Annotated in this window: 120 protein-coding genes, 1 tRNA gene, 1 pseudogene, 2 riboswitches and 1 other annotated feature (2 of these 125 running past the window's edge); of the genes and pseudogenes, 92 read left to right on the top strand and 30 right to left on the bottom strand. The window is 44.6% G+C overall.

Translation table 11 applies throughout. The features are described 5' to 3' along the window. The 4 genes from ACGTNI_RS02550 to ACGTNI_RS02535 all read left to right on the top strand — a co-directional run. Positions 1-443: the final stretch of a nitric-oxide reductase large subunit gene (locus ACGTNI_RS02550; RefSeq protein ID WP_394459805.1), read on the top strand. The gene continues 1,924 nt to the left of window position 1, outside the view; only the last 443 of its 2,367 coding nucleotides appear in the window; its start codon lies beyond the left edge, outside the window; it ends in the stop codon at positions 441-443. A gap of 19 nt (positions 444-462) precedes the next feature. After that, a complete protein-coding gene (locus ACGTNI_RS02545) occupies positions 463-702 on the top strand; it encodes a DUF2249 domain-containing protein (protein WP_394459803.1) in 240 nt (79 codons plus the stop codon). 834 nt (positions 703-1,536) lie between these two features. Beyond that, on the top strand, positions 1,537-2,661 hold the full coding sequence (locus ACGTNI_RS02540) for a TIGR04053 family radical SAM/SPASM domain-containing protein (RefSeq protein ID WP_394459801.1): 1,125 nt from the start codon (positions 1,537-1,539) through the stop codon (positions 2,659-2,661). A 64-nt stretch (positions 2,662-2,725) separates the two neighbouring features. Beyond that, a complete protein-coding gene (locus ACGTNI_RS02535) occupies positions 2,726-3,442 on the top strand; it encodes a YwiC-like family protein (RefSeq protein ID WP_394459799.1) in 717 nt (238 codons plus the stop codon). Here ACGTNI_RS02535 and ACGTNI_RS02530 read toward each other — a convergent pair. Beyond that, positions 3,439-4,140: a Crp/Fnr family transcriptional regulator gene (locus ACGTNI_RS02530; protein ID WP_394459797.1), complete on the bottom strand. Its 702-nt coding sequence runs from the start codon at positions 4,138-4,140 to the stop codon at positions 3,439-3,441. The genes ACGTNI_RS02535 and ACGTNI_RS02530 overlap by 4 nt on opposite strands. Positions 4,141-4,362: 222 nt before the next feature. Continuing rightward, positions 4,363-5,184 (bottom strand): undecaprenyl-diphosphate phosphatase, encoded by an 822-nt coding sequence (locus ACGTNI_RS02525; RefSeq protein WP_394459795.1) that lies wholly within the window; start codon positions 5,182-5,184, stop codon positions 4,363-4,365. A 147-nt stretch (positions 5,185-5,331) separates the two neighbouring features. Here ACGTNI_RS02525 and ACGTNI_RS02520 point away from each other — a divergent pair, with 147 nt between their 5' ends. After that, entirely contained in the window at positions 5,332-5,511 is a 180-nt protein-coding gene (locus tag ACGTNI_RS02520) for a YjzC family protein (protein WP_394459793.1), read from the top strand. A 176-nt stretch (positions 5,512-5,687) separates the two neighbouring features. Here the strand turns inward: ACGTNI_RS02520 and ACGTNI_RS02515 are convergent, their stop codons facing one another. Further along, entirely contained in the window at positions 5,688-5,861 is a 174-nt protein-coding gene (locus ACGTNI_RS02515; RefSeq protein ID WP_082411993.1) for a YjzD family protein, read from the bottom strand. A 147-nt stretch (positions 5,862-6,008) separates the two neighbouring features. Here ACGTNI_RS02515 and ACGTNI_RS02510 point away from each other — a divergent pair, with 147 nt between their 5' ends. Further along, complete coding sequence (locus ACGTNI_RS02510; RefSeq protein ID WP_394459791.1) at positions 6,009-6,605, top strand: hypothetical protein; 597 nt, start codon at positions 6,009-6,011, stop codon at positions 6,603-6,605. A 93-nt stretch (positions 6,606-6,698) separates the two neighbouring features. Then, a complete protein-coding gene (locus ACGTNI_RS02505) occupies positions 6,699-7,652 on the top strand; it encodes a BMP family ABC transporter substrate-binding protein (RefSeq protein WP_394459789.1) in 954 nt (317 codons plus the stop codon). A 261-nt stretch (positions 7,653-7,913) separates the two neighbouring features. Here the strand turns inward: ACGTNI_RS02505 and ACGTNI_RS02500 are convergent, their stop codons facing one another. Further along, positions 7,914-8,111 (bottom strand): hypothetical protein, encoded by a 198-nt coding sequence (locus ACGTNI_RS02500; RefSeq protein WP_394459787.1) that lies wholly within the window; start codon positions 8,109-8,111, stop codon positions 7,914-7,916. Between the two features lie 149 nt (positions 8,112-8,260). Between ACGTNI_RS02500 and ACGTNI_RS02495 the strand changes: the two genes are divergently transcribed. Then, a complete protein-coding gene (locus ACGTNI_RS02495; protein WP_394459785.1) occupies positions 8,261-9,199 on the top strand; it encodes a beta-ketoacyl-ACP synthase III in 939 nt (312 codons plus the stop codon). Positions 9,200-9,217: 18 nt separating this feature from the next. After that, the gene (fabF, locus tag ACGTNI_RS02490) at positions 9,218-10,456 is read left to right on the top strand and encodes a beta-ketoacyl-ACP synthase II (RefSeq protein WP_394459783.1); all 1,239 of its coding nucleotides are present in this window, start codon (positions 9,218-9,220) and stop codon (positions 10,454-10,456) included. Between the two features lie 58 nt (positions 10,457-10,514). On the opposite strand, the gene ACGTNI_RS02485 is transcribed toward fabF, so the two are convergent. Continuing rightward, positions 10,515-11,495 (bottom strand): LCP family protein, encoded by a 981-nt coding sequence (locus ACGTNI_RS02485; RefSeq protein WP_394459781.1) that lies wholly within the window; start codon positions 11,493-11,495, stop codon positions 10,515-10,517. Between the two features lie 75 nt (positions 11,496-11,570). Here ACGTNI_RS02485 and ACGTNI_RS19910 point away from each other — a divergent pair, with 75 nt between their 5' ends. After that, positions 11,571-11,861: a YuzI family membrane protein gene (locus ACGTNI_RS19910; protein ID WP_507232736.1), complete on the top strand. Its 291-nt coding sequence runs from the start codon at positions 11,571-11,573 to the stop codon at positions 11,859-11,861. Between the two features lie 81 nt (positions 11,862-11,942). Then, positions 11,943-12,707, top strand: coding sequence for a YjbA family protein (locus tag ACGTNI_RS02480; RefSeq protein WP_394459779.1), 765 nt, complete (start codon positions 11,943-11,945; stop codon positions 12,705-12,707). A 44-nt stretch (positions 12,708-12,751) separates the two neighbouring features. Here the strand turns inward: ACGTNI_RS02480 and trpS are convergent, their stop codons facing one another. Both trpS and ACGTNI_RS02470 read right to left on the bottom strand, forming a co-directional pair. After that, positions 12,752-13,747, bottom strand: a complete 996-nt coding sequence (gene trpS / locus ACGTNI_RS02475; RefSeq protein WP_394459777.1) for a tryptophan--tRNA ligase — start codon at positions 13,745-13,747, stop codon at positions 12,752-12,754. Between the two features lie 93 nt (positions 13,748-13,840). Then, positions 13,841-14,039 (bottom strand) — a binding site (T-box leader). Positions 14,040-14,088: 49 nt separating this feature from the next. After that, positions 14,089-14,457, bottom strand: coding sequence for a DUF3899 domain-containing protein (locus tag ACGTNI_RS02470; RefSeq protein WP_394459775.1), 369 nt, complete (start codon positions 14,455-14,457; stop codon positions 14,089-14,091). Between the two features lie 360 nt (positions 14,458-14,817). On the opposite strand from ACGTNI_RS02470, the gene ACGTNI_RS02465 reads away from it, so the two are divergent. The 6 genes from ACGTNI_RS02465 (at position 14,818) to ACGTNI_RS02440 (ending at position 22,228) form a co-directional block, all read left to right on the top strand. Then, on the top strand, positions 14,818-16,530 hold the full coding sequence (locus ACGTNI_RS02465) for a peptide ABC transporter substrate-binding protein (RefSeq protein WP_394459773.1): 1,713 nt from the start codon (positions 14,818-14,820) through the stop codon (positions 16,528-16,530). Between the two features lie 174 nt (positions 16,531-16,704). Continuing rightward, positions 16,705-17,634 (top strand): oligopeptide ABC transporter permease, encoded by a 930-nt coding sequence (gene opp3b / locus ACGTNI_RS02460; protein ID WP_394459771.1) that lies wholly within the window; start codon positions 16,705-16,707, stop codon positions 17,632-17,634. Continuing rightward, positions 17,634-18,773 carry an oligopeptide ABC transporter permease gene (gene opp3C / locus ACGTNI_RS02455; protein WP_394459769.1) on the top strand — a complete coding sequence of 380 codons (1,140 nt, stop codon included), beginning with the start codon at positions 17,634-17,636 and terminating at the stop codon, positions 18,771-18,773. Before opp3b ends, opp3C begins: the two co-directional genes overlap by 1 nt. 15 nt (positions 18,774-18,788) lie before the next feature. Continuing rightward, a complete protein-coding gene (locus ACGTNI_RS02450) occupies positions 18,789-19,856 on the top strand; it encodes an ABC transporter ATP-binding protein (protein WP_394459767.1) in 1,068 nt (355 codons plus the stop codon). Further along, entirely contained in the window at positions 19,853-20,788 is a 936-nt protein-coding gene (oppF, locus tag ACGTNI_RS02445; RefSeq protein WP_394459765.1) for an ABC transporter ATP-binding protein, read from the top strand. The genes ACGTNI_RS02450 and oppF overlap by 4 nt, the downstream gene beginning before the upstream one ends. A 204-nt stretch (positions 20,789-20,992) precedes the next feature. Beyond that, positions 20,993-22,228 (top strand): putative glycoside hydrolase, encoded by a 1,236-nt coding sequence (locus ACGTNI_RS02440; protein WP_394459763.1) that lies wholly within the window; start codon positions 20,993-20,995, stop codon positions 22,226-22,228. A 57-nt stretch (positions 22,229-22,285) separates the two neighbouring features. On the opposite strand, the gene ACGTNI_RS02435 is transcribed toward ACGTNI_RS02440, so the two are convergent. Beyond that, the gene (locus tag ACGTNI_RS02435; RefSeq protein ID WP_394459761.1) at positions 22,286-22,471 is read right to left on the bottom strand and encodes a hypothetical protein; all 186 of its coding nucleotides are present in this window, start codon (positions 22,469-22,471) and stop codon (positions 22,286-22,288) included. 156 nt (positions 22,472-22,627) lie between these two features. On the opposite strand from ACGTNI_RS02435, the gene ACGTNI_RS02430 reads away from it, so the two are divergent. After that, a complete protein-coding gene (locus ACGTNI_RS02430; protein ID WP_394459759.1) occupies positions 22,628-23,218 on the top strand; it encodes a GNAT family N-acetyltransferase in 591 nt (196 codons plus the stop codon). A 448-nt stretch (positions 23,219-23,666) separates the two neighbouring features. Continuing rightward, positions 23,667-24,062, top strand: coding sequence for a transcriptional regulator SpxA (spxA, locus tag ACGTNI_RS02425; RefSeq protein WP_028782060.1), 396 nt, complete (start codon positions 23,667-23,669; stop codon positions 24,060-24,062). Between the two features lie 64 nt (positions 24,063-24,126). Here the strand turns inward: spxA and ACGTNI_RS02420 are convergent, their stop codons facing one another. Then, a complete protein-coding gene (locus ACGTNI_RS02420) occupies positions 24,127-24,789 on the bottom strand; it encodes a TerC family protein (RefSeq protein ID WP_394459757.1) in 663 nt (220 codons plus the stop codon). Between the two features lie 328 nt (positions 24,790-25,117). On the opposite strand from ACGTNI_RS02420, the gene mecA reads away from it, so the two are divergent. From mecA to ACGTNI_RS02395, 5 genes are all read left to right on the top strand, one after another. Continuing rightward, positions 25,118-25,810, top strand: a complete 693-nt coding sequence (gene mecA / locus ACGTNI_RS02415; protein ID WP_394459755.1) for an adaptor protein MecA — start codon at positions 25,118-25,120, stop codon at positions 25,808-25,810. A gap of 332 nt (positions 25,811-26,142) precedes the next feature. After that, complete coding sequence (locus tag ACGTNI_RS02410; protein WP_394459753.1) at positions 26,143-27,276, top strand: competence protein CoiA; 1,134 nt, start codon at positions 26,143-26,145, stop codon at positions 27,274-27,276. 92 nt (positions 27,277-27,368) lie between these two features. Further along, the gene (pepF, locus tag ACGTNI_RS02405) at positions 27,369-29,177 is read left to right on the top strand and encodes an oligoendopeptidase F (RefSeq protein WP_394459750.1); all 1,809 of its coding nucleotides are present in this window, start codon (positions 27,369-27,371) and stop codon (positions 29,175-29,177) included. A 393-nt stretch (positions 29,178-29,570) separates the two neighbouring features. Next, a complete protein-coding gene (locus tag ACGTNI_RS02400) occupies positions 29,571-30,599 on the top strand; it encodes a DUF3231 family protein (protein WP_394459748.1) in 1,029 nt (342 codons plus the stop codon). 69 nt (positions 30,600-30,668) lie between these two features. Beyond that, positions 30,669-31,076, top strand: coding sequence for an NUDIX hydrolase (locus ACGTNI_RS02395; protein ID WP_394459746.1), 408 nt, complete (start codon positions 30,669-30,671; stop codon positions 31,074-31,076). A gap of 42 nt (positions 31,077-31,118) precedes the next feature. Here the strand turns inward: ACGTNI_RS02395 and ACGTNI_RS02390 are convergent, their stop codons facing one another. Beyond that, positions 31,119-31,304, bottom strand: a complete 186-nt coding sequence (locus ACGTNI_RS02390; RefSeq protein WP_085506986.1) for a hypothetical protein — start codon at positions 31,302-31,304, stop codon at positions 31,119-31,121. Positions 31,305-31,637: 333 nt separating this feature from the next. On the opposite strand from ACGTNI_RS02390, the gene ACGTNI_RS02385 reads away from it, so the two are divergent. Beyond that, positions 31,638-33,632, top strand: coding sequence for an ABC transporter permease family protein (locus tag ACGTNI_RS02385; RefSeq protein ID WP_394459743.1), 1,995 nt, complete (start codon positions 31,638-31,640; stop codon positions 33,630-33,632). Positions 33,633-33,864: 232 nt separating this feature from the next. Here ACGTNI_RS02385 and ACGTNI_RS02380 read toward each other — a convergent pair whose 3' ends face one another. The 4 genes from ACGTNI_RS02380 to ACGTNI_RS02365 form a co-directional block, all read right to left on the bottom strand. Further along, positions 33,865-35,034 carry an MFS transporter gene (locus tag ACGTNI_RS02380; protein ID WP_394459850.1) on the bottom strand — a complete coding sequence of 390 codons (1,170 nt, stop codon included), beginning with the start codon at positions 35,032-35,034 and terminating at the stop codon, positions 33,865-33,867. A gap of 163 nt (positions 35,035-35,197) precedes the next feature. After that, entirely contained in the window at positions 35,198-36,094 is an 897-nt protein-coding gene (locus ACGTNI_RS02375; RefSeq protein ID WP_394459741.1) for a ClpXP adapter SpxH family protein, read from the bottom strand. Then, entirely contained in the window at positions 36,091-36,492 is a 402-nt protein-coding gene (locus tag ACGTNI_RS02370; protein ID WP_085506989.1) for a globin domain-containing protein, read from the bottom strand. The genes ACGTNI_RS02375 and ACGTNI_RS02370 overlap by 4 nt, the downstream gene beginning before the upstream one ends. Before the next feature lie 66 nt (positions 36,493-36,558). Further along, the gene (locus ACGTNI_RS02365) at positions 36,559-37,131 is read right to left on the bottom strand and encodes a CYTH domain-containing protein (RefSeq protein WP_394459739.1); all 573 of its coding nucleotides are present in this window, start codon (positions 37,129-37,131) and stop codon (positions 36,559-36,561) included. Between the two features lie 145 nt (positions 37,132-37,276). Between ACGTNI_RS02365 and yjbM the strand changes: the two genes are divergently transcribed. Genes yjbM through ACGTNI_RS02350 form a run of 3 tightly spaced genes read left to right on the top strand, consistent with a single transcriptional unit; the run spans position 37,277 to position 39,627 of the window. Further along, complete coding sequence (gene yjbM / locus ACGTNI_RS02360; RefSeq protein ID WP_394459737.1) at positions 37,277-37,906, top strand: GTP diphosphokinase; 630 nt, start codon at positions 37,277-37,279, stop codon at positions 37,904-37,906. Between the two features lie 33 nt (positions 37,907-37,939). Further along, positions 37,940-38,743: an NAD kinase gene (locus ACGTNI_RS02355; protein WP_062444435.1), complete on the top strand. Its 804-nt coding sequence runs from the start codon at positions 37,940-37,942 to the stop codon at positions 38,741-38,743. Continuing rightward, on the top strand, positions 38,740-39,627 hold the full coding sequence (locus tag ACGTNI_RS02350; protein ID WP_394459735.1) for an RluA family pseudouridine synthase: 888 nt from the start codon (positions 38,740-38,742) through the stop codon (positions 39,625-39,627). The genes ACGTNI_RS02355 and ACGTNI_RS02350 overlap by 4 nt, the downstream gene beginning before the upstream one ends. An 11-nt stretch (positions 39,628-39,638) precedes the next feature. Here the strand turns inward: ACGTNI_RS02350 and prpE are convergent, their stop codons facing one another. Beyond that, on the bottom strand, positions 39,639-40,376 hold the full coding sequence (gene prpE / locus ACGTNI_RS02345) for a bis(5'-nucleosyl)-tetraphosphatase PrpE (protein WP_394459733.1): 738 nt from the start codon (positions 40,374-40,376) through the stop codon (positions 39,639-39,641). 467 nt (positions 40,377-40,843) lie between these two features. Between prpE and mgtE the strand changes: the two genes are divergently transcribed. The 4 genes from mgtE to ACGTNI_RS02325 all read left to right on the top strand — a co-directional run bounded on the left by mgtE (position 40,844) and on the right by ACGTNI_RS02325 (position 45,732). Next, a complete protein-coding gene (mgtE, locus tag ACGTNI_RS02340; protein WP_394459731.1) occupies positions 40,844-42,208 on the top strand; it encodes a magnesium transporter in 1,365 nt (454 codons plus the stop codon). Positions 42,209-42,228: 20 nt separating this feature from the next. Next, complete coding sequence (locus ACGTNI_RS02335; protein ID WP_394459729.1) at positions 42,229-44,094, top strand: monovalent cation:proton antiporter family protein; 1,866 nt, start codon at positions 42,229-42,231, stop codon at positions 44,092-44,094. Positions 44,095-44,274: 180 nt separating this feature from the next. Continuing rightward, a complete protein-coding gene (gene fabI / locus ACGTNI_RS02330) occupies positions 44,275-45,051 on the top strand; it encodes an enoyl-ACP reductase FabI (protein ID WP_085506996.1) in 777 nt (258 codons plus the stop codon). A 186-nt stretch (positions 45,052-45,237) separates the two neighbouring features. Beyond that, positions 45,238-45,732 (top strand): CotO family spore coat protein, encoded by a 495-nt coding sequence (locus tag ACGTNI_RS02325; RefSeq protein WP_394459727.1) that lies wholly within the window; start codon positions 45,238-45,240, stop codon positions 45,730-45,732. 47 nt (positions 45,733-45,779) lie between these two features. Here the strand turns inward: ACGTNI_RS02325 and ACGTNI_RS02320 are convergent, their stop codons facing one another. Next, entirely contained in the window at positions 45,780-46,235 is a 456-nt protein-coding gene (locus ACGTNI_RS02320; RefSeq protein ID WP_085506998.1) for a CotY/CotZ family spore coat protein, read from the bottom strand. Positions 46,236-46,424: 189 nt separating this feature from the next. On the opposite strand from ACGTNI_RS02320, the gene ACGTNI_RS02315 reads away from it, so the two are divergent. From ACGTNI_RS02315 to ACGTNI_RS02295, 5 genes are all read left to right on the top strand, one after another. Then, entirely contained in the window at positions 46,425-46,892 is a 468-nt protein-coding gene (locus ACGTNI_RS02315; RefSeq protein WP_139823793.1) for a hypothetical protein, read from the top strand. Positions 46,893-46,964: 72 nt separating this feature from the next. Further along, on the top strand, positions 46,965-47,291 hold the full coding sequence (locus tag ACGTNI_RS02310) for a DUF1360 domain-containing protein (RefSeq protein WP_085507000.1): 327 nt from the start codon (positions 46,965-46,967) through the stop codon (positions 47,289-47,291). A gap of 140 nt (positions 47,292-47,431) precedes the next feature. After that, a complete protein-coding gene (locus ACGTNI_RS02305; protein ID WP_062444454.1) occupies positions 47,432-47,635 on the top strand; it encodes a hypothetical protein in 204 nt (67 codons plus the stop codon). A 75-nt stretch (positions 47,636-47,710) separates the two neighbouring features. Next, positions 47,711-47,983, top strand: a complete 273-nt coding sequence (locus tag ACGTNI_RS02300) for a hypothetical protein (RefSeq protein ID WP_085507001.1) — start codon at positions 47,711-47,713, stop codon at positions 47,981-47,983. A gap of 30 nt (positions 47,984-48,013) precedes the next feature. After that, positions 48,014-48,910 (top strand): MBL fold metallo-hydrolase, encoded by an 897-nt coding sequence (locus ACGTNI_RS02295; RefSeq protein ID WP_085507002.1) that lies wholly within the window; start codon positions 48,014-48,016, stop codon positions 48,908-48,910. Between the two features lie 51 nt (positions 48,911-48,961). Here ACGTNI_RS02295 and ACGTNI_RS02290 read toward each other — a convergent pair whose 3' ends face one another. From ACGTNI_RS02290 to ACGTNI_RS02275, 4 genes are all read right to left on the bottom strand, one after another. Then, positions 48,962-49,642, bottom strand: a complete 681-nt coding sequence (locus tag ACGTNI_RS02290; protein ID WP_369668757.1) for a YetF domain-containing protein — start codon at positions 49,640-49,642, stop codon at positions 48,962-48,964. A 96-nt stretch (positions 49,643-49,738) separates the two neighbouring features. Next, a complete protein-coding gene (locus ACGTNI_RS02285; RefSeq protein ID WP_394459723.1) occupies positions 49,739-50,164 on the bottom strand; it encodes a GNAT family N-acetyltransferase in 426 nt (141 codons plus the stop codon). A 4-nt stretch (positions 50,165-50,168) separates the two neighbouring features. Next, a complete protein-coding gene (locus tag ACGTNI_RS02280) occupies positions 50,169-50,678 on the bottom strand; it encodes a YjcG family protein (protein WP_394459721.1) in 510 nt (169 codons plus the stop codon). A gap of 115 nt (positions 50,679-50,793) precedes the next feature. Next, positions 50,794-51,519, bottom strand: coding sequence for an alpha/beta hydrolase (locus ACGTNI_RS02275; RefSeq protein WP_394459719.1), 726 nt, complete (start codon positions 51,517-51,519; stop codon positions 50,794-50,796). Between the two features lie 254 nt (positions 51,520-51,773). Here ACGTNI_RS02275 and ACGTNI_RS02270 point away from each other — a divergent pair. From ACGTNI_RS02270 to ACGTNI_RS02255, 4 genes are all read left to right on the top strand, one after another. Then, a tRNA-Val gene (locus ACGTNI_RS02270) sits at positions 51,774-51,846 on the top strand. Positions 51,847-52,141: 295 nt separating this feature from the next. Next, a complete protein-coding gene (locus ACGTNI_RS02265; protein WP_085507006.1) occupies positions 52,142-53,392 on the top strand; it encodes a flavin-dependent oxidoreductase in 1,251 nt (416 codons plus the stop codon). 10 nt (positions 53,393-53,402) lie between these two features. Further along, a complete protein-coding gene (locus tag ACGTNI_RS02260; protein WP_085507007.1) occupies positions 53,403-53,696 on the top strand; it encodes a Dabb family protein in 294 nt (97 codons plus the stop codon). An 83-nt stretch (positions 53,697-53,779) separates the two neighbouring features. Further along, positions 53,780-55,135 (top strand): MFS transporter, encoded by a 1,356-nt coding sequence (locus ACGTNI_RS02255; protein ID WP_085507008.1) that lies wholly within the window; start codon positions 53,780-53,782, stop codon positions 55,133-55,135. Between the two features lie 64 nt (positions 55,136-55,199). Here the strand turns inward: ACGTNI_RS02255 and ACGTNI_RS02250 are convergent, their stop codons facing one another. Next, a complete protein-coding gene (locus ACGTNI_RS02250) occupies positions 55,200-55,766 on the bottom strand; it encodes a TetR/AcrR family transcriptional regulator (protein ID WP_085507009.1) in 567 nt (188 codons plus the stop codon). Positions 55,767-56,039: 273 nt separating this feature from the next. Here ACGTNI_RS02250 and ACGTNI_RS02245 point away from each other — a divergent pair, with 273 nt between their 5' ends. The 4 genes from ACGTNI_RS02245 to ACGTNI_RS02230 all read left to right on the top strand — a co-directional run bounded on the left by ACGTNI_RS02245 (position 56,040) and on the right by ACGTNI_RS02230 (position 61,013). Further along, positions 56,040-57,980, top strand: a complete 1,941-nt coding sequence (locus tag ACGTNI_RS02245; RefSeq protein WP_254901795.1) for an efflux RND transporter permease subunit — start codon at positions 56,040-56,042, stop codon at positions 57,978-57,980. Positions 57,981-57,982: 2 nt separating this feature from the next. Then, entirely contained in the window at positions 57,983-59,803 is a 1,821-nt protein-coding gene (locus ACGTNI_RS02240) for a coiled-coil domain-containing protein (RefSeq protein ID WP_394459716.1), read from the top strand. A 320-nt stretch (positions 59,804-60,123) separates the two neighbouring features. Continuing rightward, complete coding sequence (locus ACGTNI_RS02235; RefSeq protein WP_394459714.1) at positions 60,124-60,513, top strand: hypothetical protein; 390 nt, start codon at positions 60,124-60,126, stop codon at positions 60,511-60,513. Positions 60,514-60,692: 179 nt separating this feature from the next. Next, positions 60,693-61,013, top strand: coding sequence for a hypothetical protein (locus ACGTNI_RS02230; protein WP_394459712.1), 321 nt, complete (start codon positions 60,693-60,695; stop codon positions 61,011-61,013). 60 nt (positions 61,014-61,073) lie between these two features. On the opposite strand, the gene ACGTNI_RS02225 is transcribed toward ACGTNI_RS02230, so the two are convergent. Beyond that, positions 61,074-61,523 (bottom strand): hypothetical protein, encoded by a 450-nt coding sequence (locus tag ACGTNI_RS02225; protein ID WP_394459710.1) that lies wholly within the window; start codon positions 61,521-61,523, stop codon positions 61,074-61,076. Between the two features lie 551 nt (positions 61,524-62,074). Here ACGTNI_RS02225 and ACGTNI_RS02220 point away from each other — a divergent pair. From ACGTNI_RS02220 to ACGTNI_RS02160, 13 genes are all read left to right on the top strand, one after another. Further along, entirely contained in the window at positions 62,075-62,698 is a 624-nt protein-coding gene (locus tag ACGTNI_RS02220) for a hypothetical protein (protein ID WP_085507014.1), read from the top strand. A gap of 175 nt (positions 62,699-62,873) precedes the next feature. Continuing rightward, complete coding sequence (locus ACGTNI_RS02215) at positions 62,874-63,656, top strand: fumarylacetoacetate hydrolase family protein (protein WP_394459708.1); 783 nt, start codon at positions 62,874-62,876, stop codon at positions 63,654-63,656. Positions 63,657-63,885: 229 nt separating this feature from the next. After that, complete coding sequence (locus tag ACGTNI_RS02210) at positions 63,886-64,911, top strand: LacI family DNA-binding transcriptional regulator (RefSeq protein WP_394459706.1); 1,026 nt, start codon at positions 63,886-63,888, stop codon at positions 64,909-64,911. A 36-nt stretch (positions 64,912-64,947) separates the two neighbouring features. Beyond that, positions 64,948-65,841 carry an energy-coupling factor transporter transmembrane component T family protein gene (locus ACGTNI_RS02205; protein WP_394459704.1) on the top strand — a complete coding sequence of 298 codons (894 nt, stop codon included), beginning with the start codon at positions 64,948-64,950 and terminating at the stop codon, positions 65,839-65,841. After that, the gene (locus ACGTNI_RS02200) at positions 65,841-66,689 is read left to right on the top strand and encodes an energy-coupling factor ABC transporter ATP-binding protein (RefSeq protein ID WP_085507018.1); all 849 of its coding nucleotides are present in this window, start codon (positions 65,841-65,843) and stop codon (positions 66,687-66,689) included. Before ACGTNI_RS02205 ends, ACGTNI_RS02200 begins: the two co-directional genes overlap by 1 nt. 19 nt (positions 66,690-66,708) lie before the next feature. Further along, complete coding sequence (locus ACGTNI_RS02195) at positions 66,709-67,557, top strand: energy-coupling factor ABC transporter ATP-binding protein (protein ID WP_176223991.1); 849 nt, start codon at positions 66,709-66,711, stop codon at positions 67,555-67,557. Next, the gene (locus tag ACGTNI_RS02190) at positions 67,541-68,401 is read left to right on the top strand and encodes a nucleoside phosphorylase (protein ID WP_085507020.1); all 861 of its coding nucleotides are present in this window, start codon (positions 67,541-67,543) and stop codon (positions 68,399-68,401) included. The genes ACGTNI_RS02195 and ACGTNI_RS02190 overlap by 17 nt, the downstream gene beginning before the upstream one ends. Positions 68,402-68,419: 18 nt before the next feature. Then, the gene (locus ACGTNI_RS02185; protein ID WP_394459701.1) at positions 68,420-69,220 is read left to right on the top strand and encodes an MTAP family purine nucleoside phosphorylase; all 801 of its coding nucleotides are present in this window, start codon (positions 68,420-68,422) and stop codon (positions 69,218-69,220) included. A 5-nt stretch (positions 69,221-69,225) separates the two neighbouring features. Next, positions 69,226-70,644, top strand: a complete 1,419-nt coding sequence (locus ACGTNI_RS02180; protein ID WP_176223993.1) for an amidohydrolase family protein — start codon at positions 69,226-69,228, stop codon at positions 70,642-70,644. 16 nt (positions 70,645-70,660) lie between these two features. Beyond that, positions 70,661-71,263 (top strand): class II aldolase/adducin family protein, encoded by a 603-nt coding sequence (locus tag ACGTNI_RS02175; protein ID WP_062444541.1) that lies wholly within the window; start codon positions 70,661-70,663, stop codon positions 71,261-71,263. Between the two features lie 18 nt (positions 71,264-71,281). Beyond that, positions 71,282-72,349, top strand: coding sequence for an S-methyl-5-thioribose-1-phosphate isomerase (gene mtnA, locus ACGTNI_RS02170; protein WP_394459698.1), 1,068 nt, complete (start codon positions 71,282-71,284; stop codon positions 72,347-72,349). 20 nt (positions 72,350-72,369) lie between these two features. Then, a complete protein-coding gene (locus tag ACGTNI_RS02165) occupies positions 72,370-72,540 on the top strand; it encodes a DUF1427 family protein (RefSeq protein WP_394459696.1) in 171 nt (56 codons plus the stop codon). Between the two features lie 24 nt (positions 72,541-72,564). Beyond that, a complete protein-coding gene (locus tag ACGTNI_RS02160; protein WP_394459694.1) occupies positions 72,565-74,745 on the top strand; it encodes a malate synthase G in 2,181 nt (726 codons plus the stop codon). Positions 74,746-74,954: 209 nt separating this feature from the next. Here ACGTNI_RS02160 and ACGTNI_RS02155 read toward each other — a convergent pair whose 3' ends face one another. From ACGTNI_RS02155 to ACGTNI_RS02140, 4 genes are all read right to left on the bottom strand, one after another. Next, positions 74,955-75,461 (bottom strand): hypothetical protein, encoded by a 507-nt coding sequence (locus tag ACGTNI_RS02155; RefSeq protein WP_394459692.1) that lies wholly within the window; start codon positions 75,459-75,461, stop codon positions 74,955-74,957. A gap of 206 nt (positions 75,462-75,667) precedes the next feature. Beyond that, the gene (locus ACGTNI_RS02150; RefSeq protein ID WP_394459690.1) at positions 75,668-76,363 is read right to left on the bottom strand and encodes a response regulator transcription factor; all 696 of its coding nucleotides are present in this window, start codon (positions 76,361-76,363) and stop codon (positions 75,668-75,670) included. Next, the gene (locus ACGTNI_RS02145; protein ID WP_394459688.1) at positions 76,360-77,448 is read right to left on the bottom strand and encodes a sensor histidine kinase; all 1,089 of its coding nucleotides are present in this window, start codon (positions 77,446-77,448) and stop codon (positions 76,360-76,362) included. Before ACGTNI_RS02145 ends, ACGTNI_RS02150 begins: the two co-directional genes overlap by 4 nt. A 24-nt stretch (positions 77,449-77,472) precedes the next feature. Then, positions 77,473-77,874: a DUF6220 domain-containing protein gene (locus ACGTNI_RS02140; protein WP_394459686.1), complete on the bottom strand. Its 402-nt coding sequence runs from the start codon at positions 77,872-77,874 to the stop codon at positions 77,473-77,475. Between the two features lie 243 nt (positions 77,875-78,117). Between ACGTNI_RS02140 and ACGTNI_RS02135 the strand changes: the two genes are divergently transcribed. The 31 genes and pseudogenes from ACGTNI_RS02135 (at position 78,118) to ACGTNI_RS01985 (ending at position 104,524) form a co-directional block, all read left to right on the top strand. After that, positions 78,118-79,158, top strand: a complete 1,041-nt coding sequence (locus tag ACGTNI_RS02135) for a LacI family DNA-binding transcriptional regulator (RefSeq protein WP_394459684.1) — start codon at positions 78,118-78,120, stop codon at positions 79,156-79,158. After that, positions 79,155-80,108 (top strand): sugar kinase, encoded by a 954-nt coding sequence (locus ACGTNI_RS02130; RefSeq protein WP_085507030.1) that lies wholly within the window; start codon positions 79,155-79,157, stop codon positions 80,106-80,108. The genes ACGTNI_RS02135 and ACGTNI_RS02130 overlap by 4 nt, the downstream gene beginning before the upstream one ends. Before the next feature lie 16 nt (positions 80,109-80,124). Next, entirely contained in the window at positions 80,125-80,763 is a 639-nt protein-coding gene (hxlA, locus tag ACGTNI_RS02125; RefSeq protein WP_085507031.1) for a 3-hexulose-6-phosphate synthase, read from the top strand. After that, entirely contained in the window at positions 80,747-81,289 is a 543-nt protein-coding gene (gene hxlB, locus ACGTNI_RS02120; RefSeq protein WP_085507032.1) for a 6-phospho-3-hexuloisomerase, read from the top strand. The genes hxlA and hxlB overlap by 17 nt, the downstream gene beginning before the upstream one ends. Before the next feature lie 15 nt (positions 81,290-81,304). Continuing rightward, positions 81,305-81,949 (top strand): bifunctional 4-hydroxy-2-oxoglutarate aldolase/2-dehydro-3-deoxy-phosphogluconate aldolase, encoded by a 645-nt coding sequence (locus tag ACGTNI_RS02115; RefSeq protein WP_394459681.1) that lies wholly within the window; start codon positions 81,305-81,307, stop codon positions 81,947-81,949. A gap of 38 nt (positions 81,950-81,987) precedes the next feature. Further along, positions 81,988-83,010, top strand: coding sequence for a TRAP transporter substrate-binding protein (locus ACGTNI_RS02110; RefSeq protein WP_394459679.1), 1,023 nt, complete (start codon positions 81,988-81,990; stop codon positions 83,008-83,010). Positions 83,011-83,083: 73 nt separating this feature from the next. Further along, positions 83,084-83,563: a TRAP transporter small permease gene (locus tag ACGTNI_RS02105; RefSeq protein WP_085507035.1), complete on the top strand. Its 480-nt coding sequence runs from the start codon at positions 83,084-83,086 to the stop codon at positions 83,561-83,563. Next, complete coding sequence (locus tag ACGTNI_RS02100) at positions 83,560-84,849, top strand: TRAP transporter large permease (protein WP_394459677.1); 1,290 nt, start codon at positions 83,560-83,562, stop codon at positions 84,847-84,849. Before ACGTNI_RS02105 ends, ACGTNI_RS02100 begins: the two co-directional genes overlap by 4 nt. Before the next feature lie 139 nt (positions 84,850-84,988). Next, positions 84,989-85,945, top strand: a complete 957-nt coding sequence (locus tag ACGTNI_RS02095; RefSeq protein WP_394459675.1) for a M23 family metallopeptidase — start codon at positions 84,989-84,991, stop codon at positions 85,943-85,945. Positions 85,946-86,058: 113 nt separating this feature from the next. Beyond that, a complete protein-coding gene (locus ACGTNI_RS02090; protein ID WP_394459848.1) occupies positions 86,059-86,916 on the top strand; it encodes an AraC family transcriptional regulator in 858 nt (285 codons plus the stop codon). Between the two features lie 201 nt (positions 86,917-87,117). After that, entirely contained in the window at positions 87,118-87,597 is a 480-nt protein-coding gene (locus tag ACGTNI_RS02085; RefSeq protein WP_394459673.1) for a DUF2975 domain-containing protein, read from the top strand. 10 nt (positions 87,598-87,607) lie between these two features. After that, a complete protein-coding gene (locus ACGTNI_RS02080; RefSeq protein WP_394459671.1) occupies positions 87,608-87,829 on the top strand; it encodes a helix-turn-helix domain-containing protein in 222 nt (73 codons plus the stop codon). After that, positions 87,822-88,643 carry a DUF817 domain-containing protein gene (locus tag ACGTNI_RS02075; RefSeq protein WP_394459845.1) on the top strand — a complete coding sequence of 274 codons (822 nt, stop codon included), beginning with the start codon at positions 87,822-87,824 and terminating at the stop codon, positions 88,641-88,643. Before ACGTNI_RS02080 ends, ACGTNI_RS02075 begins: the two co-directional genes overlap by 8 nt. A gap of 145 nt (positions 88,644-88,788) precedes the next feature. Continuing rightward, positions 88,789-89,037 (top strand): hypothetical protein, encoded by a 249-nt coding sequence (locus ACGTNI_RS02070; protein ID WP_394459669.1) that lies wholly within the window; start codon positions 88,789-88,791, stop codon positions 89,035-89,037. 120 nt (positions 89,038-89,157) lie between these two features. Beyond that, on the top strand, positions 89,158-89,292 hold the full coding sequence (locus ACGTNI_RS02065; protein WP_394459843.1) for a DUF3953 domain-containing protein: 135 nt from the start codon (positions 89,158-89,160) through the stop codon (positions 89,290-89,292). 40 nt (positions 89,293-89,332) lie between these two features. After that, positions 89,333-89,475: riboswitch (cobalamin riboswitch) on the top strand. 228 nt (positions 89,476-89,703) lie between these two features. Then, positions 89,704-90,243, top strand: a complete 540-nt coding sequence (locus ACGTNI_RS02060; protein ID WP_394459667.1) for a cob(I)yrinic acid a,c-diamide adenosyltransferase — start codon at positions 89,704-89,706, stop codon at positions 90,241-90,243. Then, the gene (locus tag ACGTNI_RS02055; protein WP_394459665.1) at positions 90,240-91,610 is read left to right on the top strand and encodes a cobyrinic acid a,c-diamide synthase CobB; all 1,371 of its coding nucleotides are present in this window, start codon (positions 90,240-90,242) and stop codon (positions 91,608-91,610) included. The genes ACGTNI_RS02060 and ACGTNI_RS02055 overlap by 4 nt, the downstream gene beginning before the upstream one ends. Continuing rightward, complete coding sequence (locus tag ACGTNI_RS02050; protein WP_394459663.1) at positions 91,600-93,117, top strand: cobyric acid synthase; 1,518 nt, start codon at positions 91,600-91,602, stop codon at positions 93,115-93,117. The genes ACGTNI_RS02055 and ACGTNI_RS02050 overlap by 11 nt, the downstream gene beginning before the upstream one ends. Next, positions 93,114-94,166, top strand: coding sequence for a nicotinate-nucleotide--dimethylbenzimidazole phosphoribosyltransferase (cobT, locus tag ACGTNI_RS02045; protein ID WP_394459661.1), 1,053 nt, complete (start codon positions 93,114-93,116; stop codon positions 94,164-94,166). The genes ACGTNI_RS02050 and cobT overlap by 4 nt, the downstream gene beginning before the upstream one ends. 82 nt (positions 94,167-94,248) lie before the next feature. After that, on the top strand, positions 94,249-95,253 hold the full coding sequence (locus ACGTNI_RS02040; protein WP_394459659.1) for an ABC transporter substrate-binding protein: 1,005 nt from the start codon (positions 94,249-94,251) through the stop codon (positions 95,251-95,253). Then, entirely contained in the window at positions 95,216-96,280 is a 1,065-nt protein-coding gene (locus tag ACGTNI_RS02035; RefSeq protein ID WP_394459657.1) for a FecCD family ABC transporter permease, read from the top strand. Before ACGTNI_RS02040 ends, ACGTNI_RS02035 begins: the two co-directional genes overlap by 38 nt. Positions 96,281-96,284: 4 nt before the next feature. Further along, positions 96,285-97,748, top strand: a complete 1,464-nt coding sequence (locus tag ACGTNI_RS02030; protein WP_394459655.1) for an adenosylcobinamide amidohydrolase — start codon at positions 96,285-96,287, stop codon at positions 97,746-97,748. Then, positions 97,749-98,702 (top strand): adenosylcobinamide-phosphate synthase CbiB, encoded by a 954-nt coding sequence (cbiB, locus tag ACGTNI_RS02025; protein ID WP_394459653.1) that lies wholly within the window; start codon positions 97,749-97,751, stop codon positions 98,700-98,702. Positions 98,703-98,714: 12 nt separating this feature from the next. Further along, positions 98,715-99,794, top strand: a complete 1,080-nt coding sequence (cobD, locus tag ACGTNI_RS02020) for a threonine-phosphate decarboxylase CobD (RefSeq protein ID WP_394459651.1) — start codon at positions 98,715-98,717, stop codon at positions 99,792-99,794. Continuing rightward, positions 99,791-100,324 (top strand): bifunctional adenosylcobinamide kinase/adenosylcobinamide-phosphate guanylyltransferase, encoded by a 534-nt coding sequence (locus ACGTNI_RS02015; protein ID WP_394459649.1) that lies wholly within the window; start codon positions 99,791-99,793, stop codon positions 100,322-100,324. Before cobD ends, ACGTNI_RS02015 begins: the two co-directional genes overlap by 4 nt. Continuing rightward, positions 100,325-101,098, top strand: coding sequence for an adenosylcobinamide-GDP ribazoletransferase (gene cobS, locus ACGTNI_RS02010; protein WP_394459647.1), 774 nt, complete (start codon positions 100,325-100,327; stop codon positions 101,096-101,098). Continuing rightward, positions 101,050-101,670 (top strand): histidine phosphatase family protein, encoded by a 621-nt coding sequence (locus ACGTNI_RS02005; protein ID WP_394459645.1) that lies wholly within the window; start codon positions 101,050-101,052, stop codon positions 101,668-101,670. Before cobS ends, ACGTNI_RS02005 begins: the two co-directional genes overlap by 49 nt. Beyond that, entirely contained in the window at positions 101,622-102,053 is a 432-nt protein-coding gene (locus ACGTNI_RS02000; RefSeq protein ID WP_394459643.1) for a bifunctional adenosylcobinamide kinase/adenosylcobinamide-phosphate guanylyltransferase, read from the top strand. Before ACGTNI_RS02005 ends, ACGTNI_RS02000 begins: the two co-directional genes overlap by 49 nt. A gap of 1 nt (position 102,054) precedes the next feature. Then, positions 102,055-102,564: a histidine phosphatase family protein gene (locus ACGTNI_RS01995; protein WP_394459641.1), complete on the top strand. Its 510-nt coding sequence runs from the start codon at positions 102,055-102,057 to the stop codon at positions 102,562-102,564. 30 nt (positions 102,565-102,594) lie between these two features. Further along, positions 102,595-103,242: a 5,6-dimethylbenzimidazole synthase gene (bluB, locus tag ACGTNI_RS01990; protein ID WP_394459639.1), complete on the top strand. Its 648-nt coding sequence runs from the start codon at positions 102,595-102,597 to the stop codon at positions 103,240-103,242. Between the two features lie 332 nt (positions 103,243-103,574). Beyond that, positions 103,575-103,686, top strand: a riboswitch (TPP riboswitch). A gap of 75 nt (positions 103,687-103,761) precedes the next feature. After that, positions 103,762-104,524 (top strand): annotated as a pseudogene (locus ACGTNI_RS01985) (3-oxoacyl-ACP reductase). Between the two features lie 326 nt (positions 104,525-104,850). Here ACGTNI_RS01985 and ACGTNI_RS01980 read toward each other — a convergent pair. The 3 genes from ACGTNI_RS01980 to ACGTNI_RS01970 form a co-directional block, all read right to left on the bottom strand. Further along, complete coding sequence (locus ACGTNI_RS01980; protein WP_394459637.1) at positions 104,851-105,783, bottom strand: S66 peptidase family protein; 933 nt, start codon at positions 105,781-105,783, stop codon at positions 104,851-104,853. A 267-nt stretch (positions 105,784-106,050) separates the two neighbouring features. Then, entirely contained in the window at positions 106,051-106,947 is an 897-nt protein-coding gene (locus ACGTNI_RS01975) for a DMT family transporter (RefSeq protein ID WP_394459635.1), read from the bottom strand. A 336-nt stretch (positions 106,948-107,283) separates the two neighbouring features. Beyond that, complete coding sequence (locus tag ACGTNI_RS01970; protein WP_394459633.1) at positions 107,284-108,273, bottom strand: aldo/keto reductase; 990 nt, start codon at positions 108,271-108,273, stop codon at positions 107,284-107,286. 447 nt (positions 108,274-108,720) lie between these two features. Here ACGTNI_RS01970 and ACGTNI_RS01965 point away from each other — a divergent pair, with 447 nt between their 5' ends. From ACGTNI_RS01965 to ACGTNI_RS01955, 3 genes are read left to right on the top strand one after another with little or no spacing between them, the layout of a single operon-like run. Continuing rightward, entirely contained in the window at positions 108,721-110,085 is a 1,365-nt protein-coding gene (locus ACGTNI_RS01965; RefSeq protein ID WP_394459631.1) for an aminotransferase family protein, read from the top strand. Continuing rightward, entirely contained in the window at positions 110,082-111,719 is a 1,638-nt protein-coding gene (locus tag ACGTNI_RS01960; protein WP_394459629.1) for an amidohydrolase, read from the top strand. The genes ACGTNI_RS01965 and ACGTNI_RS01960 overlap by 4 nt, the downstream gene beginning before the upstream one ends. Beyond that, positions 111,709-113,154, top strand: a complete 1,446-nt coding sequence (locus ACGTNI_RS01955; RefSeq protein WP_394459627.1) for a sodium:solute symporter family protein — start codon at positions 111,709-111,711, stop codon at positions 113,152-113,154. Before ACGTNI_RS01960 ends, ACGTNI_RS01955 begins: the two co-directional genes overlap by 11 nt. A gap of 82 nt (positions 113,155-113,236) precedes the next feature. On the opposite strand, the gene gabR is transcribed toward ACGTNI_RS01955, so the two are convergent. After that, positions 113,237-114,533, bottom strand: partial view of a MocR-like transcriptional regulator GabR gene (gabR, locus tag ACGTNI_RS01950; RefSeq protein WP_394459625.1) — the 3' portion only. Its footprint extends 116 nt past the window's final position; the window shows 1,297 of its 1,413 coding nt (coding positions 117-1,413); the start codon falls outside the window, past its right edge — the gene reads right to left on this strand; it ends in the stop codon at positions 113,237-113,239.

Below are 114,533 nucleotides of genomic sequence, written 5' to 3'. Positions count from 1 at the left end.
ATTTCGAACACGGTCAGTTCCTGACACCAGCACATGGTCACGGTGCAATGATGGGGGTATACGGAATGTTCGCCATTGCCGTATTGCTCTACTCCTTAAGAAACATCGTCCGGCCGGATAAATGGAATGATACTTGGCTGAAAATTTCCTGCTGGGCATTAAATATCGGTCTTGCCGGAATGATTCTTATTTCCCTATTACCGATAGGATTCCTGCAGCTGAAAGAAGCTTTCGATAACGGATACTGGGCTTCACGTGATGCAGCGTTCCTGCAGCAGGATATCATCCAGGATCTGCTGACCATCCGCTCCGTACCTGATGTTATTTTTATCGCCGGTGTTGTGATTCTCGCAGTGTTCGCAGTAAGAGCTATGTTCCATCTGCGTCCTGCTACTCATAAAGAAGAAGAGCCACTGCCAATTGATGATTTGGAAGAAAATTAATTATTAGGAGGAGATTATTATGAAAAACCAGGAATTTGCCGCTAAGATTTATGCGCCTGAAATTGAGCCGAGAGTACGTCATCCAAGGATTCTTGATACTTTCGATGAGTTAGAAAGCGGTGAAGTAATGGAGCTCACCAATGACCATGATCCACGGCCGCTGCACTATCAGTTCATGGTAGAGCGGGAGAGTCAGTTTGAGTGGGAGTATTTAGAGAAAGGTCCGGAACAATGGCGGGTAGCCATAGCTAAAAAGTAATCAATAGAGAAACTCTGGCTGTTTCGAAAGTCTGCCATAGGCTTTTGGAACAGCCTGTTTTTTTATAAAGGTTTTGGTAAATTTCCGTGAGGTTTTACAGTAAAGCTCTCTTTTACTGAAGACTCAGTTTCGAGACGTTAGGTAGAGGTTATGGTGGCTGGGAAAACGGATCGCTTTCCGTGGGCATGTGGTGAGCTTCCTCAGGCTTCGCCTTGCGGGATCTCACCGCTCATGTTCATCCCACAGGACTTTGAATTAGCTTCTTGAATAGACACCGCACGAAGGAAATGCGTAGCATTTTCGAGCAGTCTCACCGTTTTCCCCGCCACCTTACGTTTGTTAGAGTCTCGAAACTTCCATCCATAATAGCGAGCTTATGGAACAGAAAGTACGATCAGATTAGCATTGTAATGGGATTCTCTCACAAAATAGAGTTGTACTTTTGTACTTTCCAAGTGCGATTTCGAGAATTTTATATGGCGAGGGGCGTAGGGGAAGGGTGAGACTCCTGCGGGAAAGGATAGACTGGCAAGACCCCGCAGAGCTTTAAGCTCGAGGAGGCTTGCCGTCTTCCCCGCGGAAAGCGAATCCTTCCCCAACGCCCCTTTTCCTCAAACAATATCTCGAAATCAAGTCTTCGACTTTTCGGTCCTATTGTTGAATAAGGAAGCTATCTTGGATAACTGCTCAATTTATGAAAACTTTATGACGAAACGAGAAAAGAGTCCATTTCTTGTGATGTATATCACAACTTACCGTCACATTATTCGCTACAATTGAACCATGATAATAGTGTTAACCAAAGTTCGAAGGTAGCACGAAGGAGGGGACGTCATGTTCAACCGTGACTATAATGAAAATCCTTTTATTGTGATATGGGAATTGACGAGAGCATGTGAGCTGAAATGTTTGCATTGCCGTGCGGAAGCTCAATACAGAAGGGATCCTCGTGAACTGTCATTCGAGGACGGGAAGAAATTAATCGATGATATATATGAAATGGAAAATCCGATGCTCGTATTTACAGGAGGAGACCCGCTAATGCGACCGGATGTGTTCGACATCGCAGCGTATGCCGTGAAAAAAGGGGTACGCGTATCGATGACCCCATCTGCTACACCAAATGTTACCAAAGAGGCGATGGAAAAAGCGAAGGAAGTTGGCCTGTCCAGATGGGCGTTCAGCCTGGATGGTCCGAATGCAGCTATTCACGACCACTTCCGGGGAACATCGGGATCCTTTGATCTGACGATGAATGCGATTAAATACTTACATGAATTAAATATGCCGATCCAGATCAATACTGTCATATCCAGGTACAACTACGATCATCTTGATGAAATGGCTGCCTTAATCGAAGAATTGGACTGTGTGTTGTGGAGTGTATTTTTCCTTGTTCCAACTGGACGCGGCCAGGAGAAGGATATGATTACCCCCGTCGAACACGAAAAAACGTTCAAATGGCTGTATGAATTATCGAAGCGGGTTCCTTTTGATATCAAAACTACTGCAGCACAGCACTACCGCAGGGTAGTGATTCAGAACAAGATGAGGGAAAAACAGGCGACCGGTGCAGGGATCAACTACCAGGATGCTTTGATGAACGGGACAACGGGGCAAATCGATGGACTGGGAAGAGCGCCAAAGGGAGTTAATGACGGTAACGGCTTTGTGTTTATCTCCCATATCGGAGATGTCTACCCGAGCGGCCTGCTGCCGATTAAAGCCGGAAATGTTAAAGAAACACCATTGGCTGAAATCTACCGTGAGTCGGAAGTTTTTCAAAACCTCCGGAACCCGGATGCCTATAAAGGAAAGTGCGGGGTATGTGAGTTCCGCCATGTATGTGGAGGTTCCAGATCGCGGGCCTATGCTATGACCGGGGATTATATGGAAAGTGAACCATATTGCGTTTATATTCCGAAAGCTTTACGAGGTAAAAAGAAAAACGTTGTGTAAAAAGGGTCGCCCGGTACTGCCGGTCGATTATCAACACTAATAGAACGAGAACGAGGTGACACTTATGAAGTTGTTTCTCCCTAAGCAGCACGGGGCATGGGCAATGCTGACCGTTCCATTCCTGTTAGGGATGGCAGCGGGAGGATTTCATTGGTTACAACTGCTGCTATTTGTCGGCTGGATTGCCTTGTATTTAGCAACTTACCCACTGATTCTTGCTGTGAAAAAGAAGAAAGTAAGATTTCATCTAACATGGTTCCTTCGCTATTTCACTGTTGCCCTAATCTTTGCCCTGCCTGTATTAATTACAGAGCCTGCCCTATTCTTAATTGCTTTGATGATGATGCCATTTTTTATCATCAATCTCTGGTTCGGGAAAAGAAACAAGGACCGTTCGCTTTGGAACGACTTTGCTGCCATCACCGCTTTCGGCATTGGCGGACTGGGTTCCTATTACCTGGGGGCAGGATACATTGATGAAGCGGCATGGAACGTTTTCCTGTTGGCGGTATTGTTTTTCTATGGCAGTGCTTTTTTTGTAAAAACAATGATCAGGGAAAAGAAAAATCCAGCTTTCCGCTGGATTTCCTGGGCATATCATTTAATTGTGGTAGGGTTGTTCCTCGCAACAGGAGCATGGCTGGTAACATTAGCCTTCATTCCAAGTCTTGTCCGTGCCGTCTATTTACACGGAAAGCAGCTGAAACCGATGGAAATCGGGATACTTGAAATCGGAAACTCCTTGTTTTTCCTGATTATCGTATCCGCTGGTTTCATTTAATCAATACTGCATAATACAATCGGGCAGTTTTCACAATTAATTTCATCCTTTAAATACTGGAGGTCCTTGACGACGATATTATTATTTTCCATCGCAAGGACTTCTTTCTTTTTCAAGTCACTTAGTAAACGATTGACGCTTTCACGGGAGGTGCCGCAAAAGTTAGCCAGTTCCTGGTTTGTCAGTACGATATCGATAAAAATGTCATCGGCACGTTTAATTCCATAGCTGTTTGTCAGACGGATGATCGTAGAATAGAGCGCTCCTTTTTTGCCGTGTAAAACAAGGTCACGGAATTTGGTCTGTGTCTTCCGGAAATGCTCGCTCATCCATTTCATAAATTCGAAAGCCAGCTCGGTATTGGTAAGCAGCTCTTTCTCCAGGTTTTCTTTTTTGATGACTGCTACCTCGGCATCCTCCATGACTTTAGCATTCAGGAGGTAGGTCGCATCATCGGTGAATAGCGTCAGTTCCCCGATGATATCCCCTTTTTGACAGATGCGGAGCGATAATTCACGACCGTCCGGAGACATCTTGCTGATCTGGATTCTGCCGGACTGGATGATATACATCTGATCGGCATCTTCCCCTTCCTGGAATAAGAAACGGTTCTTCTTCATTTTTTGGATATGGTCGACGGATGAAAGCAGTTCTTTCAAATCGTTAGATATGGAATGTTTACTCAGTTGCTTCTCCATACGCGCAATCCCACCTTTATTATTTATCACTGATCGTGGCATGCTGGTTAATTTTAGTAAGTATTAAAGTATTACTTCTCATTTAAAATCATATCGTTAGGTACGTCAAGATAGAACTTGACAATAAGCTGTTGTCCATGAATCAGAAAAAAAGAGAATGGTTTTCACCATCCTCTTTCAGCTTATAGTGTTTATTCAGAAAATGGTGTGACATTTATCACATCACCCCAAAATAACGATGGCAATGGCCCCGACAATAAAGCAATAGAATGCGAAATATTTAAGATTTCCTTTTGCCATGATATTCATAAACCAAAGTAATGCAAAGTAAGTAGCGATGATGGAGGCGAGTACGGCAAGCATCCAGAGCACCCACATCTCTGCAATATTTTCCTGAAGCAAATCACCGATAGACATGACCATCGTTCCAAGACTGATCGGAACATATAATAAGAAAGAAAAGCGAAGCGCGGTTTCCTGTTTCATGCCAAGCAGCATCGCTGCCACAATAGTAGCACCTGAACGACTGATTCCAGGTATCAATGCTACGGATTGGGCGAGACCGATAATCAAAGCATCTTTCCTGGTTAGTCCTCCTTCGCCTTTAGAGCCACGGATATTCCGGATGATCCATAAGGCAATACCGGTAATGATCAACGTGACACCGACAAGCTGTGGTGCTTTGAATGTTGTACCGATCCAGTCTTCAAACAGAAGTCCAAGCACCCCGGCAGGAATAGTCCCGATCACGAGGTATACGATAAACATGAATTCTGATTTGTTTTTTTCTTCCTTACGTACCGCATAGCTGATACCATTTTGGGCAAGTCGGACGATGTCTTTTCGGTATACGATCAGTACTGCGATCAGTGAACCAAAATTGAGCAGTACTTCAAGCTGAAGCCCTTCAAGGTTCATGCCAAAAACTGATTGCAGCAGTGACAAATGCCCGCTCGAGGAAATCGGGATCGGTTCCGTAAATCCCTGAAATAATCCTAGAAATATGTATTTGACTAATAACCAAAATTCTGTAGAAGCTTCCATCTATCTTACCTCCTGGAGACCATCTATACTTTATTAAGAATCTCATTACTAACTTATGGCTTGTCCCAGTCTGTCATGACCTGAGATGAATGATTGGGTAAAGAATGCACATGATAACACTATATAGAATGAAAAGGAGTGTACACAATGGGCCAAAGACACCAATTTAGGGCTGGTGATCATGCACCAAACAATGGAGTTTATGTTGAAATCGGCGAAACAGGGAGCATGGTAACCGAGCCTCAGCAAATCCGGCTGAAGGCTGGCGATCGTTTTCCTGAAACCAAAAATCAGGATCGCATCTGGACATATAAACGCAAACCTTAATATACCACAACATACAAAAGGCTGTCTCCCAAAAATAGTGAACGCCACTTGAAAAAAGTGGGTCCGACTATTGGAGACAGCCCCTTATTTTTTACACTTTTGTTAAGGGTGAAAAACCAAGGCTTTCACGAAATGGCGAAAACCTTAAGTTTTTCTAAATCAATTAAAGTTGATGGCTAGGCTTCGTCGGTAATCAGAGTTTCCCCAAGAACAATCGCTGCTCCGGAGAATAGGATGGTCAATACTACGACCTGTCCCATGCTGAAGGAACCGCCGACCATATTGCTGATAACATACGTAATCATAAAGCTTAATAAGAAAGCCCAAAAAATAGTCCAAAAGAAACGCATAGCTGTTCACCTCATTTATACACATTCTTTCATTAGTTTACCAAACCCAATAAGAAAAATAAATATGAAATCGCTTTAGTTAGTTAATATTTGAATAACCGCCCCCTTTGATTGAATAAATATCATATAGCGAAGGGGGATGCACACATGGTTTATATCATCGATTCTTGTTTCCATTGGGTCGGATTCCATTTGGTACAGCATTTACTTACGGAAGGAAAAGAAGTGATTGGTATTGATCGGGTCGAAGACAGTAAACGGGAGAACCTTTATTTTTATATTGGCCGGAACAGCCGTTTCCAGCATTTCCATTCGATACAGGAAATGGATCGGCACTGTCACCAGGAACATATTGAAGCAGCTATTCGTATCGAGGATTCTGATCGGGATGCAGCAGGGGAGTTTGGCGGAATGCTCCTTTGTGAAAGTGTGGAGACGCTTATGGAGGAAAAAGGAGAGCGTCTGGATTTGCCGCCTTTATACGGAGAGTGGATGCCAAGAAATGAATCATTGGTTTATATAGGAAAAGAACCTATTTTATTCGAAGAACTACTTCAACGAGAAGATGCCTCTTATATAGAAGACTTCCTTGCTCGTTTTCTGACAAATATAACCGATAGAGGGATAGCAGCTGTTAAGGAAGTATATCGAATGAAGCAAATGACAGATACAAGCGATCGGGAAAAAATATACTCCCAATTACAGAACCACTATCAAAGACATCAGCAATTTTATGAAGATTAGGTTAATATTCCTACTAATTCATTTACTTATTACAAATAATATAGTTAAAATAAGAGTAACATAGAGACAGCCGACGCAGTAGGAGTGCTTATAGTGAAAAAAATCATCATACTTAACCTAATCGCCATAATGCTATTGGCAGGATGTAATATCGGCTTCACCGAGGGGGAAATCAGATCCGTCGGAATGCTGGTGGAGACGACGATTCATGATCAGGCCTGGGGGCAGAAAGGTTACAAAGGTTTAATGAACATCCAAGAGGAATACGATGTTGATGTTTATTTTAAAGAAGGTATTAAAAGTCAGCTTGATGTAAATAAAGCCGTAGATGAGCTCACGGACAAAGGTGTCAATGTAATTTTCGGGCATAGCAGTACGTATGGCGAATATTTTAAAGAAATCCATGAGGAGTACCCTGAAGTTCATTTTGTGTATTTCAATGGCGGCTATGCAGCCGATAACGTCACGAGTCTGAACTTCAGTGCAGTAGCCATGGGATTCTTTGGCGGCGTGGTTGCTGGTAATATGACCAGCACGGATCAAGTCGGATTGATTGCCGCCCATGAATGGCAGCCGGAAGTGGAGGGCTTTTACGAAGGCGTGAAATACAGCAATCCGGAGGCGATTGTTAATTTTTCCTTTGTCAATAGCTGGGATGACACGAATCGGGCAATGGACCTGTATGATCAGATGGCTCAGCAGGGAGCTGACGTGTTTTATCCAGCTGGTGATGCTTTCAATCCTCCAATGATCCAGCAGATCCAGAATGACGGTCTTTACGCGATCGGCTATGTCTCAGATCAATCTTCGCTTGGGGAAGGGACGGTCCTCACAAGTACGGTCCAGCATGTAGAGGAATTATATATGATAGCTATAGAAAAATTGATGGATGGGAGCCTGCCAGGCGAAGTCCTGACTTTCGATTTTCAGGATGACGCCATCTCCATGGGAAAATTCAGCCCTAATGTTCCGGAGGACGTGAGGGAAGAAGTGAATCAGATGGTGAACACCTATATCGAAACAGGAAAACTGCCTACACAGCGGTAAAATGAAGCCCTGATTTCTAATGAAGGGAAAGCAGTAGTTTATTTAATTCTCAGGACTTGGAGTTTATTGAGACAATCTAACTGTAAGAGCGACAATAAAGGAAAGAAGAGAGGCAAAGTCAAGGGTAAGTGAGACGATTTTCTTGCGAAGAGAGAAAAATTTGAAAATAAAAGAGACAATATTAAAAATATGAGAGCATTGGCGATTGTAATAGAGACAATCCGTGAGAGCACCTCCGCAAACTGGAGGTGCTCTTTTTTGTTACTTTTTATTTTGAAATTCATCGATGGTTTTGCTTAAGTTTTTGATATAAGGGTTAAACGAGTTATAGGTGTCAGACATATACTTCATAAATTCCACCCAATCGAAGGATGCCTCCTCCCAAAGTCCATTTTGCCTGCTCCGACATCCGAACAGGAAAGCATCGAATGAACCCTTTTTCTTTTTATGAGCTGTCATTTCCCCACCTCCTGCATTAGCTTATGTCAGCAGGTGTTAGGCATGTGGGCGCAGGGGTTTTATTGACTTGCTAAAATAAGGGTTATACATTAAAATTAGGACCAAGTCATAATGATTAGTATTAGATACTACCATAAGGGGATGGATATATGAAAGCTGGAATTTTAGGTACAGGTCATTTTGTACCGGAAAAAGTCCTCACGAATAAAGATTTAGAGAAAATGGTTGATACGAGTGATGAATGGATCAAGACGAGAACAGGAATAGAAGAACGCCGGATCGCTGAAGATGATATGGATTCATCGGATATGGCATTCCGTGCTTCTGAACGCGCGCTTGCCAATGCTGGTGTAAAAGCGGAAGATCTGGATATGATTCTTGTCGCTACGGTGACACCGGATACACCTTTCCCGTCGGTTTCCTGTATGATCCAGGATCGTCTCGGGGCAAAGGGAGCTGCAGCCATGGATGTCAGTGCTGCTTGTACTGGCTTCATGTACGGTTTGTCGACAGCCAAGCAGTTTATTGAATGCGGAGACTATAAAAATATTTTAGTCGTAGGTGTGGAAAAGCTTTCGAAAATCGTCGACTGGGATGATCGTAACACCGCTGTCCTGTTCGGTGACGGTGCAGGCGCTGCTGTCGTTGGACCTGTCAGTGATGGAAAAGGGATCCTTTCCTATGAACTGGGTGCAGATGGCGCTGGTGGCGAGCATCTGTACCAGGACGAAGAAGATCACCTCTATATGAACGGGCGCGAAGTCTTCAAATTCGCTGTGCGCCGGATGCCGGAAGCATCGGTTAACGTGGTAGAAAAAGCCGGATTCAATAAAGAGGATGTGGATTATTTAATCCCACACCAGGCAAATATTCGCATCATGGAAGCAGCCCGCGAACGCCTTGGTATTTCGGAAGAGAAAATGGCGATTAAAGTGAATAAATATGGAAACAATTCAGCAGCTTCCATCCCAATCGCTTTGTCTGAAGCAGTAGAAGAAGGTAAAATAAAAGAAGATGACCTGGTCGTGCTCGTCGGTTTCGGCGGCGGTTTGACTTGGGGAGCAGTCGCCCTTCGTTGGGGCAAGTAGTAGAAGGAGGAAGCAGGTATGGAAAATAAACGTGTGGTCATTACTGGACTTGGAGCGGTTTCCCCTGTTGGAAACAATGTTAAAGAAATGTGGGATAGTATCACTTCCGGCCGTTCCGGTATTGATATGATGACCAAAATTAATAAAGACGAATACCCTGCCAAAGTGGCAGCGGAAGTGAGAGATTTTGACCCGACCGATTTCATCGAAAAAAAGGAAGCGCGTAAGATGGATCCATTCACTCAGTATGCGGTAGCAGCTTCCTTGATGGCTGTCAAAGACGCCAACCTGGAAATTACCGAAGAAAATGCCTACCGTACTGGCGTATGGATTGGATCAGGAATCGGTGGAATGGGGACATATGAGGAACAGTTCGAAAAGTTCCAAAAGAAAGGCTACCGCCGTGTCAGCCCATTCTTTATTCCAATGATGATTCCAGATATGGCAGCAGGACAGGTTTCAATCACGTTGGGGGCAAAAGCGATGAACTCTTGTACCGTTACAGCATGTGCCTCCGGTGCGAACTCTATCGGTGATGCATTCAAAGTCATCCAGCGTGGTGATGCAGATATCATGATCACCGGGGGAACAGAATCTCCGATGAATAAGATGTCATTTGCTGGTTTTTCATCTGCGAAGGCTTTGTCTTTCAATGAAGATCCAAAGACAGCAAGCCGTCCGTTTGATAAAAACCGCGATGGGTTCGTTATGGGCGAAGGTGCAGGAATCCTTGTGATGGAAACATTGGAATCCGCACAGAAACGCGGGGCTCACATTTATGGAGAAATCGTCGGCTATGGTTCTACAGGCGATGCCCATCATATCACGGCACCGGCACCGGAAGGGGAAGGAGCCGTTCGTGCGATGAAGCAGGCCCTCGAAGATGCCGGTATGAGTGCGGAAGATATCGGCTACATCAATGCTCATGGGACATCTACCGAATTGAATGACAAATTTGAAACGATGGCTGCCAAGCAGGTGTTTGGAGAGCACGCACGCAAGCTGGCGATGTCGTCTACCAAATCAATGACTGGTCATTTGCTTGGTGCTGCAGGGGCTATTGAAGCCATCATTTCCTTGAAAGCGATCGAGGATGGCATCCTGCCTCCAACGATTAATTACGAAACTCCGGATCCGGATTGTGATCTGGATTATGTACCCAATGAAGCACGTAAACAGCAAGTGGATGCTGTCATGAGTAACTCACTTGGTTTCGGAGGCCATAACGCCAGCCTTGTTTTCAAAAAATACCAATAACAATCATAATAAAAGGTGCGATCCTGTAAATGGGAACGCACCTTTTTGGTTTTATATTTTAATTAGTGGTGTTTTCTTCTTTTAGCCCGAAAAACTCCTGCAAGGCTTCCCGGTTCACCTGTTCGTCATGAGCAAGAACCGATCCTGCGTTACTGTCCCTTTCATCCCAATAGGAACCTTCGACTGGGATACGTAAGGTATCGATGTTGTCAGGCGCATTAAAAATGAAATCTTTCCCAAGCCCAACCATCTTACTATTAGAGATATTGGTATCGATATACGGTTGAATTGTTCCTACCAGACGAGGTACTTTGAGCAGGCCTTTGGCAGAAACGACTTCATCTTTCATTAATTTGATAACTTCCTGCTGCCGGTTTACTCGACCGAAGTCACTGTCTGCATCACCCCGGTACCTTGCATAACCCAGCAATTCTTCTCCATGAAGTTTTTGAGTACCCGGCTGTAAATCTACGGCACCTTCATGGTACATGCGGTGATCTACATCAACTTCGATACCATCTGGAGCAACGGTATCGACAATTTGTGTAAACCCATCAAAATCGACGATGGAATAATACTCGGTACTGATACCAAAGTTTTCTTCTATTGTTTGACGTAGTAATTCAGGACCTCCAAGAGCAAAAGCAGCATTTAATTTATTATAGCCATGCCCGGGAATATTTACATAAGTGTCCCGCATTAAGGAAGCGAGTTTCGCTTTCTTTTCGCCAGGTTCATACTGGGCGATCATGATTGTATCTGTTCGTCGTACTTCTTCTTTTTCATTTTTATCAATACCTAAGAGAAGGACAGTGGTTTTTCCGTCTTTATTATCTACACCCTGAAAGTCATTTTTATATTGGCTTTCTTCAAGGTTTCCTTCTGCTTCTCCCATGGCATCTCGTTTACCGGCCATATATTCATAACTTGCAACCCCGGTCCCAATGACAAGAAAAAGTAGGAATAAGACTAAGAGGGCTTTTCTCTTTCTTCTTTTTTTCCGGTGGCGTTGTTTATATTCTGAACGTGTGGTTTCCAAAGTATCACCTCATTTTGTATCCACCACTCCTATTAATTTACCGCTTATAGAAGCTATAGTAAATAGTTTTTACGGATGATATCGTTTTCATGTCATGTTACCAGCATTTGGCTCATATATTTAACAAAATATGGACAGGCTGGAGGGATGGATATCATATACTGGTTCTTTTTTTTAATAGGCTTTGGTTTTACTGTCAGTGGGGGTATATCCTTGATTTCATACATGAATCTCCTTCCAGCAGGTTTTACCTGGATCGAATACCTCCAGTTTGTTCAGACACGCAGTGAGTGCTGGCTATTCCCCATTGGAATCATCGTGTTGCTGCTTTCGACCTTAAAAATTGGACAATCCCCTTGTCAATAATTTCATTGTGAGAATAAAACTTCCAAATTTGGCCATACTGATGGCAAAAGAAATTAAAGGGATGGAAGGTGAGTACCGGGTATGTTGTATTTACATGATGTTTGGGTGAATTGGTTCGAAGGGGAAGAAAATGGCTATAATGTTTCTCCATTTCATGAGTGGCGGAAAGAAGATGGGATTGAATTATTGGATCAGGCACCTCTGCTATATGTTACTGACGATTTGTATCAATTCATAGAAAATGACTTGCAGGATTTACCGATCAGTTTGTTAGAATCCATCCACCGAAGAGCTTACTTAAGAAAAAATCAGGAACGCAACTCCCTCGATTATGCGGCAATTGTCACCAATGGCAATGCAGTACTGGCGTTTGATACACTTGGATATACACTGCCTGTACGAAAAAGCCGTTTAATACCGCGTCAGGAACGACTTGCCTTGGAAATGGTAGAAGGGCAGAAGGTGAATGATTACGACTGGGATCCTTCGCTAAACAAAAAAGAACATCATATCCTTTCATTGTCACCGGAATATATGCTGGGATTGACAAGGAAGGAAAGGCAGTTGAAGCAATTATTGATGATGGCCCTTGATCAGCTGCAGCACAGTGACAATCCTGAGGAAATCCGCTACTGGCTGACGGAATGGGAGCCGAGTCATTACCCGATGGTAAAAGAATATACAATTGAACAAGCCTGGCATAAACTCTATGAAGGGACAACCCCAGGCTGGAGTAAAGCTCATGAAGAGCTATGCGGCAAATTGATAAAAGGACAGCCGTTCTTTGAAAAGATATGGGAAATTGAAAACCATAAAGCAGAAGAAGGAATAAAAAACCAGAATTGAAGTTTGACTTCAATTCTGGTTTTTTGATTGTCAGGTGATATCCACTATTTCTTTTTCTTAACGCGCCCCAGCCCCATCGCCTTTTTAGCTTTCCGGAGCATTTTCAAAGCTTCTTGATTAGCTCGGTCGGCACCGTTATCCAGCACGTCATCAAGTTCTTCAGAGTCAATCAATTCATGGTAGCGTTCCTGGATAGGGGAAAGTACCTGAATGACTGCGTCGGCAACCCCCTGTTTGAACTCCCCATAACCTTTACCTTCATATTTAGCTTCCAATTCTTCGACAGTTTCTCCAGTACAGCTGGAGTAAATGGTAAGCAGGTTGGAAATCCCTGGCTTGTTTTCTTTATCATATTTAACGATGCCTTCTGAATCTGTCACAGCACTCTTGATCTTTTTCTCGATTTTCTTCGGTTCGTCGAGCATCGAGATATAGGCTTTCTGGTTTTCGTCGGATTTACTCATTTTTTTCGTCGGATCCTGAAGCGACATGATTCGTGCGCCAACTTTCGGGATGCTCACCTCTGGTACAGTAAAAATATCATTGTATTTATTGTTGAAGCGCTCAGCCAGATTACGGGTAAGTTCCAGATGCTGTTTTTGGTCCTCTCCTACAGGAACGAGATCCGTTTTATAAAGCAAGATGTCTGCGGCCATTAACGGCGGGTACGTCAGCAGACCGGAAGATACCGCTTCTTTTCCACTGGACTTATCTTTAAATTGCGTCATCCGTTCCAGTTCACCAATATAGCTGACACATTGCAGCATCCAGCCCAGTTGGGTATGGGCAGAAACTTCCGATTGTATGAATAGGGTCGATTTTTCCGGATCGATCCCTGATGCAAGATAAAGGGCTGCAAGAGATTTGATATTATCACGCAGTTTCAAACGGTCCTGAGGAACTGTGATAGCATGCTCATCAACGACGCAGAAATAACAGTGGTTTTCCTCTTGCAGATCGACGAAATGTTTCATCGCTCCTAAATAGTTGCCCAGTGTCAACGTGCCACTTGGCTGAATTCCTGAAAAAATTGTCTTCATTTTCTCCACCTCATTCAATTAGTATGTTATTGCTGATCTTAGGTCAATACACGCTTTTATAGAGCATAAAAAAAGCCCATTCTCCCTCTAAAAAGAAGGGACGAATGAACCGTGGTACCACCCTTGTTACCCCGAGAAACGGTCGGGATCACTTAACCTTTAACGCAGGGATACGTCGTCTGAGACGAAGCTCCAAAGCCCAATTCCCGGATTCCTTTGTCAGCTGTTTCCACCAGCCACAGCCTCTCTATAGACAGGGAGGTCCAGTACTTCACTTTTTCATCACTAATAACTATAGATATTCTAAAAAAATTATAATGAATTTACCTAATATATGCAAATCAAGCGTAATAGAAGAACAGCAGCAATGTCATTACGACTGTAAGCAAGGCTCCTTGAAACAGAAAAACTCTAACAACGCTTTTGTTGATTTTTTGTGAGGGAAGTGATTTTTCCTTCCAACTTTCCATATAATCTGTGTTTTTTGTAAATCGGTTTACTACAGCACGAAACCCATAGGTCATAGAATCAAAGAATCCCCCTCGAATCACCCACATTAATAAACCAAATAATAAATAAAAGAGGCTGAGGTAAAACAAAACATCTATATAGTGAAACAAATTATAAACAGGAGCCAATATAAAAAATAGGAGGGTGGTCAAGCCTAAGTTAATGATAAAAAACAGCCACTTATTCTTTAATACCGCCAACAGAAATCCTTCCTTTCATTAGCCTGCCATACAACTAAAAAACCTAATAAACATTATAGCATGAAAATACCCACCGGTTATTAGAAACAGAGGAAGATTACAAACGTTTTTACAGGCTGTAACTTTAAAGTCATGATTTTCAAATTCAATCATATATATGGAAAAATTGTTGCTTTATCATCATTTTTTGTAGGTGAATAGAACTAAATTATGTCATTCAAACGTAATAATGACAAGGTTTTATAAATTTCTGTAAAATTTTCTAATGCAAAATTATTTGAAAACTTGTATAATTCATATTGTGGATTAATCATCTGCGTAAAAATTTAGAAAATTATATTTTTGGGGAGGTCATTTTTCATGAGAAAGACAAACTGGTTATTGCTGGCACTAGCACTTGTGCTAAGCATGTTCCTGGTAGCTTGCTCAGGCGGCAATGATGATAACGCCGGCGGCAACGATTCAGGAGAAGATACGTCTTCTGAAGAAGGCGGAAGTGAAGAAGCGGAAGGCGGAGAGCCTAGTGGGGAGCAAGTACTTAACTTGATCGAAGGTTCTCAAATTCCAACAATGGATTCATCCCACGCTACTGACGCCGTTGCGTTCCAATGGTTGGGAGAAACTATGGAAGGTCTTTACCGCTTGAATGAAGAAGCTCAACCTGAACCAGCAATCGCTGAAGGTGAGCCTGAAGTAAGTGAAGATGGTATGGAGTGGACAATCAAATTACGCGAAGATGCAGTTTGGTCTAACGGAGACCCTGTTACAGCAAACGACTTCGTTTTTGCTTGGCAGCGTGCGATCGATCCGGAAACAGGATCTGAGTACGGTCCATTCATGATGAACGATGTACTTAAAAACGCTACTGCTATCAACAATGGTGAAGCAGACGTTGAAGAACTAGGTGTAGAAGCTACTGGCGACTACGAATTGAAAATTACGCTTGAAAAGGAAGTTCCTTACTTCCATAGTCTATTGACATTTGGTACTTACTTGCCATTGAATGAAGATTTCGTTACAGAACAAGGTGATGACTACGCTTTGACTTCTGACAACCTACTATACAATGGTCCTTTCATCCTTGAAGACTGGGATCCAAAGGCTAATGAAAGCTGGAAGTTAACGAAGAACGAAGATTACTGGGATGCTGAAAATGTTACCCTTGAAACAATCAATGTAAACGTTGTAAAAGAAACAAGTACTGGGGTTAACCTATACGAAAATGGTGAGATCGACCGTGCCGGCCTATCTTCTGAATTTGTAGAAAAATATGCTGGTTCTGAAGATTATCGCACAATGCCTGAACCAACTCTTTTCTACTTGAAGATGAATCAGGAAAACGAAGCACTTGCTAATCCGGATATACGTAAAGCGATCGCAATGTCTATTAACAAGCAAGACTTAGTAGACGTTATCCTTGCTAACGGTTCTATCCCATCCAATGGTGCAGTTCCTGAAGATTTCGTTACTCACCCAGAATCTGGTGAAGATTTCCGTGAACTTAATGGTGACTTGATCACTTCTGATAAAGAAAAAGCAAAAGAGCATTGGGAAAAAGGCCTGGAAGCATTAGGTACTGATTCCGTAGAACTTCGCTTCCTCGGCGGTGACTCCGAAGTTGCAAAAGAAATGGATGACTATCTCATCAACCAATTGGAAGAGAACCTGGAAGGCTTGAGCTTGAGTCTTTCTTCTGTACCTTTCGAAGAGCGTATCGCTCGTGACGAAAAGTCTGACTATGATATCCAAAACTCTGGTTGGGGTCCTGACTATCTTGATGCCAGCACATGGTTGAACATGTGGATGTCTGACAGCCCGTACATGACAATGAATTACAATAGCGAGAAATATGATTCCTTAATGCAAGAAGCTAACAATGATCTATTGACAGATCTTCCTACTCGTTTCGATAAGATGCTAGAAGCTGAAAAGGTTCTTATCGAAGAAGATACAGCGATCGCTCCACTTTATCAGCGTTCCCGTGCGTATCTATGGCGTCCATCTGTGAAAGGTGTCCAGTTCAATCCAATGGGGGCAGACTTCACATATAAACACGCTTATATTGAAGAGTAATATATAAGAGTTTAATACCTCTTTGATAGAGGAGAGGGAGAGTGTACTGCCATTAAATTGGCATATACTCTCTTTTTCCATGTAAGGACGTTTTTTGAATTATTAGAACATTGAATGATTATTCATTATAAGTGAATCATTATTCGCATTATTTGAAGAATAGGAGGGATAAGGATGGCTAAATACATTTTCCAACGGCTTGTATACATGTTTATCACTTTGTTTATCATTGCAACGGCTTCATTTTTCCTGATGAAGCAGCTGCCTGGTTCTCCTTTTAAAGCCGAACAAAAGCTTTCCGCAGCGCAGCTGGAAATCTTGTATGAAAAGTATAATTTAAATGATCCATTGCCAGTTCAGTATCTTAACTATCTGGGTAACTTAGCTCAAGGTGACTTAGGAGTCTCGTTCCAAATGAATAACCAGCCAGTTACAGAGATTTTATTGAGTCGAATCCCTGTATCAGCTCATTTAGGTATTCAAGCTATGATTATCGGTACTATCATCGGTATGTTATTGGGAGTAGCAGCTGCCTTGTACAGCAATTCTATCGTTGACTACGCTTCCAATGTAATTTCGGTTATAGGTATTTCAATTCCTTCATTCATTTTCGCGGGACTACTTCAGTATTATCTTGGGGTTGAATTAGGGATTTTACCCGTAGCATTCTGGGGTTCATTTGCCCATACAATCATGCCAACGATTGCATTGGCAATATTCCCGCTGGCCATATCAGCCAGGTTTGTCCGGACAGAATTAATTGAGGTGTTAGGGTCGGATTATATTGTAACTGCCCGCGCTAAAGGTGTCAGCAACGCAACATTAATGTTCAAACATGGTTTGCGTAATGCATTAATTCCACTTGTAACTGTAATGGGGCCGATGGCGGTAAGCTTGATGACAGGTACACTTGTAATTGAACAGATTTTCGCCGTACCTGGAATTGGTGAACAGTTTGTAACTTCTATTATGACGGATGACTTTCCGATTATCATGGGAACTACACTATTCTTCGCCTTTTTCTTCATCTTAATTATTCTCGTCATCGATATTCTCTACGGAATCATCGATCCGCGTATTCGCATCGCTGGGGGTAAAGACTAATGGCAAAAGATAATTTAGACAGAGGTTTATTCGTACCTGCAAAGAAGGATGATGAAGGTAGTGAAAAAATCCAGCGTCCCAGTCTAAGCTATTGGCAGGATGCATGGATTCGACTGCGTAAGAACAAAGGTGCTATTTTTGGCATGATTGTACTCTTCATCATTTTCATTATGGCGATTATTGGTCCTTTCTTTAACGAAAAGGGGATCAATGATCAGGACTTAGGATTATCAAAATTGCCGCCAAGGGTCCAGGGACTTGAAGATGTCCGCTGGCTAGGCTTGGATGGTACAAAATCCGATACATTTGAAGCAGAAAGTGTCGAGGCTGCCAAAGAACGTTTGCGTCAACGTTATACACAGCGTGATGACGAATTTATGACATATGATGTCAAGAGGGACAAAGAAGGCAGCGCAGAAGTAAAAGGCTACTATCATATCTACGAAGCCAAGGGTTTGCAAGATCAATATTATTGGTTCGGGACAGATACCTTAGGCCGTGACCTATTCACAAGGACTTGGTATGGTACCCGTATTTCCTTATACATTGCATTCTTGGCTGCGGCCATAGATATGATCATCGGGGTCGCTTACGGTGGAATTTCTGCCTATTATGGCGGCAGGGTCGATGATGTCATGCAGCGGATTATTGAAATTCTTGTTGGTATTCCGAACTTAGTCGTGGTTATTCTGATGATTATGATTCTGGATCCCGGCATCATTTCCATAACCATAGCCCTTACGATCACCGGTTGGATAGGTATGGCACGGATTGTAAGGGGACAAGTGCTGAAATTGAAAAACCAGGAATTCGTCCTTGCATCACGGACGTTAGGTTCCTCCAATACCCGAATTCTAAGTAAACATTTGATTCCTAATACATTAGGAATGATCATCGTCAATACAATGTTCACGATTCCTTCCGCGATTTTCTTCGAAGCTTTCTTAAGCTTCATTGGTTTAGGGTTGCAGTCACCGCAAGCATCGTTGGGAACATTGATAAATGATGGGTTTAAAGCGTTACAAATCAACCCATATATTATGATTTTCCCTGCAATCGTGATTTCCCTTATCATGATCGCGTTCAACATATTGGCAGATGGACTTCGGGATGCCTTAGATCCGAAGATGCGTGAATAGGAGGCAGGTGCAACAATGGAAAATATATTAGAAGTGAAAGACTTGAATATTTCCTTCGATACCTATGGGGGAGAAGTTAAAGCGATCCGCGGTGTCTCCTTTGATTTAAAGAAAGGGGAAACACTTGCGATTGTAGGAGAATCAGGTTCAGGTAAATCTGTTACGACTAGAGCGATAGCCCGGCTGATTCCGTCACCGCCAGGACGTATCACGAGTGGAGAAATTTTGTTTGATGGTAAAGACCTAGTTAAAGCAAGTGAAAAACAAATGCAGAATATACGCGGGAAAGATATATCTACGATTTTCCAGGATCCAATGACCTCATTGAATCCTACGATGAAAATCGGCAACCAGATCATGGAAGGCTTGATCAAGCACCAAAAAATGCCGCGTGATCAGGCGAAAAAGCGGACGATTGAACTGTTGGAATTGGTCGGTTTGCCTAATGCGTCTGAAAGGGTTGATCAATATCCACACCAATTTTCTGGGGGTCAGCGTCAGCGGGTCGTAGTCGCAATCGCGCTGGCTTGTAACCCGAAAATTCTTATTGCTGATGAGCCGACAACCGCATTGGATGTTACAATCCAGGCGCAAATTCTGGAATTAATGAAAGATATTCAGAAGAAAACTGATAGTTCCATTATTTTTATTACGCATGACCTTGGTGTCGTAGCTAACGTTGCCGATCGCGTAGCGGTCATGTATGCCGGAAAAATTATAGAGGTAGGTACCGTTGATGATATTTTCTATAATCCGAAGCATCCATATACATGGGGGCTGCTAGGTTCCATGCCGACACTGGATAGTAACGAAGAAGAACTTGTCGCTATTCCTGGGTCGCCTCCGGACATGCTTAAGCCGCCGAAAGGCGATGCTTTCGCACCACGTAACGAATACGCTTTGGAAATTGATAAGGTCGAAGAGCCCCCAATGTTCAAAGTATCGGATACCCATTATGCAGCAACATGGCTATTGCATGAGTATGCTCCTGATATCGAACCACCTGAGGCCGTCAAGAAACGGATGAAAGGGTTCGCCAAAACAGGAACCATCCGTACATCTGAGGAAGGTGAAAAATCATGAGCAAAGAAAAATTACTCGAAGTAAAAAACCTGAAACAGCATTTCCGTACTGGAAGACATAGCGTCGTAAAGGCGGTTGATGGGATCAGCTTTGAGATTTATGAAGGGGAAACGTTTGGCCTCGTAGGAGAGTCTGGTTGTGGCAAATCTACAACTGGTCGTACGATTATCCGCTTGTATAATGCTACAGACGGGGAAGTGAAGTTCCAGGGAGAAGATGTCCATGGGAAAAAGTCTGCGAAGGATCTGAAGAAATTCAATCGCAGAATGCAAATGATTTTCCAGGATCCATACGCTTCCCTGAATCCTCGTATGACAGTCATGGATATCATTGCGGAAGGTATCGATATCCATGGTCTGGCTGATTCTCAGCAAGCACGCAAAAAACGCGTTTACGATTTATTGGAAACCGTAGGGTTAAATAAAGAACACGCCAACCGTTATCCCCATGAATTCAGTGGCGGTCAGCGCCAGAGAATTGGTATTGCCAGGGCACTTGCAGTTGATCCAAGCTTCATCATTGCTGATGAGCCGATATCAGCACTTGACGTGTCTATTCAGGCTCAGGTAGTCAACTTGATGAAAAAATTACAAAAAGAAAATAATTTAACCTATTTGTTCATTGCGCATGACTTATCGATGGTCAAGTATATCAGTGACCGCATTGGGGTTATGTATTTTGGGAGAATCGTTGAACTGGCTGATTCCGATGAATTGTATGCTAATCCGATGCACCCTTATACAAAATCATTACTATCCGCTATCCCGCTACCGGATCCGGACTATGAGCGTAATCGTGTCCGGACAACCTATGATCCAAGCCAGCACGACACCAGTGAAGAGCCTGAATTTCGTGAGGTACGCCCTGGTCATTGGGTATTATGTACAACGAAGGAATTCGAGCATTATAAAAAAGAATATGCGCCCGTTTAACAGCGGCTGGATTAAGGCAAGGTACATTCTTTTAAGAATGTCGCCTTGTCTTTTTGTATATATTTAGGTAGGAATAAGGAAGAAATTAGTTCATATGATATATTTTGGTGCAATTCTACAATATTTCACAAAATAGTCTACCAATATGTAGTAATCCTCTTTTATAATAGAAGATAGTAAAAAAATGGGGGAGTAGGATTTAATATGGGAAAAACTTTCAGACAGCTTAAGAGATTCATGACCATCAGTTTGTTGACAATTCTGGCACTAATTCCGGTACATACGCTGCACGCAGAAGAAAACGAAGGCGAAGGTGAAGTATTGCCAGTAAAGGATTTACAAGTACGGGAAATGTCATTGGAGCTATTGAACAATGAGAAACCAGCAGCCAGGTTCGTTTATAATTCAGGATTGACGTTTGAGTACCCGGATGCTGTACGTGGAATCTATGTAACGGGAAATTCAGCCGGAGGCAGTCGTTTCGAGTCCTTGCTTGATCTGGTTGAATCGACTGATTTGAACGCGATGGTAATCGATATTAAAGAAGATCATGGGAATATCACATTCAAACCTGATGAAGATTCCCCATATTATGATATCGCTCAGCCGTATATTAAAAAACCAAGAAAAATGCTCGAAGTCCTTGAAGATAAAGGCATCTATCCGATTGCCCGGGTGGTAGTGTTCAAGGATTCTATTTTGGCAAAAGAGCGTCCGGAGCTTTCTTTTAAGCAAAACGGCCAGGTATGGGTGAATGGGCGAGGAGAAGCCTTCGTCAATCCATTTATGAAAGAAGTATGGGAGTACAACGTAGAAATTGCCAAAATGGCAGCAGAGCTTGGTTTTATGGATATCCAGTTCGATTACGTACGCTTTCCGGAAGGATTCGAGAATCGTGATGATGAATTAGAATACGGTCAGGGTGAATATGCAGATTTAGAGGGAGATAATGTACAAAAACGAGTGACAGCCGTGACTGACTTCGTCGCTTATGCGAGAGAACAGCTTCACAGCTATGGTGTTGATGTATCGGTTGATATCTTTGGGTATTCAGCTACGATTCCGGAAGCACCGGGGATTGGACAGAATTTCTCAAAAATCAGTTCAAATGTCGATGTCATCTCATCGATGATCTATCCGAGCCATTGGACTTCCTACTTCGGAATTGAAAAACCGGACACGCAGCCATACAAGCTTACTGTGGAATATGCCAAGGTGGAAAATGAAGTGTTAGGCAAGCTGGATAACGCGCCAACTTCACGTCCTTGGATACAGGACTTTGAAGCACCATGGCTTTACTCTGGACCTCCAACACAATATGGTGTGAAAGAAGTGGAGGATCAGATCAGGGCATTAAATGAAAATGGTATTCATGAGTATTTGATTTGGAATCCAGGCAACAGCTATACCGAGGGCGTCGATTACACACCTCTCGATTAAAAAAGATAAAAAAACATGGAAGCAATATTGCTTCCATGCTTTTTTATGCAGCTTAGCTTATTTAGGAGTTCCTCCGACTTTACGCCACGTATCCTGGTACGCGCGCGACTTGCCTATAAACTCATCCTTTTTACCCCGGCTGAATAACTTGTTTCCAATACCGTTGACAGCAACACCGAGAAACGCGGTTGCTCCGATAATCCCTAACCCTAACAATGTAATATCGAGTAGCAGTGCACCCATAGGTTCCCCTCCTTTACCGGTTACTTTTATTTTAGTTGATGTTTAAAGAAAAGAAAAGCGGGAAAAGGTAATGTTGAAAATGCTTTCAAACATCAGTTAACAATTTTGAAAAAATTCGTTATAATGAGAACGACTAACTTGTAAGGGAGCAGATTTATGAATTGGTATGAAAAGTTGAAACAATACTTTCCGATTGAAGAAATGAAATCACGCGAGCATATGGAAACTTTACTCAAAGAAAAAGGCGATGTTTATTTTAAGGACGAAGGTCCTCATCATGTATTAATGTATGCGGAGTTTCCATCGTTTATTTTCATCGATTATGTGTATGTATCAGCGGCGTCCCGCGGTCAGGGACTCGGACATAAGCTGATGGAGAAGATGAAAGAGAAAGAGAAGCCGATCATCCTGGAAGTGGAACCTGTTGATTATGATGATACCGATACGGAGAAGCGACTCCGCTTCTATCAACGTGAAGGATTCAAGCATGCCCAATCGATTGGCTATACAAGAAAATCACTGGCTACAAATGAACCGAACTCTATGGAAATCCTCTATTGGTCCCCTGAAGATGCATCCGAAGAACAAATTTATGAGCAAATGAAAAAGATGTACGAAGAAATCCACACCTATAAAGATACTCAATTTTATGGCAAGTCCTATGAGCCTGTCGACGAAGCAATTACCTATGATGAAGATAAAGACAACGATGATATTTTGGCTAGACTAGAAAAAGAAAAAGCATAAGAATGAATAGATGGGGTTGTCTCCTCACGAGCTTCCAGACATGTAATGCAACTGTTAGTCCTAATTCTTGTCTGATAAGCCGTCATAAGGGACAACCTTTTTTCAATTTCGTTGGGCTAAATGAAAATGGAATAAAAAAATCTTATTAAAGTGAAACTTTGTTAAAACTTGAACGTATGGAAATAGTGAATCCCCATCAAAAGGGCATAAAAACAAGGGGAAAATTTATATAAAAATATGTTTAATAGATGAAAATGAGGGTATATTACAAGTGTCAGAATAATAATGAGTTGTTTGTATAAGTTTTGTGCAAAATAATTACAATCACTACTAGCTATCACTTGACAGTTATGGTATAGTATACATAGACTGTTATTTAAACTTATTTTAAACTGGCAAGCAAATAACAACCTTGTATGATAAATACATTTTGAGGAGTGAAGTTCCCATGGTAACTCTATATACCTCACCAAGCTGTACATCATGCCGCAAAGCGAAAGCGTGGCTGGAAGAACATAATATTCCTTTTAAGGAACGTAATATTTTCTCAGAGTCTTTAACGCTGGATGAAATAAAAGAAATCCTGCGTATGACGGAGGATGGTACGGAAGAGATTATCTCTACCCGATCAAAAGTATTCCAGAAACTGGACGTCGATTTTGAACAAATGCCTTTGAAAGATTTGTTTGATTTAATTCAGGAAAACCCTGGATTGTTGCGTCGCCCAATTATTATTGATGAAAAGCGTCTGCAAGTCGGCTACAACGAAGATGAGATTCGCCGCTTCCTGCCAAGAAGCGTTCGTACTTTCCAGCTTCGTGAAGCGCAGCGTCTTGTAAACTAATAGGAAAAGACCGCATACATAGCGGTCTTTTTTTGTAATTTTTACAACTTTTCCTAATATCTGATTAAGCTTGAGAGGCCGGGTTATTATTCCGGTAGCCCCAGGCAATGACGAGAAAAATTGTTACAAGTGGCATGACGTATTGAAGTGAGTCGAATTGTTCAAAAAATATCCGAAGGCGACGTTCTTCCAGAATCATTTCGGCAGCCGTGTAGGCGAGTATCCCAGCTCCGATGTATACAAGGGAAGGAAAACGTTCCATCAGCCGCAAGATGATTTTGCTGCCCCAGATGATAATCGGGACTGATACTAAAAGCCCCATAGCCACTAACAAAATATTGTCGTGCGAGGCGCCGGCGATGGCGAGTACATTATCAAAGCCCATCACAATATCGGCAAACACAATTGTCTTGATCGCCGAGAGCAGGCTGTCACTTGCTTTGATATCCGGCTCTTCTTCTTCTTCGGTCAATAACTTGATAGCGATATAAATAAGCAGCACACCCCCGATCAGCCTCAAAAATGGAATATGCAATAAATAGAGGGCAACCGCTGTTAGCAGGACACGCACAATGATAGCAAGGCCTGTCCCAAAAAGAATCGCTTTATTGCGCTGTTTCTCCGGTAGGTTCCTGCTGGCAAGTGCAATGACAATGGCGTTATCCCCGCCGAGGACGATATCAATACCGATAATGATCAACATTGCCTGAATCAATTCCCATTCCATAAAAAAGCCTCCTGACATGTAGTGACAAATGACTAGAAATAAGCTAAAATAGACAACTAACCATAGATTTATCATTCAATAAATTTACCGGATGCAGGCAAATGCCGAATCACATGTTACATGGGTCGTGACATTCGTTTGTTTTTAGTAAAATGAAGCATTTTGTTTTCCGAAAAGACGCTCCTGTCATACAATAGAATTAAGAGATGCCTATCCCCATATTCCTAAGATTAAATGAAAGAAATATAGGGTAAGGTATACTATAAAATAACAACAAGGGTGAAGCAGTCCCTTCCGCATATCCGAAAATAGAAGGGAGAGAAAATGCATGGAAATTGAAAGAATAAATGAAAATACAATTAAGTTTTATGTCTCGTACCATGATGTAGAACAACGTGGATTCGATCGGGAAGATATCTGGTATAACCGTGACCGAAGTGAGCAGCTGTTCTGGGAAATGATGGACGAAGTCAATGATAAAGAAAATTTCCACGCTGACGGTCCCCTATGGATCCAGGTGCAGGCGATGGAAAAAGGTCTGGAAGTCATTGTTACAAAAGCACAGCTTTCATCTGATGGTCAAAAGCTTGAACTCCCGACTGAAAATGGAAAAACCATCGATATGCCGGTGGATGAAAAAATAGAATCTATGCTTGATGAAAAACTGAATGAAGCAGACAATGAATCAGAGGACGACGAGGCAGACAGTTTTGAAAATGACCTGGAGCCGATGCAGTTCATGATCCGCTTCCATGAATTCGAAGATGCTATTCAGTTAAGCTACCGATTCGATAACACCGATGGTTTTGAGCAGAGCATGTACCATTTTGAAAATGCCTACTATCTATATATTCAGTTTGATGATGAAAATATGAGTGATGATGAGCAGGAAAATATTTTGAGTAAGATTCTGGAGTACGGTAATGAATCCGAACTCACCATCCATCGTCTGCAGGAGTATGGTAAAACAATTTTTGCAGAAGATGCCTTGAACCAGATAAAAACTTACTTTCCTCAATAATTAGAAAGCATGCCGCGCTGGTGGTATGCTTTTTATTTTTTGAGTAGCGGCTCTAAATGAGACAACACCTCTGGATGAGAGACAACCCATTACATATATGCGTTTGTAGGTCCATTTAAGAGACAATTCCAGAAGAAAGAGAGACAATATCAAAATTAAGAGAGACAAATTTGAAAATAAAAGAGAAAGAACGAGCGTAAGAGAGACAATCATAAAATGCTACCCTGAGCAGGAATTTTGTCGTTCTATGTCGAATAAGTAATGTATGCTAAAGAAAATTCACCAATTTTTTTAAGGTGAAAACTTTTTAAGTTACCAAAGGAGGTGGACTATTGCTTAGTGCCGTAAATGATGACGGTCGATTGATCCAGCTGGCAGGCCGGCATACATCAGAACTGCTTCAGGCGGAGAAAGACAGCTATTTTTGTCCGCAGTGTCAGGAGCGTGTTTTAATTAGGGCAGGGGCAAAAGTAACTCCGCATTTTGCTCATTATCCCAATAGTGACTGCCCATCCAGTAAGGGTGGGGAGGGGAGTTACCACCATCAGGGTAAGGTACGGTTATGGGAATGGCTGCAAGCTCAAGGGTATGAGGCAGAGCTGGAACCATACATACCTGAAATCCAGCAGCGTCCGGATATTTTGCTACAGATGAAAACGAAGCGTGTGGCCATTGAGTATCAATGTGCCCGGATACCAGAAATTGAAATAGCAAAACGTACCACAGAATATCACCGTGTCGGTGTCTTCCCATTATGGGTCCTTGGAGGTAACCGTTTGGCCAGAAAATGGACAGACAGCATCCAATTGACCTCGTTTGAAAGAAACTTCATCTATCATTTCCATGACTACCGTATTTATTTTTACGATCCTTCCACCGATCAATTGTTAATTGCAAGTCATCTTCAGGCAAGCGGGAGAACCCGCATATTCACGTCATTCCATTTTGTTCCCTTGCAACAGCTTTCTTTCCCCCAGTTATTTACTTCTGATATTCATCCTCTTAATCATATGCCTTCAGGATGGAAAAGTTTCATTAAAACTAAGCGGCTTCGCTCCCCGGGTCATGTATCGGTGCAGGAAAAAAGGTGGCGGCAGTATTTGTACCAGGCTGGCCTTCACCCTTCGTTATTACCAACTCTCGCTTACCTTCCAGTCACAAGCCAGTTACAGATCGCCGAGGCACCATGGGTCTGGCAGAGCCGTTATTTGTTGGATACCTTTATGCCTGCTTCAATAGGAACACTTCTCGCCCATCGTACTGCCCCAAGGCTAAGCACCTTATTACATGTTTCATCTACACCTTCTCCTATTGAGGAATACTTGAATCTCTTAACTCAACTTGGTTTTACTGAAAAGGTCTCACCACAACATTATCGGAAAACGAAAGCGTTGGCCTTGCCGCATACGATCGAGGAAGCCCTCCAACAGGATGAAATTTTATTTAATTCATTGAAAAAGGGGTAAAATGTTTCGAAATATCATAAAATAGGGAGGTATTTCCTATTTTTTGGAGAAATCAGTTATGGTGAAGACATGGACTAAAGGAGGAAGCAGGTATGAGTACCTCAAGTAAAGAACTGCCTAAACGTGAAGAACTTCCAGTGGAACGGACCTGGAAGCTTGAAAATATTTTTGCATCAGATGATGAATGGAAACAGGAACTCGAGGCTGTCAAGGAAATGATCCCTGAAGTCTCCCAATACAAAGGAAAGCTCGGTGAATCAGCCGATCAGTTATACCAGTTGCTAGTGAAACAAGATGAACTATCACACAGGTTCGGGACATTATTTACTTACGCCCATATGCGTGCGGATCAGGATACGACAAATTCCTTTTACCAGGAATTGAATGCCAAAGCGGAAAACCTGTATACAAAAGTTGCCTCGGCCATGAGTTGGATTGTGCCGGAAATCCTCTCGCTTGAGGAAGGTACCATCGACAAATACTTAGAAGAAAAAGAGGAGTTAGGCTTATATAAGCATGCCCTTGATGAAATTACACGAAAACGTGACCATGTATTGAGTGAGAAAGAAGAAGCCTTACTTGCAGGTTTCTCTGAGATCGCAGCTAATCCGCAGCAGACATTCGGCATGCTGAATAATGCCGATATGACCTTCCCATCCATTAAAGATGAAGAAGGAAATGAAGTGGATCTGACGCATGGGAGATACATTAATTTTCTGGAATCCAAGGACCGCAATGTAAGGAAAGAAGCATTCCAGGCGATGTATGATACATTTGAAAATTTCAAGAACACATTCTCTTCTACCTTGAGCGGAAACGTGAAAAAGGATAACTATTTTGCGGAAGTGAAGAATTACAATTCGGCACGGGAAAAAGCTCTCGACAGCAATAAGATTCCTGAAAAAGTGTATGATAACCTGGTGGAGGCAGTAAATGACAGACTTCCGCTGCTTCACCGTTATATTGCGTTAAGGAAAAAAGTGCTCGAGCTTGATGAACTGCACATGTATGATTTGTATACGCCTCTTGTCAAAGAAGTGGATATGAAATTCAGCTATGACGAAGCGAAGGACCTTGTGGTGGAAGGGCTGAATCCGCTTGGGGAAGAGTATACGAACATCATCAAAGAAGGCTATGAAAACCGCTGGATTGATGTGGATGAAAACAAAGGCAAGCGGAGTGGAGCTTATTCTTCCGGTCATTACGGAACGAATCCTTATATTTTGATGAACTGGCAGGATAACGTAAATAACTTATTTACACTCGCCCATGAACTGGGCCATTCGCTGCACAGCTACTATACCCACGCCAATCAGCCATATCGGTATGGCAACTATTCGATTTTTGTAGCGGAAGTAGCGTCGACATGCAATGAAGCGTTGCTGAACGATCATATGCTGAAAAGCACGGATGATAACAAAGAAAAGCTTTATTTGTTGAATCATTTCCTTGAAGGATTCCGTGGTACTGTTTTCCGTCAGACGATGTTTGCTGAATTCGAACATGATATTCATGTTTTGGCTCAAAAAGGAGAAGCATTGACTGCTGATAAGCTGACCGAGATTTATTATGATCTTAACAAAAAATATTTTGGGGATGATCTCGTCATTGATGATGAAATTGGTTTGGAATGGGCGAGGATTCCGCATTTCTATTACAACTATTATGTTTACCAGTATGCGACAGGATACTCCGCTGCCACTGCACTGGCCGCTCAGATTTTGGAAGAAGGTGAACCGGCAGTTGACCGTTATAAGAAATTCCTGAAAGCAGGAAGCAGTGACTATCCGATTGAAGTGCTGAAGCAGGCTGGTGTTGATATGACATCAAAAGAGCCAATCCTTGCAGCTTTGGATGTATTTGAAGAAAAGCTGAATGAAATGGAAGAATTATTGAAGTAAATAGAGTTCTCTCGATCAAAGATTAAAGAAAGTTCAAGGTGGAACAGGTTGTTCCCATCTTGAACTTTTTTAATAGAAGTCGGAGGCTTCATGTACATAGATTGTTTCCAGATTGCTCATAATAAGGGTAATGCTGAATAGTGAAAAGGAGACCTTGACGTGCGGAAATATGCAGTAGTTATTATTGTTTTAATATTGTTATTGCTTGTTAGCATGAAAGGCAATAAATATAAATACTGGTCCTATTATATTCGTAGAAAATGGGCTGTTTTTTGGCGAAAGACGGTGCAATCGCTCAAACGTGCATTAACTTCCCTTCGAGACCAAAATTACATAATGGATGAGCCGGATAAGCGTAAGGAACCCCATTATGAGGAAGGGAGGTAAATAGTCATGAAAAAACATAAGCATGAGGAAAACATACAGTTTAACAATCATCTGACTTCGGCAGAGATGGGTAAATTGTGGGCGACATATCAGGGGAATACGATGGGGAAGTGCGTGCTTAGTTACTTTTTGCGTCATTTGGAAGATGCTGAGATTAAGAAGGTAGTAGAAGGTGCCTTGGATTTAACAAATACGTTCATGAAGGATATCAAAAGAATTTTTAATGATGCTGATTTTCCTCTACCAGTGGGCTTCACGGAGGAAGATGTCAACCTGGAGGCACCGCGATTATTTTATGATGAATTTTATCTGCATTATCTCCGGTATCTTACGAAAGCTGGCACCAGTATTTACAGTGCAGCAATTCCTATCATGACCAGAAAAGATACCCGTGATTTTTTTGTGGAAAGTCTGAAAAAGACGACCAAATTAATGACGGATGTTCATGACGTACTGGCAGTTAAGGGGGTATTGGGGAATGCTCCGGCATCACCAAGCCCGGCTGGAGTTGATTTTGTAAACCGGCAAAGTTTTTTGCATGGTTATTTCGGCGAGGTGCGGCCACTCCATGGACTGGAGGTAGCGCATTTGTACGATAACCTTCATAACGACATTACAAGTAAAGCGGTGATTCTTGGTTTCAGCCAGGGTGCAAGGGACCGGAAAGTGCTTAAGTTTTTGAATCGCGGCAGAAAATTAAATACGAGCCATATTGACAAGTTTACTAACAAACTGAAGAAGGATAATATTGCAGCTCCCAGTCTGCTTGATCATTTGGTGACACCTTCGACTATCCCGCCGTTTTCCGATAAGCTGATGGTATTTCATAAAATCGATATGTTTTCAATGAAAATAAGAAATTATGCTAATGGGGCCTCCCTTAATGGAAGAAAAGATATCGGAGCATTATATGCTCGATGTCTCCTCGATGTCTCGTTGTATGTAGAGGATGGAGCAAATATCATGATCGATAATGGCTGGATGGAACAGCCGCCGATCATGATTGATCGTGATCAACTTTCATCCTATCGTTGAGAGCTTACCTATTTTAAGGTAAGCTTTTTTTAGTAGGGGTGTTACAGAAGAAGTCAGGGGGAGATAGGGATGGAACCACCGAAGCACATTGTATCTGCAGCCGCTGTCATTTTGAATAACGAAGGCGAAGTACTATTGATCAAAGGACCGAAACGGGGCTGGGAAATGCCAGGCGGGCAGGTGGAAATAGGGGAATCGCTGGCAGAAGCGGCAGTCAGAGAAACGAAAGAGGAATGTGGTCTGGATATTGAGGTAATCAGATTTTGTGGAATTTTCCAAAATATAAGCCGCAGTATCTGCAATACCTTATTTCTGGGAAAGCCGGTAGGAGGAGAGCTGACAACGACACCAGAAGCACTGGAAGCAGGCTTTTTTCCTGTCGATCAAGCTTTGGAAATGGTGACCTGGGGTAATTTCCACCAGCGCATAGCGTATTGCTTAAAAGAAGAAGAACAGCCTTTTTATGTAAGCTTTTAAATGAATCAGCAAAGGAGCACCCATTTACAGGCTGCTCCTTTTTCAATGGTAGCTCTTGAATCCTTTGAACTTTTTTCGATGAAACAGGCTTTTGATGGTGAAGAAGATGACTAGAAATAATAGAGGCGATGTGATATAGATGGGGTAAAGCCGCATTAATCCGAATAGGTTCATTAAGAATGCTGTCAGTACCAGTGCTGTGAAAATGATGACCCCTATGATCTTCATGTCCAACCCTCCTTACTTCAAGATTATGCTTGGAAACGGCAGTTAGAACATTGTGACAAACTCGTGAAATATTGAACAAGTGTATTGCGCAAGGTGTTCCGGCTTGCTATATTATAGATGTGAAAGAAATCCCATTAACCCCCCAACAAGTTTGACAGGGAACTTTCTCCCATCCTCCTTTATTATATAAAGGGATCTTGATAACCAGCCGATGCTGGTTATTTTTTTCTCTAAAATTAATTTGGAAAATTCATACTGTTTTCGGTATGATAAACATAGTCTTGCTGTTGTTTACAGTTTGGCGTGACTATATCAGGTGAAGGATGTCTTGAGATGATGAAGCTATGGAAGTTCCTTTGGTATTACTTATTAGGGGTTGCGGGGATAGTTGCGCTGAGCACGGCTCCTTTTCTAGTAAGAGGAGAGGGCCTGTTTGATGCTACCCTCTATTTAGAAGAAACCGGGAGGCTGATTGAACAATTTCTCCAGCCGGGGTCCTGGACGTATCAATTCCGGGGAGAAGAACTGAATGCGTTCATTTTTTTGTGGGATCCCTTTTTGTATTCGATGACTATTTTGTTCGGAGCATTGGCGATAGGATTCAGCCTGGCCGCACTAATGGCTTTCCTGACGGTTTTTCTTCCTAACACTTTTCGGACATCAATTAAACGGCTCCTAGGGTTTATGGAGGCGATCCCGGATTTGATGGTTGCTTTTTTGCTGCAATTTTTAGTCGTCCTCATTTATAAGCAGACAGGCGTTCATTTGTTTCCGTTTGTTACCTTAGGTGAAAACCGACTATATGCGGCGCCAATGGCGGTACTTGCGATTCTGCCAATGATAGCCTTATTTCGTATAATAGTGCTTTTGATTGAGGAAGAGATGACCAAGCACTATGTATTCTTTGCTCAAAGTAAAGGACTTCGCTATAAGACACTTATTATTACGCACATTTTCCGAAACATCACGAACAGCGCTTTCTATCATTCTAAAATGATTGTTTGGGGCTCGCTTTCCAGTTTGTTTGTAATTGAATACATGTTTAATATCAATGGAATCTCCAACTACATATTAGAAGATTTCCGGCCAATTGTCATTGCCACGGTACTGATCATGGTGTTCACTCCCTTTTATATCATTTATCAGGGGGCTGAACTTTTCACACCTCCCCCTGCGGCTACAGGGGTCGCCATAAAGCCGACAGCTATTTGGGGGAAAAGCTTGAAGACCGGCACATGGCGTACTGCTGTTCGGAAGGGTTTGGTGGAAGTCGGGGCTTATTTTAAAAATAAAAAATTCCTGCTTGGTTTTTCGGTTATTTTTCTAATTCTGGTGATCAGTATCGGGCACTCATGGATCCAGGAGGAAGACGTAAGGAATTTTACGCTGATCTATGATGAAGAAGGGAAACTTGTCAGCAGCAAGCCACATCCGCCTTCCGAATACCTCTTGCTTGGAACCGACTGGCTTGGTTACAGTATTTTGGACCAGCTGCTTGCTGGGGCGAAGTTTACGATTTTGTTCGGGGGTCTGATTGCTTTCCTGCGGGTTTTTCTCGGATTTCTACTGGCTATTCCGTATGCATTATTTGTACCTGAGGCTATTAAAAAAGGAGTGGAGCGCTTCGTTGATGGATTTCACTATTTGCCGCTAAGTATCATCGCTCTGATTTTACTGCGCCCGGTTCTTATAGGCTCTACGTCAGGATTTGAATATACGCTAACAGAACGGCTCGTCTTTGAGGTGCTAGTTCTTACGCTGCTCGTCTTCCCGTTAGTAATGGTGTTGATTGGGAATGAGATAAGCCTGGTCATGAGGCAGGATTTCATGACGAGCGCGGTTGTCCTCGGTGGCAGTGCCAGGCATGTAATGGGCAGGCACATTATGCCTCACCTGCGATCGAAGTTAGGCATCATCTTTGGTCAGCAATTTATCCAGACTTTATTGATTTTCATCCATCTTGGCTTGTTTCAATTATTTCTTGGCGGGACAAGTGTCATGTATGATGCGAGCTACCGGTCCCCGCCCCATTCCGTGACGTTTGAATGGGCCGGGCTGGTCAGTAACACCAGGGAAGCGTTCATGACCGGTCATTATTGGGTGGTCGTTCCAGTATTTTTGGCATTTATTCTTGTAATAATCGCGATGCAGTTGATCGTGGAAGGAATTCAGGAGGTTCAGCAGCAGCGCGTTGGAATCTATTTGGATAGAACGAGCTATTGGGAGAGATTCCGGTTTTGGAGAAAAGATCGTGGGAAGAAAAAGAATGCTGAAGTTGCTGAAGTAAGGCGGGACCAGTTTGAACGCGTGAAGAAAATATCCTCCTGATCGGATGCTTGCTGTAGAAGCGGTTTTAGAAGTGAAAGAGAGACAAATCCTTTGGTTGAGAGACAACTTGTCAATAATTGCGCTTCATAGACGTGAAGAGAGATAATTTGAAAGATAAGAGAGACAAAATCGAAAATAAGAGTGACAATTTTAAAAATAAAAGAGACACAACAGACGTTAGGGAGACAATCAAAAAGGCAGAGGGGCAACATTAGCTCCTCTGCCTTAATCTTTATGCGGCGGATGATATTTTCCTGGATTGGCGTGCATAAATACGGAACAATATCAGGGCGATCACAGATAAGAGGATGCCTGAAATATAAGGAAGACCGATCGCGATGGAAAACAGCCAGCCGCCAAGGGGAGGACCGATGATTCTTCCTAGTGAATCAAAGGAAGATAACAATCCGGTTGCACTGCCGTAGCCGGCAGTCGCTTTTTTCGTGAGCAAGGCAGCTACACTCGGTCGGATGACACCGTTTCCGATGCCGAAGATGGATAAAAATATGGTAGCGGTCAGGAAATCATCCACGAACAGGATCAGAAAGAAACCGAGCGCGGAGACGGCGACCCCAAGCTGGATGACGAACGGTTCGCCGAATTTTTTCGTAAGTCGTCCGACCAGTCCGCCTTGGACAATAGCGCCGGCGAGTCCCATGATCATAAAAATATAGCCAAGCTCGACAGTTCCGAGTCCTGCCGTGTCTGCGGCAAAGTAGGCGAATGTCGCTTCGAGACCGGATAAGGACAGCGAAACGAACAACTGCAGGAAGAACAGCATGGAGGATGGACCGTTCAGAGCCTCACGCATAGGTGGCCGTTTACCGGCATGCTGGCCTCTTGCTTCTTCCGTCAGTGATTCTTTCAAAACGAACAGTACAAGTAAAAACGTGATCAAGGAAGAAATTCCTGCTATGTAAAACGGCATTTCCAGGCTTGTTTTGGAAAATACTCCGCCGATTGCCGGTCCAAACACGAAACCGAGCCCGATGGCAGCGCCGATGATTCCCATTCCTTTTCCGCGATCTTCCTCTGACGTGATATCGGCAACATAAGCCATGATGGTCGGCATGTTGGCGGAAGATAAGAAGCCGCCAATAATCCGGGCAGCGAACAGCATCCATAATTGGGTGGCCAGTGCCATCAAAAAGAACGACAGGGCAAGACCGGCGATACCGAGTGCGATGACAGGCTTACGGCCAATCCGGTCGGAAATACGCCCCCACATCGGAGCGAATAATAACTGCATCAATGAATAGACAGCCATCAATAGACCAAGTTCGGTCGGCGTCGCTCCGATTTCTTCTGCATAGAAAGGAAGAACCGGGATGATGATGCCGAATCCTACCATGACAAAAAACATGATTGCAAATAAGATAGGTAATGCTTTTTTTATATCCAGAGCCACGTTCACTCCTTTTCTGACAAATAATACTACGGAAAATATCATAACACTAGTAATTAGCAAAATAAATGTTTTCTTTGCAAACGCTCGCCAAAGTATGAAAGCGGCTGTCTCAAAATGAAAGTCTGCACCTGGTCAGACCCTTTTGAGACAGCCGCTTTTACGCTTGCCCGGCAGGCTGGTATTTCCAGAACACTCCGTGTTTCACCGGGACTTCCTGGACGATTTGCTTCAGGACGAGCTTTTTCATCTCCCGTTTTGCTTGTTGTTCCGTCCAGTCATAGACGACGGCGATTTCTTTTGTAGCAACAAATCTATAATGCTGAAGGAATTCTTCAAGCGGTGGCTTCTTCGCGGGATTTGGATCCTTCTGGAGCATCTCCTTCAAAACATTGACATAGATTTCATACGGGTACGTGCCGGCAATCTTTAAACCTGCGTCTTCTTCCGACTGATTGAACAGGACTAGCGTTGGGATGGTGTCGACATCCATTTCCCGTGTCAGATTGAAGTCACACTGCAGGGCACGGCGGGCTGTATCGGAATAAAGGTCTTTCCGGAATTCGTCGACGTCCAGTCTGCTTTTTTCAGCACATTCCACGAGAACTTCTTCGTCCGAGATGTTTTTCTTATCAAGAAAAACGTACTCCTGGACTTTTCGTAAAAAACGGATACCTGACTTTTTCCCTTGAAGCTCTGCTGCTTTAACAGCGAGCGATGTGATGAGAGGAGAGGAGACAGGATTCTCCAGCCAGATATCGCCATCGCAGCACATGCCGGTACGATTCGCGGTCTTATCCCATTCCTTCTTCAATTTATAAGGCTTATCCACGCTTTTTTTATGAAGGGAAGTCATTTTCCCGCTGATAATCGGCTTAATGGTGAAAAAGCGGCCATATTCGATAGTGAGCTTTTTGATGATCGGCTCGATGGACCAGCATTCCGGACATAGGGGATCTACGAACAGATAGAGCTCCAATGGCCGTTTCAATAAATCGAAAAAACCGAACTGGGCACTTGTTTGTTCCTGGGATGCTCCAGTACCTTTCCAACTCACATCGATTCTCCTTTCTCATCCTCTGGTGTATTCATCATATGATTGGCTGTCATGGTCAGACGTTCGAAAATCGCCGTGCGGTATGGCTCCTCGATATTCGCTTCTTCCAGTGCTGCGGCCATGCAATTCAGCCAGGCATCCCTTCTGGTCGGTGTAATGGGAAAAGGGAGATGTCTTGCGCGCAGCATCGGATGTCCGTGCTCTTCCGTATATAAGGCGGGGCCGCCAAAAAACTGGGTTAAGAATTGTTTTTGCTTTCGGGCAGTCTCTGTCAAATCATCCGGAAAAATAGGAGTTAAATCGGGATGTTTGCCTACCCGTGCATAAAACGCGTCAACAAGCGTTGCTACCGCTTCCCTGCCTCCAATTGCTTCATAAATTGTTCCTGGTACGTTCATGATCAGAACCCCTTCTGCTTGTTATTCATTGTAGCAACGGCGGGGGTGGCCTTCAACTAATCTGACTCACGGCCTCGCCTGAAAAAATCGTTTGATTTTATTATCGGTTTCCCGTTCCGGGATTTCATGATCCGTCAATAACTGGTGAAAAACTTTTTCTCCATGTGCCCGGTCTGTCGCCTCCAGTTCCAGCTCATAATCTTCCGTCTCATGATACAGACTATGATCAAGTACGAGCAGGGTATCCTGATAGCGAATCTCCTGACGGTTAGTTTTCAATGCGCCCTGATAGTTCAGCTCATCCGGGTTGATGCCAAGTTTCTGCAGCTGATGGTAGACATTTTCTTTGGCGATCGGTGCACCGGAAATCCAGCTTTCGCAGTCGTCCGTAGTCAGTGTGGCGTGGGTTTCTAACAGTCCGTCCGGGTGCGGCTGCTTCAATGTCAGTGTATACCCGCCGTTTTTCTCACGAATCCTAAGGGCGGCACCATTCTGTTTTAAGTCGAAATTTTCCGTCTCAAAATAATGATTTGTCTGCTCCTGAACGTTCGCTTTCTCGAAAGGAAGCGTGTTTTTTAGGCGGTCAAATTCTTCCTTCGTCAGTATATTTTTGAATTCAATTTCGATTTCCTGGTTCATCGTATCCCTCCAGCTCTGCAATCATTATGAGGAAGAAAGGTGCTGATTGCAAAGATTATCGCCTGTCATATTTTATGATACAATGAAGGGGTACGTAATATCACATATTTACTACATAGACGTTGTTAAAGGTGGGGATGACAAGATGGACTGGGAGGTATTTCTGGCACCCTATACCCAGGTGGTCGATGAACTGAAAGTCAAGCTGAAAGGGATGCGGGCCCAATTTGAGTACGAACTGGAGCATTCTCCAATTGAGTTTGTGACTGGCCGCGTCAAACCCAGATCCAGCATTTTAGGAAAGATGCAGCGAAGGGGCATATCTCCGGTCGAGGTTGAAAAGGAAATCCAGGATATAGCCGGGGTCCGGGTCGTCTGTCAATTCGTCGATGATATCTATGTCATCGCCAGTATGCTGCATAACCGCCATGATTTTGAAATCATAGAAGAAAAGGATTATGTGTCCCAGAAGAAGGATAGCGGATACCGCTCTTATCATCTTATTATCAACTATCCGGTAGAGACGATACATGGGGAGAAAAAGGTACTGGCTGAAATCCAGATTAGGACGCTCGCTATGAATTTCTGGGCAACCAACGAACATTCGCTGAATTATAAATATTCCGGTCAGATTCCCGGGGAAGTAAAGGCCAGGCTGAAACGGGCAGCCGAAGCGGCATTCCGACTTGATGAAGAAATGTCGAAAATCAAAAATGAAATCCAGGATGCAAAGAAAGCGTTTAATAGAAAAGAACAAGGGAAACATCCAGACTAATGGACAGTTGCTGGGAAGGAGTGGGGTTCGATTATGAAATTCGCGATACTATCGAGAGGCGACAGTAATTCGAACGAAATCCGTTCGAAAATCAAAAACTATCTGAAAGAATTCAATATGGAATACTGTGAGGACGAACCGGAAGTTGCCATATCGGTCGGCGGCGACGGAACGTTTCTGGAAGCCTTCCATACATACAACCATCGCTTGGACAAGACAGCTTTCATCGGGATACATACAGGCCATTTAGGCTTTTATGCGGACTGGACGCCGGATGAAGTAGAGAAATTGATCATCGATGTTGCCCGGACTCCTTTCCAGGTGGTCGAATATCCGATATTGGAAGTGATTATTCGCTTGAAAAACGGTGGCGAAGAAGGCCGGTATCTGGCACTCAACGAATGTACCATCAAGACATCAGAAGGGTCGGTCGTGCTTGATGTAGATATTAAAGGGGAGCATTTTGAGACCTTCCGGGGCGACGGTCTGTGCATCTCGACGCCATCCGGAAGTACCGCCTACAACAAAGCGCTTGGCGGCGCAATTATCCATCCGTCTCTGGAGTCGATTCAGATTGCAGAAATGGCTTCAATCAATAATCGCGTTTTCCGTACGATTGGTTCCCCGTTGATTTTGCCAAGCCATCACACCTGCCTGTTGAAACCGACAGCGGATAAAAGTTTTATGATCACGGTCGATCATTATACGCATACGTATAAAGAGGTAAAATCGATCCAATGCCGGGTCGCCAAAGAAAAAGTTCGATTTGCGAGATTCCGTCCGTTTCCATTTTGGAAGCGGGTCCGGGATTCATTCGTGGCGGATGATAAAGAATGAAGCAGTGGAGCTGGACGTGGAAAGTTACAGATCAGCAGGAAGAAATGCTCGTACGGGACTATCTGGTTTCCGTGCGGGCATTTTCACGTCAATTGCTGAAACAGATCAAGCATTCGCAGGGGCTTCAGGTAAATGGAGCTGAGGTAACGGTCAGAAAAGTGTTACATGCCGGTGACTTGGTGGAAGTGACGCTGCCAATTGTGAAGCCTGCGGAGCGGCTTGAACCAATACCCATGGAGCTTGTTATTGTTTACGAAGATGATGATCTATTGATTCTTGACAAACCGGCGGGACTCGCCGTCATGCCATCCATGAACCATCATGTGACACTTGCGAACGGTATCGTTGCTTATTATGAAAAGCAAGGTGTACCAAGCACCGTCCATATTGTCACCCGGCTCGATAAAGATACCTCCGGACTTGTGCTGGTGGCAAAGCATGCCTACAGCCATTCTCTGTTATCTACAGGCTTTACCGGTCCGATTGAAAAAACATACTGGGCACTTGTCGAAGGTCATTTGAAACATAAGAACGGAATGATTGAAGCACCGATTAGAAGAAAAGAGGGGTCTATCATCGAGCGGGAGGTTAAGGAAAAAGGCCAGCCGGCAGCCACCCGCTATAAAGTGCTGAGGGCATTGCGCGCACATTCGCTAGTCGAGCTTGAACTCCTTACAGGAAGGACTCACCAAATCCGGATCCATATGAGCCACAGGGGGCATCCGCTTGCCGGGGATGATCTGTACGGTGGGTCACTCGGCATAATGAAAAGGCAAGCGCTGCATTGCCGCAGGCTTGTCTTTACCCATCCGCTTACTGGTGAAGTTGTCAGTTGTGAAGCGGAACTTCCGGCGGATATCAAGAGGGCTATCGGGAATATTTGATAGGATGTATCTCAATCGAGCCGGAATTTTTCTTCCACGAATGGCTGCCGGGAAGGAACACTAACGATTTCCTTTTCCGGAAGCCGAAATGCCGTGAGTTTGTTTCCAAACACGCAGCCGGTATCTATGTTGACTGTGTTGTTGACGAACCGGGGCTCCCGTACTGGCGTATGGCCGTAGATGATCCAGCGGCTCCCTTCATACATTTGTGCCCAGTCGCGACGTACCGGCCGTCCATCATCATGTTTTTCGCCCGTGATATCACCATAAAGCACAAACGTCCGCACCTTTTTTCCCTGCTGACCGATAAAACTTTCCTTAATGCCGGCATGAGCGATGACAGCATTGGCCTCCGGCACTTCCAGATATAATGGCGACTCTTCATATAATTTCATAAAATGATGGCGGATTGCTTTTTGTTCTTTGGAAGAAAGGGAACGATATTCAGCAGTCGTCGTCTCGAGGCCATGTTTTTCCTGCACCTTGTTACCAAGAAAAAAACGATATAACTTATTACAATGGTTCCCCGGCACATATTTACCCTTATTTGTTTCCACGACAATGTTATAGACATACCGAATACAGCCGATCGAATCAGGCCCTCTGTCAGTGATGTCACCCAGAAAAACAGGCACCCTGCCATCGGGATGAACAGGGACGCCATCTTCCTCCACGTAGCCAAGTTCACGAAAAAGTTCTCTCATCTCATCAAGACATCCATGCACATCTCCAATAATATCTATTTTCATAAAAGCCCTCCTTTTATGTGAAAGTTACTCCCGTTAGTATTCCCATTCCCAGGTTTTTGGAATCATATTTTTATTATAAAAGGGTTGTTCCATTAAAGGTCCGAAAAGTCAAAGGCTTGATTTCGAGATATTGTGTGAGGGGAAGGGTCGTTTCCCAGCCAATCCCTTATTTTTTAGGTAACGGACCTCACTATCTCGAAACTGAGTCTTCAGCAGTTGGGAGCTTTATTGTAAGACCAACAAAGAGATTTCAAAAAGCCTTTTCAATAAGAAATAGAAGATGGGCAACACTAAAAAGTACACGAGACTTCACCAAAGAAATGTTCATTTCAGTTCCATTGTTATACGATAATTTGATAAACTACTACCATGCATTTGAAAGAATAATTTTTATTGACAAAGCGTATTCAGGCAATTACGATATAACGGTCAAAATGAATCGGCTTGAATAAGGGGAGGGATTTCTGATGGAACATTTAGAAGTAGATGAACGGGAAGAAATGTGGGAAAAAGTGCAGGTGGCCCTGCTGAACGATCAGATTGATCAGTTCCGTGCTGAATTCCTGGAAATGCATCCTTATGATCAAGCCAGCCTGTTTGAAGAAATGGTTGTCGAAGTACGTAAGAAAGTCTACATGTATCTGTCTCCGGAAGAAATATCCGAAGTAATGGAGCACATCGATCATGAAGATGTTGAACCGTTCTTCGCCGAGATGGATCCGCGGCTTGCTTCACAGGTATTGGCAGATATGTCGACGGATGATGCGGTTGATATTCTGAATATGTTAGATAAAAACAAAGTGGCGAGTTTCTTGACGATCATGGATGATGACGATTCCGATGAGATCAAAGACTTGCTCCACTATGAAGAGAAAACAGCCGGTAGTATTATGACTACCGAGTTCGTCGTCGTGAAAGCGAATATGACTGTCCGGGAAGCGATGCTTCATCTTCGTAGGGAAGCTCCGGATGCGGAAACGATCTATTATACGTATGTGATCGATGAAGATAAGCACCTGGTCGGTGTAATTTCTTTGCGTGATTTGATTATTGCAGAGGATGACTGGCTGATATCAGAGGTAATGAACGAGCGGCTTGTATCCGTTGCTGTTGGGGAAGATCAGGAAGAAATCGCCCGCATGTTCCGGGACTATGATTTCCTGGCACTTCCGGTCGTCGATTTCCAGAACCACTTATTAGGTATCATTACGGTCGATGACGTCCTGGATGTCATGGAAGAAGAAGCAAGTGATGACTATTCCAAGCTGGCGGCGATCTCTGACGTCGACAGTCCTGATGATCATGCTTTTGCTTCAGCCAAAAAAAGGCTGCCGTGGCTGGTTATCCTGTTATTTTTAGGGAGCTTGACGGCAAGCCTGATCGGCCGGTTCGAAGATACACTAGATGTCGTGCCGATACTTGCTATTTTCATCCCGCTTATTGCCGGGATGGCTGGTAATACTGGAACACAGGCACTCGCAGTCGCAGTACGTGGTATGGCAACAGGAGAGATCGATAAGCAAGGAAAAAGAAAAATGATTATGAGGGAAGCGGCAACAGGTATTATTACCGGAGCTTCCTGTGGATTATTGATCATGGTTATCATTTATTTCTGGCAAAACTCCATTTATCTTGGCTTACTGGTCGGATTATCGATTTTTGCTACATTGATTGTCGCTACGCTGGCGGGTTCGCTCGTTCCCTTAGTCATGGATAAACTGAACATCGACCCGGCTGTTGCTTCCGGACCGTTCATCACGACGATCAACGATATCATCTCGATTCTTATTTACTTCGGGATGGCGACGGCTTTTATGAATTTACTGATATAAATGGAAAGGGGGACGAGTGAATGGAGCACGGCGCTTCCGTCACCTCATTAGTTATTGTAATTTTAGCAGCATTCCTTACACCAATTCTCATGCATCGGCTTAAGTTGAAAGTGATCCCAGTGGTTGTAGCTGAAATCATCATCGGTCTTATCATTGGTAAAAGTGGTTTTGATCTCGTCGATACGCATGGAAGCTGGATTGAAATATTATCAACGCTTGGTTTTATTTTTCTGATGTTCCTTAGTGGTCTGGAGATCGATTTCTCGATTTTCGGTAAGAAAAAGCAATCCAGGCAGGCGGTAAACAAAGATGCTAACCCGCCAAACCCTGTATGGGTAGCTACAAATGTTTTTGTCGCTATTTTTATCGTTTCCTTAGGTCTATCGTATATATTCGTGCTGGCAGGTTTCATTGATAACCTGTTCCTAATGACCTTGATTATCTCGACGATTTCCCTGGGTGTTGTCGTCCCAACCTTGAAGGACGCACAAATGATGAAGTCGACGATCGGTCAGACGATCCTGCTGATTGCTGTCATCGCCGATCTTGTAACGATGATCCTGCTTGCCGTCTTCGTTTCTATTTACGGAGAAGGCGGAGGAAACATGTGGCTGTTGCTGTTATTATTCGGAGCTGGTGTCCTGCTTTACTTTGTCGGAAAACATTATCGTCACCAATCGTTTATGGAGACAATGACAAAAGGGACGATCCAGATCGACACCCGGGCCGTTTTCACGTTAATTATCCTGCTCGTCGCTATTTCTGAAACGGTGGGTGCGGAGAATATTCTCGGAGCTTTCCTTGCTGGAACACTTGTATCCCTGCTGTCTCCGAACCCGGAGCTGGTAAAGCGGATGGACAGTTTTGGCTACGGATTCCTGATTCCGATTTTCTTTGTGATGGTCGGTGTGGAAATTGATATTTGGGAACTATTCAGTGACAGCCAAGTAATGCTTTTGATTCCATTGCTATTGCTTGCGCTGTTCATTTCAAAAATCGTACCGGCGTTCATTTTACGAAAATGGTACGACTGGAAGACTGTAATGGGTTCTGGTTTCCTATTGACTTCCACGCTTTCACTTGTGATTGCAGCAGCGACCATCGGGGAGCGGGAAGGCATGATCGACAAGCAGATGGAAGGGGCTCTTATCCTTGTTGCCGTACTGACTTGTCTGATTACACCGATCGCTTTCAAAAAGATTTACGGACGGTTTGAAGAAGAAAGTCATAAGCAGCTGGTTTCCTTTATTGGTTCCAACCGGATGACTTTGCCTGTGGTCCGCGAATTAGATGAATCACAATATGAAACACACCTGTATCATACGAAAGTCGATAAAGTAGATGAAAATATCAGCCGCTCCTGCTTTGACATTCGCGAGCTGGAAGATTATGATCTCGAGCGGATGAAAGAGATGGATGTCTTTAATGTGGATATTCTCGTTGTCTCCACTGGTGACCAGGCGAAAAACGCAGAAATCGCCAAGTTTGCGAAAAACGATGGCGTAGAAAGAGTCATCGCCCGCGCCGAGTCGCCGGATTTGGAAAAAGAATTGACTGAGCTTGGCATCGATGTCTTCTCGGTGATGCTGTCTACAAAAGCATTATTGAAAGCGATGATCGTCGCACCGGATGTCGTCGAGATTTTAACCGATCAGGACAGTGCCCTCTTCCAGATCAATATGAACAATCCGATGTACCACCGGATGCGCCTCCGGGAGTTTCCATTCACCGGCGACGTCATCATGGTCCGGATTTTCCGTGGCGAAGATTCGATCGTGCCTCATGGCGATACCGAACTTAAGCTTGGCGATCACTTGATCGTCACGGGGTCCACTGAGTATGTGGAAGAATTGAAAATGCAGTTGGAATTCTGTGAATACTGCTAACCTCTGAAGTAAACCGCAGCTGTCAGCACAGCTGCGGTTTTTCTATAGATAAGGGAATAGATTATTTTTTGTTTCCGATTAATCATGATTTGTATTTGTGTAATCTTTCCGCTAAAATAGTAGCAGGTACTAATAACAAACCATAATACTAATAAAAATCACCTCAAGGAGGTTAATAGGATGAATTTTTCTTTAGAGGGTCGTACATACGTCGTGATGGGCGTAGCGAACAAACGAAGCATTGCGTGGGGGATTGCACGTTCTTTGCATGATGCGGGCGCACGTCTGATTTTCACTTACGCGAATGAACGTTTTGAGAAGCCGGTAAGAGATCTTGGTGATTCATTAGAAGGCCAGGAATCATTGTATTACGAATGTGACGTCACAGACGATGAAGCAATCAAGAAGACATTCGCTGACATTAAAAACGATGTGGGGACGATTCATGGTCTTGCTCACTGTATCGCGTTCGCAAATCGCGACGAGTTGAACGGCGAGTATATGAACGTGACACGCGACGGCTTCAAGCTGGCACACGATATCAGTGCTTATTCATTGACGGCCGTAGCCAAAGAAGCGTATCCGCTGATGACCGAAGGCGGCGGCATCGTTACTATGACTTATCTTGGCGGAGAAAAAGTCGTGAACAACTATAATGTTATGGGTGTTGCAAAAGCGAGCCTGGATGCGAGCATGCGCTACCTGGCTAACGACCTTGGAAAGCATGGCATCCGCGTCAATGCGATTTCTGCTGGTCCGATTCGTACGGTTTCTGCAAAAGGCGTCGGCAGCTTCAACACGATTTTGAAAGAGATCGAAGAACGCGCACCACTGCGCCGTCCGGTTTCCCAGGAAGAAGTAGGCGATACGGCTTACTACCTGTTGAGTGATCTGTCCCGCGGTGTAACCGGGGAAATCATTCACGTCGATTCCGGTTTCAATATCATCGGATTCTAAATTTGATTAGGAAAGCTTGAGGTGAATCCACCTCAGGCTTTTTTTATTACCAAATTAACAGCTGAGAACAAACTCAAATTTGCAGAATAGCCCCACGTTTTTAAAAATCTAATTCGATAGCACATTTTCTGAAATCTGGGCATATATATGAAAAGACGGAGAACAGGCTAAGGAGGGAGTACATCTATGGGCAAGCAGCAGAAGCTTGTACAGAAGCCTATGCTTTATATTACCCAGCCGGAATTCGCTCCGAGCGAAGCGCCGATGCAGACGACGTATCATGGAAAAAAGCGAGTGAAAGAGGAAGGGAAACAGGCAGAAAATAAATCGGCAGATGCAGGAGTAAAGCGGGAGCGGCAGCACAGCAAGAAGGAAGCTCAGATGCACCAGGAGCCGCAGGAAAAAGCCGAAACAGAAGCTAAGCAGTCAAGAGCCGGGTCAGCTCGGGACCGTAGACAGCGTTTCCGGGATATGACGTTAGAAGAAAAAGTGACTTACTTTGTCAATCTCCCGTCCCAGATTCCAAAGATGAAATGTGAAGTTGTGACTGCCGAAGAAAAGTACCGCGGTTATATAAACAATTATCAGGATGGTATCGTTTATATGAAAACATTTAAGCGTCCATTCCAAAAAGAAATCGACTTTAGAGAGATAGAAGATATAAGTCTGATCGGTTTTTAAATGAAAAAGCCGCGCCCTTAACGGACGCGGCTTTGTTCATGGTTCCATTAATCGAATGCGTCGATTGCTGGAAGGCAAGTCACGTGGCAGAAGCAGTCAAGATCAACGCTGATGCAGATGCCTGTCGTGCGCAGGTTGCCTGTTTTTTGTTCAACTGGATCACACGGATTGTCGTCGCTGTCACCTGGTGTACGCAGTAGTTCAAGTGTAGCACAGCAATCTTTGTCAACATCTTTCACGCGGAAGTAGAAGCTTCCTACGATATCGCCGATGTTGTTGCGTGGTGCACCGAACCCTTTAAATGGTTTGCAGTTCCCTTTGCAGTATAGCAGTACTGGAACAGTGTCCAGGTTATTGCCTCCGGTTTCTCCCAGTAAGTCATTAATGGATTGCTCGCAACTCGTGTCACAGCACATAGATACGACATCTTCCTGAGCATCTACGATTTCACGCAGGATGTCGCATACACAGTTACCTGAGTCATGTTTTTTTCCACAGCCCATTGATATTCCCCTTTCGTCTGGTATTGACGTATTGTCTTTAATAGAATATGAACTCTTGCCCTGATGGTGTGGGCATTTGTCGAGTTTTTATCGATTCGTCTGGGGAATTTGTGGAACTGAAGCCCATACATATGTACCGAAGCCACATAGACTAATAAGGAATATTAGTAGTTAAAGGAGAGGAAACATATGTGTGATAACTGCAGCCATAAACACTATTATAAAGTGAACGAATTAATCGTTAAGGCTGATAAAGTCATCATCAAATCGGATAAAGATCATCACCACGATCGTCGTGGACGTGATGACCGCCGTGATGACCACCATGATCGTCGCCGGGCTCCATTGTTCGGAGGGCGTCGTCACGATCACATGGAGAGCAGTTCAAGAAGAGGACACGATGACAGATTTGACCCGATCTTAGGTCGTCGTCGCCATCACGATGGCATGGAAAGCAGCTCAAGAAGAGGGCGCCGTCATGATGACCACATGGAGAGCAGCTCAAGAAGAGGGCGCCGTCATGATGACCACATGGAAAGCAGCTCAAGAAGAGGGCGCGGTCACCATGACCACATGGAAAGCAGTTCGAGAAGAGGCGACGACGATCGCCGTGGAGGCAGAGAGGACCGCAAACACCGTCGCGGCCCTTGGTTCTAAGATTCGCCCCATCCACTGGATGGGCTACATACATCTGTTCATCAGGAGGATGATCGTTTGGAATGGACTTGGATGCACCTTATTTTACTGACATTGGCCTGTTTCCGTCTGACCCGGCTAATCGTCGATGACAGCATCACCGAGTGGCTGCGTGCGCCTTTTCATCATTATATAGAAGAAACAGATGAAGCAGGCAATGTGGAAGTTTATGTGGAAGCGAAAGGAACGGGACTGCGTGCGTTTATTGGAGAATTACTAAGCTGCCACTGGTGTACAGGCGTTTGGGCGAGCGGAATGCTGCTAACCGGCTGGGCATTCCTTCCTTATTTTGACTGGGTGGTCGTATGGCTGGCTATCGCTGGAGCTGCTGCCATTCTCCGCGTCGCTTTGGATATATGAACTACATCGATTTGCCAGAAGGGAATAGGATGTAGTAAAAAAGGAATGACTCCTATGCATAAACAATCAGGCAAGCAAGTGAAGCCAGCGAAAAGGCCGCGTAAAAAGAAAGGATGCGGCTGTGGAAAGAAGGCGAGAACATGAATTTCCGTCACATGCGTAAAATGATCGATGAAATTGATTATATGATCACGTCCAAGCCGAATTTAAAAAAACCGGAAAAGACGATGGCAGAGTTTGAGCAGATGATGGTCTCTCTGGAAAAACTGCTGACGAAACAGATTGGCGAGTTCGAAAAGAAGACAGAAAGTAAGCATGACCGGATCAGGAAATTTTTTGAATAGCCCCCGTAAAAGGGAGCGCTTCCACGTATATATCTAGTAAGTTATGGGTATGTATTCTGTAAGGAGGGGAGCTCCATGGGCTACATGTTACCAGTATCGATGTATCAGTATGATGATTACCAAGAGCGAACCGTTAAACCGAAGGCATCACCTTTCCAATATGCCAACGTCCACAAAGTGACGTTGGATAACCGTCATCTGCAGATGCGGGAAATGGTGAGGACGAACGGGAAATTACCGAATAAAAATAAAAAGCTGCATGCACCGGATGATCTGCATGCAGCTTACTCGGAAAAAGTTTATGCCGAGATGACAGGAAAAGGACGACACTTCAGCGAAACTATTTAATAGGTTTGCTGAAAGGAGTCGTTCTTTTTTATGGAAATGAACCAAATCAATGCGCATTGCTATTATTTTCATAGTGCGGTTAATATCGGATACGTCCATAACGGGGAAGAAGGGATGATCATCGATGCCGGGATTGATAAATCGGCGATCAAGAAAGTGATCAAGGGTTTGAAAGAGCATTCCCTGCCAATCACCCACTTGTTCATCACCCATGCCCATGCGGATCATTATGGGGGAGCACAGTACCTTCAGGAAAACTTCGATGTCCGTACGATAGCCCCGAAGTTCGAAGCGGCTATCCTTGAAAATCCGTCGCTCGAACCGTTGTACTTGTTCGGGGGCAATGACCCGCTCGATGAATTAAGGAATAAGTTTCTGGAAGGACCTCCCGTCCGGATTGATGACCAGGTGAGGGAAGGAAGTTTTACATTCGGAACATTCGAGTTGGAGACGTACTTGCTTCCTGGACACAGCTATCACCAGCTGGCTGTAAAGGTTTTTGATGTGTTATATGCGGCGGACAGCTATTTTGAAGCGGCTCAACTGGAGAAACACAAGATCCCTTATATTACGGATGCCGCTTTGACGATTGAAAGTCTGGAGCGTCTGAAAGAGATCCCGTCTGATGGTGCTGTGCCCGGTCATGGAGAGTATGAAACGGATTTCAAAACAACCGTCCAGAAAAATATTGATTACCATGTCGTGCTGCTGACGTGGCTTGAGAATTATATCGGCGAGCATCCGAATGGGGTCAGTCATGAAAACATTATCGCTGCGATGTGTGATTCGTTTGGTGTAGAAAATAACCAGCTGGGCCAGTGGCTGTTGTACCGGACCGCTGTAACTGCTTATTTGATAGGTGCTGTTAAAGAAGAAACGATTAATTATGCCATCGAAGGAAACCGGTGGGTGTTCAAAACTTTATAAATAAAAGTACCCCGGGGCCTCCAGATATTGGAGGGCTCCGGGGTGCTTTTCTCAGTTGTAGGGGAGGACATACAGGTCCTCTCCTTCTTTATATTCGGCGAATAGAACATCGGTATAATCGGTGATTTCCTGCTGCTGCAGCTGGGTCAGCAGCCAGTTTTTATCAAACCCTGCTTCTTTTAGATTGTCCCAAAGTACTTCGCCATCACTGATGAACGCCATCGGCAGTGGGGTCGGCTGGGGGGCAAGGTTCAAGTCACTGCGCGTCGGGTTTTGATCCATCGATTTCTTCAAAACAGAAATCGACCCATCTGTTTCCATCACGGCGTACTCTACTTCTTGAATCGAAAACACATCTTTAGCTCTCAGCAAATGCTGAAGCTGATTTATATCAAGCTTATTTTGTTTCAATTCGTCATAGGCAATTTTTCCTTTATGGATAACAATCGACGGCTGACCCTCCAGGAATCCCCGTGTACCTTTCAGTTTTTGTGTGATCAGTTCTGTCACATACATGAGCACACCCCAGGTCAATATCGCAAATCCAATTTGTAACACACCGACATCAGGGTCATAGAGCGCATTACCGACCAGCTCACCAAGAAGGATGGCTGAAATAAAATCGAACGGGGTAATTTGGTTGAATTGGGACTTTCCTAGCACTTTGGTCAAAAGGAATAAAGCAGCGAAGCCGAATGAGGCTTCTATGAATATGCGTAAATAATCCATCATGATCACGTTCCTTCTCCTCTGCTTTTAACCATTGTAGACAGAGAACGACGGACCTATACAAAAAACCTGGAAGATCTTGCTCTTCCAGGTCGAAAATCAGTCTAATTTTTTTATCATGGTTACGTGAGGAATGCCGGCATCCATAAATTCCCCGGAAATCGTTTCATAACCAAGGGCTCGGTAAAATTCTTCGGCATGGGTTTGAGCGTTCAATTTCGCCTGTTTCAACCCTTCTTTTCGGATGCGTTTCTCCATCGCTTCGATCATCTGTTTACCAAAAGACTGTCCGCGGAAATCCTTCTGGACGCAAATCCGTTCCAGCTTTCCGTTTTCATTAACAAACCGGAGGCGGGCAGCTGCGATCGGCTGTTTATTTTCATAGCCGATGAAGTGGACGGCTGTATCATCATGCTCATCCAGTTCCAGGTCTTCCGGTACCTGCTGTTCCTCGATGAAAACCGTGCGGCGTACGCCGAAGGCATCTTTCAATTGCTGCTCATTCTCGACGTTTTCAATTAACATTCTATCACCCTTCACCAAGGACGAATGTTTCATAGACCGTCCAGGAGCCATTTTCCAATTGATATAGCAGCTGGAAACGATCGACCGTTTCTTTCAGTTCAAATCCACCCATTCGAAGACTTCCGTATACATCAGAGAATTCATCATCCGAAAGCTTCTGTGCGATCGTAATATGAGGGACGAAAGAATGCTCGGATTTACCTGGCAGCTTTGCCTCAAGTTTTTCATTAACCGTCATGATTTCCTCCGAAGGCTCTACTTTCAAATAGATAGCATTCGTGACAGGAGCAAACGAGCTGACCTTATTGATTTCAATTTCAATTGGTTTCGTTTCTTTTGCAATCTCCTTCAAATGCGGTACCACTTCCTTGATTTCGCTATCCTCTGCCTCAAATGGCTCCTTCAAGGTAATATGTGGTGGAATCAATGCATAATGCGGATCGTAACGTTTCCGGTAGGAGTTTGCGACATCCTGGATTTTTTTCGGTGGAAAAATGGCGATACCATATTTCATTGGAAAACCCTCCTAAATATAATGTTGCTGATTATATTTCGTGTTGAATGCAAAGTCGATTGGTCAGTTTTAAGCTGTTATTATTATACCAAAAATTACTTTCTCGTACATAGGTTTACGGTCGGAACATCGTCACAAGAGCCCGCTCCATACCCTGCTGCCAATATTTCCAAGTGTGCTTGCCATCAAGCTCGTGGAAAAAGTAGGTGAGCGGCTTCCTGTTGAGGACGTCGCGAAGCTCATGATTCGGTGTCACAAAATCCTTCCGATCCCCATCTGTTGTCGGTACATCAGTTTCTTCATTTCCGATTGTATGGTAGATGGCGAGGGAGGAAAGATCCTTGCTGTTCTGGACTTTTTTCATTACACGTTCATTGACGAACGGCGACTGCATGATGACATTACCGAACGTGCTTGGATATTTAAGTGCCGTCATCAGGGACACTGTCCCGCCGAGCGAATCTCCCATCAGCGTGCGGCCGCTGCCCATATGGTAGCCCGGAAGCTCTTCATCCAGGAGCGGGGCGGCCTCATTGACGAGAAACTTGATATAAGCGTCCTGTTTCTCACCATTCGGGTGATATTTGTCCTGACGGTCATATTTATCCTTATAATGAATGCCGACAAAAATTGTATCAGCAATTCGCTTCTTTTCATGAAGTTTATCACTCAACGTCGCGACCCGGCCCATTTGAAAATAGTCATCACCATCCTGCATGATCGCGATATGATACTTATAAAGCGGCGAGTAATTCTCCGGCAGATAAACCTTCAGGGTCAATGTTTCATCTAAGTAGGAACTATTGATTTCAAAATCCTTGAACGTACCAGCACGTCCCAAAACGAACACCTCCAAAAAACGACAACTTATCTATAAATGTAACATACCCATTTTATCATATCATTTTCAAAAAAGTAGAACAGGTCTGACGATTGTCATCGAATTGAAAACTACTCTACGGAAGCGTAAGGTCCTGGGGTTCCCGCGGAACGGAGGTTTCTCGAAATGATAAAAAAATTGTCGATAAGTTATTGACACATAAATGAAATCATATTATATTAGTACATGTCCCATTCACGACAACTTCATCCCATGATTCCGTAGCTCAGCTGGGAGAGCGCCACCTTGACAGGGTGGAGGTCGTTGGTTCGAGCCCAATCGGAATCACTAAGTTCTAAAAGTCTCTGGCTGTTGATGCTGCAACGGTCAGGGGCTTTTTATTTTGCCCTCGGTTACTGGCAGGTTAGGAGCAGCCGAGATTTTACTGCCCTATCTTAATCATATACTGACATAACACGTTCCTATACCTTACTAACTCGCAGAGATACCCAACATAACGACTTAACATCTAGGTTGAATTTCCATTCGTACAAGCAAATTTAATATTGAAATCTCAGTTTTTTATGTAATAATGGAAAAATACCTAAAAGTTGTTAGAAAATTGCATCAAGGAGGAATCGGTATGTCTGATACCAGGACGGCGTTGATCGTCGGCGGGGGGATTGGCGGGCTTGTGACTGCTCTTAAACTTCACCGCGTTGGCGTGTCAGTGCGTGTATTTGAAAGCGTAGAAACGATTAAGGCATTAGGCGTGGGGATTAATCTTTTACCTCATGCGGTGAAGGTTCTGACAGAACTGGGTCTGGATGATGAGCTAAAAGAGGCAGGACTTCCAACTGCAGAGCTGATGTATGTTAATAAATTCGGCCAGAAGATTTGGCAGGAGGACCGGGGCTTGAATGCCGGCTACAAATGGCCGCAATACTCCATCCATCGGGGACGTCTGCAGATGTTATTACTGAATGCAGTCAAACAACGATTGGGCGAGAATGCAGTACATACCGGTCATCATCTGACGTCATTTCAAATGTTTGGTGACAAGGTGACCGCTCATTTTGAAAATAAAAAAACGGGAAAACATGCCGGTACGTATAGTGCCGATACAATGATTGCAGCGGATGGCATCCATTCTGCCGTGCGTAAATTCTATTACCCTAATGAGGGAGAGCCGAAATTCAGCGGCAGGATTTTATGGCGTGGCATAACAGAATCTACTCCGTTTTTAACTGGCAAGTCGATGATTATGGCAGGCTATCAGGATCAGAAGTTTGTTGCTTATCCTGTTTGTCCTAAGGCTGACGAAAAAGGGCGCTCCCTGGTCAACTGGATTGCTGAACTTACGGTTGGTGATGAGCTGTTATCGCGTGCCGACTGGAACAGGAAAATAGATAAGGAGAAATTTGCCCCTCATTTTGCCGGATGGGATTTTGGCTGGTTGGATGTACCGCAGCTGATTGAGGAGACAGATGCGGTTTATGAATTTCCGATGGTAGACCGTGACCCGGTGCCTCGCTGGACATTCGGTCGTGTAACGTTGCTTGGAGATGCTGCCCACCCGATGTATCCGATTGGGTCAAATGGAGCTTCACAGGCGATTCTTGACGCTGATGCTTTAGCAAAGTCTATGGCAGAACAGCCGAATACAGAATCTGCTTTGCGGGCTTATGAACAGGAAAGACTGGAACCTACTTCGAATATTGTCCGGACCAACCGGCAAAACGGGCCGGAAGTGGTCATGCAAATTGTTGAAGAACGTGCGCCTCAGGGATTTAATCAATTAGAAGATGTAATCACTTATGAGGAACTAGCAGGAATCGCAAATAAATATAAGAAACTTGCCGGCTTTGACCGGGAGACTTTGAATAGTAAATAGGAGTGCAGTTATGATAGAACACATTGTATTAGTGAAGTTCTCTGAGGAAACCACAAAGGAACAAAAGCAGGAGTTGATCCGCCGGACACTTAATTTGAAGCATATCATTCCTGGGATTGTGGATATTCAGCAGGGACTCAATTTTTCAGATCGGAGCCAGGGATATGAAGTCGGGCTGACGGTGCGGTTTAAGGACAGGGAGTCTTTGGAAAACTATGGTCCACATCCCGCGCACCAGGAAATAGTCTCATATTTGAAGCGAATTGGTATGAAGGACAGTATCATCGTCGATTTTGAAATTTAAGCTTATTTTTTTATTCAGTTACTTTAATGCTTAAACGCGTTTTAGCTTTTAAGTATTAATTCGCACATCGCAGGGGGGATTTGATGAAAGCTTTACATGCAGGGCAGATCATTGATAACAGCCGCTTCCGTTCGTTTCATTCTTCTATTATTTTCTGGTGTTTCTTTATCATTTTGATGGATGGTTATGATGTAGTCATTTATGGCTCCGTTGTCCCTTCGTTAATGGAAGAGTGGAATATATCTTCCGTGACAGCAGGGGCAATCGGGAGCTACACCGCTGCCGGGACAGCTGTCGGGGCTGTCCTGTTCGGATTATTGGCAGACAAGCTTGGCCGAAAGAACGTAATCATCCTATGTACCGTCCTGTTTAGTTTATTTACCGCGATAGCGGCGTTTGCGACAGGTCCTGTGATGTTCACGGTATTCCGGGTGATTGCGGGACTGGGACTTGGCGGCGTGATGCCGAACGTGATCGCGTTATCCACGGAATATGCGCCGAAAAAAATCAGGGCTGCGATGGTATCGTTCATTTTTTGCGGGTACTCCATCGGGGCGATTGCGGCAGCGATGTTCAGTAAATCTATTTTGCCTTCACTCGGCTGGCAGCCGGTTTTCTGGATTGCCGGGCTACCGTTATTGCTCATTCCTTTTATAGCAAAAAGCCTTCCAGAATCCGCAGGCTTTCTATTAGCCAAGGGAAAGGAAGAAGAGTTGAAGAAAGTTTTGCAAAAAATAGAGCCGGGAGTACAGTTGGATGGCAGTACTACCTTTGTTAAGCCGGAACCTGCCAAGAAAGGATTGCCGCTGGTGAAACTTTTTGAAAACAAACGTGCCATCAGTACGATTATGTTCTGGATCTCCTGCTTTTCCTGTTTTGTTCTGATATATGCCATGAATACCTGGCTTCCGAAATTGATGATCGAAGCTGGGTACAGCTTAGGTTCTAGTCTGGTTTTTGTTGCCATGATGAATGTCGGTGCCATCGTCGGAACCATTATATTCGGACGGCTGGCAGATAAGTGGGGCTTTAAAAAGGTAATGGTGCCGCTTTATATTATCGGAGCGATTGCCCTTTCCAGTATTGGGCTGACGCAGAACATTTTACTGGCTTATCTGTTGATCGGAATGATTGGTGCTGCATCTGTTGGTGTGCAGAATATCAGCAACGCCTTCGTCTCGCAATACTATCCGCCTTCGATGCGTTCCACGGGGATAGGAGCCGCCATGGCATTCGGACGGGTCGGCGGCATCTTCGCGCCAACATTTGTCGGTATTCTGCTGACTATGAATCTTTCCTCTCAAATGAACTTTACGATCATCGCCATGGCTGCCGTGCTCGGGGGCATCGCGATACTATTTGTTCAGGAGAAGCATGCGCATTATAGTGGGGAAAGCGAAGAAGCGGATGTGGATGCTGCAAGGGAGAAAGTAGTATAAATTCAATACAAATGAGTGAGCTGGGCTGTTGTAGCCCAGCTTTTTCATTTTGGTCATGTCGATATTATTCCAAGTAAGAAAATCCATAGTTAATGAAGTTATTGATCATCACGGCCATCTCTTTGGGGGAGCGATCCATATCGTTGGCGATCCAGTCTTTGATGACGTGGATGGCTCCGCTGATGACGAAGGTGCTCAAGTATTGTACTTCTTCCTTTTCCAAACGATTGTCGTTCATCCAGTTGTTCATCATAAAACCTCTGGTCAACTCCATCATTCTTTTTTCAAAGGTAGGGGCAGCGTCTTGTTTCAACAGGGTCTGGAACATGAATTTATTTTCAATCACATATTGCAAAATCTTCTCGGTCATCTGGATCGATTCTTCTTCGACGGGATAGTTGTAGCTATGCAGGTATTCATTCATATCTGCTGTAATTTCTTCTTCAATTTTACTCAGTAAGTCATAGTGATCGGTATAATGGGTGTAGAAGGTGGACCGGTTGATATCGGCGAGTTCGCAGATTTCTTTTACGGTGATGTCTGAAATTGGTTTCGTTGCCAGCAACGTAATCAGGCTGTCCTTCAATACTTTTCGCGTATATTTCTTCCGACGGTCCAGTTTTTCTTGCACAGGACACGCCTCCTTTTGTTAAATTTTTGTGACAATCCAACATAATCCAACGATGTGTTGGGGAACTGACAGATTTTATAAAACTGTTTGTTGTAAATCCAACACGGTGTCAATACAATATTAGAATGTGTAAAAGCGTTTTGCAAGAGAGGATGAAGCCTTATCGACTGGACATCACGAATCATTAAACATAAAAAAAGTATTGTCATTATATTTACGATTATTACATTGCTCAGTGCGGTAGCGCAGTTTGCCGTTTCGGTCAATTACAATATGGCAGATTATCTGCCCGATGATTCTCCTTCGATGCAAGCGGTGGATTTGATGGAGGAGGAGTTTGACGAACCGATTGCCAACGCCCGGGTGATGGTGAAGGATGTATCGGTAACGAAGGCGCTTGAGTATAAGAAAGAATTAGAAGCGATCGATGGGGTCAGCGGAGTGATGTGGCTTGATGATGTGGTAGATGTGAAAGAACCGCTGGAGGTAGCCAACGAAGATACCGTAGAAACTTATTACCAGGATCAAAATGCGTTGATTTCACTGAACATCCGAGAAGGTGACGAGGTTGAAGTGACCAATAAGATATATGATTTGATCGGAGAAGAGAATGCCATCGCCGGCGAAGCGGTAACGACGGCAACTTCCCAGCAAATGGCTGGGAGTGAGTCACTGAATGCGGCTGCTTTGCTCGTACCGATCATTATTATCATTTTGGTCTTATCTACGAATTCCTGGATGGAACCGGTGTTCTTTTTGATTGCGATCGGAGTTTCTATCGTGATCAATCTAGGAACGAATATTTTTATCGGGGAAATATCATTCATTACCCAGTCGGTGGCGCCGATTCTGCAACTGGCGGTTTCTCTGGACTATGCGATATTCCTGCTGCATAGCTTTTCCGATTACCGTAAGGATGTGGACGATCCGGCTAAAGCAATGCGGCTTGCGATGAAGCGGTCATTTCCGGCGATTGTCGCCAGTGCGTCGACGACATTCTTCGGATTTATGGCACTCACATTTATGGAGTTCGGGATCGGGGCTGACCTAGGTCTTAATCTTGTAAAAGGGATCCTGCTCAGCTTCATTAGTGTCATGGTGTTTTTGCCTGCATTGACGCTGATGTTCTATCGCTGGATTGACCGTACCAAGCACCGTCAGCTTGTCCCGGATTTTAAGAACGTCGGTACATTTGTGATGAAACTCAGGATTCCGAGTTTACTCTTGATACTCGTCCTGATTGTTCCTGCGTTTTTAGCTCAAAGTAATACGACTTTCCTATATGGCACAGGCGAGCATCCGGACAACACACGTGCCGGGCAGGATGAAGCGATGATCGAGGATACGTTCGGTAAAAGCATCCCAGTGGTGCTGCTTGTCCCTGAGGGAGACAGGGGAAAAGAGGAAGATCTCGTTGCAGAGCTGGAGGACCTTCCGAATGTTTCCAGTATCATGTCCTATGTGAATATGGTGAGCACGGCGATTCCACCGGAGTATTTGGAAGAGTCAATGAGAGAACAGTTTTATTCCGATGACTATGCCCGGATCACCCTTTATACAGAAACAGATGCGGAAGGGGACGCGGCGTTTTCATTGATTGAGCAGGTCAGGGAGACCGCAAACAGCTATTATGAGGATCCCCATCTCCTTGGGGAGAGTGTCACGTTGTATGATATGAAAAATACCGTGCAGCAGGATAACAAGCTGGTCAATTTACTGACCGTCATTACGATTGCTATTGTGCTGTTGATAACATTCCGGTCGGTTTCCATTCCAGTTGTGCTCCTATTGACGATTCAGACCTCGGTATGGATCAACCTGGCCGTGCCGTATTTCACCGATACGCCGCTCGTCTATGTTGGTTACCTGTTAATCAGTACGATCCAACTGGCCGCGACTGTCGATTACGGAATTTTATTCACAGAGAATTACTATACATTGCGAAAAGACATGCCGGCCATGCAGGCGATTAAAAAGACGATTGATGAGAAGATTTTTGCCATCTTTATATCGGCATCGATCTTATCCAGTGTCGGCTTTATCTTAGGAGCCACCTCCACCAACCCGATCGTATCGGCCATCGGACTTTTGCTCGGGCGGGGAGCACTGCTGGCATTCCTCATGGTTGTGTTTGTTCTGCCGGCATTACTGGTCGTGTTCGATAAAGTGATTGAAAAAACAACGTGGAAAGCAAACTTTTATAAGGAGAAATGATAATGAGACTGAAACGTATAACCGCGCTATTCATGTCAACGATGCTGGTATTGCCAACATTTCTCGTGTCAGCGGAAGCAGACGACGGTTCAGCTTCTGAGGAAAAGGCTCCCCAGGGGAAAGGGACCTATTCCGGAAAAAGTGAGGTCGTCTATGCCACGCTTAGCAGGTCCGGCGATCCGAAAGACATGTACGTCGTCAATAATTTTACGGTTGATAAACCAGGTAAAATGACCGACCATGGTCCGTATACCAGTGTCGAGAACCTGACCGACATGACGGACATGGAGAAAAAAGACGATCGTGTCACGTTTACCGCTAAAGAAGATGAATTTTACTATCAAGGAAACCTGGACGGCAAACCGCTGCCATGGAATATCGATGTCACTTATAAATTAGATGGAAAAGAAATCCCGCCTGAGAAACTGTTAGGAAAAGACGGCGATTTGGAGATTGAGATAAACACCTCAAAGAACGACAAGGGCGACGAAAGCTTTTTCAATAATTATCTCCTGCAAATCAGCCTGACTTTTGATTCTGCTAATTATAAAAATATTGAAGCGGAAGATGCGACTGTCGCTAATGCCGGGAAAAACCGGCAAGTGACGTTCACAGCGATGCCGGAAAAAGAAGAGAGCTTCATGGTAAACGCGCAGGTGTCCGATCTCGAAATGGAACCGATTGAAATCGCAGCGACACCATCATCAATACCAATCGAAGAGCCAGATACAGAAGAAATGAAAAGCGAGATGCAATCTTTATCAGATGCGACCGCGGAAGTAAACCGTGGAGTCGGCGAACTGAAAAATGGGATGGCTGAGCTGAACACTGGGGTCGCACAGCTGTATGATGGTTCGGCTCAATATAAAAATGGCATCATGGAACTGAACAACGGGTCCGGAGAACTGGTCGATGGCTCCTCGTCTATTAAAGCTGCCTTGCAGCAAATGAGCGAGTCCGTCAGTGGGGGCTCCGGTGATATGAATATGAGTCAATTCCAGCAGCTGGAGGAAGGTCTTCGCCAGATTGCCGGTGGATTAAATGAAGCAGAAGCCGGCCTGACGACATTGAAGGATAATTACAACCAGGCTTACCAGGCACTGGACCAGACGATTGCTGCAATACCAGAGCAGAATGTGTCCGAAGAGGAAATTCAAGCGTTGTATGAAAGTGGCGCAGATCAGGAAACTGTCGACAAGCTGGTCGCCAACTATGAAGCAGCACAAACGACGAAACAGACCTATGCAGGTGTAAAAGAAGCGTTTGCCGCGGTAGATCCGACACTTAGCCAGGTATCCGGATCCCTTACGGAAATGAGCGGCAGCCTCAGCACGATGGCTGACGAGTTAAGTAGCAGTATGGAAAATATGGATATCGATGAATCTATGAATCAATTACAGCAAGGCCTGGAAGAACTATCCGCCAATTATAATAATTTTCACTCCGGCCTGACAGACTACACAGGCGGTGTCCAGCAGCTGGCTGGCTCTTATGAAGAAGTTCACGGAGGCATCGCCGGGTTGACTGGTGGAACCGATGAGCTCGAAAACGGTGCAGCCAAACTGCATAACGGAACAGCAGCGCTTGCCGATTCAACAAGCAGCCTGCCGGACGAACTGCAACAGGAAATCGATGAAATGATCAACCAGTATGATAAGTCCGATTTTGACCCTGAATCTTTCGTTTCTTCCGAAAATGAAAAAGTAGACAATGTCCAATTCGTGATCAAAACGGAAAGTATCAAGAAGGCCGACGAAGAAAAAGAGGAGCCAGAAAAAGAAGAAGAAAAGAATTTCTGGGACCGCCTGATGGATTTATTCTAAGAAGTGGAAAACAGCCTTCTCTCGAAAGAGGGGGCTGTTTTTTTGCTTTTGGGCTGCGTTGTCTCTTATGTGAGAATTTTGTCTCATAAATGGTTTTGTTTGTCTAATTTAATTTCGATTTTGTCTAATAAAACTTTGAAATTGTCTAATATGTGGTTTGATTTGGCTCATATACCGGGGATGCTGTCTAATATATCACTAGATTATCTCAAAAAAAGTTCATTTTCGGCTGTTTTGCCAGGGTCTTGAATAGGATGAAACTTAGGCCTAAGTTATACGTACATATAGTAACAAAGGTAACGAGAGGGAAAGGGGATTGGATGCGCAAATTATTACTTGTATCATTATCTGTTCTCGTGCTTACGGCATGCGGGTTGGGCGAACAGTATGTGTATGAGGGAGAAAGCGAACACTGGGAAGCCAGCTTTACGGCATCTAAAGATGGAGCGGCCGTCACACGCGAGTTTGTACTTACGTATAAAGGTGAGCTGGAGGAACTGGCGGAGATCGATCAGCTGCGCTATTCCTATGATGCAGGAAGGTTTGGCAGTGAAACCGGAAGAGACTTCGGTGGGGACCCGCCTTCAGAGAAACAGTTTACTTCGAGAGATTCAGGAAACGGGGAGCTGCTGATGAGCGGTGACGAGGTTGTTGAGGTCCACGTAAGATGGGGAGACAAGGAAGAAACAATGGAACTTCGAAGTGAATAAATATTTAACATAATCTGGAGGACCTGGGGTGTTTTCGCGCACACCCCAGGTCCTCCAGATTATGGAATAAGGATAAAACTTTTTCATTGAATTTGTAGCACTTTTTTCAAGATTTTTTCTGTACGTGTTGTTTGTTGAAGTGTGTCGGTTATTGTAGATGAAAAAGGAGGGACCGACGCGTGCAATTAGAAAAGATTCGTTCAAAGCAACTGCCGAAACGCCCGGTTGTCTACATGCCGGTCCGGTTATGTGAAGAGCTTGGAATTTGTGTCGGAGAGCGGGTAGATATAACTTATGAGGATCAGCAGATATACATTGAAAAAGCATGTCCGGGTACAACACACAATAAACGCTATGTTACAGAAACGAATTCCATTAACATACCGAAGGAAATTGTTAAGGAATTAGGGGTTGAACCCTATCAACCCTACAGTCTTTTCATAGATAAACAAAATAATAGATTCATCATATCGTTGGAGCAATGCAAAGGAGCCGGTTAAACGAAACGGCTCCTTTGCATTGCTTTCTGCAGTAAAAAAGGTCGCAAATTTAAAAAATTGTTAGTATTTCTCCTGCTTTTTTTGCTCGCGTTTTTCATCTTCCCTTTTTTCCACCACATGGATAAACGGCTTCACTTTGGAAAGCTTCAGGACAATGAAAGTCAAAATCATATATAGTGCACTTACCCTTCCGTTCCGCGGGTTAGAAGTTTCTGCGTCCAGCCACTCCGGATAAAATCCTTCGGGTACTACGGCATCATGAATAACCAATATAATAATCGTCCCAAGCGCAGGGATCAAGGCAAGCAGTACGCCTTTTTTAATTGGATCGACGTTTAAGAAAAATAAAACGTACGTCACGATAATGAAGCTGAGCGTGATAAAACGCTGCCCCCATACGAACGATACTGTTGTGAACCACCCGCTCGCTATCATGAGAATAATCACCATAAATAGTCCGACTAAGTAGTAGGTACTTTTTTCACGTGCTTTATAAATGATTTGTTTCAAGGGATCCCACCTAATTATGATATATGGTTAATTATCCTACTTTAATACCATTACATTTTCAAGTAAACAAAGTTGTAGTACGGTCTAATTGGTAACTACAAAATTACATTATTAGGGGGAGCGGGAGGTCTAGTGAATAAACAGATTGTCTAGTTAAACTGACTGAAGAGAAAATATGGAAATGTTTTCATATAAAAACTTCATTAATTACCTAATTATAATTATTATTGGAGCACACTTGAATGAAAATGTATTTTTTTATATATAAATTATACGACAAAAAACGTGTCAATATTACTGTTTCAACGCTTATTCAGCAGACAGAAAGCCTTTAAAGATAAAACAATTTTCTAAATATTGTTGAAATTAGAAAATAGTCTATGTATAATTCATTTTAAGAAAGCGTTTTCTTTAATTGCTTGAAATTCATTCAGCCAAATGTGGAAACGTTTTTATATTGGATTTGCTGAATGGATAGACTGCTAAGTAAAAGGAGGGGAAAGCAGCAATCGTCGTTGATCGCATGGCTAATTAAAAAGGAGGTATGTGAATTGAATATGATGAAGAAGAACTCCAGTTTCATAGTTGCCATGATCCCGGCTGGGATTGCACTGAACTGGGTCGCAAACTCTATTGTTGAAATGTTGAAGCTTCCGTTGTTTCTGAATAATATTGGTACTGTTTTAAATGCAATTGTTCTGGGCCCGCTGTGGGGCGGGGCTACCGCGCTTATGACAAACGTCATCCTGGCATTGATTGTTCGTTGGACATACATTCCATTTGCTTTAGTGGGGATACTTGTGGCCTTCTTATCTTATTTCTTTTATAAGAAAGGCTGGTTTAAGAAAGGCTGGAAAGTTGTCGTTTCCGGCGCGTTTACAGGTATTGTCGCTTCAGCTTTAGCAACCGTTGTATCCGTTTATGTTTTCGGCGGGTTTTCAGGACATACTGTCGATGTATTGACTGCTGGTCTAATTGCATCTGGGCAACAAATTTTCAACGCTGCATTTATCGCCAACATCCCTGGTACTGTAGCTGACAAAGTACTTACATTCTGGATCGTCTGGATGATTCTGAAAATATTCCCGGTCCGCTTCCTGCCAAATGCGAAAGACATTCGCGAGAAGATTGGAATGGGAAAGAAAAATAATAGTGGAAAGAAGATTTCCGCATAAAAAAGAACATCAAATCAACATACTAATTGTGGGAGTAGTTGATTGATGCTCTACAAATTGCTTACCTATCATTCTATTAGAAACTGAATGGAAATTCAATGAATTGAACTTAACCTGGTGTGGCAGGAGGGAAGGAAACCTTCCCTCTGCCAATCCTATCAAGGAGCGTTGTGTAATGAGGTTTGTCCGTTTTAAAACAGACAAGGAATCTACGATAAAACAAGGCATTATATCAGATAGGTTAGTAAGAGAAGTCAGTGGTGATATCTTCGATGGGTGGGAGTTTACTGGAGATTCTTTCCCGGAAGACACCGTCAAATTGGCTGCACCACTTGCTCCTAACCAAATCATCGGGATTGGAGCCAACTTTGTAGCCAAGAAGGAAGATTTGCCGGAGAAAGGACCTGACATGCCAGTCTTTTTCTTTAAGCCAAATTCTTCGGTAATCGGACCGGGAGCAGATATCAAATTGCCCGCTTCCATAGAAGAAGCAAAATTTGAATCGGAGTTGGCCGTTGTTATTGGAAAGGAAGCTTCCGGAATCAAGGAAGAGGAAGTGTTCGATTATGTGTTTGGCTATACAATCGGTAACGATGTAACCGCACCGAAGCTTTTCCATGAGGACGGACACTGGACGTTAGGGAAGTCGTTCGACACGTTCACGCCACTTGGCCCGGTTATTGAAACAGAGTTCGATGTGCTGGCAGCCCGAATCGAAGCTGTTCATAATGGTGAGAAAAAGCAGGACAGCCCTACTTCTTTGATGATTGTTTCTATCCAGCGTATGATTGCTTATTTAAGTAATGTCATGACTCTTAAACCTGGTGATGTGATTCTTACTGGAAGTCCAGTAGGGGCAGAGTTTCTGAAAGAAAATGACGAAATTGCTTGTATCATAGAAGGGATCGGCACGCTCAAGAATAAAGTAAGCAAAGTAAAGCAAACTTCTGTCGTTTAAATTTATAGGCATATAAAAACGTTTCCACATACTCCCTCTGGCTGTTAGGGATTAATTCCTGAAAATTATAATGAAAATTTTCAGAAAATTATTGAATCGTTTGCCTAATAGCCGTATAATAAACCTTAAGTAAACGTTTTCAACTAGATGCATAGAAAGAGTAAGAGAGAACTTTCTATTTATAGATATAAGAAAACGTTTCCACAAATTATTTGGGGAAGTGAAAAATGTGGAAAAGACAGTGACGATCAAAGATGTTGCTCGGAAGGCGAACGTATCAATTTCAACTGTTTCCCGAGTATTAAATAACAGTGGTTATACCAGTGCAAGTGTGAAAGAGAAAGTAAACAAAGCGGTGGATGAATTGAAATTTCAGAAAAACATGGTAGCAACCGCGATGATCAAGAAACAGACATCGACCTTCGGATTAATCATACCTGACATAAAAAACATTTTTTACGGGGAACTGACGAGGGCGATTGAAGACAAAGCCCATCAGCACGGGTTCAATGTCATCCTTTGTAATACCGATAATAATCTCGAAAAAGAAAAAGAGTACCTGAACTTCCTGCTCCGGAAAGGGATTGATGGAATCATCTTTTCCACACCGGAAATTAATGACAGGAATATCCGTGAAGTGATGAAGTCGAGACCGGATCTTCCGATGGTCATCCTTGGAAGTAAAGTTCAGAATGTCAGGCTTGATGAAGTATTAGTAGATAACTTTGATGGGGGCTATACAGCTACGGAGCATTTGATTGACCTGGGGCATGAAAAAATAGGATACATTGGTGGTCAACAGGATTCCTATGCTACAGTTGAACGTTTGAAAGGGTTCAAGGCTGCACTGGAAGAACGGGGGCTCCCACTGGATAAGAAACATGTTAAGCTGGATGAATTTAAGATTCATAGTGGTTATGAAAAAGGAAAAGAGATGCTTGCAAAGAAGGATCGGCCGACGGCGATTTTTGCAGGTAACGACGCAATTGCTGTAGGTGTTTATAAAGCAGCCCGTGAGTTGGGGATGAAGATTCCAGAAGATTTATCCGTTATTGGATTTGATGATTCCCAATTCGCCGAGATTGTCGATCCGGGTTTGACAACGATTCGAACGCCAATCGCTGAAATGGGAGAAAAAACGGTGGAACTGGCTGTTCAAATCATTAAGGAGAACAAGAACTTTAAAGAAAGCATCATGTTTCCGCCCACCTTAGTGGGACGTGCATCGACTGCCAGTATCAAAAAGGTTCATTAAGCAATCACACGCAACAAGGCAAAAGGAGGAAAACATATGAATAGTTTGTACATGCCGAAAGATAGTTTGATCCATAGCCTGGACCCACGGACAAAGATGTTGTTTGTTGTATTTGTTGTCGCTAGTTCGTTCATTCTTAATGATCCTGCCTTACAGCTTGTTTTTCTGGTAGCGCTGTTTCCATTGGTAGTCATGGCGAAAGTAGTGAAACCATATCTAATCTCGATTCAGTTTTTACTGCTGTTCGCTGTACTGATCATGACCGTGCATGGTATCTATAATCCGATTGGAGTGACTCCGGTTTTTGAAATATTCGGAGGCCTGACATTTAAATATGAATCGATGGTTTACGCATCGGTCATGTCCTTCCGGATCCTGGTTATCGGTACTGCCGCCGTGTTATTCGTCATGACAACCCATCCATCCGATATGGCGTCGGCACTTGTAAAGTGGAAAGTCCCTCACTCGTTCGCGTTTATATTATTATCGACCTTTCAGATCATCCCCATCATTGCCAGGGAAGCCAAAATCGTCATGGAAGCCCAGCAGGCAAGGTGCCTAGATGTAAAAGGAAGCCTCATACAACGGGTTAAAAATCTGGTTCCGATGTTCGCCCCTCTTTTTATTATTACATTCATGAAAGTGCATCAGCTATCTTACGTGTTGGAATGCCGCGCATTCAGTCGTAAGGGAGAAAAGACAAGCCTTCGCGAAACGAAAATAGGTTCACTTGACTATACCTTCCTATTAGGAATGCTAGGATTCCTGGCCTTTGAAATTTATCTGAAATTATTCATGATGGGCTCGTTGCACCTTACGACTGACGCTTTACTCACGTATTCATTGTTTGGAACATGGATCGTATTTGGGTTTATGATTATCAAATTTGTGGTGAAACAATTTCAGGGAAAGATCGGAGGGGCTAACTGATGGCGGCAAAAGCAATTGAAGTGAACAATCTGACCTTCAGCTATCCGGACACCGATGAGCCGGTACTGAAAGATATCAATTTTTCCATCAACCATGGCGAAATCCTCGGGATCATCGGACCAACAGGAGCAGGAAAGTCAACGCTCGCCATGTGTGTGAATGGACTGGTACCGCAAGTCATCAATGGCGAGATGGAAGGAACGGTAAAAGTAAATGGCTCTAAGGTAAGTGAAAGTTCGGTTGCCAAAATGTCCGAGGAGGTCGGTTTCGTTTTCCAGGAACCCGAGAACCAATTGAGTCAGATGACAATTGAAGAAGAAATCGCCTTCGGGATGGGAAATCTCGGAGTGCCAAGAGATGAGATGCTTGGCCGGATCACGCACGCCCTTGATCAGGTCGGTTTGACCGGTTTTGAAAAAAGAAGCCCGCTGGCTTTATCAGGCGGACAGCAGCAAAGGCTTGCGATTGCCGCCGTGCTGGCAATGCGACCGTCGATCATGATTATGGATGAGCCGACTTCGATGCTTGATCCGAAAGGAAAGAATGAAGTGTACGACGTTCTGAAAAACCTGAAGGATTATGGGATGACCGGCATCATCATCGACCATGAAGTAGAGCGAATCGCAGCATACTGCGACAAAGTCCTTGTTTTGCATGAAGGAGAAGTTCAAATGTTCGCTCCTTCTGATGAAGTATTTACGAATATTCGGCAATTGCATGAACTGACGCTGAATGCTCCTCAAGTTACGGAGTTTCTGGCCAGCTATAACCAGACTTTTGGCAAGGATGTAAAGTTGTCTACGACATTAGAAGAATCCGTTAACAATTTTGAAAGCGCATGCAAATAAACACATGGAGGTGAAGCGAGTGGAACCATATATCTCAGTGAAAAATGTCTCTCATAAGTACCCGAATGGAGTGACTGCCATCAAAGATATCAACCTCGACATCCACGAAGGAGAAGTGGTCGCTATCCTTGGCAGTAACGGATCCGGCAAAACAACACTCGTCAAGCATTTCAATGGCCTGCTCAAACCAACCAAAGGTGAGATTACGGTAGGTACGATGAATACTAAAAAAGAGAGGATTTCGAAACTGTCGAGCCAGGTCGGGTATGTGTTCCAAAATCCCAATCACCAGACATTCCTTCCATCTGTCAGGCAAGAATTGGCTTACGGCTGTAAAAATCTGAAGATGGCAGAGGAGGACATCGAAACACGAGTCCAGAAGGCAATCGACCTTTTTCAGCTGAAAGAGCGGTTGGATGATAACCCATTTGATTTGAACTCGAGCCAGCGTAAAGAAGTAGCGATGGCATCAATCATGGCGGTATCACCGAAGGTAATCGTTTTGGACGAGCCGACAACCGGACAGGATCATAAAGGGTGTAAGCGGGTGCTGGAACTTGTACGGATGTTTAAGAGAGAAGGGCATATCGTCGTACTCATCACTCACGACATGCACTTGATCGGTGAACTGAATTGTCGGACGGTCGTCATGAATCAAAGTGAGAAAATCGCAGATGACCACGCAAGTGTTGTGTTTTCTGATAAAGGGATTATGGAGGAAGCCGGACTGCAGCCCCCTCAAATAACCCAGTTTGCCAATCAAATTACCAGCTTTGATGAAACGAAAACCTATTTGACCGTCGAATCAATTATTGAATGGATGAAAGCGAATAAAGAGGAGGATGTAAAAGTTGGCACAGGATCTTAAATGGAAAGCTAAAGCAGATCGACCAGAAAACGCGGATCAATCACAATACCATATTCGCTGCCGCCCGGGCGATGTAGAAAAATACGTATTACTTCCGGGTGACCCGGAGCGAGTCGGACAAATGGCGGCGTTATGGGAAGAAAAACGACATGTCGCCACCTATCGGGAGCATGTGACCTATACCGGGAAAGTTGGTGGCGTTGGCATCTCAGCTTGTTCGACAGGGGCAGGGGGGCCATCAACCGCAAGTGCATTAGAAGAACTCGCCGAAATTGGCGCCGAAACTTTCATTCGCGTCGGTACTTGCGGGGCCATGCAGGAAAACATCGAACCAGGGGACTTGATCATCTGTGCCGGAGCGGTCCGTTATGACGGGACGAGCGACCAGTACGTCGATCATAAATATCCTGCCATCGCGAACCAGGAAGTTGTGATGGCCCTAATCGAAGCGGCAGAACGTATTGGGGCAACTTATCACGTCGGAATCGGATATACCGCAGCATCCTTCTTCTGCGGGCAGGGCAGACCTGGGTTTAACAACTACAGGCAGAGCTGGATGGAGACCATCATGGAAGATATGCAAAAAGCCGGCGTTTTGAATTTTGAGATGGAAGCATCCACAGTGTTGACACTAAGCAGCCTGTTCAACTTGAGAGCCGGGGCTGTATTTACCGCAGTAGCGAACCGGGTGAAAGATGAATTTGAATATAAAGGGGAAGGTGTAGCCCAATCGATCGCTGTTGCTACAGAGGCGACAAAGATTCTCAATGAGTGGGATGAATTGAAAAAGCGCTCAGGAAAACCTTACTTTTTCCCATCATTATTACAGCAAGCCCAAAAATAGATGACGAGGAGGAATACTATGAAAATCGGTATTGTTGGAGGTACAGGGTTTTATAATTTAGTAGATAATATGAATGAAAGAACGGTAACGACAGAATACGGGGATGCCGTCGTTTATGAAGGCGAACATGCCGGGAAGGAAATCTACTTTTTGCCAAGGCATGGCAAGACTCATGACAGCCTGGCCCATCAGATCAATTATCGTGCAAACATGATGGCGCTGAAGCAGCTCGAAATTGATCACGTCATTGCGATGTGTGCGGTCGGATCCCTGAATCCGGAAATACCAGTCGGGAAGCTGGCACTGCTTGATCAGTTCTTCGATGCTACGACGAATCGCATCAATACTTACGATAAATATTCCGTAGAGATTACGCAGCCTTATTGCCCTGACCTTAACCAGACGTTTAAGAATGCAGCGGAAGCCTTGGATATCGATCTGGTACCAAAAGCCAACTATGTCTGTGTCGATGGACCGCGTTATGAAACAGCACTGGAAATTCAGTTGTATAAGCAATGGGGAATGGATGTCGTCGGGATGACGAATGCAACTGAAGCTATTTTAGCCCGTGAGCTTGGGCTGGCCTATGCTGTAGTAGTCATCTCTACTGATCTCGCGGCTGGTACAACCGATGTTCCACCTGATCTTGATACCCATAAAAATGTTGTGAAAGATAACCAGGAAAAAATCAAGGATCTATTCCTGAAAACAGTAGAACTGGCAACTGCTGACAAGCCATCGATTGCCCATGAAGCATATGAACGGGCACTGGCAGCGCGGGCGGCAAAGCTTAAAAAAGCACAAGTAACAAACGCATAGGGATGATGAGTGTTCTCATAAAAAATGCGGAACTGGTAACGATGGAAGACCAGCGGGTGATAACTGGCAGTCTGCTGATAGAAGGCGGAAAAATAAAGCATATTTTTCCAGAAGGAGAACTGCCAGATTCCTGTCTCGCAGAGGAAGTGGTTGATGCCGATGGGAAGTTAGTGATTCCTGGCATGACCAATGCCCACTATCATTCCTATTCCAATCTATTAAAGGGAACGGAAAGCAGCTATCCGCTTGAACTCTGGTCACTGTATACCATTGCTTTTGGACACTCGCTGTCAGATGAAGATATTCATGATGCTGTCCTGTTGGGTGCCGCGGAGATGATCCGAAACGGCATCACAGGCTGTATCGATCATTTCCCGCATTTTCCGAAAGCAGAATCCGCACTGGAAGCTTATCGAGAATCCAATATGCATGTCGCGTTCGCTCCGATGCTGCACGATATACAAGATCACGACTTTTTACAGATAGATTTCCCAGATAGGATAAAGCAGAAGCTGGCTGCTTCGAAACCGCCGACACCGGAACGTATGAAACATTTTTATGAAGGTTTAATCAGGCGGTGGCACGGAAAAGACGAGCGGATTCATATCATGATTGGTCCGAATGCGCCACAGCGGTGCAGTCGGGAGATGCTTCGGTTATCCCGGGAACTTAGTGATTTATACGCTTTGAATGTCCATACCCATCTGCTGGAAACATATCTCCAGCGCGACTACGGTATGAGGACCTACAAAAAGGGTATAATCGGTCATCTTGATCGTGCTGGGTTGCTGAATGAGCGTTTATCTGCTGCCCACGCCGTCTGGCTGGCACCAGAAGAAATCGATTTGTTAGAAGACCGTGGAGTATCGATCATCCATAACCCTGCCAGCAATAAAATTCTTGGAAGCGGGACAGCACCGATTATGACCTATATGGAAAAAGATATGCCCGTGAGTCTTGGCACTGACGCCAGCAACTGCGGGACGAGTCATAATTTATTTGAAATGATGAGGCTGGCGCTAATGATGCAGCGAAACAATGCTTCCGAATATAAGTGGTGGCCGAGTGCTCACAACATGCTTGAAATGGGAATCATCCAGGGAGCGGCGTTACTTCCAGGCAAGCGGGGGAAAATTAAAGCCGGTTATGAAGCCGATCTTGTTTTTCTTAATAAAAACACCCCTGCCTGGGCGGCTGCTAATGACGTTCATGAGCAGCTTGTCTTCCATGAGAATGGGCAATCGATTGAGTCGGTGATGATTAAAGGAAAATGGGTCATGCGCGATCGTAAAATCCTCTCGTTTAATGAAAATGATGTGATTAACCGGGTCCGGAGGCGCTCACACCACCGCCTGGAAAAAAGCGCAGAAGCCCTAAGATTTGCAGAGGAACAGAAACCGTTTTTTGAAGCGATTTATAAATGAAGAGGAGGAATTCACCATGTCACTAGATTTGTTGAAAAAAGAATTAGAGTACGTCTCTCATAAAGTCTATCAAAAAGGCTTTACCCAGGCGACGGGCGGCAACATTAGCGTAAGAATTCCTGGTACGGATAACGTTTTAATCAAGCGAAGCGGTATCAGTTTAGGGGAAGTTAGCCGCGAAGATGCACTAATCGTCAACATGGAGGGCGAAGTGATCGAAGGGCAGGGAAAGCCTTCAAAAGAAATCGGCTTTCACTTAGGCATCTATAAAGTACGCCCCGATGTAAATGCTGTTGTTCACTGCCACCCGAATTATGCCATCGGCTATGCCTGTCTTGGCATGGAACTTCCACTTCCAACCGTGACCGCGAGAAAGCTTCTCGGACATGTTCCGGTTGCGGATGTTGCGCCATCTGGCTCAAAAGAACTGGCTCAGCATGTCACAGATGTGTTCACCCAGTACCCGGATATTAAAATCTCTTTGATGAAAGACCATGGCGTCTGCTCGGTGGGTCCGACTCTCGAGGCTGCTTATAATGTTGTAGACCTTGCGGAAGCCACGGCAAAACAGGCATTCATTTTATCGCAGCTGCAGGCGAATGTAGCGGTCACCAGCTAATTAAGAGGGAGGAATACGATGCGACTAATCGAAGAACTAGCCAACCGTCACCGGGAATCGGAGCTTGCTTTGCCGATCTGGTTTGAAAATGGAACATTACGATTGCTCGATCAATTAAAGCTTCCTTTTGAAGAGGATATCCAGTCAATCGCATCCATAGAGGAGCTGGGCGAGGCAATCCGTTCGATGATGATTCGTGGCTCAGGAGCCATTGGATTATGTGGAGCTTATGGTATTTACCTGGCAGCTTACCAGTCAAAAGGGGACGTAGAGAAGATCCGCCAGGCAGGTGACTTGTTGAAAAGTACTCGCCCGACTGCAGTTAATCTCATGAAGACAGTTGATGAAATGGTAGCCACAGCTGCCTCTGCACAGGGGGATGTAGTGGAAACCCTTGAACAGAAAGCGGTAGAAATCATTGAGCGCCAGCTGGAGTTCGAATACCAGCTCGGAAAATACGGTGCTGAACTGATCGAAGACGGCGATACTATTATGACCCACTGTCATTCCGGAGCACTTGGAGGTGCCGGTTATGGCGGCAGAGCTTTATCAGTCATCCGGGCAGCCCATGAACAAGGGAAGAATATCCATGTATTCACCTGTGAAACCCGTCCCTATCTTCAAGGAGCCAGAATCACAGCCTATGAGCTGAAAAAGTTCGGCATCCCGCATACATTGATTACCGATAACATGTCCGGGTTCTGTATGAACACTGGTAAAATAGACAAAATCGTAGTTGGATCCGATCGGGTATCTGCGAATGGCGATCTCGCCAATAAAGTAGGCACCTATATGCATGCACTCGCTGCCAAAGAAAACGACATCCCATTCTACACGGCCACCTCCAGTCACACGATTGATTTTGATACACCATCCGGGGGTGCCATTGAAGTGGAAATGCGAAACGCCGATGAAGTAACCCAGATTAAGGGAGTACGAATCGCTCCTGAGGGTACCAGTGCACTGTATCCATCCTTTGATATTACCCCGAATAAGCTCATTTCGGGTATCATCACGGAAAAAGGTGTTATCACTGCCCCTTTTGAACAAAATCTAGGCAGATTGAATGAGAAAGTGAACATATAATCTGGAAGGAGGGCTGCCTGATGGTAAGAGAAGCGGTACTTGCTTTGATCGCCGGAATCTTCATTGGTATCGTCTTTAAATTGATAAAACTTCCCCTGCCGGCACCTCCTGTACTCGCCGGCGTGCTGGGTGTAGCAGGTGTGTATGTCGGGGGAAGGATCGTCGAAGCTTTTCTACTTAGGTTTCATTAGATAGTTTTAAAAGGAGGATGATGGATGAGTAATTACGTACAAGCAGGAAGATTACAAGTCGATTCTGCACTCTATGAATTTATTGTTTCGGAAGCCCTGCCGGACAGTGGGATAACCCAAGAGGCATTTTGGGAAGACTTTGATAGGCTGGTGCATGATCTGGCTCCTGAAAATAAATTTTTGCTGGAAAAAAGGAATGAGATTCAGGAGAAAATCGATACCTGGTACCAGGAGAATAAAGGAGATTTTGATTTAAATACTTATCGGGCATTTTTGAAGGACATCGGTTATTTAGAAGAACCGGCAGGCAATTTTGAAATCACTACAAAAAATGTTGATGATGAAATCGCTAAGCAGGCAGGACCTCAACTAGTCGTACCAGTAGATAATGCAAGGTATGCATTGAATGCTGCCAACGCCCGCTACGGAAGCCTTTATGACGCTCTTTATGGTACGGATGTGATCAGCGAAGCAGATGGGGCAGAGCGTGGGCAATCTTATAACCCGGTCCGAGGCCAAAAGGTTATCCAATATGCGAAAGCTTTCCTTGATGATATCTTTCCTTTAGAGAAATCCAGTCATTATGAAGCTTCAGGTTATTCTATTAAAGCCGGGGAATTGGTCGTAACACTTCTCAGCGATAAGCAGACGAAGCTCGAACATCCGGAGAAATTCAAAGGATATAAAGGGTCACCAGAAGAACCAACTGCAATTTTACTCGAAAACAATGGTCTGCATGTGGAAATCCAAATTGATCCGTATCACCCGATCGGAAAAACAGACAATGCTGGTGTGAAGGATATTTGTATGGAAGCCGCGACGACAACTATTATGGATTGTGAAGATTCGGTAGCTGCTGTTGATGCTGAAGACAAAGTTCAGGTATATAGCAATCTGTTGGGACTGATGAAAGGGACATTGAAGTCTACTTTCAATAAAGGCGGAACAGCCGTAACCCGGACGCTCAAACAGGACCGGTGTTACATTACACCGGAGGGAGAGGACATCACCCTCCATGGCCGTTCGCTGATGTTCATGCGTAACGTGGGTCACCTGATGACGACTGATGCCATTTTGGATAAAGATGAAAATGAAATTCCGGAAGGCATCATGGATGGAGTAGTGACAAGTCTTGTTGCCACGCATGACCTGCTACGGAATGCCAAGTTCCAGAATTCCGAGAAAGGATCCATTTATATTGTAAAACCGAAAATGCATGGCTCGGAGGAAGTGGCCTTTGCTAATAAACTGTTTGATCGGGTAGAAGATATGCTTGGACTGGAGCGGCATACCATCAAAATCGGTGTCATGGATGAGGAGCGCCGTACTACTTTGAATTTGAAAAATTGTATCGCCGAAGTGAGAGAGCGTATCGTCTTTATTAATACCGGTTTTCTGGACAGGACAGGCGACGAAATTCATACCTCCATGGAAGCGGGAGCGATGATCCGGAAGAAAGACATGAAATCCTCCAACTGGCTGAGGGCTTATGAACAGTCCAATGTGCAAGTCGGGCTGGCAGCAGGACTCCAGGGACGAGCCCAAATCGGGAAGGGCATGTGGGCAATGCCTGAGATGATGAAATCGATGATTGATGAAAAAGGCGGTGAGCTGAAGGCAGGTGCAAACACGGCCTGGGTACCATCACCGACAGCAGCGACCTTGCATGCGATGCATTATCATTCCATTGATGTCAGGAAAGTACAAAACGACATCAAAGCTCAAATGGAAGATGTACAGGACAACATCCTGGATGTACCTGTCACAAAAGAAACGAATTGGAGCAATGAGGAGATCCAGCAGGAGCTAGATAATAATGCACAAGGCATTCTTGGCTATGTCGTGCGCTGGATCGATCATGGTGTCGGTTGTTCGAAGGTACCTGACATTAACAACATCGGCCTGATGGAAGACCGGGCGACCCTTCGGATTTCTTCCCAGCACATGGCCAACTGGCTGCGCCATGGCATTGTTTCTGAAGCGCAGGTAAAGGAAACCCTTTACCGGATGGCGAAGGTAGTTGATGAGCAGAATGCCGGTGATCCGGATTATAAGCCAATGGCTGCTGATTACGAAGGATCCGTCGCTTTCCAGGCTGCCTGCGATTTGATCTTCGACGGCGTCAACCAGCCGAATGGTTATACAGAACCGATTCTGCACCGTCGCAGGGCGGAAGCAAAAGCGAAAACTTTGATTAATAAATAAACAGTTGGCCTGCTCACGGGTTGATGCTTTCCGGGGAGCAGGCCTTTTTTTGTGTCTAATAGGGAGTGTTTTTGTCTAGTAAAGTTCTGAAAGTGTCTAGTTAGCATTAGGGATTGTCTAATATCGCATGGGTGCTGTCTAGTATATAAGGAGGTTGTCTATAAAAAAAGAGAGCTTCCACTGGATTGGCTCTCTTCCTGCTGGGTGGGTTAATTCGATCCTGTCTTACAGTAAGCATGTTTGTAATACTTCATGAATCCTGTGAACATAAGAATCGAACCAATGACATTAAAAGCTACACGGAACCAGTGGACGATCAAAAATTCTCTGGCTGTTTGTTTTAAAAACTCAGCAGAATGCACTGCAGAACCTTCGATGAACATAATTTCATTACGCGGCCATTCAAATATCATAGAAGCGGCCCCTTCAAGGACGATCATACTCATGCTCAACAAAATCCAATAACGGGCGGGTTTAACTTTCCACGCTAAAATCGCTGCCAATATTCCGGTTGCTATACTAGCCATTCCTAATGGCGGAAAGTAGGTGTGGGGACTTGCTACTGCCATAAATTTCATACTTGTTGCAAACGATTCCGGGATATTATGAAAAATATTCGGATACACCATGAACGTATCCAGTAAAATACTTCCTAACATAATCCATTGCACCCATAAATGAGATACTACCGACGACAACGTAATTTTTTGAAACATAACGATGACCCCTTTATTGTTTATGATTGACTTAGGCTCTTTCTGTTTTAAAACCTGATCTAATCATAAATAATGAAGCTTAATTAGCTATTAGCAATTTATTAATTAATTCTTAAAACGACAGACTAGTTGAACTAAATTGTACCTATTTGCCAAATGAAAAAGACGAAGCGTTTGATCAGCTTCGCCTTATGGTTCAAGGGGGTTCAGGAGGTCTTTTTATTAAAACGATAACCTACACCCCAAACGGTTTCTAATAATTCAGGGTTAGAAGGATCCTGTTCTATTTTTTCTCTTATTTTGCGGATATGAACGGTTACAGTGGAGATATCTCCGAAAGAATCTATCCCCCAAATCCGTTCAAATAACTCTTCTTTCGTAAACACACGATCGGGGTTAGAGGCTAAAAGAACCAGCAAGTCAAATTCTTTGGCGCGCATTTCTTTTTCTTTACCAGCAATAAATATTCTCCGTGACTGGAGATCAATCGTTAAACCATTGGTGCGTATTTCCGAAGGTTCGCTCGTACGATTGACGAGACGGTCGTATCTTGAAATGTGGGCTTTTACCCGGGCTACCAGTTCGTTAGGATTAAACGGCTTCTGGATATAATCATCTGCACCACGATTAAACCCACGAATTTTATCGATGTCTTCTTTTCTGGCTGTTACCATTAAGATCGGGATATCAAGGCTGTCACGCAATTGCCTGCATAGCTCAAAACCATCAACTCCCGGGAGCATTAAATCCAGTAAAATCAGGTCGTAGGATTTATGCTGAGCTTGTTCCCTGCCGGATTCACCACTCGTTGCGATGTCGCACTCGAAACCATTCACCTCCAGGTAATCCTTCTCCAGTTCTGCAATCGTCCGTTCATCCTCGATGATTAGGATTCTTTTCATTTTGACACCTTCTTTAACGTGAAATAAATACTTGTTCCCTGTCCGGTTTCACTTTCGGCCCAGGCTTTGCCACCGTGCTGGTCAATGATCTTTTTGACGATGGCCAATCCAAGGCCGCTTCCTCCTGTAGACGAGTTTCTTGATGTATCTGTCCGATAAAAACTTTCAAACAAGTAGGGGAGGTGTTCTGGAGCGATTCCGCTGCCGTTATCCTGTATTCGGACTACGATCTCATCTTCCTTATTATCCAGATGAACGTGTATTTCCTTTTGAGGTTTATCGATATATTTTAAGCTGTTTTGGATAATATTTTTTACGACTCTTCTTAATTGCTCCCGGTCTGCTTCCACGAGGTAGGAGGTATCAGGGCTGGCATGGAGAGCAGCCGATCCTTCTGCTTCTTCTAAATCAAAGGTGATTTCCTCGATAAAATCATGAAAAAAAGCATACAAATCTATTTTTTCAAAATCAAATGGAACCTGGCTGACGTCAAGCTTCGAATAGAGAAATAAATCGTGGATGAGAGCATCCATATCATCCGCTTTTTTATAAATGATATCCAAATAGCGTTCTAATTTTTCCGGAGTGTTGGCGATGCCGTCCTGTATCCCATTTACATAGCCTTTGATCGACGTTAATGGGGTGGCTAAATCGTGGGAGATACTCGCGATTAACTCCTGCCGGTTCTGTTCATAATTCCTGCGAGCGACCTCTGCTTCTTTTAAGCTGATACGCATGGCCTCAAACGTTTCGGAAAGTTCACCCAACTCATCGTTCCGTTTAGACTTGACACTATGATTTAAATCTCCTTCCCGAATTCTTTTGGCTGCTAGCGATAAGTTATTTAGCGGCGATAAAATGCTCCGTGCCACATAATAAGTTAACAGGCCATTGATTACGGCTAAAATAATGATCATTCCTGCCATACGAAGGCCGATAAATAGCTCCAGGTCTGAACCACGTGGAGTTCCATTGAAGGCTACAAAAAATAGGTATCCCAAAATCATCTCTAAAATTAAAAAGCCGACAATCGGCAGGACGATCATAGCTATATTGGATAACATCAACCGTTTTTTGATGGACATTGAAATCACCTGCTTCCGTTTATGTTAATGGCCAGAAGAAATTTTGTCAGTGTTTTTAAAGGTCAATCTAAAACTTGTCTTAAGAATAGCAATAGATACCAAAAATAACAAAATCCCGAATAATGGATGCAATGCCCCAACCCATGGGAAAAGGGATGAAACATTTGCTGTTACATACATGAGGAAGACCAGTCCAAAAATTGCAGCGAGCTGCAAGGATACTTTTCTTGGAAACTTGGAGATTAAAGCGGTGAGCAGCATAATAATCGGGAGGTTAAATCCAAATAAATGAACAAATAACATGTGATCCTTCCAATATTCGTAGTTAACAAACGCCGCCATTCCCGCCAATATGAACTGCACGGTGAAACATAAGAGCAACAGTGCAGCTAACCCTATGAATATAATTCTTCCAATTTTCTTCATATCATACATCCTTTCTTAATCAAGCGTCGGGTTTTATTTTAGCTCTCATGAATGAACTCCTCCTTAATTATTTCTTAACTAATTCTTAAATAGGGGAACTTAATATCATGCAGGAGGATATAAATGGAATTCACCTTCAGGGGTTGTAAAACGCTTTCACACCATCTATACTATTACTAAATCGGTTTACTAAATCGGTTTAGTTAAATTGATTCGTATTTTATAGGCTTGGAGAGATTGCAAATGAAATCGGTCACTATTGGAGATGTGGCTTCCCATGCGAACGTTTCAAAAAGTACTGTTTCTCAGTATTTGAACAAACGTTATGACTATATGGGGGAGAAAACAAAAGAAAGAATTGAAAAGGCTATCAGAGAACTAGGTTACCATCCAAATATTGTCGCCAGGAGTTTAAAGCAAAAGTCCACCAAAACAATTGGGGTAATTGTTGCTAACATCCTGCATAACTTTTCTACGGAAGTCAGCCGTGCCATAGAAGACGAATGCAATGAACAGGGGTTTCATCTTATCGTGTGTAATGCAGACGATGAACCGGAAAAAGAAAAGAATTATATTGAAATGCTTCGAGCGAAACAAGTGGACGGAATCATCATTTTTCCGACTGGGGGAAATAAAGAACTCTACCGAAAGATGCTTGACGAAAAATACCCAGTAATATTTGTGGACAGATCCGTTGAAGATGTACCCATTACATCGATTACTTTGGACAACCGTAAGGCGGCCGGACTGGCTGTGCAACATTTCATTAATCGTGGTTACAAAAGGATAGGGATTATTACGTCCTCGATTATCCGGGATATAACCCCCAGGGTGGAGAGAATTGAAGGATACCGTAATACTTTACAAGATAACGGATTGCAAGTTGAAGAAGATTACGTAAAAAGCTTGGAAATAGAGCATATTCAGAACGGACTGGAGGAAATGCTTTCTCTGGCAGAGCCACCGGATGCGATTTTAGCTGGAAACGACTTGGCACTAATTGAAATTTTAAAGTATGTAAAAGAAAAACAACTCGAAATTCCGGCTGCTTTGGCAGTTATCGGAATCGATGATGTGTCATTTGCAAGTTTCTATACCCCGACGCTAACTACCGTGGCACAGCCTACCTTTGAAATGGGGAAGAAAGCGGCTGACATCTTATTAGCAAATATTCTAGATAAAAAAGCAGAAGGATCGCTATCCGAATATTGTTTCGAACCAAAATTAATTGTAAGGGACTCAGTTGGATATGGGTCTGATGCCAAAGGAAGGGATACCGTATGAGAGATGTCGTGACAATCGGCGATGCAATGATTACCTTTGATCCATCGCAAAAAGGGCCGATGAGATATGCCGATTCATTCAAAAGAAAAATTGGCGGGGCAGAAATGAATTTTGCCATTGGGTGTGCCCGGCTTGGTTTAGCTACTGGCTGGATCAGCCGACTCGGAAATGACGAGTTCGGAAGATACATTTACAACTTCGTTCGAGGCGAAGGAGTAGACGTTTCATCGGTGAAACTGGAGGATGGCTATCCCACCTCTTTGAATTTTAAAGAAATCAGAGAAGACGGCAGTGGGCGTACATTCTATTATAGAGAAAATTCACCTACGACCACGCTGACGATTGAGTCATTGGACGAACATGTGATCAAGACGTCGAAAGTACTCCATGTAACAGGCGTCTTCCCTGCCATCGATAAGGAAAAGAATGTGGAATTAATTGAACATATGCTTAAACTGGCTAAGGCAAACGATGTCCTGGTTTCCCTGGATCCGAATATCCGGCTGAAGCTATGGAGCCGGGAGGAGGCAAAAGAAGCGCTGACTCGTTTCCTGCCTTATGTCGATATATTGCTAACTGGGGAAGACGAAGCAGAACTTCTTTTTGATACGTATCTCCCAGAAGAAGTGATTAAAGAATGTAGGAAGCATGAAATAACAGCATTGGCGATAAAACGTGGGGAAAACGGGGCGTTTGGCTATATGGACGGAGCCTCTTTGGAAGCTTCCGCTCTCCCACCTAAAAAGGTAGTGGATACCGTAGGCGCAGGAGATGGATTTGACGCCGGATTTATTTATGGTTACCTGCAAGGTTGGCCATTAGAAAAAATAATACGTTTTGCCAATACGATCGGTTCTATGGTCGTAAGTGTGGAAGGCGACAATGAAGGGCTTCCATTACTGGATGAGGTGCTTATGCAATTGGGAGAAAAAGAATTAGTAGAAAGATAGGTTAGGAGGGATGATGATGAACCTGCAGTTAGCGCTTGACCGGCTAACCCGGGAACAGTGCCTGGAGATTTTGGAGGAAACCAGTGACACCATCGACTGGATAGAGGTTGGTACTGGCGTCATTAAAGAATATGGAATGGCAATCGTAAGAGAAATCCGTAAGGCCTATCCAGACAAAACCATCGTGGCTGATATGAAAACATGTGATGCTGGAAAACATGAGGCAGAACAAGCTTTTCGTTCTGGAGCAGACATCACTACGGTAATGGCCTTTTCAGCTGATAAGACAATCACGGATATGTTGGAAGTTGCCGATCGGTATGGCGGGCGGGTGATGGTAGACCTTCTTGGCGTCCAGGATAGAAGTAAAGTTCTTCACTTGAAGGAGCTGGGAGTGGATCTTGTAAGCCTTCATTTTGGAAAGGATATGCAGCAGACAGGAAAAATGGGAGATGACGCATTCTCGCTTGTAGATGATATTTCCGGTATCGACTGTGCTGTTGCAGGAGGAATAAACGTCCAGTCACTTCCTATGGTAATAGAGTATCAGCCAGACACCATTATCGTCGGTTCGGCGATTACCAATCAGGAAAATAAGAAGGAAGCAGCACGACAAATCAAAGAGGTGATAGAAACCAATGCGAACAATCATTGATGAAGTCAGCAAAGAGATCACACAAGTACTTCAGCGTGTAGATGAACAACAGGCAGTGCAGTTGTCCGAGCAGATCCGGTCCAGTAAACGTATCTTTATCTCTGGGGAAGGACGCTCCGGACTAATGGGCAAAGCAATCGCGATGCGGTTAATGCATGGAGGGTTTGAAGTCTATGTTACCGGTGAAACAATTACGCCAAGTATCTTGGAAGGGGACTTGCTGATTGCCATTTCGGGCTCTGGATCAACTGGTGCCATTGTGCAATTTTCAAAAAAGGCACAAGAAGCTGGAGCAAAGGTATTCTTAGTTACTACCAATCCTGATGCAGAACTGACGAAAATAACGGATGGGGTACTGGTCATTCCGGCGGCAACGAAAAAAAGACGAGCGGAAGAACCAAAGACCATTCAGCCGCTCGGGAACCAATTTGACCAATCTGTCCACCTGCTTCTGGATGCCGTCATCATCCATGCACTGGACGATAGTTATGAGAAAATGACCGAACGTCATGCGAATATGGAATAAATGGAGGTGAAAAATTTGAGTGTTTTTGAACGGTTAAAACAAGCGCGTATCGTTGCAGTTATTCGAAATGCTGATGAGGAAAATATCATTCCCATTGCGGAAGCACTACATAAAGGGGGGGTCCATGCACTGGAAATTACAGCAGAAACTGAACATGCGGATAAGATTATCGAGAAAGTCACAGGAGCGTTCGGTGATAAGTTGATGATTGGGGCAGGAACAGTGCTTGATCCAGAAACGGCAAGAACTATGTTGCTTGCGGGTGCCACCTTCATCGTATCTCCTACACTTAATACCGAAACGATAAAGATAACGAAACGTTATGGGGCCCCAAGCATTCCGGGAGCTTTCACTCCGACGGAGGTTTTGACAGCCTATGAACACGGGGCAGACATGGTTAAAGTGTTTCCGGCAGGAACAGTGGGGGCAGGTTATATCAAAAGTATAAAAGGCCCGCTGCCACAAATCCCGTTGATGACAACCGGCGGAATTGATGGTGAGAACATGGAAGAATATTTTAATAATGGTGCGGAGGTAGTCGGAATTGGCAGTCAGCTGGTTAATCCTAAGCAGTTGAATAAAGATGAGGACTACGATGAACTTGCCAAACGTGCAGCATCGTATGTAAAGAAAGTGTCTGCTATGTCTGTTTTTAACTAAAATATGTAAGCGAATTCAATATCAGGGAGGATTTCAAAATGAAAAAACTGACAGGTTTGTTGTTTATGCTGCTAGCTGGTCTATTGACACTTGCGGGCTGCAGTGAGGAAGGAAACGGTGCAGAAGGAGAAGGAGATTCGATTAAGATAGTTGCTGCCCACAACCAGACGTCTCCAGAAAATCCTTACCAGGATGGACTCGTTGAATTCAAGGAAGTGGCAGAAGAGAAATCAGAGGGCAATATTGAGGTTGAAGTTCATGCGGGTACACTGGGGACTAGTGAGTCTGAATTAGTAGAAAAGCTCAAGCTAGGCGGGGCAGACGTGGTATTGGTGTCGCCAGGATTTATGAGTAAAGCCGGGATTGATGAAATCGACTTGTTTGCACTCCCGTATGTTTTTGACAGTTATGAGCATTGGGAAAGCGTGGTTGACGGTGAAGTAGGAGAACAAATGGCTGATATTATCAATGAAAAATCCAATAACGATTTTAAACTGCTTGGTTATTGGTCTGCAGGAGTACGTCATTACTATGGTAAAAAACCATTGGAATCCATGGAAGACATTAAAGGAATGAAATACCGTACGCAGACTTCCGGTGCGGTGGCTAACTACTGGAAGCAGACTGGTGCGGTACCGACTTCAGTAGCCTGGGGCGAACTATACCAGGGACTGCAGCAGAATGTCGTAGATGCAGCTGAAAACTCTTATCCTTATTTCGTACAGCAAAATCACCATAAAACAGAAAACGGGAAATATATCACAGAAACCGGACACGATTACACCACACGTTTCTTACTGGTAAACGGCAAGAAATTCGATACCTATTCCGATGAGCAGAAAGAAATCATTATGGAAGCGGCTGAAGCATCTGTAGAAACAGAAAGAAAGTCAGTACTGGAGCAAGAAGAAGAGTATAAGGAAAAAGCCATCGAGGATGGGGCGGAAGTGAATGAAATCGACCGTGAGCCATTCATTGAACTGGCTGAACCAATCCAGGAAAAAACCGCTAAGGAAATTGGCGCAGAAGAAATGCTTCAAAAAATCAGGGAGTTGAAATAACACCGAAAGAACCCTGTGGGTTAAAGGGCACCGAGGTGCCCTTTCCTTTTAACGTGTAAGAAGGAGGAAAACCATGTTCATCAAATGGCTGGAACGTATCCAATTGACACTCGGCATCCTATTTCTTTGTATCTTTTTCACAGCCATTCTCATCCAGGTTATTACCAGGTATATGGGAGTTTCGGTTGTCTGGACGGAAGAAGTGGCCAACTATTCGTTCATCTGGTCGGTATTTATGGGCGCTTCTGTCATGCTGAATCGTAGAGAACACTTCAAGTTTGATCTTGTCCTGAAGAAGTTACGTGGGAAAAAGCGCAATACTTTATTCATTATAAACGATCTTATTCTGCTTGCCTTCAGCTTTGCTATTTTCTTTTATGGCATCCAGGCTGTTCAGAGTTTCTGGAATTATAACTGGGTATCTTTATCACAAATGAAAATGGGATATGTATGGGTGTCTGTCCCAATCATGGGAGGTACCATGGTTATCTATACACTTAACCACATCATTCGTATCCTAAAGAATTTTAGTAGAGAGGAGGCAGTAGAATGATAGGTCCATTATTAGTAGGTTTATTTGTGATCCTGATGATCATTGGAATTCCGATTGCTTTTGTCATCGGCATAGTAGCAATGCTAGGTATTATGAATGTTCCTTATATCCCAGAAGTGACAGTCCCTGTAAAAATGTTAAATGGTTTGGACTCTTTCGTTCTAATTGCCGTGCCGTTATTCATATTAGCGGCTAACCTGATGAACAGCGGTCAAATCTCTCAAAAATTGATTGATTTTTCTCTATCTATCGTCGGGCATATCCGGGGAGGACTTGCCCATGCTAATATTCTCGTATCCATGCTATTCGCGGGAGTATCCGGCGCCTCCCAGGCTGACACAGCCGGGGTAGGTAAAATCCTGATACCGAATATGAAAAAACAGGGGTATGATAAAGAGAATGCGGTTGCGATTACAGCTGCCTCCTCGACAATCGGTGTGGTAATTCCTCCGAGCATTCCGATGATTATTTATGCCGGACTAACGAATGTTTCTGTCGGTGCTTTATTCATTGTGGGAATTATCCCGGGGGTCTTAATTGGACTTGGTATGATGACTTTGATATATATGCTGGCCTTAAAAAAAGGCTATCCTACCTATCAACGGGCATCCTTAAAGAATTTTACCAAGCAATTGATTGATACGATTCCGGCTATGATGACCCCGGTCATTCTAATAGGAGGAATCATCACAGGTATTTTTACAGCAACTGAAGCAGCCGCGTTCGCTTCTTTATACACAGTGTTGATTGGCATGTTTGTATATAAAACATTGAAAATTAAGGACTTCCCACGGATTCTTATTGATACGATCACGCTAAGCTCGCTATCCCTATTTGCATTAGCTGCAGCCAATGCATTAGGCGAATTGATGAGTTATTATCAATTATCTGCATGGGCGAACCAATTTTTCACAGAAAATATCGATAGCAAATGGGTTTTCTTATTAATTATTATTGCTTTCTTTTTATTCATCGGTACGTTTATGGATGCTATCCCGGCTATGATCCTATTTGTCCCAGTCATCCTGCCAGTAGCTATCACGTTTGAGATCGATCCAATATTGCTCGGTATAATAACTGTCATAACGCTGGCTGTAGGGTTGGTGACACCTCCATATGGGTTGTGTCTGTTGCTCGCAGCTAAGATAGGCAAGCTTTCTATTGAGCGATCATTTGGAGCAGTATTGCCTTATATAGCCATCATATTGGTAGTATTGTTTGGAATAGCATTTTTCCCTGAAATAGCATTCTATTTACCAGAAAAAATCAGTCCTGATTTATTTTAGTTTCTATGAGCGGTTTTTCCTTAAGTGGAAAGCCGTTCTTTTTATTTATTTGAAACTTTCACCAAACCCAAGGCGTACATTAGGTAAATACATGAATAAAGGGTGATTCTTCTTGAAAATCAAAAGGAGTTTAATGGCAGTGGCAGCAGGGCTACTTCTTTTCACAGCAGCATGCACTCAGGCTGATCATTCTATGGAAGCATCTGCATTAAAACAGGAGGATATAACCAAGAAAAAGGACAGAATCGGGGCGGAGGAATTTGGTGAGGCATTTCTCGGTGGACAATATACGGAAATCTACGGGCAGACTAGTGAACAATTTCAGGAGCAGGTTTCCTATAACGAGTTTAAACAGTTAGCTGAGCAATTTAATCACAATGTATCTGGTTATGAACTGGAAGCAAGCTCCCCGGTTGCCAAACACCAGGAACGTTATGTTTGGCTGGATGACCAAGGAGAAAAAGGAATTCAGGTCGTTTATGATAAGCACAGCACCATCCAGGGACTGTTTTTGGCTCCCCTTCAATCCTTTCCGGAAACCGATGAAGTATATACGGCAAATACGTATACCATGCCGATCAAAGAGGAATGGATGGTTTTCTGGGGTGGGACTAATCAACTGCTGAACTATCATTATCCGACAGAAACTCAGCGGTATGCTTACGATCTTTTGATGACGAAAAACGGAAGTTCCTATCATGGAAATCCGGAAAAAAATAAACACTATTACGCTTTCGGGAAAGAAGTTGCTGCGCCGGCGGACGGGGTGGTTGTCAAAGCCATAGACGGTATAGAAGATAATGTGCCAGGGGAAATGAATTCCGGCTCTCCACTTGGCAACCATGTCGTGCTGGAGCACAAAAATGGCGAGTATAGTCTGCTTGCACACTTGAAGAAGAATTCAATCCTGGTCGAAGCTGGTGATGAAATGACGGAGGGAGACGTACTTGGTCTGACCGGAAACTCAGGTAACTCAAGTGAACCTCACATTCATTTTCAGGTCATGGATAACCTGGACTTTTTCGAGGCAAAGTCTATTCGTATCCAGTTCGAAAATAGGGAAGAACCGATCCAGGGAGATACGGTCACTCCTTAAACGTAGTTCCTTGTGACCCTGCAGAAATAGACAGGAATTGTCGGGCAGACCAGCATACAGGGTGATAATCTAATGGAGAAAGGGAGGTCGTAACAGTGGCAGCATTAGAAAAAATGAATGAAGCAATGAACTTTATCGAAGATCATCTCACCGAGGAAATCGATTTTCACCAGGTAGCATGTATTGCTTACGTGTCTGAATACCATTTCAAGCGAATGTTTTCATTTCTTGCAGGCATAACACTTTCGGAATACATCCGGCGCAGACGTCTTACGCTGGCAGCATTTGAGCTGCGGCACGGGGGTCAGAAAGTTATCGATATCGCTATGAAGTATGGCTATCATTCCCCTGATGCCTTTACACGGGCTTTTCAAAAAATGCATGGAATCACGCCATCAGAAGCGAGGGATAATGGCTATTCCCTGAAAGCCTACCCACGCATGACCTTCCAGTTATCCATTAAAGGAGGAAGTGAAATGAACTATCGTATCGAAGAAAAAGAGTCTTTTCGGATTGCAGGCATCAAAAAAAGAGCGCCAATTATCTTTGAAGGAGTCAATCCCCACATTGAAGGAATGTGGAAATCGTTGACCGAAGAAAAGGTAAGACAGCTCAAGGATCTATCTAATATCCAACCCAGCGGAATCATCCAGGCATCCGCCAACTTCTCGGAAGGGCGTATGGAGGAAAAAGGGGAGCTTGATCACTATATTGGAGTAGCGACCACAAAAGATGCGGACATTGATTTCACAACGTTAAAAGTACCTGCCTCAACGTGGGCTGTTTTTGAAGTCATTGGCCCCTTCCCGGATACCTTACAGGATGTATGGGGAAGAATTTATTCCGAATGGTTTCCATCTTCTAATTATCAACAGAAAAAAGGACCGGAGATTTTATGGAATGCAGATAAGGATTTCTCCTCACCTAACTTCAGAAGTGAGATTTGGATCCCCGTTGATAAAATTAAATAAAGATAAACAGGACTTCCGTCAGCGGGAGTCTTTTTTTTGACTAAAACGATAAAAGACTAAATGCAAAATTATGTTCTTATTCAGCAGTTTCCTGACTATATTTAATCAATAAAAATATATCACTAACTAATAAATATTTATTGTAAAACGATAAATATTATGGTAAATTCTAACTGATAATAAATTAGTGAGGTGCTGTTTATGAAACGGGAAACACTTTTTTTGAAGGTTGCTGTGTTTCTTATGGGGATACCGGTTCTTGCTTTGTGTATATTCTCGGTACCTGCCATCGCGCGTGGATTCTCTGAGATAATTCCTGGGATGGGTTATGTGCAATATCTTGTGTATATTGGTTTATATGCTACCGCGTTGGCGTATTTTCTGGCGTTGTATCAGGCTTATCGGCTCTTGAGCTATATTGATAGAAACGAAGCTTTTTCAAATTTGTCAGTAAAAGCGTTGAAGAATATCAAATACTGTGCCATTGCGATCAGTGGTTTTTATGTGCTTTTGATGCCGATCATTTATCTCTTCGCTGAGTACGACGATGCACCAGGTGTAATCGTAATTGGCATGATAATGATTTTCGGTGCCATGGTGATTGCGGTCTTTGCGGCGGTGCTTCAAAAGCTGTTAAACACCGCCATTGAAATAAAATCAGAAAATGAGTTAACGGTCTGAGGTGATGAACATGGCGATCATTATTAATATTGATGTGATGCTGGCAAAAAGGAAAATGAGTGTGACCCAACTGTCGGAGCGGGTTGGCATCACAATGGCCAATCTTTCGATATTAAAAAATGGGAAGGCAAAGGCGATTCGGGTCTCGACGCTGGATGCGATTTGTAAGGCCTTGGATTGCCAGCCGGGAGATATATTGGAATACCAGCCGGATGAAGACGATCATGAATGATTCCTTGCCGAACTCTTATGTAACAAAGGCTGTTGGCGGCAAAGTCAGAAGAGCGGTAGTACAGCTTTCTCATTTTGGCTGGGAGCAAGCGTTATCCTGCGTGTTCCCGGTGGTTATTTTTGCCTCGTTGGCTATTACACAAATCACTTCTCTTCCTATACTGCCACGGTATGACTGGCTGCTGATTATTTTTCTTCTGATGCAGTGGGTCATGGTGCGTTCCGGCTTGGAAACCCGTGATGAACTCAAAGTGATAACACTATTCCACCTGATTGGACTCGCGCTTGAAATTTTTAAGGTGCATATGGGTTCCTGGTCTTATCCGGAAGAAGGGTATTCCAAAGTGTTTGGTGTGCCTTTGTATAGTGGATTCATGTATGCAAGTGTAGCGAGTTACCTTTGCCAGGCGTGGCGAAGGCTGGAGGTGGAACTGGTTCAGTGGCCTCCATTTTTAATGGTGGTCAGTTTGGCAGCGGCAATCTACCTGAATTTTTTCACGCACCATTTCTGGGTCGATGTACGCTGGATACTCTCCGGGCTTGTAATTATCGTTTTCTGGTGTTCGTGGGTGACTTATTCAGTTAATGGCAGTCGCTACCGTATGCCGCTTGCTCTTTCGTTTGTGCTGATCGGATTTTTTATCTGGATCGCGGAGAATATAGCGACTTTTTTTGACGCATGGGAATACCCGAACCAGACGGAAGCGTGGAGTCTTGTACATCTCGGAAAGGTGAGTTCCTGGCTGTTATTAGTGATTGTCAGCTTCCTGATTGTGGCAACATTGAAGCAAGTAAAAGGGAATATTAGTCGGTAGTCTAAAGTAAATTTTTGACGAAAAAACAATGTATGCATCGATGTGTACGTTTTAAACATATCAACCCTTATCGACTACCATTTTAATGAATCCTTTTGAACTCATATTCGTATAACTACTAACTGCTCGATAGGAGGACATACATATGAAAGTCGAATTCGAAGTTACTGCAATAGGCAGGAGTGATAGTGATTCATCCGTAGACTCTTTTAAAAAAGTCGAACTGGTGCGTGTTCACGAGTTATCAAAAAGTATGACGGTAGCTGAAATAGAAGAGTTATTCAGTTCTCTATGCCAGGAAGTTGAAGAAAGTCATAGGAATTCACATGGATGTGCAGGTAAAATCACCGTTCGTGCAAAGAAAGAAAATGGGGGGCTTACATACCTCGGTTAGAGGCATAGGGGCTGAGGAGAGATTTTGATGTTGAAGGTTTCGAAAATTATTTTAGCTATACTAATCCTTATGTTATCAGGTTATATGTTAATCAGTGAAATTTTGATATGACGTTATTTAATACCTTCTTCTCGGGCTCTATATGTTAGTATCGGTTTGGTAGAAATTAATAAGGGACGGAAAGCTTATGGGTATTTAAGTATAGCAGTTAGTGGGTTTTCATTAATTGTCATATTGCAAGCCTTTATCTTTTGATTGTTTACAAGAATGATAGGTTCGGCTACAATAAGATTAATTTCATATCATACGAACAGGTCCTTAAAAGGAAGCCTTTAAGGTGAAAAGGGGAAGTTGGTGAAAGTCCAACACGGTCCCGCCACTGTAAGCATTCGTTAGAAGAATGTAAGTCAGGATGCCTGCCTGTTTGTCGCAAAGTTTACCCTTCGAGGAAAAAGGGAGGCTTGTAAGTACGTGGAATTCGTATGCTGCATATTCTGCCTATTTATAGTCACACCTTCCTTTAGAGGAAGGTGTTTTTTTTACTTTAAGAATGTTTAACTTTGTTAAAGGATTAAAGTATTAGAAAATCTAAGGCTTTAGCCATAAGTACTTGGCGATAAGCCAAGTTTTTCTAATTGCACTTGTAAATACTGAGGAGGAGATAGAATGCAAAAAAAGCAGGGGTTGACATTGGTTTTTACCGGTGATGGAAAAGGGAAGACGACGGCTGCAACCGGGCTTGCTGTCCGGGCATTAGGCCATGACAAAAAGGTGAAAATGCTGCAATTCATCAAGTCACCAAAGCGGCCTTATGGTGAAAGGAAATCCCTGTTGAAACTGGGTGCTGAGATCATTCAGCTGGGTGAAGGGTTCACCTGGACAAAGACACCGGAAATCCACCGGGAAGCATTAAAAAAAGCGTGGGCTCTTGCCAAGGAAACGGTGCTGTCCGGGGAGTATGATATCGTGATTCTGGATGAACTGAACAATGCGCTTGCGATTGATTCGTTTCCAGTTGATGATGTACTGCCGCTTGAAGAAGTGATTGAACTGATCAACAACAAACCGGAGCATGTCCACCTCGTGATTACTGGCAGAAGTGCGCTCCAGGAAGTAAAGAATGCAGCTGATCTTGTATCGGTCATTGATGTGGAAAAACATTATTATGATGAAGGCATTCCTGCCGTCCGTGGTGTTGAGTTTTGACTGCCCGTCGTGTCGTAGTTGCAGGTGTATCCAGTGGCGCTGGCAAGACGAGTATCGCAATCGGGTTAATGGCTGCGTTAATCAAAAAGGGGCTCACCGTTCAGGGGTTCAAGTGCGGTCCTGATTACATAGACCCTTCCTACCATACCGCCGTAACCGGCCGTCCCTCTCGTAACCTCGATAGCTGGATGCTCCCGGAAGATGTGATGAAAGAAGTATTTGTCAAAGGAAGTGAAGGGGCAGACCTTTCGATCATCGAGGGAGTCATGGGGTTTTATGACGGCAAATCGCCAACATCCAATCAGGGTTCCACGGCAGAAATCAGTACCCTGCTTGGTGCTCCGACGATTCTGATTGTCGACTGCTCAGCGATGGCCCGGAGTGCTGCTGCTATCGTAAAAGGTTTTCAGTTACTGGATCCTGGCGTTACTATTGCCGGAGTGATTGCGAATAAGGTCGGAAGTGAGGGGCATTATCAGCTGATAAAAGAAGCGGTGGAACAGGAATGCGGCATTCCAGTCTGTGGATATCTGTTGAAAGATAAAAGCATCGAGATGCCGGAGCGGCACTTAGGGCTGGTGCCTTCCATCGAGCGCGGGGAACTGGATGAGCAGCTGGACCAGCTTGGAGATGTGGTTGCGGAGACGGTAGACATAGAGCAAATCTATCAGATCAGTGAACAGCCAGCCCTGAAAGCTGAGCCCTCTATGTTTCAGCGTAGAGGCGCAATCGATGTAACCGTAGCCGTAGCACGGGATGAGGCCTTCAACTTCTATTATCAAGAAAATCTGGACTTAATGGAAGCATATGGAGCTCAGGTTGTTTATTTTTCTCCTTTAAAAGGAGAGGTGCTTCCTCCTGAAGCGGATGGTGTTTATTTAGGGGGCGGATTCCCGGAGCAATTTGCTGAGCAGCTGGCGGAAAACCGAGCAGTCAGGCAGTCCGTTAGGGAGGCAATTGAAAATGGTCTTCCTGTATTGGCAGAATGCGGAGGATTGATGTATTTGTCTGAGTCGATCACGACGATTGATGGGAACACCTACCCGATGGCAGGGGTGCTACCTGGTAAGACGGAAATGCAGACGAAACTAGCAGCCCTTGGATACCGGGAAATCTCTGGACTACCAAACAACTATCTTTTCAACGACGGTATGGAAGTACGTGGACATGAGTTCCATTATTCCATTTTTACACCAACAGGTGAGCTGCCTGGAGCTTATCGGGTGAAGAGCAGGTTCGGAACGGGTGAGGAAGGATCTCTTTATAAAAATGTGGTTGCCGGTTATACACACATCCATTTTGCCTCTAACCCCGATGTACTGGAGAACTTTTTGCGTCTTTGCAAGGAGCAGCGGAATGAGGAGTGAAAAAGCAATGCCGGTCATGATCCAGGGAACCCATTCCGATGCAGGAAAAAGCATCCTCGTCACTGCCCTGTGCCGGATTTTCACGGAAGATGGCTGGCGGACGGCTCCGTTCAAGTCGCAGAACATGGCGCTCAATTCCTACATAACCGTCGATGGAAAAGAAATTGGACGGGCTCAGGGCGTCCAGGCGGAAGCGGCTGGGATCACGGCAACCACGGATATGAATCCTGTTCTGATCAAGCCGAACCGGGATAACGATGCACAGATTGTCGTTCATGGTAAGCCGGTGTCAAACATGAAGGCAAGCGCCTACCGCTCGGAATACTATGATACTGCCAAACAAATAATCACAGAGGCATACCACCGGCTTGCTGGCAAGTATGACCGGATTGTCATCGAGGGGGCCGGCAGTCCGGCTGAGGTCAACCTGAATGACCGGGAGCTTGTGAATATGAGCGTTGCAAAAATGGCCGACGCACCGGTCATATTAGTGGGAGACATTGATAAAGGCGGGGTGTTCGCCAGTCTCGTTGGAACGCTCCAGCTTTTGCCGGAACGAGAACGCGACCGTGTAATTGGGGTTGTCATCAATAAGTTCCGGGGCGACAAAAAGCTGCTGGATCCAGGGTTGGAGTGGTTTGAAGCGTATACTGGAAAACCGGTGCTTGGTGTCATTCCTCATATCCATGACCTTCAAATCGAGGCGGAGGATTCGTTAAGCCTAAGCCGTTATACGAGGAGCAGGAACACGGACAAACCGATTGACATTGCTGTCATTGAATACCCGAAGATTTCTAATTTTACCGACATTGACCCGTTCCTGTTTGAACAGGATTGTCATGTTCGTTTTGTAAAAGAAGCAGGGGAGCTGAAGCGGCCGAATGTCATCATTATGCCTGGAAGCAAGAATACGATCGAGGATCTTATCTATGTGCAAGACAAAAGGCTGGACAAGGCTATCACCTTAGCCCGGGAACTAGGAGCTATCGTGGTTGGTATTTGCGGCGGGTATCAAATGCTCGGAAACAAAGTAAGAGATCCTTATCAGGTGGAGACCAATCTTGAGGAAGTCCAGGGGCTTAACTTGTTGCCGATTGAAACGACTCTTTCCAGACACAAAAAGACGGTCCGATCAAGTGGGATCGTGAAATGGAGGGCCCATAACATTCCTGTAAAAGGATATGAAATCCACATGGGAACAACGGTTGCCGAGGATACTGTAAGTAATTTCATTACCATGGATGACGGACAGACAGATGGCGCAAGAAACAACAACGTAATCGGCACTTATTTCCATGGGATCTTCCATAACGACATCTTTCGGAGAGATTTCTTGAATTCGCTCCGAATAAAAAAAGGGCTGGAGCCACTTCAGTCATCGACCTCAGTCCAGCATTTTCAGGAACAGGAATTCGAACGGTTGGCAGCGCATGTCCGCAAGGCTATTGATATACCGAAGCTTTATGAACGACTATCTACTTATGAAACAGTCGGGGGAGTAAAATGAATAAACAACTGCAGGGAATCATCCAATCAGTCAAACCAGTAAGCAAGGAAAGAATCACTGAAACTGCCCATTACCTGGACACGTTGACAAAACCGCCGGGAAGCCTGGGGAGGCTGGAGGAAATCGCTAAACAGCTTGCCGGCATCACTGATCAGGGAGCACCAGAGGTGTCCCCGCCGGGAATCCTGGTGTTTGCCGGTGATCACGGCATTGTGGAAGAGGGGGTTTCTGCTTTTCCGCAGGAAGTCACCATCCAGATGATCAGGAATTTTCTTGATGGCGGGGCAGCGATCAATGTCTTTGCCCGGCAAATTGGTGCATCCCTACAGGTAGTCGATGTCGGTGCTGCCGGTGAGATAGACGATGATCGTCTCGTTTCAAGAAAAATAGCTGCTGGCACAGCGAATTTTTTAAAAACGGATGCCATGACTGAAACACAAATGGAAGCGGCGATATTGGCAGGTGCTGAGTCAGCGACCACGATGATTGCCCGGGGAATAAAATGCCTCATATTAGGTGAGATGGGTATCGGAAACACAACAGCTGCCAGTGCCCTTGTGGCTGTACTTACAGGCTGCAGCGTGGAGCAGACGGTTGGTCATGGAACAGGCATTTCAGCAGAGAAAAAGCTGCATAAAAGCAGGATCATTGGAGAAGCGATCAGGCTTCGCGACCCAAACCCTGAAAATCCTTTAGATGTGCTCAAAAAGCTGGGCGGCTATGAAATTGCCGCCATATCAGGGGCGATTCTGGCAGCTGCACAAGCCAGAATTCCTGTGATTATGGATGGATTTATCTGTACATCCGGTGCCATGATCGCTGTCAGGCTTAACCCGTACATAAAAGATTATCTGTTTGCGGGGCACGTATCACAAGAACCAGGCCATAAAATAGCTTTGGCGGACATCGGGTCCAATCCGTTATTGCATCTAGGGCTGAAGCTTGGTGAAGGGACAGGTGCGGCCCTTGCCTTTCCGGTGCTGGAAGCGGCAGTAAGAATGCGGAATGAAATGGCTACCTTCGATGAGGCCAGCGTTACGAACAAGTGACCACGAAAAGGCCTATTAAAATGAGGTGGATTATTGAAAAGAACAAACCGTGGTTGATAAATAGAAAGGAAGTATGTGAAAAATGATGGCAAGTAAAGCGAAAATATCGTTATTTTCTATACTGCTGGCAGTCCTGTTCGCTCTGATGGTCGGATGCGGGGTGTCAGAAGAAGGAAACGAAGGCAAGGAAAGTACGAATGAACCAGCAGACCAAAGTGAAGAAACGCAAGGGGAAGCTTCTGGGGACTCCTTCCCGGTGACCGTGGAAGATGGGTCGGGCGAGCAGGTGGAAATAGAGTCAGAACCGGAAACGATTGTTTCAGTACAGGCCAGTAACACGGAAATCGCTTTTGCACTCGGTCAGGGAGAGAAAATGATCGGTGTCTCGGATTACTGTAATTACCCGGCAGAAACAGAAGACATTGAAAAGGTCGGCGGCCAGGAAATGAATGTCGAAAAGATTCTGTCACTGATGCCGGATATGGTGCTGGTAACCACCTTCCACCATGAAAATCATGCCGCCGTACTCGAGCAATTTGAGGAAGCTGGCATCGATGTTGTGGTCGTTGATGATGCTAATTCATTCGATGGCGTGTATGACAATATTCAACTTGTTGGAAAAGCAACAGGAAGTTCAGACGAGGCGACTGCACTCATAGAAGATATGGAAACACGCTTAGCTGATGTGAAAAAAACAGCACAACAAGTGGAAGAGAAGAAAAAGGTTTGGGTCGAAGTCGCGCCTGCCCCTGATATTTTCACAACTGGTTCAGGGACGTTCATGCACGAAATGCTGGAAGCGATCAACGCAGAAAACGCAGCCAAAGAGGAAGAAGGATGGGTCAAGTTTACAGAAGAAGAAGCAGTAAACTTAGATCCCGAAGTAATCATTACGACCTATGGTTATTATGTTGACAACCCAGAAAATCAGGTGCTGGAACGCGAGGGGTGGAGTGAAGTGCCTGCGGTTGAAGACGAGCAGGTTTTTGATGTCGACAATGACACCGTTACAAGACCCGGCCCACGTTTAATCGATGGAGTGGAGAGACTTGGAGAACTCATTTACCCGGAAGTTTTCAGTGAATAAAACAGTATGGATGTATATATTCAGTGGAGGGTTTGTACTTAGTGCAGCCCTTCTTGGTTTATTTGTCAGCAGTGTATCTTTTCCTTTGACTGCTGTTCTGGACGTGCTGGCAGAGGAAATGTTCGGGAGTGACATCTTCGGGCATGAGGCAGCCAGTAATATCGAGGTCATCATATGGGAAATACGTTTTCCCCGGGTGTTGCTGGCGTTATTCGTCGGAGCTTCGTTATCGATTGCCGGCGCATCTTTCCAGGGACTCTTAAGAAATCCGCTGGCCGACCCGTACACGATCGGTGTTTCGTCAGGAGCGGCACTTGGGGCAGTTGCCGTACTTTATTTTCAAATCTCCATCGCTTTTCTGGGGAGCTATACTCTACCTGTCGTTGCTATACTAGGCGGGTTCATCACGATGATGATCGTTTTTATTATCACCAGGCTCTCCAGCCGTGATTTGAATATTGAGACGATCATCCTTGCTGGGATCATTATCAGCGCCTTCATCGGTGCAGTCATCTCCCTGATTATCGCACTCAGCGACAGAGAGGATATGCGCCAGATTCTTTACTGGCTGATGGGAAACATCGGCATGAGAGGGTGGAGTCACGTACAGCTGATCGTTCCGTTCTTCATCGTGGGTGTCATTCTCCTGTTGTCACGCACGCATGACCTGAATGCTTTTGCACTGGGGGAGGAATCAGCCAGTCACCTCGGAGTGAATGTCCAGGGTGGAAAGGTGCTTGTTTTAGTGGGAGCATCGTTACTGACGGGTGCATCTGTGGCTGTTTCGGGTTCAATAGGATTCGTCGGCCTTGTGATTCCGCACTTTGTCCGACTGATCACGGGTCCGGATCATAAGCATGTCCTGCCGTTATCGATGCTGACAGGAGGTGGATTTCTTGTCCTGGCTGATTTAATTTCGAGGTCGATTATCGCACCGAAGGAACTGCCGATTGGTGTCATTACCGCTTTGATTGGCGCGCCGATATTTGCTGTGTTACTGGTTCGTGAACGGATGAAAAAGGGGTGAAGACATGATAGAAGTGAACAGCCTGTCAGGCGGTTACCAGAAGGAAGATATCCTGAAAGATATTAACCTGACGATAGAAGAAGGGGATTTCTTTGCATTGATTGGGCCGAATGGCAGTGGAAAAACGACGCTGCTGAGGCTGATGACGGGAGCATTAGAGCCTTCCGATGGGAGCATACATGTATCTGGAAAAACGATTCAATCGTACTCCTCCAGAAAAAAAGCCGAAATCATGGCGGTTCTGTCCCAAAGTTCGCATGTGGAATTTGATTTTTCTGTGGGGGAAATTGTCATGCTTGGGCGCTACCCGCATCAGAAAGGGTTGATCAAGCATATTTCTCCCAGGGACAAGGAAGTCGTTTCCGAAGTGATGAAGCAGACGGAAGTTTATCATTATCGAAACAAGCCGTTCAAGTGGCTGAGCGGCGGGGAAAAGCAGCGCGTACTGATGGCCAAAGCGCTGGCCCAGGAGCCTAGAATCCTGTTTTTAGATGAGCCGACCAACCATTTGGACGTCAAACACACGGTCGATATGCTGCAGCACTTGAAAGAGCACCAGAAAAATCGCCAGATGACAATTGTCGCCATCCTCCATGATCTGAACACGGCAGCTTTGTTTGCTGACAAGTTTGCTGCGCTTCTTCAAGGACGGCTGGTGAAAAAGGGTAATCTCTCTGTATTAAAAAATGAAGCTTTATTGCAAAAAGTATATGGGGTTGATATCAAGCATCATAGCCATCCTACGCTTGCAAAACCCCAGATGCTCGTCGCTCCTGAAGAAATGCAGGATCCGAATCTTCATGCCTTGGAGGCTGAGGTGGAGCAAAATGAGAAGTACATTCATATTGCCTTCCCTCGTCCGCTCCGGGTGCTATCCAACGCGGTTTCAGGGGGAGGGTTGCAGTGGCACAGCCATTTTTGTAATTTTCACGTGCCAAAAAACTACGATTGTCAGGACCCTGCCGCCGATGTACTCGGCTGGCTGGAGGAAGCGAACATTCCTGCCGGTGACACATTGGGGATGATGACGGCAGTCAAGCTTGCGGATCAGGCGTTCGTAAGAGAGAGAATAATGGACATGCCTGTTTTCACGGTCGTTACCGCCGGTGTCGGCAATGCAGTAGATATTACAGAAAATCACCCGGCAGAGGAAGAATGGCAAGTCGGTACCATTAATATCATGGTGTTTCTTGATGCCCATTTGACGGATGGTGCATTCGTCAATGCTGTCCAGTCCGCAACCGAAGCAAAAACGAAGGCACTGGCGGACATGCAGGTTGCAGACCCGTCTACAAAGACCATTGCCACTGGCACATCAACCGACAGCATCGCTATTGCTGCAACCCAACAGGGAGAATCAAGCCCGTATGCAGGCTCCGGAACCAGAGTAGGAAAAGCGATTGGACAAAGTGTCTACCGTGCTGTCACCGAAGCGATCGAAAACTATCGACAGAGGACGGACAAGTAGATGGGTTTCTTGGAATATCACCTGTATCTTATCCTGGCTGCGATTGTACTCGAGTTAGTTATCGGTGATCCGAAATTTTTCCCTCATCCGGTAGTCATCATAGGAAAAATGATTGCTTTTATGGATAAAAAATGGAACAAGGAAAAGCACCGAAGGGCGAAGGGTTTCCTGCTGCTTGGGGCTGTTACTGTTATAACCTATATTTCAATTGGCATGGTTGTATACCTGGCTGGACGGGTTTCTTTCTGGGCAGGAGCGGCGCTGGAGGTATACTTAATCTCCTCTACGATAGCGATCAAAGGCTTACAGCAGGCAGGTGAAGAAGTAGGTAACCCTTTACGTGAAGGCGACCTTCCTTTGGCACGGAAGAAACTCAGCTATATCGTTGGCCGCGATACGGAAGCGTTAGACGAGTCGGAAATTGTTCGTGGAACAGTTGAAACGGTTGCAGAGAATACAGTGGATGGCATTACCGCTCCGATATTCTGGGCGCTGATCGGGGGAGCCCCGCTTGCCATGGTCTACCGGGCCGTAAACACACTCGATTCCATGGTCGGGTATAAAAATGAGCGATATGAAGCATTCGGGTTTGCTTCTGCGCGCTTTGATGACTTGGTCAACTGGATACCTGCAAGGATGACGGCTGTTTGTATGTGGCTAGCTGCCTGGTTTTACCCCACCCGGAAGAAAGGGAATGCCTGGCGGGTCACATTACGTGATGCCAGCAAGCACCCAAGTCCGAACAGTGGCTGGCCGGAGGCGATGACCGCAGGTTTGCTCGGTGTCCAGCTTGGCGGTGTCAATACTTATAAAGGAGTCGTATCCAATCGTAGCAAAATCGGTAACCCACTAACAGAACTGAAAACAGAACATATTGCCCAGTCGATTACCATCATGCATGGCGGCTGGCTGGTATTTATTCTATTTTTAAGCGGATGGTTAATCGTAAATTAAGGAGGAAACGTTATGGTATTACCTGCACACGGGGGACAGCCTGGCCGTATTGCCGCTTCTATTGGCATGGAAGCGGAAGGGAAAGTCTATGATTTCAGTGCCAATATTAATCCTATTGGTCCGCCGGCCTGGCTGGCCGAGCAGCTTCCCCGGCTGATGAAGGAAATAGCGAACTATCCAGACCCGGAATATAAAGAGGCGTACGCTGCTCTTTCCAGACAAGAAGGGATGAGTGCGGAACAGCTGCTTTTGACCAATGGAGGAGCGGAAGCCATTTTTCTAATCGCCCAGTTATTTCATGGCAAAAAAGCCTTGATAATCGATCCGACTTTTTCTGAATATGAGAGGGCCTGTCATGCATTCGACTTGGAGATTACACAACTCCGGTTAAATCAGTCGTTTCAGTTTCCAGTGGAAGCGATGGCGCAGGTAGTGCCTGGTGTGGATGTCGTATTCCTATGCCGTCCGAATAATCCGACGGGAACGTTTTTGTCTTTTACAGAGTTGGAATATTTACTAAAACTCGGATTGGAGACGGACACGACGATTGTCATAGATGAAGCATTTGTGCATTTTCTTTTTGAAACGGAGCTTTTCGTTAAGAATCTGCTCACTCTCTATCCTAACCTGATTGTCCTTCGGTCGTTAACAAAGATTTTTGCCATACCCGGCCTGCGGGCAGGCTATATCATGGCTGGAGGTGGCTGGATCCAGAAACTGCAGAAAAAGCAGCCGCCATGGAGCGTCAATGGGATAACAGCGGGCTTATTACCAGCACTGCTGTCTGATGAAACCTTTATGGCAAAGACGAAAGACTGGCTGAAGGGGGAGTGTGAGAAACTTGCGGATCACCTGTCAGCTCTTGGTTTTTTACATACCGTATCAAGCGTTAATTTCTATTTACTGAAGGACGGTAACAGACCGGACGAAACAGAGAAGCTGTTCGGGTTTTTAGTAGCAAATAACATCGTTCCCAGGCATACAGACAATTTCAAAGGCCTGTATGGCCGTTACCTGAGGTTTGCTGTCAGGAGTGCGGAAGAAAATGATTACCTTCTTTACGTACTGAGGAAATGGAGGGAAGCATCGTGATCACTTTCATTTCCGGTGGTGCTCGTTCGGGAAAAAGCAGTTTTGCAGAAAAGCTGGCACTGGAAAGCTATCACAAACATAAGGTTGGAAATTTGTATTACATCGCAACTTCCTTGCCATCTGATGAAGAAATGAAGGCACGGATTGCCCGCCATCGCAACGATCGGGAAGAAGAATGGCAGACCATCGAGGCTCCGATACATATAAAAGATAGTTTACAAGAAATACAAAAAGAAAGTACCGTACTGATTGATTGCCTGACAGTATGGCTGGGTAACAGACTTTATATCGACCAGGCAGACTGGGAGACCATCATCCAGGAAGTGAGCGGCTGGCTCCAGGCGGCCAGGGGACGGCAATTGAACCTGTATGTGGTGTCCAATGACATTAATGAAGGAGTGCCGGCGAGTTCACGCAGTGTTGCTGCCTATATTTACATGCTGGCGAAGCTGCACCAGCATATCATTGCAAGCTCAAAGGAAGTCTATCAGGTGATTGCCGGTCTTCCTGTGAAATGGAAGGATGGTTGAATGAAAGCTTTAAGCTATGGGCTGGTACTTGCTCTGCAATTTTTGACCCGTATTCCTATGCCCGTGTCCGTTCCTTGGGAAAAAGCCGTCTTAAAGGGTGCATTAAAGTCTTTCAGTTTAGTAGGGTTTATCCTGGGTATCCTGGTAGTTGCGGTTTATGCTCTTATAGGTGGCTGGCTGCCGGCATGGTTTACGGCCCTTATGCTGCTTTCTATTTGGACGGCGCTGACTGGAGGGCTCCACCTGGACGGGTTGATGGATGTGGCGGATGCTGCCGGCTCGAATGCACCCGTCGAAAAGAAGCTGGCAATTATGAAAGACCCCCACGTCGGAAGCTTCGCGATGCTGACTGCGATTTTTTATCTGTTATGGAAACTGGCGCTCATTTATGGCCTGCTGACCGCTAGTACTATCGATGTACAACTGGCTGCCGGGATGTTCGTACTGATACCGGCCTGCAGCAGGTACCTGGCCATTCTCCTGTTACGAACGACCCCGACGATCAAACGGGAAGGTCTTGCCTGCACGTGGCAGGAACACCTGTCGACTGTGGATGTTCTCATTGGTCTTATACCGATTGTTGTAATCGTCGTGATTGTTCCGCAGGCCTGGCTGCTTCTGGCTGGTTATGGATTATTTTTCTATTTCCTACGGAGATGGTTTATTAACAAATTCGAGGGAATCAATGGCGATATGCTAGGCACTGCAATTGAAGGAGGAGAGCTATGGGGACTTTTGATGTTGTATCTATTTATTTTATTCGTCACGGGATGACGCAATGGAACATAGAAAAGCGTTATCTCGGACACTCGGATGAGCCAATACTGCCGGAACTTCTGCATGATTCTCGATTATTGAAGCAGCAATTATCGGCCCTGTCGTTTGATCAGATTTTTACGAGTGACCTGAGACGATGCATGGAAACGGCCGAATACCTTGTTCCAAATAAGCCAGCATGTGCCGATCCGAACCTGCGTGAAATGAATTTTGGTGATTGGGAAGGTTATACGCATCAGGAACTCCAGAACGACCTTCGTTATCAACACTGGATTTCACAGTGGCAGACATCGTCCCCGCCTAATGGGGAAGACTATCCTTCGTTCAGAAGGCGAGTCCGTTCATTTCTAATAGAATTACTGGCAATTAATAATAGTAGAAACGTGTTAGTAGTCACTCATGGTGGTATTATTCGTGAAATCATGAACGGTTTTATTCCGGGTTTAACTTTTACAGCTACAAAAATCCCCAACGGGGGCGGGATTCGTATGGTTTTCAAACAGGATGGAGGTGACTGGAAATGCAGCTCGTGGTCGGTGGTGCCTATAGTGGGAAAAGAAAGTTTGTGAATGAAGAGTTTTCTGATTGTCAGTGGCTTTCCGCATATGAAAACCAGCCATTGGACCAATGGAAGTTAATCGATAACACCGCTGACTCGCCTTTCGTAATCGAAGGATGGGAAGTGTGGATACGAGAGGAATGGAAGAAAGCCGGCGAGTTGGAATCCGTGAGAAAACATTTCGAATCGATATTGTCAGAAATGCAGCACGTCGAAAAACGGACCCAGCAGCCGGTTATTTTGATTATGCTTGAAATGGGCCGTGGTGTTGTCCCCTTGGACAAGGATGACCGGGCCTGGCGAGACTTATCGGGGTGGGTACTGCAGGTAGCGGCAGAGAAAGCGGAATCTGTTCATTATTGCTGGCATGGCCTGTCGAGGCAGTTGAAATAAGATGAGAGTTTGTTTTGTCAGGCATGGAGAAACAGACTGGAATACAGAAGGAAAACTGCAAGGGCATACAGCGACATCACTTAATGAAACAGGAATCCGGCAAACCCGTCAATGTGCAGAACAGTTAGCGGTGGAAACGTGGGACGTGATTCTCAGCAGTCCATTACAGCGGGCAAGGGAATCAGCTCATATCCTTTCTGACTGTATGGGGGTCCCCCATTTCGTTTCGCCTCTTTTTACAGAACTTGATTATGGCCATTGGAATGGTCAACCCCGGGAAAGTTTAATCCATAATCAAGCATTCAGGAAATGGTATGACATGGCAATGCATAAGTTGGAAAAACAGGTTAATAGCGAGTGGAAGGCCCTCTGTCATGCTTATAGAGATGACGCTATTGTTGTGGTGACGCATGGATTAGTGATCCAGCAGCTGGAGAAGGTGCTGGACAAGAAGTGTACATCAGCCGGTGAGCTTGTTTCCAATGGTAGTTTCATATATATTACATTATAACTATCTATTTTCAGGTTAAGGGGGAGAGCGATGTTTTCGAAAGAAGAACGGGATGCAATCTATAAAGTTATTTATACTCGAAGAGATATTCGAAGTTTTTTACCCAAACCTATAGAAGAAGATGTCATTCAACGAATTCTTGAAGCAGCTCACCATGCACCATCGGTAGGGTTTATGCAGCCATGGAGTTATATTTTAATATCGTCATCTGAAATCAAAGAACAGTTAGCCTGGGCGGCCGATAAGGAAAGACGGGCACTAGCCATTCATTATGAAGGGGAAAGAGAGACTAAATTCCTCAGTCTGAAAGTCGAAGGTTTAAAGGAAGCCCCTCTGACGATTTGTGTGACATGTGACCCCACCAGAGGAGGTTCACATGTATTAGGCCGTAATTCTATTCCGGAAACCGATGCCTTATCGACAGCGTGTTCGATACAGAACATGTGGCTGGCAGCGTGTGCGGAAGGCCTGGCCATGGGCTGGGTGAGTTTTTATAAAAAGAATGATGTTCGTGATATTCTCGATATACCGCCGCACGTGGACCCACTCGCACTTCTTTCGGTAGGTTACACGGATACGTATCCAGACAAGCCTATTTTAGAAAAAGCGGACTGGGAAAAAAGATCAGACTTGGATAACCTTATTTTTGAAGATCAGTGGGGCAGGAAATCATCGTAAGAACCTGGCTGCTAAGGTAATAACATATGTTAGTGGGAAAGAGTTATCCCTTTATAATTGTCTCTTTTAAGAAATTTTTTTCTAGTAAACGATGAAGAATGTCTAATATATTTGCCATTTTGTCTAATTTAAATTTGAATTTGTCTAATAAATAGTTGATATTGTCTACCTTAGTATAGCTGTTGTCTCATTTATAAGTAATGTGTCTCATAAAAACGCACGAATTCAATGCCTGCTCCTCTCCTGGGTCAGGCACTTCTTTATTAGGGAATAATTGGATTTGATGGACTAGGATGGAGCTATTACAATGAATGTGGAAAGTAAATAATATTAGAATCTACTAGGGGAGCCTGTGTAGCAGGCTGAGAAAAAAGCGAACAAACTTTTTGACCCTCAGGACCTGATCTGGATCATACCAGCGTAGGGAAGTAGTTTGTGAGTTTAAGCTACTATAACCAGGTCCTATGGGCGTGGTTTTTTGTGTTTTTATAGCCCCTCAAATAGGATGGAGGAGTAATGATGCAATTGAATGAACAGACGGTTCTGATTACCGGAGCAAGCAGGGGATTAGGGGCTGCAATTGCCGAAGCGTTTGCGAATGAGGGTGCAAATGTCATTATTAACTATTTTAAAAGTAAACAGAAAGCAGAAGCGCTCGTCGATCGTTTAGGAGATAAAGCAATCGCTGTACAGGCAGATATCAGGGATAAGAATCAGGTTGACGAAATGGTCGATCGTGCGGTAAGTCATTTTGGCACGCCATTATCCACCATTATCAATAATGCCCTGGTCGATTTCCGTTTTGATCCGAAGGCCCAGAAGAATGCAGCGGAGTTAGAATGGGACAACTTCCAGACTCAAATCGAAGGCACAGTAAAAGGATCGGTTGAACGCCGTGCAGGCCGGTCTGGCTTATATGAAGGAACTTGGGTTTGGACGAATCATCAACATCGGTACCAACCTGCTGCAAAACCCTGTAGTTGCTTATCATGAGTATACAACAGGGAAGGCCGCTTTATTGGGTTTCACACGAAATATGGCCAAGGAATTAGGGCAGTATGGGATAACCGTCAATATGGTTTCCGGGGGGTTATTGAAAGAAACAGATGCCAGCCGTGTGACGACAGAAGAAGTATTCGGAGTGGTTGAGCTGGTGACACCGCTCCAGAAAGCGACCAGCCCCCAGGAACTGGCGGATGCTGTATTGTTTTTTGCATCGCCTTGGGCCAGAGCGGTTACCGGTCAAAATCTTGTCGTAGATGGCGGGTTGGTAATGGATTAAGATCGATACTTCTCCAACATAATGAGTGCTTATCAATAATAGGGGGAGACAAAATCCCCGGATATTTAGTGTGGGCGGAGCGGCATGTACCAGGAGCCTGTTGATCCCATATTGGTTCTCATGATAGAAGAATAAAAGAGATAGACTCCTTCCAGCTAGATACCTAGTATGGAAGGAGTTTATGATTATAAGAAGAAAGTAACGTATTTATTTAAGAAGAAGGAAATTCAGGATTTTTGTGATTTGGACAGAATTATGACTGTGGCACATACAACACGACTAAAGCTATTAACCACCCTTATAGAAATGATAATAGCCCTGTGCTATCAAATGAAAGATGGAAGCGTAGTGGGTTCGAGGATTGTTAGCGTATTATTGAATGTGTTCAAGTTAACCGTAGCCCCTATTGGAATGGCAGCTTTATATGTCCCGTGTGCTGTAGCAAGATTAGTCATAAGCGGTTTATTTAATGGTACGATAAATTCGTTGATCAGGTCTTCGTACGTTTTCCCATAAGATTCCTGACATTCTGTACATTCTCCCATAACGATACCGATACAATCCCGGAACTTCCCAGCCATTCTTAAATGTTCTATATATCGGTAGATGGTGTTAATGGGTTCATGTGTATCTTCGATGAGCAGTATTTTTCCCCGTGTATCTATTTCAAAAGGAGTACCAAGCGTACCAAGTAATGACGTGAGATTTCCTCCGACAATCGGACCGGTGACATTCCCGGCATTTTTGCTGTTTAACGGCATGTCTGGAGGGTTTAATATTTGCCTCATTGGTGCAGTATTGGTAACAGCAGTAAAAAATTGATTGAAATTATACTCGGGAGTGCTTGCATTAAAATCCACGAGCAAAAGGCTCTGGAATGTGGTCATGCTGGTAAATTGGTACAACGTATTTAATAGTACCGTAATGTCACTGTACCCGCTTAGGATTTTAGGGTTTCGCTGTATAAGCGGGTAGTCAAGATAGGGGAGAATTCCTGCAACTCCAACCCCTCCCCGTGACGGCAAGATCATCTTTACCTGAGGATTGGTAAACATACTCATTAGATCTGCCGCACGATCCTGAGCTGTTCCTGCTATAAAGCCATTTCGGGCGTAAACGCTTTGGCCAAGAATTGTTTTAAACCCCATATCTTCTAACATTGCTATTCCAGTCTCGACTTCATCCCTTTCTGGCGGGCTTCCCAATGTAACAATACCGATTGTATCCCCACGCTGTAATGCATAAGGCAATATGGGCATAGAAAAAACTCCTCTCCGGAATCATATAGCTATTAATATTTTATGATTTAAACTTACTAAAAATTAACGGGACTTTATCTTAATGGAAGATAGGAAGGGATCGGAGAGGCCGAACTACGGTTGCTGGGGAGTTTCGTCAGTGTGCAAATAAGCAGGTGAATGATTTTTAAAATTTTCATGCTTCCTTAAAAGAGCTTAACTCGAATACCTGAACAATTTAAAGAGCACCTGTCCTCCGGTTGTTAGCGGGGGGCAGGTGCTTATTTGCTAAAGCTGTGAGGGACCAGCGGCGAGACGGGTACTTACTTGTTTGGCTGGTCGATTGACAAAGTAGATTCCTGCTAAAATGAGGCTTCCTCCTATCAATGTAGAAAAGTGAAGTTGTTCATTTAATAGCAGCCAGCCGAAGATGACGCCGAATAATGGCGCCAGGAATAAAAAGGCGCTCACTTTGCCGGGGTCTTCCCGTTTCAATAAATAGAACCAAATCGCAAATTGGACGATCGAGGCCATGATAGCCAGCCATATCAGAATGAAGATCGATAGGGGAGTCACGACAAATGTAGACTGTTCCATTAAGGCGCTGCCCGCTAACAGGATGATCCCGCCAAACAGCATCTGGTAAGCGGTCAAAACCCAGGTATCAAACGCCTGGCCCCACTTTTTCATCAGCAGCGTAGCGATGGCCCAGGATACCGCACTCATCATACCTAACAGGGTGCCAGGCTGCTGAATATCCAGTGAAGCTCCAAGTGTGATAAACACCCCAAGGAAGCCGACAGCGACACCGCCCCATTGCATTAATCGGTATTTCATCCCCATAAAAATAGTTCCAAACAACACGACCAGCAAGGGATTCGTAAATGTTAAAATGGAAGATTCTCCAGCGGTAATCGTCCGGAGACTTAAGAAAATGGCTCCCATTACGGCGGCTGTTTGAAAAAAGCCGACCACCACCATTTGGACCCACTCTTTGGCACGTTTCGGATGCTGTCTTTTAAGCAGATAGACGCTAACTGCCATGATGAAACCGGCGATAGAAAAACGCAAGCCGACCAAAAGCAGGGGAGAGACATAATTCAATCCGATTTTTCCGACTGCAAAAGAGGAGCCCATTAGACTTGTGGTAGTTACCAGCAAAATAGTAAACCAGATACGATTCACGTACTCACCTTCATTCCGTTCTTGAATAGTTATAATTTTCTAATTATAACACACCTTGCATAAAAGTAAGGCTGTGTATTTTATCTTTTACGTCTTCGTTTGTTTTTCAAATTCTTAAAGGACGTTTACTGACCATAATTGGAAGGATGACTGCAGTGGACGGTCATTATAAGTGATTTAAAGATTGTAAGCTAGCAGTAATACGTGGTTAACGGTTGTTATAGCCACTGTAATAACCGTTACAGGGAAAAAGTCTCCAGGAGGTGGTCTTTATACAAAAAAATGCCTGACCACCAATGCGTTACATTGGGAGTCAGGCACTTGTCTCTTAAACCATTACTTTTTAGGAAGGGGAGCATCCGGGGAGATGAAGCCTTTATCTACTAATGTTTCCCAGAATTCGTTCGGGATGTCCCGCTGGATCATTTCGATGTCTTCCTTGATCCGGTCCGGCCGTGTGGATCCTGGAATGATAGCTCTTACGGCAGGATGAGAAGTGGAAAACTGCAGTGCTGCTGCTTTTAATGGAACATCGTAATGTTGTCCGATTTCTTTCAGTTGATTCACATGGTCAATAATTTCCTGTGGTGCTTTTTCATAATTATAATGTTCACCGCCTAGGAGAACGCCGGAATTATAAGGACTGCCGACAACAATATCGATATTCTTTTCTTCCGCTTTTTTCATCATTCGCTGCAAGGCCCGTTCATGCTGCAGGAGCGTGTACTGGGTTGCAGACAGGCACATATCCGGCTGGGTTTCTTCAAGGTCCATGGCAAGTTCGATCGGTTCGATTGTATTGACGCCAAGCCCCCAGGAGCGGATGACTCCTTCTTCACGGAGCTGAGTCAAGACCCGAAAGGCGCCATTTTTAGCTTCAGCGAACTTGTCGATCCACTGATCGCCGTGAAAATCTGGGGAGACATCATGAACAAATACGAAGTCCAATCGGTCCGTCTTTAACCGCTCGAGGCTTTGCTCGATCGAACGCTTCGTGGCATCTTCGGTGTAATCGGTGATCACTTTATTATCGCGGGCATCTTCGAACAACCCTTCTTTTTCCTCTGTTTCATCGGTGACATAGCGGCCCACTTTGGTGCTTAACAGATAGTCGTCACGATCGTAATTGGATAACACTTCTCCAAGTCGCAACTCCGCGAGGCCTGCTCCATAGAAGGGAGCGGTATCGAAGTAGCGGACACCTTGATCCCATGCGTTCTGGATCGTTTCCCGGGCTTCTTCTTCCGGTACGTCCCGGAACATATTTCCTAACGGAGCTGTCCCCAGCCCTACCTTATGTTGTAATGCTTGATCGATTGATTTCATGGTTGTTCCTCCTTTTGTTTCCGTGCTATAGGTATATATCCAGCTGAATGGAAAATGAAACAAAAGGCAGGACTGCCATGGGGGCAGCATTTTTTTAATGTGAACACATTTAATAGATAGATTGATAAGCTCTAATCTCATGATTAAAGCGCAAAGTATCACTTGTAAGGGGAGCACGCTGATAAAACCGGACTATATAAGCATATCTTTGTGTTCAGTTATTAGAAAATTACAAATAATCAGTTGATATGCTTCCCAAACCTTGCTAAAATGAAAAACACTATATAAGACTTGTTAAAAAACTGTCTATTCTAATCTGACTCTATTGGTTCAAAGTAGAGCAGCCCGTTAGAAAGAAACCAGTTTTATGCCTGGAGATACGTATGTCCAATACGGCTTGGTGGCATAGGACTGGTTTTTTTATAAGCGAAATGGAGGTCAGGAACTTTGGAACAGCTCATTGAACTTGATAAAAAACACTTTTTGCACCCATCGACATCGATCCAGCAGCAACAGGAGCAGGGATCGAAATTGTTGGTGGAAAGCGGAGAAGGCATTTATCTGAAAGATAACCATGGAAAAGAGTACATCGATGCGATGTCATCGCTGTGGAATGTCCATATCGGTCATGGGAGAACGGAACTGGCGGAGGCAGCGGCTGAACAGATGAAAAAGCTGGCATTCAGTTCGGCGTTCTCGACGTTCACCCATGAGCCTGGCATCCGTCTGGCGGAAAAGATTGCAAAACTTTCCCCAGGCAATTTAAATACAGTGTTTTTTACCTCCGGTGGGTCGGAGTCCAATGATACGGCGATCAAACTGATCCGTCATTACTGGAAAATCCAGGGACAGCCGGAGAGGAGGAAAATCATTGCTTTGAAACGCGGCTACCATGGGGTGGCGGCTGCCTCGACCAGTGCGACGGGAATTCCTGAGTTCTGGGAGATGGCGGGACATATGATGACGGACTTCATACATGCCAACACATCCTATCAAAGTACGACCGAAGCGGCTATCCAATCATTAAGAGAAAAATTCGAAGCGGAAGGCCCGGAAACGATCGCTGCCTTCATGGCGGAACCGATCCAGGGAGCCGGGGGCGTATTGATTCCGCCGAAGAATTATTTTCAGGAAGTCAGGAAACTGTGCGATGAATACGGAATACCGTTTATTGCTGATGAAGTCATTACTGGCTTTGGAAGGACAGGGACGATGTTCGGTCTTGAAAACTGGGGAGTGGTACCGGACATGATGACCTTCGCAAAAGGGGTGACCAGCGGTTACATGCCTTTAGGAGGCGTCGTCATCTCGGAACCGATCCACGAGGTGCTCAAACAGAAATCGAAGGGCACATTATTTCATGGCTTTACTTACAGTGGACATCCAACTGCCGCTGCCGTTGGTTTGAAAAATATCGAATTGATAGAAAGGGAGGGACTGGTAGAAAACGCTAAGAAAATCGGCGCAAAAATGCTGGCAGGCTTTCAACAGATAAAGGAAGAGTTAGAGATTGTAGGAGAAGTAAGAGCCATGGGTTTGCTTGGTGCCATCGAACTGGTGAAAGACCCGGGTACGAACGAAAACTTCTCCAAGGAATTGAATGTGGCTCCAAAAGTGATTGCGGAACTGCACGAACGAGGGGTGGTTTGCCGGGGCGTGACGTATGAAAACAGCGATATCATCTGTTTTGCACCACCATTAATTATTTCGGAAGCACAGCTTGATGACGTTTTGGAAAAAGTAAAGGAATCTATCTTTTCAGTACAACAGCAATTAAAGCGGATGGCTGGTAGAGGAGGGGGTATAAAATGAGTGGCGCAGATTTAATTTTTGTAAACGGCAAGGTGCTGACGATGGATGATGCTGCCCCTACAGCAAACGCTGTCGTAGTGAAAAATGGGGAAGTCCTCTATGCAGGTGAAAAGGAGACAGCACTCTCCTGGATATACGACGGAACTGAGGTGGTGGACCTGGGAGGAAAAACAATGATGCCCAGTTTCATAGAAAGCCATATCCACCCGTCCATTTTCGGGCTAACGCTCCTGGAAGTAGATTGCAAGCCAGCGGCCATTCCGTCTATTGCCGCTATCAAAGAAAAAATTAAACAGGAAGTGGAGGCCACGCCGGAGGATGAATGGATTCTCGGCTGGGGGTGGGATGACAGTAAGATGGCAGAAAAACGCAATCCTACCCGCTGGGATCTTGATGAAGTCGCACCGGACCATCCGGTTGTACTGAAACGGGCCTGTGCCCATATGGCAGTTGCCAATTCCAAAGCACTGGAATTAAGCGGGATAACAGAGGATACGCCGAACCCGCAAGGCGGGAATATCGAGCGGGACGAGCATGGCAGGCTGACGGGACTGCTTCAGGAGAAAGCCCAAGGGCTGCTCACAACACCGAACTACACCCAGGAAGATATGGTAAAAGGAATGAAGCGGGCGCAGGAAAAGTTTGCATCCTGGGGGATTACCACTGTCCACTGCATGTCGACCCAGACAGCCGACCTCCAGCTCTATCAATACCTGGCGGAACAGGGTGAACTCTCCGTCAGGGTCAGGCCGTGGATGTGGGCGATCGACCAGAATGGCTTTGACGGCTCGTTAGAAGAAGTATTGAAAGTTGGTTTGCGAAGTGGTTTTGGCAATGACAAGGTGAAAATCCAGGGATTGAAGTTCATGCTTGATGGCAGCGTCGGCGGTAAGACGGCCGCTGTGTCGGAACCATATGTGGATACAGAAGAAACCGGGATACTTTATAACACCGTAGAAGAAATCGCTCCATTGATGAAGCGGGGAATCGAGTCCGGGCTGCGAATTGCAATCCATGCGATCGGCGATCGTGCTATCGACGTTGCGATCAGGTCTTATGAACAAATCAATAAAACTGTGCCGCTCCAGCACATGCGCAATCGTATTGAGCACTGCGTCTTTCCCACAAGTACACAGCTCCGGCAGATGAAGAAATTAGGGCTGGTGGCAGGTTCCTCCATCGGGTTTTTACACCATATCGGTGATAATTATATGAAAAAGCTAGGGAAGGAGCGAATGAAGACAGCATTTCCCCATCGATCTTTTAAGGAAGCGGGGATTAAGGCTCCTGGGAATTCAGATTTACCTGTCACCGATGGAAACCCATGGCCGGGGATCTACACGTTAATAACAAGAAAAACCGCAAGCGGACAAGTTATCGGAGCAGAAGAAAAACTAAGTGTGTGGGATGCATTGAAAGCTTATACGACGGACGCTGCTTACAGTTCCTGTGAAGAAGAGATATTGGGAGTGATTAAACCAGGCGCCAAAGCGGATCTGATGGTTTTATCGCACAATCCGCTGGAAGTGGAAGCAGAACAATTACTAGAGATAGAAGCCGTCAGCACTTATACGGATGGCAAGCTCATTTACAGCACGAACCAAACAAGGAAGGGTGAGTCTATTGTTCAGTAGTCAGCAAGAGACGATATTGATTGCAATTATTGCCGTTTATTTTGTGTTTTTATTTGGATTATCCTTATTTGTGAATCGAAATGTCAAAACCTACGACGATTACAATGTAGCCGGCCGGTCCACGAAGCTGATGCCGCTCGTATTGACATTCGTCGGTACGGCGATTGGCGGTTCCATTTTACTTGGTTATATGACGAATGGTTACCTGTTCGGTATGGGACAACAGTGGCTGGCGATCGGCTTCACACTGACTTCCATCGTTATTGCTGCGTTTTTATTGAAGCGCATTCGTCTGCTAGGTGAAAGATATAACATGGTCACATTAGGCGATTTTACCGCCTTGCGTTATGGAGAAGGGGCCAGAATCCCGACCGTTATCAGTATTATTTGTGCCTATGCGGCAATAACCGGGATGCAGTTTGTCGCTATTGCTACGATCCTGCAGCTGACCACTGGTCTCAGCATGACTGCTGGTATTATCATAAGCTGGGTACTGTTAACGTTGAAGACATATTTCGGCGGGCTCAAATCGGTTATGCTCCAGGACGCCATCCATGGAACGATTCAGACGGTCGGGATATTTTTCCTCCTGATTGTCATCATGTTCATGATCGGAGACTGGGGAAGCCTTGCCGATGAAGCGCGCAGTGCGGAAGGCGGAAACATGCTGAGTATCTTCAACATCAGTGCCTCCGAATTTTTCGTTTATATGCTGACAATTGGAGCTTACCAGTTTGTCAGACAGGACCTCTGGCAACGATTTTGGGCAGCGAAAGACGAAAAGACAGCCAAAACTGGATTCTGGGCTGCGATCGTACTCGGTTTCCTGACTGCGGCCATTACCATTGTTATTGGTTTTCTTGGGAAGTTCGGTCTCAACATGACCGAGATCGACCCTTCGCTGATCTATTATGAAATCATCGGGCAGGTATTGCCATTTCCACTCGTGATCGTGATGCTGATTGCACTACTGGCTACCGTCATTTCCTGTGCGGACTCGTTTTTCCTTGCCGCATCCTCATCAATCGTCAATGATATTGTCAAACCACGACTGAAAAACGTCCATCAGAAACAGATGCTGACGTTAAGCCGAATGTCCGTCGTCGTTGTATCGATCATCTCGCTGTTACTGGCACTTTATATCCCGCAGCTCGTTACACTGTGGATCACCGGTACCGCCATGCTTGTCTCCGGACTGCTTGCTCCTGTGCTGTTCGGGCTGTTCTGGCGCCGAGTCACGAAAGCTGCCGGACTTTCTGCGATGTGGGCGGGGCTTGTCGTAGCTCTCATCTGGCAGATCGCCGGCCATCCATTTGGTCTCCACCCCGTTTTCCTCGGGCTGCCGGTTTCGATCGTAACACTCATGACAGTGACGTTGCTTTCTGCTCAGGAAAAAGAGCATGCCATGTATGAGGAATTGAAGAAATCAGGCTGATGCTTAACAGAAAAGCCGCAGTTCGTTGTGTAGTACACAGCGCCTGCGGCATTTTAATGGCTTATTGAAAGCTTTGTGAAGGTTAGGAGAAAAGAGAAGCTAAACGTTCTACGGATTCCCTTATTTTGTCTTCCTTCATGTTAGCAAATCCGATAATCAGTTTTTTCTTATCCGTTTCAGGCATTTTGGTATCCTGGAGAAAGAAACGGCGAATCGTATATAATTCTATTTTTCTTTCTTTTGCCAGCTCTTCAATGTCTTTATAGGAGAGAGCGGTGTCCAGTTCAACTAGAAAATGGAGACCTGCAGGGATGTCTTGTATCGTTATCTTATCTTCAAAAACCAGCTGCAACTCTCGAATGAGCTTCGCTCGTTTCGCTTTGTAGCGCGCATTCATTCGTTTGATGTGCCTGCTGTATTCTCCTTTGTCGATAAAATATTTCAGCGTCCACAGGTTGAGACCGGATGGGCCATCAATCCAATGACTGAATGCATTGCGGTAGCGTTTTAACAAATCAGGAGGAAGAACCATATAGCTGATGCGCAGGCTCGGCAGCAGTGTTTTGGAAAATGTTCCTGTATAAATGACCTGTCGGTTTCGGTCTAAACTCTGAAGCGAAGGGATGTGGTCCGTCTCGTACTTGAATTCACTATCATAATCATCTTCAACGATGTAGCGGTCCGGCGACTCAGCAGCCCAATTTAAAAGTTTTATTCTCCGATTAATGGGCATAATCGTGCCTGTCGGAAACTGGTGGGACGGGGTAACAAAAACCCACTTAGGATCCCTTTCCCTGATAGCCTCAACAGAAATTCCCTGGTCATCGAGGTCGATTGGCTCTACTGTAAAATCCATATCTTTTAGTAGCTGATAGAAACGCTGGTAGCCTGGATTTTCAACTGCGATGGTAGTCGAACGCGGCTGCAGGGACATTAGTTTGTGAATCAGAGGCTGGGTTCCTGAGCCTATGATAATCTGTTCCGGTCTGCATCGGACACCGCGGCTCAGGGCGATCATGGTAGCAATCGATTCTCGGAGTTCATAAGGACCTTGGGGATGGGGCAGCAGGGAAAGCTGTTTTTTGTGATGATTGATTACATGCTGTTGGTACCTTCTCCATTTCTTGAATGGAAAATGCTCCGCATCGGTTGCAATATGTGAAAAAGTAACCTCCGGCCGGAAACTTTCTTGCTTGCCGTTTTCTTTCAGCTCATCGGGGAATGGATCGTTCTCCCAGTCCTTTTTAATATAGCGAGTAATATCTTCCACCATATAACCTTTTCGTTCCACACTGTATATATAACCTTCTGCAAGTAATTGTTCATAGGCGTGAGCAACAGAATTAACACTGACACCGAGATCCTGAGCTAGTTTCCGT

It is taken from the genome of Thalassobacillus sp. B23F22_16 (genome assembly GCF_043496955.1).
Lineage (GTDB): Bacteria > Bacillota > Bacilli > Bacillales > Halobacillaceae > Thalassobacillus > Thalassobacillus devorans_A.
Note: the sequence above shows the minus strand (reverse complement) of the source record. Positions and strands in the feature narration are given on the sequence as shown.

What these genes read in the sequence shown, in the direction of transcription:
- cobS (WP_394459647.1), top strand. Translation starts at nt 100,325, where the DNA reads ATGAAAGCTTTAAGCTATGGGCTGGTACTTGCTCTGCAATTTTTGACC.
- ACGTNI_RS02135 (WP_394459684.1), top strand. Translation starts at nt 78,118, where the DNA reads ATGAAATCGGTCACTATTGGAGATGTGGCTTCCCATGCGAACGTTTCA.
- ACGTNI_RS02310 (WP_085507000.1), top strand. Translation starts at nt 46,965, where the DNA reads ATGCACCTTATTTTACTGACATTGGCCTGTTTCCGTCTGACCCGGCTA.
- cobT (WP_394459661.1), top strand. Translation starts at nt 93,114, where the DNA reads ATGAATAAACAACTGCAGGGAATCATCCAATCAGTCAAACCAGTAAGC.
- ACGTNI_RS02295 (WP_085507002.1), top strand. Translation starts at nt 48,014, where the DNA reads ATGGAAATGAACCAAATCAATGCGCATTGCTATTATTTTCATAGTGCG.
- ACGTNI_RS02450 (WP_394459767.1), top strand. Translation starts at nt 18,789, where the DNA reads ATGGAAAATATATTAGAAGTGAAAGACTTGAATATTTCCTTCGATACC.
- ACGTNI_RS02140 (WP_394459686.1), bottom strand. Translation starts at nt 77,874, where the DNA reads ATGAAGAAAATTGGAAGAATTATATTCATAGGGTTAGCTGCACTGTTG.
- ACGTNI_RS02325 (WP_394459727.1), top strand. Translation starts at nt 45,238, where the DNA reads ATGGGCAAGCAGCAGAAGCTTGTACAGAAGCCTATGCTTTATATTACC.
- ACGTNI_RS02215 (WP_394459708.1), top strand. Translation starts at nt 62,874, where the DNA reads ATGAGGTTTGTCCGTTTTAAAACAGACAAGGAATCTACGATAAAACAA.
- ACGTNI_RS02285 (WP_394459723.1), bottom strand. Translation starts at nt 50,164, where the DNA reads ATGTTAATTGAAAACGTCGAGAATGAGCAGCAATTGAAAGATGCCTTC.
- ACGTNI_RS02400 (WP_394459748.1), top strand. Translation starts at nt 29,571, where the DNA reads ATGAAAAAACATAAGCATGAGGAAAACATACAGTTTAACAATCATCTG.
- ACGTNI_RS02535 (WP_394459799.1), top strand. Translation starts at nt 2,726, where the DNA reads ATGAAGTTGTTTCTCCCTAAGCAGCACGGGGCATGGGCAATGCTGACC.
- ACGTNI_RS02060 (WP_394459667.1), top strand. Translation starts at nt 89,704, where the DNA reads ATGCAAAAAAAGCAGGGGTTGACATTGGTTTTTACCGGTGATGGAAAA.
- ACGTNI_RS02465 (WP_394459773.1), top strand. Translation starts at nt 14,818, where the DNA reads ATGAGAAAGACAAACTGGTTATTGCTGGCACTAGCACTTGTGCTAAGC.
- ACGTNI_RS01980 (WP_394459637.1), bottom strand. Translation starts at nt 105,783, where the DNA reads ATGCCCATATTGCCTTATGCATTACAGCGTGGGGATACAATCGGTATT.
- ACGTNI_RS02085 (WP_394459673.1), top strand. Translation starts at nt 87,118, where the DNA reads ATGAAACGGGAAACACTTTTTTTGAAGGTTGCTGTGTTTCTTATGGGG.
- ACGTNI_RS02245 (WP_254901795.1), top strand. Translation starts at nt 56,040, where the DNA reads ATGGCAGATTATCTGCCCGATGATTCTCCTTCGATGCAAGCGGTGGAT.
- mtnA (WP_394459698.1), top strand. Translation starts at nt 71,282, where the DNA reads ATGCGACTAATCGAAGAACTAGCCAACCGTCACCGGGAATCGGAGCTT.
- yjbM (WP_394459737.1), top strand. Translation starts at nt 37,277, where the DNA reads ATGGACTGGGAGGTATTTCTGGCACCCTATACCCAGGTGGTCGATGAA.
- ACGTNI_RS02105 (WP_085507035.1), top strand. Translation starts at nt 83,084, where the DNA reads ATGTTCATCAAATGGCTGGAACGTATCCAATTGACACTCGGCATCCTA.
- pepF (WP_394459750.1), top strand. Translation starts at nt 27,369, where the DNA reads ATGAGTACCTCAAGTAAAGAACTGCCTAAACGTGAAGAACTTCCAGTG.
- cbiB (WP_394459653.1), top strand. Translation starts at nt 97,749, where the DNA reads ATGGGTTTCTTGGAATATCACCTGTATCTTATCCTGGCTGCGATTGTA.
- fabI (WP_085506996.1), top strand. Translation starts at nt 44,275, where the DNA reads ATGAATTTTTCTTTAGAGGGTCGTACATACGTCGTGATGGGCGTAGCG.
- ACGTNI_RS02030 (WP_394459655.1), top strand. Translation starts at nt 96,285, where the DNA reads ATGATAGAAGTGAACAGCCTGTCAGGCGGTTACCAGAAGGAAGATATC.
- fabF (WP_394459783.1), top strand. Translation starts at nt 9,218, where the DNA reads ATGGAAAATAAACGTGTGGTCATTACTGGACTTGGAGCGGTTTCCCCT.
- ACGTNI_RS02420 (WP_394459757.1), bottom strand. Translation starts at nt 24,789, where the DNA reads ATGGAATGGGAATTGATTCAGGCAATGTTGATCATTATCGGTATTGAT.
- ACGTNI_RS02390 (WP_085506986.1), bottom strand. Translation starts at nt 31,304, where the DNA reads ATGAAGATCATAGGGGTCATCATTTTCACAGCACTGGTACTGACAGCA.
- ACGTNI_RS02150 (WP_394459690.1), bottom strand. Translation starts at nt 76,363, where the DNA reads ATGAAAAGAATCCTAATCATCGAGGATGAACGGACGATTGCAGAACTG.
- mecA (WP_394459755.1), top strand. Translation starts at nt 25,118, where the DNA reads ATGGAAATTGAAAGAATAAATGAAAATACAATTAAGTTTTATGTCTCG.
- ACGTNI_RS02100 (WP_394459677.1), top strand. Translation starts at nt 83,560, where the DNA reads ATGATAGGTCCATTATTAGTAGGTTTATTTGTGATCCTGATGATCATT.
- hxlB (WP_085507032.1), top strand. Translation starts at nt 80,747, where the DNA reads ATGCGAACAATCATTGATGAAGTCAGCAAAGAGATCACACAAGTACTT.
- ACGTNI_RS02165 (WP_394459696.1), top strand. Translation starts at nt 72,370, where the DNA reads ATGGTAAGAGAAGCGGTACTTGCTTTGATCGCCGGAATCTTCATTGGT.
- ACGTNI_RS02510 (WP_394459791.1), top strand. Translation starts at nt 6,009, where the DNA reads ATGGTTTATATCATCGATTCTTGTTTCCATTGGGTCGGATTCCATTTG.
- ACGTNI_RS02185 (WP_394459701.1), top strand. Translation starts at nt 68,420, where the DNA reads ATGAAAATCGGTATTGTTGGAGGTACAGGGTTTTATAATTTAGTAGAT.
- ACGTNI_RS02280 (WP_394459721.1), bottom strand. Translation starts at nt 50,678, where the DNA reads ATGAAATATGGTATCGCCATTTTTCCACCGAAAAAAATCCAGGATGTC.
- ACGTNI_RS01995 (WP_394459641.1), top strand. Translation starts at nt 102,055, where the DNA reads ATGAGAGTTTGTTTTGTCAGGCATGGAGAAACAGACTGGAATACAGAA.
- ACGTNI_RS02335 (WP_394459729.1), top strand. Translation starts at nt 42,229, where the DNA reads ATGGAGCACGGCGCTTCCGTCACCTCATTAGTTATTGTAATTTTAGCA.
- ACGTNI_RS02240 (WP_394459716.1), top strand. Translation starts at nt 57,983, where the DNA reads ATGAGACTGAAACGTATAACCGCGCTATTCATGTCAACGATGCTGGTA.
- ACGTNI_RS01960 (WP_394459629.1), top strand. Translation starts at nt 110,082, where the DNA reads ATGAGTGGCGCAGATTTAATTTTTGTAAACGGCAAGGTGCTGACGATG.
- opp3b (WP_394459771.1), top strand. Translation starts at nt 16,705, where the DNA reads ATGGCTAAATACATTTTCCAACGGCTTGTATACATGTTTATCACTTTG.
- ACGTNI_RS01970 (WP_394459633.1), bottom strand. Translation starts at nt 108,273, where the DNA reads ATGAAATCAATCGATCAAGCATTACAACATAAGGTAGGGCTGGGGACA.
- ACGTNI_RS02500 (WP_394459787.1), bottom strand. Translation starts at nt 8,111, where the DNA reads ATGACAGCTCATAAAAAGAAAAAGGGTTCATTCGATGCTTTCCTGTTC.
- ACGTNI_RS02205 (WP_394459704.1), top strand. Translation starts at nt 64,948, where the DNA reads ATGAATAGTTTGTACATGCCGAAAGATAGTTTGATCCATAGCCTGGAC.
- ACGTNI_RS02070 (WP_394459669.1), top strand. Translation starts at nt 88,789, where the DNA reads ATGAAAGTCGAATTCGAAGTTACTGCAATAGGCAGGAGTGATAGTGAT.
- ACGTNI_RS02305 (WP_062444454.1), top strand. Translation starts at nt 47,432, where the DNA reads ATGAATTTCCGTCACATGCGTAAAATGATCGATGAAATTGATTATATG.
- ACGTNI_RS02265 (WP_085507006.1), top strand. Translation starts at nt 52,142, where the DNA reads ATGTCTGATACCAGGACGGCGTTGATCGTCGGCGGGGGGATTGGCGGG.
- ACGTNI_RS02540 (WP_394459801.1), top strand. Translation starts at nt 1,537, where the DNA reads ATGTTCAACCGTGACTATAATGAAAATCCTTTTATTGTGATATGGGAA.
- ACGTNI_RS02090 (WP_394459848.1), top strand. Translation starts at nt 86,059, where the DNA reads ATGAATGAAGCAATGAACTTTATCGAAGATCATCTCACCGAGGAAATC.
- ACGTNI_RS02160 (WP_394459694.1), top strand. Translation starts at nt 72,565, where the DNA reads ATGAGTAATTACGTACAAGCAGGAAGATTACAAGTCGATTCTGCACTC.
- ACGTNI_RS02395 (WP_394459746.1), top strand. Translation starts at nt 30,669, where the DNA reads ATGGAACCACCGAAGCACATTGTATCTGCAGCCGCTGTCATTTTGAAT.
- opp3C (WP_394459769.1), top strand. Translation starts at nt 17,634, where the DNA reads ATGGCAAAAGATAATTTAGACAGAGGTTTATTCGTACCTGCAAAGAAG.
- ACGTNI_RS02110 (WP_394459679.1), top strand. Translation starts at nt 81,988, where the DNA reads ATGAAAAAACTGACAGGTTTGTTGTTTATGCTGCTAGCTGGTCTATTG.
- ACGTNI_RS02255 (WP_085507008.1), top strand. Translation starts at nt 53,780, where the DNA reads ATGAAAGCTTTACATGCAGGGCAGATCATTGATAACAGCCGCTTCCGT.
- ACGTNI_RS02545 (WP_394459803.1), top strand. Translation starts at nt 463, where the DNA reads ATGAAAAACCAGGAATTTGCCGCTAAGATTTATGCGCCTGAAATTGAG.
- ACGTNI_RS02145 (WP_394459688.1), bottom strand. Translation starts at nt 77,448, where the DNA reads ATGTCCATCAAAAAACGGTTGATGTTATCCAATATAGCTATGATCGTC.
- ACGTNI_RS02430 (WP_394459759.1), top strand. Translation starts at nt 22,628, where the DNA reads ATGAATTGGTATGAAAAGTTGAAACAATACTTTCCGATTGAAGAAATG.
- ACGTNI_RS02080 (WP_394459671.1), top strand. Translation starts at nt 87,608, where the DNA reads ATGGCGATCATTATTAATATTGATGTGATGCTGGCAAAAAGGAAAATG.
- ACGTNI_RS02300 (WP_085507001.1), top strand. Translation starts at nt 47,711, where the DNA reads ATGGGCTACATGTTACCAGTATCGATGTATCAGTATGATGATTACCAA.
- ACGTNI_RS02385 (WP_394459743.1), top strand. Translation starts at nt 31,638, where the DNA reads ATGATGAAGCTATGGAAGTTCCTTTGGTATTACTTATTAGGGGTTGCG.
- ACGTNI_RS02130 (WP_085507030.1), top strand. Translation starts at nt 79,155, where the DNA reads ATGAGAGATGTCGTGACAATCGGCGATGCAATGATTACCTTTGATCCA.
- trpS (WP_394459777.1), bottom strand. Translation starts at nt 13,747, where the DNA reads ATGAAGACAATTTTTTCAGGAATTCAGCCAAGTGGCACGTTGACACTG.
- ACGTNI_RS02320 (WP_085506998.1), bottom strand. Translation starts at nt 46,235, where the DNA reads ATGGGCTGTGGAAAAAAACATGACTCAGGTAACTGTGTATGCGACATC.
- ACGTNI_RS02235 (WP_394459714.1), top strand. Translation starts at nt 60,124, where the DNA reads ATGCGCAAATTATTACTTGTATCATTATCTGTTCTCGTGCTTACGGCA.
- ACGTNI_RS02005 (WP_394459645.1), top strand. Translation starts at nt 101,050, where the DNA reads ATGGGGACTTTTGATGTTGTATCTATTTATTTTATTCGTCACGGGATG.
- hxlA (WP_085507031.1), top strand. Translation starts at nt 80,125, where the DNA reads ATGAACCTGCAGTTAGCGCTTGACCGGCTAACCCGGGAACAGTGCCTG.
- ACGTNI_RS02530 (WP_394459797.1), bottom strand. Translation starts at nt 4,140, where the DNA reads ATGGAGAAGCAACTGAGTAAACATTCCATATCTAACGATTTGAAAGAA.
- ACGTNI_RS02435 (WP_394459761.1), bottom strand. Translation starts at nt 22,471, where the DNA reads ATGGGTGCACTGCTACTCGATATTACATTGTTAGGGTTAGGGATTATC.
- ACGTNI_RS19910 (WP_507232736.1), top strand. Translation starts at nt 11,571, where the DNA reads ATGATATCGTTTTCATGTCATGTTACCAGCATTTGGCTCATATATTTA.
- spxA (WP_028782060.1), top strand. Translation starts at nt 23,667, where the DNA reads ATGGTAACTCTATATACCTCACCAAGCTGTACATCATGCCGCAAAGCG.
- mgtE (WP_394459731.1), top strand. Translation starts at nt 40,844, where the DNA reads ATGGAACATTTAGAAGTAGATGAACGGGAAGAAATGTGGGAAAAAGTG.
- ACGTNI_RS02315 (WP_139823793.1), top strand. Translation starts at nt 46,425, where the DNA reads ATGTGTGATAACTGCAGCCATAAACACTATTATAAAGTGAACGAATTA.
- ACGTNI_RS02180 (WP_176223993.1), top strand. Translation starts at nt 69,226, where the DNA reads ATGAGTGTTCTCATAAAAAATGCGGAACTGGTAACGATGGAAGACCAG.
- ACGTNI_RS02040 (WP_394459659.1), top strand. Translation starts at nt 94,249, where the DNA reads ATGATGGCAAGTAAAGCGAAAATATCGTTATTTTCTATACTGCTGGCA.
- ACGTNI_RS02480 (WP_394459779.1), top strand. Translation starts at nt 11,943, where the DNA reads ATGTTGTATTTACATGATGTTTGGGTGAATTGGTTCGAAGGGGAAGAA.
- ACGTNI_RS02370 (WP_085506989.1), bottom strand. Translation starts at nt 36,492, where the DNA reads ATGAACGTACCAGGAACAATTTATGAAGCAATTGGAGGCAGGGAAGCG.
- ACGTNI_RS02050 (WP_394459663.1), top strand. Translation starts at nt 91,600, where the DNA reads ATGAGGAGTGAAAAAGCAATGCCGGTCATGATCCAGGGAACCCATTCC.
- ACGTNI_RS02175 (WP_062444541.1), top strand. Translation starts at nt 70,661, where the DNA reads ATGTCACTAGATTTGTTGAAAAAAGAATTAGAGTACGTCTCTCATAAA.
- prpE (WP_394459733.1), bottom strand. Translation starts at nt 40,376, where the DNA reads ATGAAAATAGATATTATTGGAGATGTGCATGGATGTCTTGATGAGATG.
- ACGTNI_RS02260 (WP_085507007.1), top strand. Translation starts at nt 53,403, where the DNA reads ATGATAGAACACATTGTATTAGTGAAGTTCTCTGAGGAAACCACAAAG.
- ACGTNI_RS02000 (WP_394459643.1), top strand. Translation starts at nt 101,622, where the DNA reads ATGCAGCTCGTGGTCGGTGGTGCCTATAGTGGGAAAAGAAAGTTTGTG.
- ACGTNI_RS02200 (WP_085507018.1), top strand. Translation starts at nt 65,841, where the DNA reads ATGGCGGCAAAAGCAATTGAAGTGAACAATCTGACCTTCAGCTATCCG.
- ACGTNI_RS02075 (WP_394459845.1), top strand. Translation starts at nt 87,822, where the DNA reads ATGAATGATTCCTTGCCGAACTCTTATGTAACAAAGGCTGTTGGCGGC.
- ACGTNI_RS02440 (WP_394459763.1), top strand. Translation starts at nt 20,993, where the DNA reads ATGGGAAAAACTTTCAGACAGCTTAAGAGATTCATGACCATCAGTTTG.
- ACGTNI_RS02355 (WP_062444435.1), top strand. Translation starts at nt 37,940, where the DNA reads ATGAAATTCGCGATACTATCGAGAGGCGACAGTAATTCGAACGAAATC.
- bluB (WP_394459639.1), top strand. Translation starts at nt 102,595, where the DNA reads ATGTTTTCGAAAGAAGAACGGGATGCAATCTATAAAGTTATTTATACT.
- ACGTNI_RS02525 (WP_394459795.1), bottom strand. Translation starts at nt 5,184, where the DNA reads ATGGAAGCTTCTACAGAATTTTGGTTATTAGTCAAATACATATTTCTA.
- ACGTNI_RS02155 (WP_394459692.1), bottom strand. Translation starts at nt 75,461, where the DNA reads ATGTTTCAAAAAATTACGTTGTCGTCGGTAGTATCTCATTTATGGGTG.
- oppF (WP_394459765.1), top strand. Translation starts at nt 19,853, where the DNA reads ATGAGCAAAGAAAAATTACTCGAAGTAAAAAACCTGAAACAGCATTTC.
- cobD (WP_394459651.1), top strand. Translation starts at nt 98,715, where the DNA reads ATGGTATTACCTGCACACGGGGGACAGCCTGGCCGTATTGCCGCTTCT.
- ACGTNI_RS02515 (WP_082411993.1), bottom strand. Translation starts at nt 5,861, where the DNA reads ATGCGTTTCTTTTGGACTATTTTTTGGGCTTTCTTATTAAGCTTTATG.
- ACGTNI_RS02365 (WP_394459739.1), bottom strand. Translation starts at nt 37,131, where the DNA reads ATGAACCAGGAAATCGAAATTGAATTCAAAAATATACTGACGAAGGAA.
- ACGTNI_RS02495 (WP_394459785.1), top strand. Translation starts at nt 8,261, where the DNA reads ATGAAAGCTGGAATTTTAGGTACAGGTCATTTTGTACCGGAAAAAGTC.
- ACGTNI_RS02520 (WP_394459793.1), top strand. Translation starts at nt 5,332, where the DNA reads ATGGGCCAAAGACACCAATTTAGGGCTGGTGATCATGCACCAAACAAT.
- ACGTNI_RS02350 (WP_394459735.1), top strand. Translation starts at nt 38,740, where the DNA reads ATGAAGCAGTGGAGCTGGACGTGGAAAGTTACAGATCAGCAGGAAGAA.
- ACGTNI_RS02290 (WP_369668757.1), bottom strand. Translation starts at nt 49,642, where the DNA reads ATGATGGATTATTTACGCATATTCATAGAAGCCTCATTCGGCTTCGCT.